Genomic DNA, 114,049 nt, shown 5'->3' with positions numbered 1-114,049 from the left:
GAGTGCTACGAGGCGACCAAGGGCAAGGGTGCCCTGATGTACAATCCGTATTCCACCGGCACCACGCTGCAGATCATTCCGAAAGCCGGCGTCGATAAGATCCCCGTTCTGTCCATGGGTTATGGCCTGTCGGCAGCAGCCGTCGGCAACACCTTCCCCTGGGTCTTCAACGTGCCGGACACCTATTGGGACGGCCTGTCCGTGATCATCAAATACATTGGTGAGCAGGAAGGCGGCATGGACAAGCTGAAGGGCAAGAAGATCGGCTACATCTTCCTCGACGCCGGTTTCGGCCGCGAACCGATCCCGCTGCTGGAGCAGCTGTCCAAGGACTATGGCTTCGAGGTGACCCAGTATCCGGTTCCCGCCAAGGAAATGCAGAACCAGTCCTCGCAGTGGCTCAACATCCGCCGCGACCGTCCGGACTATGTGATCATGTGGGGCTGGGGCGCGATGAACCCGACCGCCATCAAGGAGGCCGTCAAGACGCGCTTCCCGATGGACAAGATGATCGGTGTCTGGTGGTCGGCCGGCGATGATGATGCCGCTGCCGGCGGGGCCGGTGCCAAGGGCTACAAGGCGCTGAACATCTCCGGTCTCGGCACGGACTATCCGGCGCTGGCCGACATCAAGAAGCTGGTCGTCGATGCCCGCAAGTCGCAGACCACGGAGGCCAATTTTGGCAACGTTCTCTACAACCGCGGTGTCCTCAATTCCGTGCTGATGGCTGAAGCCATCCGCACGGCGCAGGAAAAGACCGGCAAGACCGTTCTGACCGGCGAAGACGTGCGTATCGGTCTTGAGTCCCTGAACATCACGGCAGAGCGTCTCGAGGAAATCGGCCTTGCCGGTTTTGCTCATCCGATGAAGGTCACCTGCGAGGATCACGCCGGTTCGCATCCGGTCTACATCCAGGAGTGGGACGGCACCAAGTGGGTGAAGGCGACCGACTGGATCGAGCCGATGAAGGACGTCGTGCGCCCGCTGCTTGAGGCCGCAGCCAAGGAGTACACGGAAAAGAACGCTCCCTGGCCGGCCCGTACGGAGCCCTGCCCGAACTGACAAGAGTTCAAGGATGCTTTCTGCCGCGGGCATGAACCGCCCGCGGCAGGGAAATGCCGGAAAGAGGATCAGACCCGTGCTTCAAGCTTCCAGCCCGGCTGCGGCCAGCAGCCCCATCCTGTCGGTGAACAACATCGAAGTGATCTATGATCACGTCATCCTGGTGCTGAAGGGCGTGTCCCTGACTGTGCCGGAAGGCGGTATCGTTGCCCTTCTGGGGGCCAATGGCGCGGGCAAGACCACGACGCTGAAAGCCATCTCCAACCTGCTGCGGGCCGAGCGCGGGGATGTGACCAAGGGCAGCATCACCTTCAAGGGCGATCAGGTGCAGGACCTGTCCCCTAATGATCTGGTGCGGCGCGGCTGCATTCAGGTGATGGAAGGCCGTCATTGCTTCGGCCATCTGACCATCGAGGAAAATCTGCTCACCGGTGCCTATACGCGGCGTGACGGGGCAGGGGCGATCAAGGCCGATCTGGAGATGGTCTACAATTACTTCCCCCGCCTGCGGGAGCGCCGGCGCAGCCAGGCGGGCTACACGTCCGGCGGCGAGCAGCAGATGTGCGCCATCGGCCGGGCCCTGATGAGCCGGCCGCGCATGATCCTGCTGGACGAGCCTTCCATGGGACTGGCGCCGCAGCTGGTGGAAGAAATCTTCGAGATCGTGAAGCAGCTCAACGAGGAGCAGGGCGTGTCCTTCCTCCTGGCCGAGCAGAACACCAACATCGCGCTGCGCTATGCCACCTACGGCTACATCGTGGAATCGGGCCGCATCGTGCTCGATGGCGAGGCCAAGGCGCTGCGCGAGAATGAAGACGTCAAGGAATTCTACCTTGGTGTCGGCGGTGAGGGCCGCAAGTCCTTCCGCGATGTGAAGCATTACAAGCGCCGCAAGCGGTGGCTGGCGTAACCAGCGCAAGTTATTTCAAGGCGAAGCAAGCGAGGACAGGCTATGACGGCGGAACATCGTGAAGCGCGCGAACGGCGGTCGCCGGATCAGCGCGAGGCGGAGCTTTTTGCCCGGCTTCCGGAAATCCTGCGCCATGCGCGGGAGGAGGCGCCCGGCTGGGCCCGCCATCTGAAAGACGTGGATCCGGCCGCCGTCACCTCGCGGCAGGCGCTGGCTTCCGTGCCTGTGCTGCGCAAGTCGGACCTGCTGCAGCACCAGAAGGCGGAACCGCCCTTCGGCGGGTTTCTGGCCGGTTCCCTCAAGGGTGTGCAGCGGGTGTTCATGTCTCCGGGACCGATCTGGGAGCCGCAGCCGGAAGGGCAGGACCCGTGGAACGTGGCCCGGGCACTGGCGGCAGCGGGCTTCCAGGCGGGTGATGTGGTGATCAACACCTTCTCTTATCATCTGACGCCGGGCGGCTTTCTGCTCGATCACGGCGCGCGGGCGCTGGGCTGCACTGTTTTTCCCGGCGGCGTCGGCAACACGGAAATGCTGCTGGAGGCCATCGAGACGCTGAAGCCCTCCGGTTATGTCGGCACGCCGGATTTCCTGAAGGTGCTGCTCGACAAGGGCAAGGAACTGGGGCGGGACATGTCCAGCCTCAAGCGAGGCCTTGTCTCCGGCGGGGCGCTGTTTCCCTCGCTGCGGGCGGATTATGCAGCGCGCGGCATTGCGGTTCTTCAGTGCTATGCCACGGCGGAACTCGGCGTCATCGCCTATGAGAGCGAGGCCGGCAGCGGCATGATCGTCAACGAGGACTATATCGTCGAGATCGTGCGTCCCGGCACGGCGGCACCTGTTGCAGATGGCGAGGTGGGGGAACTGGTGGTCACCACCTTCAACCGCACCTATCCGATGATCCGCTTCGGCACGGGTGATCTTTCAGCAGTGCTGCCGGGCCAGTCCCCTTGCGGGCGCACCGGGCAGCGCATTGCCGGCTGGATGGGCCGGGCCGACCAGCGCACCAAGATCAAGGGCATGTTCGTCGATCCGGTACAGATCGCCGATGTGCTCGCCCGTCATCCGGAAATCCTCAAGGCGCGGCTCGTTGTCACACGCGCCAGCGAGCAGGATGTGATGACCCTGCAGGTGGAAACCGCCACCGCAGACACGGCCTCTGCCATCGCCGCAACCCTTCGGGAGGTGACCAAGCTGAAGGGCGCCGTTGAATGCCTGGCCGAAGGCAGCCTGCCGAATGACGGCAAGGTCATTTCCGATGAGCGCGACTACGGAGGCCAGGCGGCCTGATCGGCCTCTCCCGCTTCTTTTGGGCGGCACTGATCCGGGATCTGAGTTCTGACGTACTGGACAAGGCTGGCTGGTGTCTTATGTTCCGGCCAAATGTGCGCGTGTGCACGCCTGCCCGTTTCCGGAGTTGTCATGACCGTCCAGTTTTCCCCTGAAGCCCTGGCTGAAGCCGGCCAATCCATGCGCAGCATCAAGCTGCCGGACGCCCACCCGCCGGTGAAGGCGGGCAAGATCGGTGTGCTTCTCGTGAACCTCGGCACCCCGGATGCCACAAGCTACTGGCCGATGCGCCGCTATCTGCGCGAGTTCCTGTCCGACAAGCGCGTCATCGAATGGCCGAAGGCGCTCTGGTACCCGATCCTCTATGGCATCGTCCTGATCACCCGGCCGAAGAAGTCCGGCAAGGCCTATGACGAGATCTGGAACAAGGAGCTGGACGAGTCGCCGCTGCGCACCATCACCCGCAGCCAGTCGGACAAGCTGACGCAGATGATGGGCGATCATGGCGGACGGCTGAAGATCGACTGGGCCATGCGCTATGGCCAGCCCTCCATCCGCTCTCGCCTTGAAGCGCTGAAGGCCGATGGTTGTGACCGCATTCTGGTGTTCCCGCTCTATCCGCAGTATGCCGCCTCGACCACGGCGACGGTGAATGACGAAGTCTGCCGTGCCCTGCTGGAGATGCGCTGGCAGCCGGCCATCCGCACCGTGCCGCCCTATCACGACGACCCGGCCTATATCGAGGCTCTGAGCCAGTCGGTGGAGCGCCATCTTGCCGGGCTCGATTTCGAGCCGGACGTGATCCTCACCTCCTATCACGGCATTCCGCAGTCCTACTTCAAGAAGGGCGACCCCTATCATTGCCACTGCATGAAGACGACGCGGCTGATGCGCGAGCGGCTGGGCATGAGCAAGGAGAAGCTGCGCGTCACCTTCCAGTCCCGTTTCGGCCCGGAAGAGTGGCTGCAGCCCTATACGGACAAGACCGTCGAGGCGCTGGCGAAGGACGGCGTGAAGAACATCGCCGTGATGAACCCCGGTTTCGTCGCCGACTGCCTTGAAACGCTGGAGGAAATTGCCGGAGAAGCCGGGGAGATCTTCCACGAGAATGGCGGTGGCGAGTTTACCCACATCCCCTGCCTCAATGACAGCGATCTGGGCATGGCCGTGCTGGAACAGGTGGTGCAGCGCGAACTGTCCGGCTGGCTCTGAAGCCTCCGGTCCTCAACGGGAATGCTCCTGATCCGGGTGGCGGTGCTGCCCGGCTCTTTCTGGGTGGCATCGCAGGCTGATCCGTCGCATACTCCGCCCGTTTTGAAGGCAGATAAGACGGGAGCCTCGCATGCCCTTGGCCGATTACGGTTTCAACATTGTTCTAGTTGCACTCTTTTTCTTCGTCATCCTGCTGATTTTTGCGGGCGTGAAGACTGTTCCGCAGGGCTATAACCTGACGGTCGAACGCTTCGGCCGCTACCGGCGCACCCTCTCGCCGGGCCTCAACCTGATTGTTCCGGTCATCGACAAGATCGGCCGCCGCCTCAACATGATGGAGCAGGTGCTCGACGTCCCCTCCCAGGAGGTCATCACCCGCGACAACGCCACGGTGACGGCGGATGGCATCACCTTCTATCAAATTCTGGACGCCGCCCGCGCCGCCTATGAAGTGGCGGGGCTGGAGAACGCCATTCTCAACCTCACCATGACCAACATCCGCTCGGTGATGGGCTCGATGGACCTGGATGAGCTTCTGTCCAACCGTGACGAGATCAACACCCGCCTGCTGCGCGTGGTGGATGCCGCCGCCGAGTCCTGGGGCGTGAAGATCACCCGTATCGAAATAAAGGACATCAATCCGCCGCGCGATCTGGTGGATTCCATGGCCCGTCAGATGAAGGCCGAGCGTGACAAGCGCGCCTCGATTCTGGAAGCCGAAGGCAAGCGGCAGGCTGAAATCCTCAAGGCCGAGGGCGAGAAGCAGGCGCTGATCCTGCAGGCTGAAGGCCGCCGCGAATCGGCTTTCCGTGATGCCGAGGCGCGCGAGCGCGAGGCTCAGGCCGAAGCGACGGCAACGCGCCTCGTCAGCGAGGCGATTTCGGCCGGTGACATGCAGGCGATCAACTACTTCGTGGCGACCAAGTACGTGGAAGCCTTCAAGGAGCTGGCGACCTCGCGCAATCAGAAGACCCTGATCCTGCCGATGGAATCCACCTCGCTCCTGGGCGCCCTGACCGGCATCGGCGAGATTGCCCGCGAGGCTTTCGGCAACAGGGACGGCGAGGGCCGGTCCAGCTCAGGTTCCGGCCTGCCGTCCGTGCCGCGTCCGGGGCAGAGTGAGGGTGCATGAGCACATTTGAGCAGATCTTCCAGGGATTTGGCGCCTGGGGCTGGTGGTTCGCCGGCATCCTGCTCTTCGGGGTGGAGGTGCTCGTTCCGGGCACCTTCTTCCTCTGGTTCGGCGTCGCGGCCATCCTGGTTGGTGTGGTCAACCTGATCGAACCGCTCACCTGGCAGACGAACATCATCCTCTTCGCGGTGCTGTCCGTCATCAGCGTGGTTGCCGGGCGGTGGTTCATGCGGCGGCGGGAAAGCGCCTTTGGCGATCCCGGCCTCAACCGGCGGGGCAGCCGCTATGCCGGACACATCTTTGTTCTGAAGGACCCGATTGTCTCAGGGACAGGCTGGCTTTCCGTTGACGACACGGTCTGGCAGATCACCGGCCCGGATCTGCCCGCGGGCACCCGCGTGATTGTGGAAGGCGTGGAAGGTGTGCGCTTGCGGGTCAGGCAGGCTGCTGACGCCTGATCCCGGTGCCTTCAGCGCGGACCCGGTTTACAGGTTCCCCGGCGGGATCGGCGGGGCCTCGCGCATCAGCAAGACGCTGATGCGCCGGTTCGCCGCCAGGAAGGGGTCGTTCGGGAACAGAGGCTCCGTATCGGCCTTGCCCACCACCGAAAAGATCTGGTCTGACGGCACCCCATATTCGTTGAGGATCTGCCGGGCGATGTTCGCCCGGTCGGTAGACAGCTCCCAGGTGGTGTAATTGGGGTCTGTGGCGGCGCTGCCGGTTGTCGTGTGGCCGGTGACCTCGATCCGGTTCGGCATATCCGCCAGAACCGGGGCAATTTTTGCCAGGATACGGCGGGTGGTCTCATAGGGATATTTCGAGCCTTCCCGGAACATCGACCGCCCATCCTGATCCACGATCATGATGTTGAGGCCTTCCTCGGTTTCCTCGAAAATGATGTGCTGGGAGATTTCGGTGATCTCCGGCATTTCCTGCAGGGCCTGGCGCAGGGTCGCTGCCGCCGTGGCAAACTGGCGGGAGCGCTCGATCTCGGCCTCCACCGTGTCGTGGGTGTTGGCTTCGGGTCCCTGCTTGGTGTTCTTCTCGTGACGCTCGCTGGCGAAGTCCGAATCCAGTTCCTGTGGAACCTGCGAGACCTGCTTCATGTAGTCGCGGATCGGAATGCCTTCCATTTCGATCACGCCCAGACGCCGCGAGTTCTCCTTGACGCCAAAGGCATCCTTCATCGAGCCGGCGACGATCTGGAGCTTCTGCTTGTCCTGAACCGAAAAGGAGATGATCAGCACGAAGAAGCAGACGAGCAGGGACATCAGGTCGGCGAATGTCACCAGCCATTCCGGGGCGCCGCCGCCTGCAGGCTTCTTGCGTGCCATGACCTGTGCTCCCTTTCCGCCCTTGCCTTATGCCGCGTCGACGAGGCCGGCACGGGCGCTTTCCGGCAGATAGGCGATCAGCATCTCGCGGATCAGCGCCGGGCTTTTGGATTCGCGGATCTGCAGGATGCCGTCGATGATGAGGGTCTGGTTGACCTCTTCCACGTCGAACTTGGCATCGAGCTTGTCCACCATCGGCAGACAGAAGCAGTTGGAAATCAGTGCGCCATAAAGCGTGGTCAGAAGGGCGATGGCCATGGACGGGCCGATGGCCGAAGGATCGTCCATGTTGGCCAGCATCTGCACCAGACCGACCAGCGTGCCGATCATGCCAAAGGCCGGGGCACTGTCGCCCAGGGCCTTGAACACGCGCTTGCCTTCCGCAAGGCGCGACAGCGTGAGATCCCGCTCGCGCATCATGGATTCGCGGATGAAGTCGATCTCGTAGCCGTCGGCGATATACTGCACGCCCTTTGCCAGGGTCGGATCCGAAACAGCGGCATTTTCCAGCCCGAGCGGGCCAGACTTGCGCACGATTTCCGCCAAGCCGCTGATTTCTTCGATCAGGTCGCGCGGCTTGATGTTCTTGGCACCGAAGCCGACCTTGGCGCCAAGGGCGAGGGCGCTGCCGATGCCCCCAAGCGAAAAGCGGATCAGGGTCGCGGCAAGGCCGCCGCCGACCACGATGAGAATGGAAGGAAGATCGACGAATTGACCGAAGCTGCCGCCCAGCAGGATGGCGACCATGACGATGGCAAAGGCGCCGATAATTCCTATGATTGAAGCCAGATCCATTCCAGGCACCGTTCCAAGAGGCCAAAGAGGCCGAACACTCTGGAGCCGGAGCTTAGAGAAACTAGGCTAATCAATCCCTAATCACGCTGTGAATTGAGGTTTTTGCGTTAAGCAACCTTTGCGTCAGGCCGCTCCGATGCGCAGCAGGTCGTGCATATGGATGATGCCGGCAGGCTTGCCGTCTTCCACCACGAAGATCGAGGTGATCGCCGCCGTGTTGAGGAACTCCAGCACGGCACCTGACAGCATGTCGCCCGGAACAGACTTCGGCCGCCGGGTCATGATTTCATCGACGGTCTTGTCGAGGAAATTGCTGCTCATGTGCCGGCGCAGGTCACCGTCGGTGACGATGCCGGTGAGATTGCCGGCCTGATCCGTGACACCGGCGACGCCAAAGCCCTTCTGTGTCATCAGCACGATGGCATCACGCATCCGCGTGCCTTCCACCGTGAGCGGCATGGCATCGCCCTTGTGCATGATGTCGCGGGCAAGCCGGAGGCTCGCTCCCAGCTTGCCGCCCGGATGGAAGACGCGGAAATCCTGTGCCGTGAAGCCGCGCGCCTCCAGAAGAGCCACTGTCAGCGCATCGCCGATGGCCAGTTGCAGCAGCGTCGAGGACGTCGGCGCAAGGCCATGCGGGCAAGCTTCCGTCACCTGCGGCAGGGCGAGGACGATGTCGGCTGCCTTGCCGAGCGCGCTGGTGGCCGATGAGGTGATGGCGATCAGCGGCACCTTGAAGCGGCGGGTATAGGCGATGATGCTGGCCAGTTCCGGCGTTTCGCCGGACCAGGACAGGGCAACCACCGCATCATTCTGCGTGATCATGCCAAGGTCGCCGTGGCTGGCCTCGCTGGCATGGACGAAGAATGCGGGCGTTCCGGTGGAGGCCATGGAGGCGGCAATCTTGGTGCCGATGTGGCCGCTCTTGCCGATGCCGGAAATGATGACGCGGCCAGCAATGCCATGCAGAAGCGCCACCGCACGGGTGAAGGGCTGAGCCAAGCTGTCCTGCAGCGCATCGCGCAGGGAGGTCAGAGCTGCCAGCTCCGTGCCGAGCGTCCGGTCCGCTGAAGCTAGAGTTTCGCGGTCCTCACTTGAAAGTGATGAGGGGGCGGTGTCGGTAAGGCTGGCGCTGTGCATGGCTTTGTCCTGTTGCGCTGCGGACCTCAGCCCTTGTGCGGACTGAGGCTTGTGCGGACTGAGGCCTGTCTATGCCAGCGGCGGCGGCGGCGCAAGCATCCGGGTGGATGATGCCTGCCCGGACGGGTCAGCGGTAACCCTCTGGCAATGCCAATTTACGGCACGGAAACCCGTGGTTAACCATGTATCCCGCATTTTGAGACGAATTGTACCCATGGGTCCCGGTCCGGCTTTTGATGATGCGCCAGTTTTTCTCCTGCCTGCTCGTGAGCGCCTTGAGCGCGCTGCCTGCGGCTGCGCAGGTGGCCGGCAGTCCGTCCACGGGCGCAACGGGACTGCGCACCAGCACCTTTGATGGCAGCGGGCAGGCCATGGACAGCACCGGCGGACAGGCTCTGCCACCGGCTGGTGGCGCGGCGCCTTCGGCCACAGGCTCCCTGCCGGCGGTCAATCCGACGCAGGCGCAGGTCTATTCCCTGATTGGCGGCACGGAAGAGGCTGGCTCTGCCGGGCTTGTCGGCACCGGCCGCCAGAGCCAGACGCGGCCCTTCTCCGACCGGGTCAACGCCGTGCGCCGGGTCAGCGCCAACGGCGGGCAGGGCGGCGCCCTGGGCAATGATGTGTTCGACGGTGAAACCACCTATGATGCGCCTTTGGGGCTGCGGGTGGGCACCTTCACGGTTGTGCCGCAACTGACGGTCTCCGGGGGCTGGTCGGACAATGCGGCCGGCTCTTCCAGCGGGCGTGCCAACGCGCTCTATTCCGTTGCACCCGACCTGCAGATCCGCTCGGACTGGTCCCGGCATCAGCTGGATGTATCGTTGCGCGGCTCCTATGCGGCCTATCCCGGCAGCAATGTGCGGAGCGAGCCTTCCATCGACACCAGAGCGGCGCTGCGGCTTGATGCCGGGGACAGCACGCAGATCAACAGCTCACTCGGCCATTCCTATTCGCGTGAAGACACCTCCACGGCGGAGAACCCGAATGGGGAAGGCGATGTCAATGTGGTGAATGCCTCGCTGGGCGTGACCCGGGAGGCGGGCATTCTGGCGGCCACCCTGCGCGGTGATGTGGCCCGGACGATGTATTCCGAGGGGCAGAGCGGGGCAGACCGCAGCGGACGCGACAACACGCTCTATTCTGCGACGCTGCGGCTGGATGCCCGCACTGGCGCAATGCTGCAGCCCTTTGCCGAAGTGACCGCTCTGCGCCGCGCCTTCGATGAGGATTGCGCTGCCCCTTGCATCCGCCGCGATGCCAAGGGCTATGTCCTGCGCAGCGGCGTGACCATTGCCGCAGGGCCAAAGCTTGCGGGCGAAGTGGCGGCCGGATGGCGGGTGGAGCGGCTGGACAGCCGCCAGCTTCAGGATCTGGCGGGTCTGACCGTCGACGGTTCGCTCGTCTGGTCGCCGACGCGGCTGACGACAGTCACCGCAGGTCTGACCACAACGCTCAGCCCGTCGGATCTGGCCGGATCTTCCGGCTCGATCCTCTACAGCGCGGACCTGCGCGTGTCCCATGCCCTGTCCGAGCGGCTGGTGGCGCAGGCGGGCGCGGGCTATGCGCGGCGCCACTATCAGGGCGTGGGCATCGAAGAGGCAACCACCAGCGCGCTGGCGGGAGCAACCTATGCCCTGACACGCAACGTTGCCTTGACGGGGACATATACCTATCGGACCTTTGACAGCTCAATCGCCGGTGCGGATTACGATGAAAACCGCATCCAGGCGGGTGTCCGGATACGCCGGTGAGCCGATGAGGCCAGAAGATCAGCTTGCCAACATGGGGTGCGGGGGCATTCCGGGCATTAAGGAGGCCTGAATGACGAACAACGGTTTGACCGGACAGGATGTGTCCCGGCCAATGGGCCGGATCGCCAGAAAGGCTCGCGGCCTTGCCGCTGCCGTGCTGCTTGCTGCTGGAGGGATGATGCAGGCTGGCTCTGCGCTCGCGGATGCGGGCTTTCAGACGTGGGTCCGCAATTTCTGGCCGCAGGCACAGGCGGCAGGGATCAACAGCCAGATCTACAACGCCGTTTTCACCGGCATGACGCCGGATCCGGACACGGTGCGCCTGATGTCGCGCCAGTCCGAGTTCGTGAAGCCGGTGTGGGACTATCTCGAAAGCGCGGTTTCCCCCACGCGGATCGAGAATGGCCAGAAGATGCTGCGTGAGCATGCCGCCGTTCTGCGCGAGATCGAGGCCCGCTACGGCGTGCAGAAGGAAGTGGTTCTGGCCGTCTGGGGCATGGAAACCAACTACGGCAGCTTCATGGGCGGCCATGATGTGATCCGCGCGCTGGCGACGCTTGCCTATGAAGCGCCGCGCCGCCGTGAGTTCTGGCAGGGCGAGCTGGTCTCGGCCCTGGGCATCATTCAGGCCGGCCATGTGCGCCACAAGGACATGATCGGCTCCTGGGCCGGTGCCATGGGCCACACCCAGTTCATGCCGTCGAGCTGGAAGCGCTATGCTGCCGATTTCGATGGCGACGGCCGCCGCGATATCTGGACCTCCATTCCCGATGCGCTGGCTTCCACCGCCAATTACCTGAAGGAACACGGCTGGCAGCCAGGCAAGACCTGGGGCTATGAGGTCAGCCTGCCGCGCGGCTTCGATTACTCGCTGGCGGACGACACCACCTCCAAGACGCTGGCCGAATGGTCGCGGCTTGGTGTCGTGCGGCCGAATGGCCGCGGCTTCCCGCGTGCCGATGACACCGCCGTGCTTGTGCTGCCGGCCGGGGCGGCTGGTCCGAGCTTCCTGATGCTGAAGAATTTCTCCGTCATCAAGCGCTACAACAATGCCACCGCCTATGCGCTGGCCGTTGGCCATCTGGCCGACCGGATCCGGGGCGGCGATGCCTTTGCCGGGGGCTGGGCGCGGGAGCATCTGCCGCTCAACAAGGACCAGACCATGCAGCTGCAGGCAGCTCTCAACCGCAAGGGCTTCCAGGCTGGTGAGCCGGATGGTCTGGCAGGCCCCGCCACCCGCCGCGCCATCCGCGCCTTCCAGAAGTCGCGCGGCCTGATCCCGGATGGCTATGCCTCGGTCATGCTGCTGTCCAGGATCGGCAGCGGCAGCTAATACCAAGGCTTTCGATGCTGACGCATCACGCCTTGAAAATGCTCAAGCACCGTACGGGCTTGACCAACTCTCGATGAGCCGAACTCATCGAGAGTTGGTGTAGCACTTCCGGAGCGGCGCCGGATTGCCTATAGTCTGACCTTGTTCAGATGGAGGTTTCCGGGTGCCGCTTCTTTCGTTCAGGATGCGCTGGCTTGCCATTCTCCTTGCAGCTCTGGTTGTTCTGCCGGTGCTGCAGGGGGCTGTGCTGGCGCAGGGGCGCCCCATTCCGCCTCCCCCTTCCGAAGATGGCTTCAACCCGCTGCGCCCGCTCATGCGCCTGTTCGGCGTGTCCCGGCCCGAGGTGCGGGTGCAGGAAGCCAAGCCTGTGGTGCGCAAGAAAGCCCCGGCCGCCCCCAGCAATACCCCTCCCAAAGTCGTGGAAGCGCCGAAGGAGCCGGATGCAGGTGTTGTGCTTGTGCTCGGCGGGCCAACGGCCGCAGCCCTTGCCGAAGGGCTGACCTCCATATTTGCACAGAAGCCGATGATCCGGGTTGAGCTTCTCACAGAGGCGCCTGCGGCCTCACCGGCCGCGTCTCCCGAGGGCGGCACCGGGGCGGCACAGCCGGCCGCCCGGCCTGACGGCCTGATGGGAGAGCCGGACCCGGCGTGGACGGAGCGGGCGGTCTCGCGCATCCGCGGCGGCGGCGTCAAGGCGGTCGTGGCTGTCTTCGGCTATGCCGATCTCAAGGATCTGCCGCAGCCGGATGGCGGTCTGGTGCCCTTCGGCAGCGATGCCTTCAAGGCGGAATACCGCAAGAAGCTGCGCGCCCTGGCGCTGGCCATGCGGCAGGAGCGCAAGCCCCTGCTGCTGGTGGGCCTGCCGCCGACCGAAGCCGCCCGGCTTGATCCCGGCTTTACGCTGATCAACGATCTGCTTCAGAGCGAAGCCGCCATGACCCGTTCAACCTATGTGGACATCTGGAAGATGTTCCTGGATGACAACGAGGCCTATACCGCCTTCGGGCCGGATGTGGACGGCCAGCGCCGCCGCCTGCGCGCCAATGATGGCGTCGGCTTCACCTGGGCCGGGGCCCGCAAGGTGGCGTTTTTCGTCGAGCGGGAGCTTGCCCGTGTGCTTGGCGGCTATGGCGGGCTCGCCTTTGAAGGCGTGGCGGACGATCCGAACTTCATCGTCCTGACCGGACGCGCCCTGTCGGCAGAGGACCATCTGGCGGGCGATGCCAACGAACCCCAGATCCTGCCTCCGGTGGAAACCGAAGCCGCCGCCCGCCTTGCCCGCAAGTTCCTGGCCACAGGCGACACCGGCGCGCCCACTCCCGGCCGCGTGGATTTCACGGGTGCTGTGCCAAATTGACGGATTGGGGCTTCCGGGGTCTGGCGCTCTGAAGGCCGGCTCTGTCCCGGTGTCAGTTGCGGCAGCCTTTGAACAAGGTCGCCGGTTGCCGCAACCCGCTGGAGCCTGGTGTCACCAGCTGCGCCGGCAGCTGCTATCTGGCCAGCTTGTAGCGTTCGGCAGGCTTGCCATCAAACATCGCCTGCAGCAGCCTGCCGGACAGAGCAACGTAGTCCGGCAGCAGAGACGTGTCGTGCAGCGACGGTGCGGTGATGGTTTCTCCTTGTTCGAGGCCTGAGAGCGCCGCATCGACACAATCCTCCGTGGTCATGACGATCGCCTCCGGCAGAGGCTCAAGGTCTGCGCCTCCGGCGACTTCCCAGCCTTCGGAAACGACCGCACCGGGCAGCACCAGCTGAACCCTGACCGAGGTGCCTTCGGCTTCGTGCTGCAGGCTCTGGGTGAAGAGGAACACATAGGCCTTGGTGGAGCCGTAAACAGGAATGCCGGGATAGGGGCTGAAACCGGCGCCGGACCCGATATTGACAATCGTTCCGGCATTGCGGCCCTTGAACGCCGCGAGCGCGGCTTTCGACAGGGCGGTCAGGGCCGTAATGTTCAGGGCGATCATGCTCTCGATTGTGGCATCAGGTGTCTGTGTGAGAGGCTTCAGAGCAGAGAAGCCGGCATTGTTGATGATAAGTGAAATGGAAGGATCATCCGACAGGAGCTGCGTCACCGCAGAGACCCCTTCAGCGGTGGTGAGATCGGCGGCCAGCGCTCTGGCGGAAACCGGGAACTGCTGCTGCAATTCCCCGGCAATGTGCTGCAAGCGGTCCTGCCGCCGGGCAACCAGCACGAGGTCATATCCGCGCGCCGCAAGACGCTCGGCATAGACTTTGCCGATCCCGGAGGACGCTCCGGTCACGATGGCTGTTCCGGGTTTCTTGAGGTTTGAATGTGTCAAGGCGATTTTCCTTATGAGGATGACGAATTGCCTCAACACAGGTATATATCGTGTACTAAGTGTCAATTACGCACTTAATGTATCCTAGGTATCGTCAAGGAAACCGGATGTCCTATACAGAAGAGCGTGTTCTCGAAACACTTCCTGGCGTCAGGCCGGTGCTCGAACAAATAGCCCACAAGTGGTCTATTCTGATCCTGACCTTTCTCTGCGAGGAGCCGAAGCGCTTCAATGCTCTCAAGCGCCGCCTCGACGGGATTACCCAGAAGGCGCTGACTGAGGCGCTGCGCAAGCTGGAAAGAAACGGGCTGGTGCAGCGGACGGTGACAGCCACGTCGCCGGTTGCCGTCGAATATTCGATCACGCCGCTGGGCCGGACGCTGCAGGATCCATTTCTGGCTCTTTATGATTGGGCCGTTGCGCATCAAGGCGATCTTGCCGCTGCACAGGAGCGGTTTGACACGAAGCCTTAGACGGCTTGCGGCGGGGCTGGCCGCGCAGGACCGGACGGTGGCGGCCTCGGCCGGAGAGTGGGCCTTATCCCAAAACAAAAAGAGCGGCCCGGGGGCCGCTCCTGGGGATTGTGCTGTTCCGCCTGCCGCTCAACGGGGCAGGTTGGAGGAGCCGGTGAGGAATTCGTCCACGGCGCGGGCGGCCTGGCGGCCTTCGCGGATGGCCCAGACGACCAGCGACTGGCCGCGGCGGACGTCGCCGGCGGCAAAGACGTTGGCATAGCTCGTCTTGTAGTCCTCGGTGTTGGCCTTCACGTTGGTGCGGCCATCCAGCTCCAGCTTGCCGTCCAGCTCGGCGATGAAGGTGTCGAGGCGCGGGCCGGAGAAGCCGATGGCGGCCATCACCAGATCAGCGCGCAGGATGAACTCCGTGCCGGGGATCGGCTTGCGCTTTTCGTCCACGCGGGCGCATTTGACGCCAACGATGTGACCGTCCTCGCCGACGAGGCCCAGGGTCGCAGCGGAGAATTCGCGCTCGGCGCCTTCGGCCTGCGAGGAAGACGTGCGGAACTTCGTCGGCCAGTAGGGCCACACGGTCAGCTTGTCTTCCTTCAGCGGCGGGATCGGGCGGATGTCGAGCTGGGTCACCGACAGGGCGCCCTGACGGAAGGCCGTGCCGACGCAGTCGGAGGCGGTGTCGCCGCCGCCGATGACGACCACATGCTTGCCCGCAGCCCAGATCGGCGCCTCGCCGGAGACATCCTCACCGCCGACGCGGCGGTTCTGCTGGACCAGATAGTCCATGGCCCAGTGGCAGCCTTCCAGCTCCATGCCGGAGACGCCCGGATCACGCGGACGCTCGGCGCCGGCGCAGATGATCACGGCATCATGGCGCTCGGACAGCTCTTCCATGGTGACGGTGACACCGACGTTGACGCCATAGTGGAAGGTGACGCCTTCTTCTTCCAGCTGCTTGACGCGCAGGTCGATGTGGCGCTTCTCCATCTTGAAGTCCGGGATGCCATAGCGCAGCAGGCCGCCGGCCTTGGGCTCGCGCTCATAGACATGGACGGTGTGCCCGGCGCGGGCCAGCTGCTGGGCAGCGGCCATGCCGGCCGGGCCGGAACCGATGACGGCAACGGTCTTGCCGGTCTTGGTGGCGGAGGGTTCGGCGCGGATCCAGCCTTCCTTCCAGCCCTTGTCGGCAATCGCCTGCTCAACTGTCTTGATGTTGACCGGGGCGTCCTCGAGGTTCAGCGTGCAGGCCTCCTCGCACGGGGCGGGGCAGACGCGGCCGGTGAACTCCGGGAAGTTGTTGGTCGAATGCAGGTTGCGCAGCGCCAGTTCCCAGTCGCCCTGATAGACCAGATCGTTCCAGTCCGGGATCTGGTTGTGCACGGGGCAGCCGGTGGGGCCGTGGCAATAGGGGATGCCGCAATCCATGCAACGGGCCGCCTGACGCTCGACCTCGCCCTGGTTCAGCGGCAGGGTGAACTCGCGGAAATGGCGGATGCGGTCGGATGCCGGCTGGTACTTCTGCTCCTGCCGGTCGATTTCCATAAATCCGGTGACCTTGCCCAAGGTGACCTCCTCAAAACTCGTTTCGTCCTCAGCCGCCTCGACCGTTTGTCCGGGAGACGGCGCTGTTGCCGGGTGGTGCCGGCCCTCAGCGTCTGCCGCGAGGGCCGGGCGCAGGTGGCGGGCTTATTCCGCCGCCACCATGCCGAGCCGTTTTTCTTCCATCTCGCGCAAGGCCCGGCGGTACTCGACGGGCATCACCTTGACGAATTTCGGCCTGTACACATCCCAGGCATCCAGGATCGCCTGAGCCTTGGTGGAGCCGGTGTGGGCCACATGGTTGAGCAGGAGCTGGCGCAGGCGCTCGTCGTCGTGGCGGGTCATGTCGCCCGTCACGTCCACGCGGCCCTTGTGCTCGATGTCGCCGCCATGGTGGTGCAGCTTCTCCAGCAGGTCGTCTTCCTCGGCCACCGGCTCGATATCGACCATGGCAAGGTTGCAGCGGGAGGAGAAGTTGCCTTCCTCATCCAGCACATAGGCGATGCCGCCCGACATGCCGGCTGCAAAGTTGCGTCCGGTCTGGCCGATGACGACGACGATGCCGCCGGTCATGTATTCGCAGCCGTGGTCACCCACGCCCTCGACCACCGCAATCGCACCGGAGTTGCGCACGGCGAAACGCTCGCCCGCAACGCCGCGGAAGTAGCACTCACCCTCGGTCGCGCCGTAAAGCACGGTGTTGCCGACGATGATGGACTCTTCCGGCACGATCCGTGCCTTGTCCGACGGACGCACGATGATCTTGCCGCCCGACAGGCCCTTGCCGACGTAGTCGTTGGCATCGCCCCGCAGTTCCATGGTGATGCCGCGGGCGAGGAAGGCGCCGAAGGCCTGACCGGCAGTGCCCTTCAGGTTGATCTTCAGCGTGTCCGCCGCCAGGCCCTTGTGGCCGTAGCGCTTGGCCACTTCGCCCGAGAGCATGGCACCGGCAGACCGGTCGACCGAGCAGATGGTCTCCTCGACGATGGTCGGCGTCTTGTCTTCCAGCGCCGGACGGGCAGCCGCGATGAGGCGGCGGTCCAGGATATCCGTGATCGGATGCTCCTGGCGCTGGGTCCAGCGGGTTTCTTCCGGAGCTGCCTCGGGCTGGAAGAAGATGCGGCCGAAGTCGAGGCCCTTCGCCTTCCAGTGGTCGATGGCGGTTTCCTTGTCGAGGAAGTCGGAGCGGCCGATGATCTCGTTGAGGTCGGCAACGCCGAGAGAGGCCATCAGCTCGCGCAGCTCTTCTGCGACGAAGAAGAAGTAGTTGATCACGTGCTCCGGCGTGCCCTTGAAGCGCTTGCGCAGCACCGGGTCCTGGGTGGCGATACCAACCGGGCAGGTGTTGAGGTGGCACTTGCGCATCATCAGGCAGCCTGCGGCGATCAGCGGCGCGGTGGCAAAGCCGAACTCGTCCGCACCCAGAAGGGCGCCGATGAGCACGTCACGGCCGGTCTTCAGGCCGCCGTCCACCTGCAGCGCCACACGGGAGCGCAGGCCGTTGAGCACCAGCGTCTGCTGGGTTTCGGCAAGGCCGATTTCCCAGGGGCTGCCGGCATGCTTGATCGAGGTCAGCGGCGACGCGCCGGTGCCGCCGTCATAGCCGGAGACCGTGATGTGGTCGGCGCGCGCCTTGGCAACGCCTGCGGCCACCGTGCCGACACCCACTTCCGACACCAGCTTCACGGAGATGTCGGCTTCCGGGTTCACGTTCTTCAGGTCGTAGATCAGCTGCGCCAGATCTTCGATCGAGTAGATGTCATGGTGCGGCGGGGGCGAAATCAGGCCCACGCCCGGGGTCGAATGACGCACCTTGGCGATGACCGCATCGACCTTGTGGCCCGGCAGCTGGCCGCCTTCACCGGGCTTGGCGCCCTGGGCCACCTTGATCTGCAGCATGTCGGCATTGACCAGATATTCGGTGGTGACACCGAAACGGCCGGACGCGATCTGCTTGATGGCGGAGCGCTGCGGGTTCATCGAGCCATCCGGCAGCGGCTTGAAGCGCTCGGCTTCCTCGCCGCCTTCACCGGTGTTCGACTTGCCGCCGATCTTGTTCATGGCAATGGCGAGCGAGGTATGCGCCTCGCGGCTGATCGAGCCGAAGGACATGGCGCCCGTGACGAAGCGGCGGACGATCTTGTCGGCCGGTTCCACCTCGCCGATGGAGATCGGCTTGCGGCCCAGCTCTTCCGCGCTCTTGATGCGGAACATGCCGCGGATCGAGAAGCGGCCGGTCTCCTTGTTGGAAAGCTCGGCGAACTCCCGGTACTTGTCCGGCAGATTGCCGCGCACGGCGTGTTGCAGGGTGGCGATGGAATCCGGCGTCCACATGTGGCTCTCGCCGCGGATGCGGTAGGCATATTCACCGCCCACTTCCAGTGACCGGCGCAGGATGGCGACATCCTCGAAGGCCATCTGGTGGCGCATGACGGTTTCCTGCGCCACTTCCTTCAGGCCGATGCCTTCGATGGTCGTGGCCGTGCCGAAGAAGTACTTCTCGACAAAGGCGGAGGACAGGCCGATGGCGTCGAAGATCTGCGCGCCGCAATAGGACTGGTAGGTCGAAATGCCCATCTTGGACATGACCTTGAGGATGCCCTTGTCGATGGACTTGATGTAGCGGTAGACCACTTCATCGGCATCGACTTCCTCGGGGAAGTCCATCTCGTGGTGCATCGAGAGCAGGGTCTCGAAGGCCAGATACGGGTTGATCGCCTCGGCGCCGTAGCCGGCCAGCACGCAGAAATGATGAATTTCGCGGGCTTCACCCGTCTCCACCACGAGGCCCACGGAGGTGCGCAGGCCCTTGCGGATCAGGTGATGGTGCACGGCAGCGGTGGCCAGCAGCGCCGGAATGGCGATGCGGGCGCGGCTGATCAGGCGGTCGGACAGGATGATGATGTTGTCACCATGCCGCACGGCCTTCTCGGCCCGCTGGCACAGTTCCTCCAGCGCATCTTCCATGCCCTCGGCGCCACGCGCTGCGGAATAGGTGATGTCGAGCGTCTTGGCCGAGAAGTGATTGTCCGCGATGTCGCCGATGCGGCGGATCTTTTCCAGATCCTCGTTGGTGAGGATCGGCTGGCGGACTTCCAGGCGCTTGGCGTGCGACAGGCCCTTGAGGTCGAACAGGTTCGGACGCGGGCCGATGAAGGAGACGAGGCTCATCACCAGCTCTTCGCGGATCGGGTCGATCGGCGGGTTCGTCACCTGCGCGAAGTTCTGCTTGAAGTAGGTGTAAAGCAACTTCGACTTGTCGGAGAGCGCCGAAATCGGCGTGTCCGTGCCCATGGAGCCCACGGCTTCCTGACCCACGGTCGCCATCGGCTGCATCAACAGCTTGATGTCTTCCTGGGTGTAACCAAAGGCCTGCTGGCGGTCGAGCAGGCTTTCACCAGCCACCGGAGCGCGCTCGCGCACGCCCGGCATGTCCTCAAGCACGATCTGCGAGCGGTGCAACCAGTCCTTGTAGGGGTTGGCGGTGGACAGCTGGCGCTTGATCTCGTCGTCGGAGACGATACGGCCTTCTTCCAGGTCGATGAGCAGCATCTTGCCCGGCTGCAGGCGCCACTTCTTGACGATCTTCTCGTCCGGGATCGGCAGAACGCCCACTTCCGAGGACATGATGACATAATCATCATCTGTGACGATGTAGCGGGCCGGACGCAGGCCGTTGCGGTCCAGCGTCGCGCCGATCTGGCGGCCATCGGTGAAGGCCACGGCGGCCGGGCCGTCCCACGGCTCCATGATGGCTGCGTGATAGGCGTAGAAGGCGCGGCGGTTCTCGTCCATCAGCGGGTTGCCGGCCCAGGCTTCCGGGATCAGCATCATCGCCGCATGGGCCAGCGAGTAGCCGCCCATGACGAGGAATTCCAGCGCGTTGTCGAAGCAGGCGGTGTCCGACTGGCCTTCGTAGGAGATCGGCCACAGCTTGGTGATGTCGTCGCCGAACAGCGGCGAGGACACGGACGCCTGACGGGCGGCCATCCAGTTGACGTTGCCGCGCAGGGTGTTGATCTCGCCGTTATGCGCCACCATGCGGTAGGGGTGGGCGAGATCCCAGGACGGGAACGTGTTGGTGGAGAAGCGCTGATGCACCAGGGCGAGGGCCGAGGTGAAGCGCTCGTCCTTCAGGTCCTTGTAATAGGCGCCCAGCTGATAGGCCAGGAACATGCCCTTGTAGACCAGCGTGCGGCTGGACATGGAGACCAGATAGAAGCCCTGCTTCACCGCGTTGCTCTCGGCGCGCACGGTGTTGGAAATCACCTTGCGCAGCACGAACAGGCGGCGCTCGAAGGTGGTCTGGTCGATGCCATCGGCCGCGCCAATGAAGAGCTGGCGGGAATAGGGCTCGGTGGCGGCAATGTCCGGTGCCTTGGACAGGGACGAATTGTCGACCGGCACATCACGCCAGCCGAGGACCTTCTGGCCTTCAGCTGCGACAACGCGCTCGACAATTTCCACGCACTTGGCGCGCAGGGCCGCGTCCTGCGGCAGGAACAGGAAGCCGACGCCATACTGGCCCGGCTCCGGCAGGGTCACCCCTTGCGCCGACAGTTCGGCCTTGAAGAATTCATGCGGGATCTGCACGAGCATCCCTGCGCCGTCGCCCATCAGCGGGTCGGCGCCAACCGCACCGCGGTGGGTGAGGTTTTCAAGGATGTTCAGGCCGTCCGCGACGACCTTGTGCGATTTCTGGCCTTTGAGATGCGCAATGAAGCCGACGCCGCAGGCGTCGTGTTCGCGAGAAGGATTGTAGAGCCCTTTATCTGCCGCCTCGCGCAGACGCGTGGCGATAGTGGTCGCGGTGCGAGCTTTTTTCGCTCCCTCGCGCCCTGCTACGGCCATGGCTGTGCTGGTGGTCAGCTCACTCTTCATCATATGCGCCCTCACTGTAATCCAGTGTTTCCGCAGCCGTCCTCAGGTCGCATGTGCGCACCTTTCCCCTCTTGGGGGCAAGACACGCAGATCTCCCTCAGCCTGTGCCGCGGCTCTGTCGTAGTTTTAACGCTTCGCTTCCACAAAGCGAACCGTCTTCTGGCGAAAGCAAGCCTCCCGCTTCGCCGGTGATGCCCTTTTTCTGCCTGTCGCACGGGGCAGCAAGGCAGTCTGGAGCCTGTCCGCAGGCTCTCGCATGAGGTGCCGGTGTCTGTGGTGCCTCCCCCATATCCGGCGATTGCCGCGGATTGGCCACGGCCCAGCGAGTAACCTCGGGGCTCGAAAAAGGGACAGTATTCCTGCCCTATTCCGAGCCGGGGGAACATGCCAGATTTCCCCCGGGGGGGCAAGACCGTTTATAAGGATTAAAATTCATTTTGTTTCGCCATTTGCAGCGCCAGGTTCATTTTCGGAACGGGCTGCGGCGGAATGAGCAACAAAGTTTCACGATTGCCGTTCACACTCCCGGCATCAGCGTATGCCTCCGCCGTCACGGGGCTTTGATTTTCCCGTGTCAGGGGGAAGGAGCATGATGCTGGTCATCCGCTACACGGCGCCATCGGGGGAGCCGGGACGGATAAAACGAGGTACGAAAATGAGCAAGACCTTTCTTTCTGCGGCAATGGTGGCCAGCGCTGTGGCGGCGGCGGTGGCTGGCGTGACTGCGCCGACAGAAGCTGGCGCACAGGCCAAGGAAAAATGCTACGGCGTGTCGCTGGCCGGCAAGAATGACTGCAAGGCCGGTCCGGGCACGACCTGCGCCGGCACGTCCACGGTCGACTATCAGGGCAATGCCTGGACGCTGGTGCCCGCAGGCACTTGCACGGAGATGAAGCTGCCGGATGGCCGCATGGGCTCGCTGACCGAGCTGGACCGCGATCTGCCGAAGTCCTGAGGCTGCAGGACTGGAATGCAGGATCAAGGCTTCCGGCGCGTGCCGCCGGAAGCCGCATTGCGGGGGAGCGGTTGCCATCATGACAGGGCTGCAGGAGACGGCGGACCTCAGTTTCATCCTGCCGCAGCGCGGCGGGGCGGGGCTGAAGCCGGAGCATTACACCGAAATTCTGTCGCAGAAGCCCGATGTCGGCTTCTTCGAGATCCACGCGGAAAACTACATGGGCGCAGGCGGCGCGCCGCATCATTATCTGGAGCGGATCCGGGCGGACTATCCCATCTCGCTGCATGGCGTGGGCCTGTCGATTGGCGGCGATGGCCCGCTGGATGAAGCCCATCTTGCCCGGCTGAAGCATCTTTGCGAGCGCTATGAGCCAGCCTCCTTCTCCGAGCATCTGGCTTGGTCCAGCCATGACACCGTGTTTCTCAATGATCTGCTGCCGCTGCCCTACACACAAGCGCGGCTGGATGTGGTCTGTGACCATATTGACCGGGTGCAGGAGGTGCTGGGGCGGCGGATGCTGCTGGAAAACCCCTCCACCTATGTGGCCTTTGCCTCCAGCGCGATGGATGAGCTGAGTTTTCTGGCCGGGATTGTCCGGCGCACCGGCTGCGGGCTGCTGCTTGACGTCAACAATGTCCATGTTTCCGCCGTCAATCACCGCCGCGATGCGCGGGACTATCTGGCGGTTTTTCCCATTGAACATGTGGGCGAGATTCATCTCGGCGGCCACGCGCCGGACACGGATGACGAAGGCGGGCCGCTGTTGATCGATGCCCATGACCGGGAGGTGGATGAAGAAGTCTGGAGCCTCTTCGCGGATCTCATGGCGCGGACCGGCCCGCTGCCGGTGCTGATCGAGTGGGACAACAACGTGCCATCCTGGCCGGTGCTGCTGGGGCAGGTGCAGGAGGCGGAGCAGATCATGGCCCAACTTCGGCACGAGGCCCGGCCGCAGGGGCTGCTGCGTCATGGCTGAGCAGGCCTCCGTTTCCAGCGCAGACTTTGCGGCGGCACTGATGCGGGCCGGCCTGCCGGTGCCGCAGGATGTGACCGGCCCGGACGGCGCTCCCGCGCCCAAGCGTTTCGGCGTTTACCGCAACAATGTCATCGTCAGCCTGACCGAGGCGCTGATGGCGACCTATCCGGCGCTGGTGCGGCTGCTGGGAGAAGAATATTTCCGGGCGCTTGCGCGGCTTTATGTGAGCGCCGAGCCGCCTTCATCGCCCGTGCTTCTGGCCTATGGCGGCAGTTTTGCCAGCTTCATTGCAGGGTTCCCGCCGCTGGCAGGCTATCCTTATCTGCCGGATGTGGCCCGGCTGGAATGGGCCTGGCTCGAGGCCTATCACGCGGCAGACCGGGCGCCGCTCGATCCGGCCCAGCTTGCCGCTGTGCCGCCGGAGCAGCTTGGCGCCCTGCGCTTCACGCTGCACCCGGCCTGCCGCCTGATTGTCTCGCCTTATCCGGTGCTGGATCTGGTCAGGGCCAACCGGTTCGAACTTGAAGGGGGCGTAGAGGTTGATCCGGGGCAGGGGCAGAGTGTACTCCTCACCCGGCCCGGCATCGATGTCATCCTTCATCCGTTGCGGGCGGGGGATGCGGCTTTTGTGGCGGCGCTGACCGCTGGCGATCGTCTCGCGGAAGCCGCAGGCAGCGCGCTGACTGTTGATCCGGCCTTTGATCTTGCTACCGCCATTGGCCTGTTGCTGCGCAGCGGTGCAGCTTGCGAATGCCAAATTGACCTTGCGTAAATTTTATCCGGATGCACTCTAGCACCAAGCCTTGCCACGCTGACGCATAACGCCCCGCAAAATGCTCAGACGCTGCATGGGCTTGGTATGACACCCGGAACTGTCCGGGAGGGACACTATGTTTGATTTCTTCATCCGTATGTACAATGGCTTTTTCGCCGGGCTGGAACGGGCAACCCATGGCTGGCTGATCGGCCTGGCCGGGCGCTTCGTCTTTGCCAGCGTGCTTCTGTTTTACTTCTGGAATTCCGCCCTCACCAAGATCGGGCCGGGCGTTCTGGGGTTCCTTCATCCGACTGATGGCGCCTTTGCGCAGATCCTGCCGTCGATGATGGAAGCGGTGAGCTATGACACCAGCAAGCTCGCCTTCTTTCCCTATCATGTGATCGTGATTGCCGGGACCTGGGCCGAATTCATCCTGCCGGCGCTGATCACGATTGGCCTGTTCACGCGGGCGGCCAGCCTCGGCATGATCGGCTTCATCGCGGTCATGTCCTATGTGGATGTCTATCAGCTTGGGGCCGATGCAACGGCCATCGGTGCGATGTTTGATGGCAATCCCTCGTCGATGATTGCCGATCAGCGCCTGCTCTGGGGCTTCCTGCTGCTGGTTCTGACCATCTACGGGCCGGGGCGCTTCTCCGTTGACTGGGTTCTGCGCCGCGCGCTTGCCCGGCGGGCGCGATATTATTGAGAGCAGTTGCAAGGCACGGGCTGCGGCGGATAGTGTGACCGCATGATATTTGCCAGTGACAATTGGGCCGGTGCCAGCGCACCGGTCGCCGCCGCCCTCTCCCGCCATTCCACCGGGCTTGCTCCGGCCTATGGCGGCGATCCGCTGACGCTTTCGGTCAAGGCCCGCTTCAGCGAGCTTTTCGAATGTAACGTCGAGGTCTTCTTTGTGCCGACCGGCACGGCCGCCAACGCGCTGGCGCTCTCGGCCTATGCGAAGCCCGGCGGTGTGGTCTTTGCCCACGCCACGGCGCATGTGGCCAATGACGAGGGCAACGCGCCCGAGTTTCTGACCATGGGCCAGAAGATTCGCGGCCTTCCCGGTGCCAATGGCAAGCTGACGCCGGCCGTTCTCACAAATGCCATGGCCGAGCACCCGGATGGGGAGCTCAACAGCGGGCAGGTGGCCGGTCTCTCCCTGACCCAGGCAACCGAATGCGGCACGGTCTATACCGCGAAGGAAATCCGTGCTCTGGCCGATGTGGCCAAATCGCGTGGCATTGTTGTGCACATGGACGGCGCCCGCTTTGCCAATGCGTTGATCACCAGCGGCGGTTCGGCAGCGGACATTACCTGGCGCGCGGGCGTGGATGTTCTGTCCTTCGGCGGCACCAAGAACGGCTGCTGGTGTGCCGAGGCGGTGATCTTCTTCAATCCGGGCGAGGGCAGCCAGTTCCGCTATCTCAGCAAGCGGGCCGGGCATATCCTGTCGAAGAGCCGCTTTGTGGCGGCCCAGTTCGAGGGTTATCTGGAAGATGGCCACTGGCTGGACAATGCCCGCCATGCCAATGCCATGGCCCGCCGTCTGGCTGATGGCCTTGTCCGCTCCGGCTTTGCCCGGCTCGCCTGGCCGGTGGAGGCGAACGAGGTCTTCCCCGTGCTGCCCACCCATGTGATCAACCGGCTGAGGGCCGAAGGCGCCGTCATCCGCGAATGGCCGCCCGCCGGTCTTGAAGGGCACGCCGCACCGGGCGCCGATGAAGCGCTGCTGCGTCTTGTCTGCTCCTTCGCCACGACGGAAGAGGAAGTCGAGCGCTTTCTGGCACTGGCCGCTGGCTAATGAAGCCAGCGGAGCACTTTGCGCGCCGTTTAGGATAATTTTTCCTCAGGCTTTGGATTTCTCTGCACTTTTGGAAGTGCATTCTGCAATCCGGGTTTGCCTTTTCCAGTCTTGTTCTAGCCTTGCCGGCCTTGAGTCGTTGCAGTGCGGATCTTTCAGGAGGTCCGCCCGGCCAGTGAGGATCGTGCCATGAAGATTCACCCAACCGAAGACTTGCGGGTCTTGTCGATTGCCCGGCGGCTGCGGATTCCCGATGTGGGAGCCGCAGCTGCAGAGCTCGCCCCCGTGATTGAAGCTGACTGCCACCGGTACGGGTTTGTCGCCGCTGGTCCCTGGATCTTCATTGCACAGGGCCTGCCGCGCGATGGAAAAACAGAGTTCGACTGGCGTATCTGTCTGCCTGTCACCGGTGCAGAAACCTATGACGGGCCGCTGGATTTTCTGCATCTGGAGCCGGTGATGGTGGCTTCAGCGGTGCACATGGGGCCGTTGCGCAGCCTCTTTACGCAAGGATACCGTCCGCTGCTGCAGGATATCGAGGCTTCCCGCCATGTCCTTTCAGGCCAGAGCCGGGAAATCTATCATGACTGGCGGGGAGCGGGTGCCAGCTTCGGCCGTATCGAGATCCAGTTCGAACTGGCACGCTGAACGGAAAAAGCGCCCGGCGGGGCCGGGCGCTTCTGTCCTGTCTCTTGTCTCCGCGCACTGCGGAGCGTTTTGAACGGTGGCCTCATACCAAGGCCCTGAGATGCTGACGCATCACGCCTTGAAGATGCTCAAGCGCCGCACGGGCTTAACCAATGCTCGATGAGTCAAGTTCATCGAGCATTGGCCTCAGTGGGCCTTCGCCTCGATCTGCTTCGGCGTGCCGGCGGCGTTGATCTCGATCTTGCGCGGCTTCATCGCTTCGGGGATTTCGCGCAGAAGATCGATGTGCAGCAGGCCGTTCTCCAGATGGGCACCTTCCACCTTCACATATTCGGCGAGCTGGAAGCGGCGCTCGAAAGCGCGTGAGGCGATGCCGCGGTAGAGCACTTCACCGGCGGTTTCCTCGGACTTCTTCTCGCCCTTTACGGTCAGCGCATGTTCCTTGGCCTCGATCGAGAGATCGTCATTGCCGAAACCGGCAACGGCCATGGTGATGCGGTAGGTGTTTTCGCCCGTCCGCTCGATGTTGTAGGGCGGATAGCTCGGGGTGTCGGAGGTGGCGCTGTCGAGCATCGAAAGCAGCCGGTCAAAGCCGACGGTGGAGCGGTAAAGCGGGCTGAGATCAAAATGACGCATGGTTCTGTCCTCTTCATGAGCAACTGAATGCATGTGCCGGTACTCCCCCATTCTTGGCGGGAAACCGGCCGTTCCGCAGGCCCGTCTGGCGCCTGCAGCAATGAGGTGGGGAGGGGCTCAGGCGGTTTCAAGACCCGTTGGCACCCCCTGCCGGTGCAGATGAACGGCGGATGAACAACGCCTTCCGTTTTGGTTCAAGCGCCAGGGTGCATCTTCTTCACAACAGGCCGGCACTGCAGAGAAACACCGCCAGCCGCAGACAGGAAGAAAGGAGCATACCATGCTGAAGACCCTCATCTCCGCCACCGTGATTGCCGCCACCGCAGCTCTCGCCACCGTTCCGGCTCAGGCCTCCTCCGGCCTGTCCATTGAACTTCGCGCCGGTCAGGGTGCACCTGTCGTGCAGATCGATGGCCGTGGCCCTCACTGGGGCCGTGGTCCGGACCGCGGCCGCGATTGGGGCCGCCGTGATGTCCGGCTCTCCGCCCGTGATGTCCATCGCAGCCTGCGCCAGCGTGGCTACGAAAGGATTGATGTGCGCGATGCCCGCGGCCCGGTCTATGTCGTGTTCGCCACGTCCCGCCGCAGTGGTCCGGTCAAGCTGACGGTCAATGCCTACAACGGCAGCATCATCGACCAGCAGCGCCTCGGCCGCCGCTGGTAAGCCGCCGCCGGTAAATCTCAGGGCCCGGAGAGTTTCCCTCTCCGGGCCCTGACTTATACTGCTCCCTGTCCAAGACAGTTGAGCTGGCGCGCTGGCCAAGGTAACTCTGGGAAGCCTGCCCCTTGTGCCCGAGGCTTCCCAGATGACCCTGACCGAAATTCCCGGCAACCCGATCCCTGATGGCGCGGTGGCCGGCTTCATTGAAACGCCGGATCGCGTCAGGCTGCGCTATGCCCGCTTTTCCGCAAAGCCGGGCCAGCTCAAGGGCACTGTGACACTGCTGCAGGGGCGGGCGGAGTTCATCGAGAAATATTTCGAGGTCATCACGGAGCTGCAGGAGCGCGGCTTCCACGTGGTGGCTTTCGACTGGCGCGGGCAGGGCGGTTCCGACAGCCATCCCGGCTCGTTGAAGCGCGGCAATGTCAGCAGCTTTTCCCGTTACCGCATCGATCTTGAGACTGTGGTGAGGCAGATTTCGCTCGCCGACTGTCCGGGGCCGCATTATGTGCTGGCCCATTCCACGGGCGGTGCGGTGTTCCTCTCGGCAACGGAACGCCTGCGCACGCAGATTTCCCGGGCCGTGCTTTCGGCACCTTTCACCGGATTGAGTGATTTTGGCCGCAAGGAACGGATGATCTTCCGGCTGGTGCGGCTTCTGGCCATGCTGGGCCTTGCCCTTGCGCCTGTGCCGGGGCGGGGAAACGGCAAGGCCGAAACCTTCGAGACCAACCGTCAGACGAGCGACCGGCGGCGTTTTGAGCGCATGGTGGAAATCGGCAAGGCCAATCCCGCTCTCGAAATCGGGCCGCCCACCATTGGCTGGCTGGCGGCCGCCGTGCGCTGCCTGATGTCTTTCCGCGAATTGCGGTTTGGCCCGTCCGTGGCCGTGCCGGTGCTGATGATCACCGCCGGACGGGACCGGATCGTCTCGAGCCGGGCAACGGAAGAGCTGTCCACCCGCATCCGGGCCGCCGGCTTCATCGAGATTCCCGGGGCCGAGCACGAGCTGCTGATGGAGCAGGACGTCTACCGCGACCAGTTCTGGGCTGCCTTCGACGCCTTCATCCCCGGCGAGGAATGAAGGCGCCTAAGAGACGGCTCAGGAGAGAAGGCTCAGGTCTGCGGCACATCCATAAGCTGCTTCAGCACGATTTCATGCAGGCGCGGATCGCCGCTGGCAACAATCCGCCCGCCATTGGCCGGTGAGCCGCCGCTCCATGTGGTGACAACGCCGCCCGCCCCTTCGATGATGGGGGCAAGAGCCACGATGTCATAGGCCTGCAGACCGGCCTCGATCACCACATCGGCCATGCCGGCCGCCACCATGCAATAGGCGTAGCAATCGGTGCCATAGCGGGCGAGGCGGACCTGTTTCTCGATGCGGTCATAGGCCTCCTTCTCCACCGGCTTGAAGATGCGCGGGCTGGTGGTGAAGAGCACCGCGTCAGCAAGGCTGGCGCAGGCGCGGGATTTGAGCTGCCGCGTGCCCAGCGGGCCGCGGTACCAGGCGGACTTGGTGTCGCCGGCATAGGCCTCGTTCACATAGGGCTGCACCATCATGCCAAGGCTGGGCCTGCCGTTGGTCGTCAGGCCGATCAGCGTGCCCCAGGTGGGCAGGCCGGTGATGAAGGATCGGGTGCCGTCGATCGGGTCCAGCACCCAGACATGCTCCGCATCCGTGCGTTCGCTGCCGAATTCCTCGCCCAGAATGCCGTGCTCCGGGTGCCGGGCGTTGATCAGGGCGCGCATCGCCTCTTCGCCGCCGCGGTCGGCCACCGTCACCGGATCGAAGCCGCCGCTGAGCTTGTTTTCCACCCCGTGGCTGGTGCGGAAATGCGGGAGGATGGCGGCGCTGGAGGCTTTGGCCAGGTCTTCGAGGAAGGGATAGAAGTCATGTGATAACTGCATGTCTGATATGCCTTCCTTGCATGTCTTGCCGTTTGAGGCTCATTCTGCCGCGCAACATACGGATTTTCGCGGAGACTTCCATTTATTTCAGCCACTTAATAAATGCTGCAGTGCCCGCAGTTTTAGCCTCCGCCACGCCATGCCGTCAAAGGGAACCGCTTGGAAAGGTGCGGAACCTCTTGACGTTTGTGCGCTGCAATGCGACCTTATTGCAGCGCGATACGACGCGTTGCGTTGTAGCGCCGCCCTCCTTGGGCGTTTCCTCCCTAGACTCGGGCCGCCTCTTTTGAGTGCGGCCCTTTTTTCTGGGGCGCGCCAGCCTGCGCCGTCTTGAGGTGCGTTACTCGGCGGCGATGGACCAGGCGGAAAAAGCACTGTCGGGCATGGCGGTCAGCTCCCGGACAAAGTCCATGAGATCGGCCGCGACGCGGACGAAATCCGCGCCCCGCTCATGGGTTTCCTCATCCATATAAAGGCCCCGGTTGATTTCCACCTGCAGGGCATGCAGCCCCTTGGCCGGGCGCCCGTAATGCTCGGTGATGAAGCCGCCCGCATAGGGCTTGTTGCGGCTGACCGTGTAGCCCTTCGAGCGGAGCAGATCCGCCGCCATGTCCGTCAGCTCGATGGGGCAGGAGGTGCCATAGCGGTCGCCCAGGATGAAATCCGGCCGGATGCCGGAGGTCTGGCAGCGCACGGTGGACGGCATCGAGTGGCAGTCGATCAGCACCGCGTAGCCGAAAGCCACATGGGTCTGGGCCAGAAGGCGGCGCAGGGTGGAGTGATAGGGTTTGTAGATGGCCTCGATCCGCGCCATGCCCTCTTCCACGGTCAGGCGGCGGGCGTAGATTTCCTGGGTCTCGCTGACGACGCGGGCAATGGTGCCAAGACCGCCAGCCACCCTCAGCGAGCGCACATTGGCATAGGCAGGCAGGCGCCCCTCGAACATCTTCGGGTCCAGTTCATAGGGTTCCCGGTTCACATCCAGATAGGCGCGGGGGAAGCGTGCCCGCAGCAGCGGCGCACCAATCGGCACAACGCCGGCGAACAGCTCGTCCACGAAGGCATCTTCCGACTTGCGGATCGTCAGCCGGTCCAGCCGGGAGGCGTCGAGAAAGCTCTGCGGGTAGCAGACACCGGAATGGGGGGAGTTGAACACGAAAGGCAGGCGCTGGTCGGCGGGCGCGAGAATCTCGAAGGCTGGTTCAAAGACGGGCTCCGCTCCGAAGCCGGTGATGATGCGCATGGGGCTGACCGCTTTCCGCTCTGCCGGCAAACCTGCCCGGTCGCAAGCTTGCTGTTTCCTTATCTTGCCAAGGAATCAACAGTCCTGTCCACAAATGAGCGAAAGCGCGGTGTTCAAGCCCGCTTCACTCTATCTTTACGGCGGATTGGAATTATAACTGGCATCGAGCACCCACCCCCGGCGGTGGTTTCCCTGAGTTTCGGAGTTTGACGGTTGTCCACCATGTCGCGAATCCTTCTGGCGGAAGACGACAATGATATGCGGCGCTTTCTGGCCAAGGCGCTTGAGAACGCCGGCCATGATGTCGTGTCCTTTGATAACGGCAAGAGCGCCTATGAACGCCTGCGGGAAGAGCCTTTCGCCCTGCTGCTGACGGATATCGTCATGCCGGAGATGGACGGCATCGAGCTGGCCCGCCGCGCCACGCAGCTGGACCCGGACCTCAAGGTCATGTTCATCACCGGCTTTGCGGCCGTGGCGCTGAACCCGGATTCCAATGCGCCGAAAGATGCCAAGGTTCTGTCCAAGCCCTTCCACCTGAAGGACCTTGTGCAGGAAGTCGAACGCATGCTGGCAGCCTGAGGGCTGCCGGTCAGTGATGTGGGAAGGCGTCTTTCCACAGGTCAGTGCCGTCTGAAAAATTGTTTGACGGTTCTGAGATTGGGGTCTTGCACAGTCCGGCGATCCCCGTTATATCGCTGACCACCGCAGCGCTCCGGCGCTTGGTTCCGAAGATTTCGGGCGTGTAGCTCAGCGGGAGAGCACTACGTTGACATCGTAGGGGTCACAGGTTCAATCCCTGTCACGCCCACCATTATTGCAGCAGGCAAGGCGAGGGCCCGGTCAGCTGCAGGTGAGGAAAGAAGCCTCAGGCGCGATATCCGCGCCGGGGTTTTTGGCCAGAAACCAAGTCCATGCGGGCGCCCAGGCGCCCGTTTCTTTTGAGTAGAACAGCAGGGCCCTTCCGGGGACACAACGATGAAGATCAAGAACTCTCTCAAGGCGCTGATGGCCCGTCACCGGGAAAACCGCATGGTTCGCCGTAAGGGCCGCGTCTACATCATCAACAAGAAGAACCCGCGCTTCAAGGCTCGTCAGGGCTGAGTTGCTGGTGCTCGCGGGATCGTGAGCCCCTTCTTGCTTTGCAGGATTGACGGCCGCGTGCAGCAAGGTATCCTTGCCAGCATGCGGCTTTTCCTGTTTGTAGCTTTCCTTCTTGCCCTTCCGCTCCAGCCATCGCTGGCGCAGGAAGTGACGCCCGGCACGCCACCGCCTTCCGCAGAGGATCTTAACACTCTGCCGCCGGAAGGCGATGAGGATGCGTCCGGTGCTGCAAGGGCGCCTGAGGTCCAGGCTGACGAGAAGCCGCTGGACAGCCTCTACCGGGACCTTGCTGCTGCAAAATCGGACCGCGATGCGGCTCCGATCGCGCGCAAGATCCAGCGGGCGCATCTTGAATCCGGCAGCGACACGGTGAACCTGCTGATGCAGCGCGCCGCCGTTGCTCTCAGGGCCGAGGACTACGGTCTGGCTCTCGACCTCATGGATGTTGTGCTGCGCTTGAAGCCCGATTATGCCGAGGGCTGGAACCGCCGGGCAACTATCTACTATGTGCAGCGCGAGTATGGCCGTTCGCTGGCCGACATCGAGCATGTTCTGGCGCTGGAGCCCCGGCATTGGGGCGCGCTGTCCGGTCTGGCGATCATCCAGCGCCATCTGGACCAGAAGGAAAAGGCCTTGGTCACCTTCCGGAGTGTCTCGCAAATACATCCGGGACTGGAAAGCGCACGTAAAGCAATCGAAGAGCTTGAGAAGGAACTGGCCGGCGAGCCGATCTGAGGCCGGGCACCGTTCCCTTGCTGCCGCACTCAGGCTCAACCGGCTGCCGGAGTGTTGCTGTTGCTGATTGTTGTCGCCGTTTTCCTGTTCCTCGCCCTCTATACCGAATTGCGCCGCAGGCGCATCAATGCCCGTCATAAGCCGGCCGGAACCCTTGGCTTTGTTGACCGTGCATACGTGCACTATGTTCGTTCGCGGCCGCCTGCTGTCTCTGGCGATGTGCCCCGCCTGCTTTTCATTCATGGGGCGAGCGGAAACCTGCAGGATCTGCACCTCGCCTTTGCGCCGCATTTCACGGACACGCACGAGATGCTGTTCGTGGACCGGCCCGGCCTCGGCTTCTCCGGGCGGAACTTGCCGCCGGATGCCTCGCCGCGGGATCAGGCCCGGCGCATCGCCGCGCTCCTGAAGATGCTGGACTTCGGGCCGGCTGTTGTCATCGGCCATTCCTTTGGCGCCTCTGTGGCCGCCGCATTGGCTCTGGAGGTGCCGGAGCGGGTCAGGGGCCTCGTCTTCCTGGCGCCCGCCACCCATCCCTGGAATGGCGGCGTCGCATGGTACTACAAGCTCGCTGCGCTGCCTGTGATCGGGGAACTGTTCTGCCGCACGCTGGCCTTGCCCGCTGCCGAGCGTCTGGCGCCTGCCTCCATGCGCAACGTCTTTGCGCCGGCAAGCGTGCCGGAGGGATATGACACGGCCATCGGCGTGGATCTGTTGTTCCGGCCGGAGAGCTTCCGCGCCAATGCCATGGACCTTGCCGCCTTCAACCGCCATCTGGCGCAGCAGTGCCGTGACTACGGCGCCATCACCCAGCCGGCCCTTGCCATCACAGGCGATCAGGACACGGTTGTCTGGCCCAGCATTCACTCGAAGGGCCTGGAGCGCGATCTGCCCAATTGCCGCCTGATCGAACTGCCCGGCGCCGGCCACATGCCGCAGCACAGCCACACGGAGGAGATCGTGGCGCTGATCCGGGGGCTTTGAGGCGTGGGGGGGAAGCGTGCGGGCGCTTGAAAAACCAAAGCCACCCCGAGGGGTGGCTTGGCATTTAACTCCCGTCTCCGGGCGGCGGAAGAATGTTTCCATTCCCGCATATGTCTTCAAATATGCGTCTTACTGCTCAAAAGTCAAGGTAAGTGCTTAAGGAAGAGGTTCCGCAAGAGCCCTTGTCATCAGAAGCAGGACGTCCCTCAGTTCCGCAGAAGGCAGTTTCGGGACACCGCCCTTCACTTGCCGCAAGCGGCTGGTGGCAACGGTGCAGGGGTGATCGCATAGAATCCAGCTTACTCTGCCATCCAGCTTGTCGCGAGTCGCCTTGCTGACTTCATGGGCCATCCCGTCATCTGCATTCCTAAGTGATGTTGAAAAAGGCAGAACTGTAACCTTGCCGTGAAGCACGTTCTTGCGGCTTACGATGACGCAGGGCCGGGTCTTCCACATTTCAGGGAGCTCAACTTCGGTTTCCCGATGGAAGTTACACCAGTAAAGGTCGCCGACGCGCGGTGTGCCCTTGATGACTGGCCTGAATTTCTTGGGCCAGCGTGATTCAGAAACTCGTTTGATCTGAGTAAGCCATTCCTGGATCCAGAACTCCGGGTCAGTTTGATGATGGCCGCTCTGTTTCATTCGAGTGCAGTCCAGGAAATTTGTCAGAAGAGATTTTCGCAAACTTCGCCATATATCAAGTGTAATCTATTCTTTGCTCCTTTGGGTTGTGCTCCTTCAAACAAAATGGCCCGCCAGGGGCGGGCCATCAGATGTCAGGTGTTTGAGGGCTCTCAGAGGCCGCTCTGGCCGTCGCTGCCGACGAAGGCGATGCGCAGCATGTTGGTGGAGCCGGGGGTGCCGAAGGGCACGCCGGCCGTCACGATCACGCGCTGGCCCGGCTTGGCGAAGCCTTCCTGGCTGGCGATCTTGCAGGCGCGGTTCACCATGTCGTTCTCGTCGTTCGCATCCTCGCTGACGACGCAGTGCAGGCCCCACGCAAGGGCGAGACGGCGCGCGGTGGAGGCGACCGGCGACAGGGCGATGACCGGGGCGGAGCAGCGCTCACGCGCCGCGCGCAGGCCCGTGGCGCCCGACGAGGTGTAGCAGACGACAGCAGCAAGGTTCAGCGTTTCGGCGATCTGCCGTGCCGCTGCCGAGATGGCATCGGCGCCGGTGGCCTCCGGCTCGGTCCGCTGCGCGTGGATGATGGTGCGGAAATTCTGGTCCGTTTCCACCTGCTGGGCGATCCGGTCCATGGTGCTGACCGCTTCGATCGGGAACTGGCCAGCAGCCGACTCCGCCGACAGCATGATGGCATCGGCGCCTTCGAACACGGCCGTGGCGACGTCCGACACTTCGGCGCGGGTCGGCACCGGAGCGGTGATCATGGATTCCAGCATCTGGGTGGCGACGACCACCGGCTTGCCGGCGCGGCGGGCAGCGCGGACGATGCGCTTCTGGAGGCCGGGAACCTGCTCCAGCGGCATTTCCACGCCAAGGTCACCACGGGCAACCATCAGGGCGTCGGACAGCTCGATGATCTCGGCCAGACGGTCGATCGCCTGGGGCTTCTCGATCTTGGCGAGGATGCCGGCGCGGCCGCGCACGATCTTGCGCACTTCGGCAATATCGTCCGGGCGCTGGATGAAGGAGAGGGCGATCCAGTCCACGCTGGTTTCCAGCACGGCGGTCAGGTCGGCGCGATCCTTGTCGGTGAGGGCGCTCATGCCGATTTCCGAATCCGGAACGCTGACGCCCTTCTTGTCCGACAGCTTGCCGCCGACTTCCACGCGGGTCATGGCGCGCGAGGGAGTGCACTCGGTGACAACAAGGCGGATCTTGCCGTCGTCGAGCAGCAGGCGGTGGCCCGGCTGAAGTGCCTTGAGGATTTCCGGATGGGGCAGGAAGACGCGGGAGACGTCGCCCGGGGTGGGGTCGGAGTCCAGCACGAAGGTGGCGCCGTCTTCCAGCATCACCGGGACTTCGGCGAACTTGCCGACGCGCAGCTTCGGGCCCTGGAGGTCGGCGAGAATACCGATCGGGCGGCCGACCTTCTCCTCGACGGCGCGGATGCGGCGCACCAGTTCGCGCATCAGATCGTGGTCAGCATGGCTCATGTTGATGCGGAACACATCCGCACCGGCCGTATGCAGCTTCTCGATCATCTCCTGGGTGGAAGAGGCCGGTCCCAGAGTTGCAAGAATTTTAACGCGCCGATTTCGCCTCATTGTGCACCCGTTCCCTGTTGTACCGGCTCAGTCAGCTGAACCGTCCAGTTGCTCTGCTCGCCTGTGTCGATTTCGAAAAATCCGGTGCGCTCGTAACCGCGCGCCACACAGTCTTCAATTCCGCGAATCGTGAACTCTTTTTCGCGCGTACACATGTACGCCCGGCCGCCCCATTCGCCAAACTGATCGTAATCGACGGCATAAATGTAATAGTAGCGTGACACAAGTGCCCCCGGCACAAGCGTTTCACAGCTGTTGGCTGCCAGGTTCCACCAGCCTTCGGTGACCCAGTCAGTCTTGTCCTTGTATCCAATAGCAACGCCAACGTTGCTTTCGGTCTTGTTACACAGACGCAAGTCCGCTTTTGCCGTATCACTGAGGAGAGCAACAGCAACAAAAGCTGCAAATGCAAGAGCTGCACGCGCAAAGCCTGTGCCGGTCCATGCCGGATCTCTCATGCCCTGCGTTCCTTGTCCGTGATCATTAAACCGATTTAATCCGATAATTTGTGAGGACTTTTGCGGTCCGGGTCATGTCCTGTCAATGACAACGGCACGGAAGTCGTTGACATTGGTGAAAGTTGGCCCGGGGGTCAGCAGATCCCCAAGCTTCTCGAAGAAGCCGGTGCTGTCGTTTCTCGCCAGAAATGCGGCAGCATCAAGACCCGTGGCCGATGCGCGGGCGAGGGTGGACGAATCGAGCATGGCACCAGCCGCGTCATCGGCGCGTCCGCGTCCGCCGTCCGTGCCGTCCGTATCCCCCGCGACTGCCGAAATGCCTTCGGTGCCGTTGAGGGCGAGCGCCAGCGCCAGCGCATATTCCTGGTTCGGCCCGCCGCATCCGTCGCCGCGGATGGTAACCGTCAATTCTCCGCCGGACAGAAGCACGCAGCGCCGGCCGCTCCGCTGCAGGTCAAGGGCCAGTGTTGCATGCGAGGCGGCGACGTCGCGCGCCTCACCTTCAAGGCTGTCGCCCAGGATGATTGTCTCGTAACCGGCGGCCTCTGCCACGCGCCTTGCGGCCTCGATGGACTGCATCGGCGTTGCCACCAGCGTGTAGCTGCGCCCCTCGAAAGCGGCATCGCCCGGCTTGATGCTTTCGTTGGCCGGGTCGTTCAGTGCAGCCTGAATGGAGGGCGGCAGGCTGATGCCGCGTGCCAGGCACAGGCCGCGCGCATGCTGCAGCGTGGTCGGGTCCGGCACGGTGGGGCCGGAGGCAATCACCGCAGGGTCGTCATGGGGCACATCCGACACGGCCAGCGTCGTCAGCGCCACATCCGGACGGATCGCCTTGGCAAGGCGGCCGCCCTTGATGCGCGAGAGATGCTTGCGGATGGTGTTGATCTCGTCGATCGTCGCGCCGGAGCGCAGCAGCGCCTTGGTCAGCGCCTGCTTGTCGGCAAGAGACACGCCTTCAGCCGGGGCAATCCAGTTTGCAGAGCCGCCGCCGGAGAGCAGCACCACCACATGATCGTCGGCTCGCGCGCTGCGGGCAATGTCGAGGCAGCGCAGCGTTGCCGCAACGCCCGCCTCATCCGGCACGGGATGTCCGGCCTCTACCAGTTCGATGGTGCCCGTCGGGCGGGCGTAGCCATGGCGGGTGACGCCAAGGCCCAGAAGCCGGTCCGGCCCGAGGCCGCGGTCTTCCCGGTAATGGCGCTCGGCTGTCTCCAGCATGGAGCCTGCCGCCTTGCCTGCCGCCAGCAGAATGATCCGCCCGCTTTCCACAGGTTCAGGCAAATGCGGGGGAAGGCACTGTCCCGGAAGAGCAGCATCAACCGCAGCCTGAAACAAGGTTTCGAGAAAGGAAGCGGTATGTGTGGCGACGGGCATCGAAAACCTGTTGGTAGAGGCGCCTCTATGTTCTATTTCTTACGCAAGCAAAGCGCTTGCGTCATCCGAATTGCGCATCCTCTCAACCGTCATCCCCGAGCAATGCACTTGAACCCTTCCGCATTTGAGCCTGTCGAAGCCATTGACGGGAATCTTGCCTGCGGCCTGCTGCTGCTGTGCGATCATGCCCGCAACGCCCTGCCGCCCGAATATGGCGATCTGGGCCTGCCTCCGGCACAGTTTGAACGGCATATCGCCTATGACATCGGCGTGCGGCCGCTGACGCTGGAACTGGCACGGCGGCTTGCCGCGCCCGCGCTGATGACGACCTTCTCGCGCCTGCTGATCGATCCCAATCGGGGGGAGGATGATCCGACGCTGGTGATGCGCCTGTCCGATGGTGCCGTTGTGCCCGGCAATGCCCGCCATGATGCTGCAGAGCGGGAGCGGCGCATTGCGCTCTATCACCGGCCCTATCATGACCGTATCGCCGCGACGCTGGATGCCATGCTGGAAGAGGCGGCGCCTCCGGTCGTCGTGTCGATCCACAGCTATACGCCGGTCTGGCGCGGCACCCCGCGGCCCTGGCATGCGGGGCTGCTGTGGGACAAGGATCCGCGTGCGGTTACGCCCGTTCTCGAAGCCCTGTCTGCGGATGGAACGCTTGTCGTCGGCGATAATGAGCCTTACGACGGAGCCCTGAAAAACGACACAATGTACCGCCACTGCACCCGGCGCGGCCTTGCCCATGTGCTGATCGAAGTCCGGCAGGATCTGATCGGCGATGAGGCGGGTGTGCTGGAGTGGGCCGGCCGGCTGGAGCCCATCCTGCGCCGCATGACCGGCATGCCGGACCTGCGCCAGATCCGGCATCACGGGTCGCGGGCGGACTGAAACAAGCGGAGAGACAGCGATGGATCTTGATGCAGCAACGCAGGAAAAGCTGGAAGCAGCGGCGTTTCGCCGGCTGGTGGAGCATCTGCGCAAGCGCACCGATGTGCAGAACATCGACATGATGAATCTCGCCGGCTTCTGCCGCAACTGCCTGTCCAACTGGATGGCGGAGGAAGCAGGCAAGGCGGGTGTCGCCCTTGGCAAGGACGAGGCAAGGGAACTTGTCTACGGCATGCCTTATGAAGACTGGAAGCGGCTCCACCAGCGCGAGGCGACGGCGGAACAGAAGGCTGCCTTCGACGCCAGCCGTCCGGAGCACTGATCCGGCTTCAAACTTTGGGACTTCCCATCAAGCCGCCGCTTGACCCGGCCTTCGGACCGTGGCAGGGCAGGCGCAATTCACAACTGAAGGAGTGCTAGCATGTCAGATCCGGGTGGCGTTGCCGCAGACCAGCTCAGGGCGTTTATCGAGCGTATCGAGCGTCTTGAGGAAGAAAAGAAAGTGATCTCCGACGACATCAAGGATGTCTATGCGGAGGCCAAGGGCAACGGCTTTGACGTCAAGATCCTGCGCAAGGTGATTTCCCTGCGCAAGAAGCAGCCGCATGAGCGTGAGGAAGAGGAGGCGGTTCTCGACCTGTACCTCCAGGCCCTCGGCATGTCGGCTTATTCCGGCAACGGCTGAACGCAGACCACCGGTTTGCAAACGGGCGGCGCGGCCGCCCGTTTCTTTTCCGGGGCACCGGTCATGAAAAGAGCGGCCTCAAGGGGCCGCTCTTTTTGTTTCAAGCTTGTGCTTCCACCCGGTTCAGCGAGTGTAGACCACCGGAAGAATTGCCACGGCGGTGCCGGTGAAGCTGTCAGCACGGATGTCCTGCGGAGCTGCCGTGGTGAAGCTGTTCTTCAGGAAGCGGTTGCCCGGCTCCAGCAGCTCGGTGAGCTTGCGCTGGTTCGGATGGCTCATCTTCGCGAAGGATCCGGTGCGCAGCGTCGATGCGGCCGAGATGATCTCCGGCGAGTTCTTGTCCGGTGCGCGGGCAAAACCAGCCAGCGGATCCTTGATCTGCGCGGGGACCAGGCCGGCAAGGGTCGGAGCAGGCGTGGCCGGCTTCTTCTTGTCGCGGGCCATCCGGGCCGCAGCTTCCGCTGCCTTGGCGCGCAGCACATCCTGCGTGGTCGGCTGCGGCTGGGTGGCGGCCTGCGAGGCATAGGCCATGGCCGCTGCCGTCAGTTGCGGCTTCGGAGCCGACTGGGTGCCCGTGGCAGCCATGATTGCAGAGACAGGGTCGGTGGCCTGAGCCACGGCGCGGGCGGTTGCCGACTGCGGCTTGGCGTGCGGAACCGCGACTGCGGCCAGTTGCTGCGCGGCGGCTGGCTGGGACGGTGCTGCGGGCGGGACCGGCGCTGCGGCTGCGGCAGCCTGCTTCAGAGCCTCGTCGGCGCTGACGCCGCCTGCATCAGCCGATGCAATCTGGAAGGGGATGTTGGCCGGCTCGCGGGCCCCGGCGGGCTTGCCCTGAGGCAGGGCGGTTGCGGTGACAACAGGAGCTTCGGGTTCAGGCGCACGTGCCGGTGCTGCAGCAGGGGCCTGTGCGGGTGCTGCAGCAGGCGGAGTTGCAGCCACAGTGCCGCGTTCAGCGACTGCGCCCGGGCGCACCTGCGCAGGGGCACGGTCAGGCTGGGCAGCAGCCTCTTCTACATCGTCATCCTCGCCAGAGAAGAGGGCGGCCAGGAAGTTGCGGCCACCACTTGCGGCGGGACGCACAAGGCGGCCATCGTCACCTGAGGTGAGAGTCTGGCCACGTGTGTTCATGCGGCTGGTGCTTTCACCTTCCTCACCGCCGCTGTTGCTGGCGACAACGACGGGGGCAGAGCGGCGGCCGCTCTTCAGCTCGGCCAGGGCCTGCTGATAACCCGGCATCGGCTTGCCATCGGCGGGAATGTGAATGGTCTTGCCGTCCGGGAAGACGCTTGCCAGCTGCTGGCGCGTCATCTTCGGCCAGTGGCGGACGCTGCCGGTGTCCATATGGACGAAGGGCGAGCCCGAGGTGGGATAGAAGCCGACGCCGCCTACCTGCCTGCGCAGGCCGGTGGCGCGGAGCTTTGCAAGATCAACGCCGGGGATGAAGAAATCCATCGCCTTGCCAAGCATGTGCTGGCTCTTCTGCGCCACACCGCGCGAGCGGCCGCGCAGCATGTTGTTGGTTGCCGGCGAACGGTAGCTCGACACCACATGGATGTAATCACGTCCGCCAACCTGCTGGTACACTTCCCAGACCAGGTCGAGCAGATTCGGGTCGATGTTGGTGATCTCGTTGCGCCGCCAGTCCCTCAGGAAACGGTTCGCGTCACGCAGGCCGCCCGGGATATACCGGCCGTCCTTCTTGAACGTGATCTGAACTCTTTCCTTGGTATGCACGTTATAGAGCTTGAGGGTGCGGGTTTCGGCATGTGCGGATGACAGGCCGGGTGCAACCAGTGCAGGCGCAAGGAGCATGGCGCCGAAAACACAGACGAGCGCCACAAGGCGCTTCAGTCGGGTCAGGGCGTTGTCTCGGGCAAACCGTGTACGCAAATCACTTCTCGCATTCTATCGGCCTGGCGGCCGGAACTTCCCCCCGATGATGAAGAGGACGTTACCGGCGCGAGGTTAAGAAGTTTTTACCGTGATTTCATTTCACGGCCCATAGTGGCGAATTTACAACGAGGAATCCAGCCCCTGATTTTGCGTATGCCGCATTTGGTAACCGGCTGATTCCCATTGTCTTGTCCTCCAGTCGAGGCAGATCCAGGAGAAGGTTTCTGCGTCAGCAGTCCGGAACGGCTCACTCAAACATCCATTGACAGATGCCGGTATGCCGCAGCTGCGCTGTCACGTTTCTCCAGTCTGCTGATCGGTGCTGTCCTCCAGACCGTAATCCTTCAGCTTTCTGTACAGCGTCGAGCGTCCAATTCCTAGCCGTTTCGCGACTTCTGTCATCCGCCCGCCATAGTGGCTGATGGCCGTACGGATCATTTCCTCCTCCACAGCCGTCAGGCTGCGCAGATGACCGCCATCGTCAAGACTGCGGAGGAACCCATAGGGGGCGCTTGTGGCAGCTTGATGATGAGGCGGCATAGCCTGGCCGCCCTGTGGGGAACTTGTGGAAAACGCCGCCGCCGCGCTTGTGGCCGGCGAAGAGCTCGCGCTCACGCTGACAGGCGCTGCCTTCAGCTCCGGCACGGGCAGGGGATGATCGAGCGCTGCTGCCACCTGCGGGAAATCCTCAGGCACGAGCTGGTCGCCATCGCACAGCACCACGGCGCGGAAGATGGTGTTTTCCAGCTGGCGGATGTTGCCGGGCCAGGTATAGGCCTGCAGCAGGGCCAGCGCTTCGGCCGAGATGCCGCGCACTTGCGGCTTGCCTTCCTCGGCTGCAAAGCGCGCGAGGAAATGGCGGGCGAGTGCCGGAATGTCCTCGATGCGGTCGCGCAGCGGCGGGATCCAGATCGGAAAGACGTTGAGCCGGTAATAAAGGTCCTCGCGGAAGCCGCCTTCCTTCACCAGATCCAGCAAGCGCCGGTTGGTGGCGGAGATGAGGCGGAAGTCCACCTTCACGGGGCGGCGGGCGCCGATGGGGTCGATCTCCCCTTCCTGCAGCGCGCGCAGGAGCTTGACCTGCACCTCCATGGGCAACTCGCCCACTTCATCCAGGAAAAGGGTGCCGCCATGGGCTTCCTGAAACTTGCCGACATGCTTGTCGACCGCGCCGGTGAAGGCGCCTTTCTCGTGGCCGAAGAGGATCGATTCCACCAGATTGTCCGGAATGGCGCCGCAGTTCACGGTGATGAAAGGGCGGGACTTGCGGTCGCTGGTGCCCTGGATGGCGCGGGCGATCAGTTCCTTGCCGACGCCGCTCTCTCCTTCGATCAGGATCGGAATGTTGGACGAGGCGGCCCGCTGGCCAAGGCGCAGCACGCGCTCCATGGCGGCCGAGCGGGTGATGATCTCGTTGAAGGTCAGCGTGCCGGACGCGCGCTTGTGCAGGCGGGTGATTTCGCTTTCGAGTGCCGAGACCTTCATCAGGTTGCGGATGGAGACCTCCAGCCGCTCGGCCGACACAGGTTTGACGACGAAATCCTGCGCGCCCGCATTCATGGCATTGACGACCGTGTCGATGCCGCCGTGGGCGGTCTGCATGATCACCGGCACGGCAATCTTCTGGGCCCGCATCTGGCGCAGGGCGCCAAGGCCGTCCAGCTCCGGCATCACCATGTCCATGACGACTAGGTCGATATCCGCGCCTTCCACGCCGGTCATGATCTTCAGCGCTTCAGCGCCGTTCTCGGCAAGCTTCACCCTGTAACCAAAGCGGGTGATGGCCTCCTGCAACAGGCGGCGCTGGATCGGGTCGTCATCAACAACGAGGATGCGTCCGCTGGCTGCTACCATTTTACGTCCCGGCCTTACCTGTCTCAATTCGGGCCATCATTCGCAGCCGCAAGTAAACAAATCGTCCATAATCATGGCGCCATTCGATAGAATGATGATTGCTTGTGACGGGGTTTGCGCCCTAATTTCAGCAAACACAGACTTGCAGACATGTCTTTGACGCATCGCACGGATGCAACCGGAGGATTTATGAAGGGTATTGAAGCCGCCAGCTCCCACGCAACCGCAACAGGGCTGGGCGACTTGCCGGAATGGGATCTCACAGACCTCTATCCGGCACCGGACGCGCCGCAGGTTCAGGCCGATCTGGCCGCAGCTCTCGAGCGCTCCCGCCAGTTCGAAGGCGCTTACAAGGGGCATCTGGCAAGGCTTGCCGCCGAAGACAGGGACGGGCTCCTTGCTGCGATCCAGTCCTTTGAGGATCTGGAAGACCTGCTCGGCAAGCTGATTTCCTTCGCGGGCCTCGTTTATGCCGGCAACACCACCGATCCGGCCCGGCAGAAATTCTATGGCGACGTGCAGGAAAAGATCACGTCGGCCAGCTCCCACCTCCTGTTCTTCACGCTGGAGATCAACTCCATCGAGGATGCGGTGATCGAAGCGGCGCTGGAGGATTCCGGCCTGAAACACTACCGTCCCTGGTTCGAGGATCTGCGCAAGGAAAAGCCTTTCCAGCTGGAAGACCGGGTGGAGCAGCTGTTCCACGAGAAGTCCGTCACCGGGCGCGGCGCCTGGAACCGGCTGTTTGACGAAACGATCGCCTCGCTTCGCTTCACCGTTGGCGGCGAAAGCCTTGGCATCGAGCAGGTGCTGAACCTGTTGCAGGACGCTGATCCGGCACGGCGCAAGGCAGCCTCTGATGCGCTGGCCGAAACCTTCAAGGCGAACCTGCGGGTCTTCACGCTGATTACCAACACGCTGGCCAAGGACAAGGAAATCTCCGACCGCTGGCGCAAGTTCGAGGACATTGCCGACAGCCGGCACCTGGCCAACCGGGTGGAACGCGAGGTGGTGGATGCCATGGTTGCCGCCGTGCGCGAGGCCTATCCGCGCCTGTCGCACCGCTATTATGCGCTGAAAGCCCGCTGGCTTGGCATGGACAAGCTGAACCACTGGGACCGGAATGCACCGCTGCCGAAGGCGGACAACCGGGTCATCCCCTGGAGCGAGGCCCGCGATACGGTGCTGGCCGCTTACGCCGGTTTCTCGCCGGAGATGGCGGAAATCGCGCAACGCTTCTTCGACAAGGGCTGGATTGATGCGCCTGCACGCGACGGCAAGGCGCCGGGTGCCTTTGCCCATCCCACCGTGCCGAGCGCGCATCCCTATGTGCTGGTCAATTATCTTGGCAAGACGCGGGACGTGATGACGCTGGCTCATGAGCTGGGGCACGGCGTGCATCAGGTGCTCGCTGCGCCCAACGGCCCGCTGATGGCGCCGACGCCGCTGACGCTGGCCGAGACGGCGAGCGTCTTCGGCGAGATGCTGACCTTCCGCTCGCTGCTGGACAAGGCCGAGGACAAGCGCACCCGCAAGATCATGCTCGCCTCCAAGGCCGAGGACATGATCAACACGGTGGTGCGGCAGATTGCCTTCTACAGCTTCGAGCGCCGCATCCATTCCGAGCGGCGCAACGGCGAGCTGACGGCGGAGCGCATCGGCGAGATCTGGATGGATGTTCAGCGCGAGAGCCTTGGACCCGCCATCCATCTGGGTGAGGGCTACGAGACCTTCTGGACCTATATCCCGCACTTCATCCATTCGCCCTTCTATGTCTATGCCTATGCCTTCGGCGACTGCCTCGTGAATTCGCTCTATGCGGTCTATGAGGAAGCCGAGGCCGGGTTCCAGCAGAAGTATTTTGATCTGCTGAAGGCCGGCGGCACCAAGCATCATTCGGAGCTGCTGGCGCCCTTCGGGCTCGATGCCGGCGATCCGGGCTTCTGGAAGAAGGGTCTGTCGGTGATCGAGCGCATCATCGACGAGCTGGAGGCAATGGAAGACTGAGGTCCGGTTTTCCATTGATAAAATGAGGAGAGGGGATGTTCCGTTACACGCCTTATGACGGGTCGAAGCGTCCCTTCTCCATCGGTCTTGAACCGGTGCCGCAGGAGCGCTGGTTTGATCCGGACGAGCGCTTTGCCGAACAGCTGGCCCGCAAGCGGGAGCTGATGGCAACCGTGCCGGATGTGGTGTTCCACGGCGAGCCGGAGACGCTGGCCGCGCAGGCGGAAGCCTTCGCACTCATGGCCGCGCATCTGCCGGTGGCGCATCCGGATCTCTACCGGGCCGTGGACGGCGGTATTGCCTTGGCCGCGGAGGGCACGGCCTTTCATCTGCAGGACAATGAGCCGCCGCTTCTGACCATCAGCCGTGCCGTGCAGGAAGATCTCGTCCTCATGCGCAAGGGGGAGGGCGGCTGGCGCCTGGCTGCGGCCTCGCTCTGTTTTCCGTCCTCCTGGTCGCTGGCCGCCAAGGCGTCGCAGCCGATGGCGCAGATCCATGAACATGTGCCGGGCTATGCCGGGCGCATGGGCCAGACGGTGGACCGCATCTTTGACAATCTGAAGCCCGGCCAGCTGGTGGCGCGGCTCAACTGGTCGGTCTATGATAGTCCGGAGCTGCATCATTCCCGTCCCAAGCAGATGTCGCCGCAAATGGCGGAAGGTGAGGGGGCGATGCTGGCGGGGGCCTTCATCCGGGTGGAGCGGCAGACGCTCTCCCGCTTGCCGGATAGCGGCGATCTGCTTTTTACCATCAAGATCCATCACGATCCCTTGCGCCTGCTGGCCGCGCAGCCCCGGGCGCGGGAATTGGCCGCAGGGCTGGCGGAGCAGCTTGGCAGCCTTGATGAGGCGCAATTGCGCTACAAGGGCCTGACGCTGCACCGCGACCAGCTTGCCGCAGATCTCGCCAGTCTTGTCTGATGACTGCCGGCAATGTGACTTGCTGAACGGAGCCGGCGTCCCATATGGGAGCAGGACAAGAGTTCAGCATGTCAGGAAGCCTTGATGTCCGCAGGTAATGACAGGGAAGCCAACCGGTTTTCGGCCCGCGTTGGCCGCTATGCCCGCGTGGGCACCAATGTGGGCGGCGTTGCGGCCAAGCTGGCGGGGGCGAAGCTTTTCGGTCTTGCGGCGGACAACAGGAAGGATGCCGAGAGCCTTGCCGCCGCGCTGGGCGGTCTGAAGGGGCCGCTGATGAAGGTGGCGCAGCTTCTCTCCACCATCCCCGATCTGCTGCCACCCGAATATGCTGCCGAACTTGCCAAGCTGCAGGCCAATGCCCCGCCGATGGGCTGGGCCTTCGTCAAGCGCCGCATGCGCGCCGAACTGGGTGCGGATTGGGAGCAGCGCTTTGCCATTTTCGAGAAGGAGCCTGCGGCGGCCGCGTCGCTGGGTCAGGTGCACCGGGCCGAGGCGCAGGACGGCCGCGCTCTGGCCTGCAAGCTGCAATATCCGGACATGGCTTCTGCCGTCGAGGCGGACCTGAGCCAGCTTTCCGTGCTCTTCTCCCTGCACCGGCGCATGCAGTCGGCCATCGACACTCGTGAGATCGCCAAGGAAATCGGCGAGCGGCTGCGCGAGGAGCTGGATTATCAGCGCGAGGCGCAGCAGATGGCCGTCTACCGCGCCATCTTCAGGGATGAGCCGCGCATCCGCGTGCCCGAAGTGGTGCCGGAACTCTCGACCAATCGCCTGCTGACCATGGGCTGGCTGGAGGGCGGGCCGCTGCTGTCCTGGAAGGACGCGGATCTGGAAACGCGCAACCGGCTGGCCTCCACCATGTTCCATGCCTGGTGGCATCCTTTCAGCCATTTCGGCGTCATCCATGGCGATCCGCATCTTGGCAACTACACCGTGTTTCAGGAGAACGGCGAGGCGGCGGGCATCAACCTGCTTGATTACGGCTGCATCCGCATCTTCCCGCCCGGTTTTGTCGAAGGGGTGGTGGATCTCTATCTGGGGCTCCTGCATGAGGATGAGGCGCGGGTCGTCTCTGCCTATGAGCGCTGGGGCTTCAAGGGGCTGACGCGGGAGCTGATCGATGTGCTGAACATCTGGGCCCGTTTCATCTATGGCCCGCTCTTGAGCGACCGGGTGCGCTCCATCGCTGACGGGGTGAGCCCGGCCGAATATGGCCGCAAGGAAGCCTTCCGCGTGCAGCAATCCCTGAAGAAGCTTGGGCCGGTGACGGTTCCGCGCGAGTTCGTCTTCATGGACCGCGCCGCCATCGGTCTCGGCGGGGTGTTCCTGCATCTGCGTGCCGAGCTGAACTTCTTCCGCCTGTTCAACGAACAGATCGATGGTTTCAAGGTGGAGACGGTCGCTGCCCGTCAATCTGCGGCACTGGAAAGCGCGGGGCTTGTGGCGGGGGGGTAATTTCTTCTGTCTGTGAAAGTGGCGAGGAGGGCCAAGCTTGGGGCACCGGGTCGCCCCGGCCAAGCGAAGCGCGAGCCGGGGACTACTCGCTTGCAGAAAGAGGCCGTTGTCTCCAAAGGTCCGGCAGGTACCTGCACCATCCATTCGAGCAGGAGCCCAATCAGCTCCGCTCTGGAAACGAGTGGTCCCCGGATCTCCGCTTCGCTGCGTCCGGGGCGACACCTCAGTCTTTCTGGCCGCTCCACTGCGCTTTACCCACAGCGAGCAAAAATACCATTTCTGTGCAAAGCCCCCGCCCCTTCCAAACTCACATCTTTGCACCTCGGGGCTTGACTGGCGGCGCCGGTCGTGAGAGCGATGCAAACAGAAAAGGATGACCGGAACCGGGGGAATCTGATGTCCAACTCCACTTCTTCTTCTTCCATGGATTACGCCGAGCACGAGCGGACCTACGAAGGCTTCATCAACGCCTCGAAGATCGGGACGATCTCGGTCCTGTCCATCGTGGTGACGCTGCTCATGTTCGCCTTTGGCGGCACGGCTGCGCTGGTTCTTGGCTGGATCATGCTGATCGCCAATCTGGTGACCGTCGGCATCGGCTTCGCTCTTGGCGAAAAGGGCTGGATCCCGCCCGCCGCCGTCTTCGCCCTGACGTGCATTCTGGCGATCCTGACCGTCTGATCCATCCCTTTCGGGATACGGCAAAGCCCGCAGCCAGTGCTGCGGGCTTTGTCATTTCGGTGGAATGCTGCTGGAAAACCTTCACCGTAGTCATCCCGGACGCAGCGAAGCGGAGATCCGGGACCGGTGAGTCACGGCCTAGCGGTTTTAGCTCATTGAACCAGCTTATACCCCGGCTCACCGGTCCCGGCTCGCGCTGCGCTTGGCCGGGATGACGAAGGAGAGGTGCCGGGCTAGGAAACAGCCTGCGCCCACTCTGCGGGTCTTGTCATGTCCGGGTGGCGCTGTCCGCGGCTTTTTCTTGCAAATGCGCATGCGCCGCGCCATACGCTCTGGCATGGACCAGAGCCAGCCGCTTCCCTTTGATTACACGCCGCCGCAAGGCCCCCTGCAGATCCTGTTTCAGGACCGGGACGTGCTTGTCGTGGTCAAGCCGCACGGGCTTTTGAGTGTCACCGGCAAGGGTGAGGGGCGCGATGACAGCCTTGCCACCCGCGTGTCGCGGATGGTGCGCGGGGCGCGGATCGTCCACCGGCTCGATCTCGACACCTCCGGCATCATGGTCATGGGCCTGAACGCGGAAGCGCACCGGCAGCTTTCCATGCAGTTTGAGCGGCGCGAGACGGACAAGGCCTATGTGGCACTGGTCCATGGCCATGTCGAAGGGGAGGCTGGGGAAGTGAACCTGCCGCTCATCGTCGACTGGCCGAACCGGCCGAAGCAGAAGATCTGTTTCGAGGAAGGCCGTCCTTCGGTGACCCAGTGGCGCAATGGCGGCATTGAGAGGGATTTTACCCGCATGCTGCTGACGCCCATCACGGGCCGCTCGCATCAGCTGCGGGTGCATATGCTCAGCCTCGGTCATCCCATCATCGGCGACAGCCTTTATGCGCACGAGGAAGCCCGCAAGGCTTCCCCGCGTCTGGCGCTGCATGCGCAGATGCTGGAGTTCACCCATCCGGTGACGGGCGAGCGCATGCGGTTCGAGGCGCCTGCGCCGTTCTGAGAGCCAGAGTTAGCGGGAAGCCTGCTGCTGGGCGCGCTGGGCGCGGCCCAGGCCTTCACGGGCAAGATCGTTGGTGCTGTCGAGGCCGAGGGCGCGGTTGTAGCTGCGCACCGCGTCGGTATATTTGCCCTGCATTTCCAGCGCCACACCGCGCCCGGCCCAGGCCATGGCGGAGTTCTTGTCGAGGTTGACCGCATCGGACAGATCCGACAGGGCCGCCGCAGGATCGTTGATCTTGAGATAGGAAATGCCGCGGGCGGTATAGGGCTCTTCCGCCTTGGGGTTCAGCACGATGGCGGTCGAGAAGTCCTCGATGGCGAAGGTGTGCTGGCCCTGTGCCTGATAGATCAGGCCACGGTTGTGGAAGGCCCGGGCGTCATAGGAGTTGCGGCGGATCGCCTCGTCAAAGTCGCGCAGGGCCTCATTGTAGCGGCCCATCAGACGGTAGGTGTTGCCGCGGCCGATAAGCGCGGTGTCATAGGCCGGGTTGATGCGCAGCGCCCGGTCATAATCGGCGATGGCATTGGGCATGTTGCCCCGGCGGCGTTCCACCAGCGCACGGTTGGCGAAAGCCTGATAGGAATTGGGGTCAAGCTGCAGCGCGGTGTTGAAATCTTCCATCGCCTTGTCGAGGCGGCCAGCCTGGCCATAGGCGATGCCGCGCGTGTTATAGGCGCTGGCGTCCCGCGGGTTGGACTGGATCACGGCCGTCAGTGAATCGATGTTGGCGCTGGACCCTGCCGCCCGGTCAATGGGCACATTGCTGTAGATGTCCGAGGTCTGGCAGGCCGCCAGCACGAGGCAGAGTGCCGCAGCACCCGTCAGCCGCGCTGCCAGCTTGATACTGGTCCGGGGAAGAATGCCTGCAAAAACGCCCATCCGAATCATCCGTCCTGATACAGAGGCCTCATGGAGGCTTCACCCTGCCGTCTTAAACACGCTTTGACAATGCCAGCCGTGCCGCCCGTTTGCCGTAGCGGTCTCAAGGCTTGCAGGCAACATAAAAAGACCGGCCGGAAATCCAGCCGGTCTTTTCAGAATCTTTAAGGCATAGCCCTCTCGCGCGCTGCACGCCTGGCCGGTGTTTCACCAGCTTCCAGAGCGTGAGCTTTCAGTGCGTGGCGCGGCCGGGGACCAGGCCCTCGCGCTGCGCGCGCTTGCGCGCAAGCTTGCGGGCGCGGCGGACAGCTTCAGCCTTCTCGCGCGCCTTCTTCACGGAAGGCTTCTCGTAGTGGCCGCGAAGCTTCATTTCGCGGAATACGCCTTCACGCTGCAACTTTTTCTTCAGCGCACGAAGCGCCTGATCAACATTGTTGTCGCGAACCAGAACCTGCACGCGTCTGACCCTATCGTTCCACATCCCGCTAGAGGCAGGAGTGCTGTAGACATGATGTTTAGAAAGCAAGGCCTGTGGCGCGCCCCGGCCTGAAAGGCCTGTTCTCGCAGCCACCACCGCTCACTGGCGCGCGTGTTATCAGAATTTGGCCGCAATGTCCACTCTGCTTGCGCTCTGCGCCTGCGAAAGCGCCAGCCTGGTCCCGTTGCGGCAGAACTGGTTGTGCGGCGGGTGTGCCAGTATTGCGGGTGGACAGGGGCAGCCAAAGGGTCTACCTCTTTCTGCCCATCAAACAGGCATGCCCTCCATGCCGGTGGGGAGTTCCTTCATTGCACCGCCCCCGCATGCCATTGATCTGACGGGAGACGTGCCTGCCGCGCTTTCCGGAGCCTGTCATGCAGACCTCACCCCCGAATGCCCCTGCCGCTCTTCCGGCGAAGAGCCTCTGGCTCAGTGATATCCGCCCGACGCTGGTGCTGGGCCTGCCACTGGCCGGTGCCCAGCTGGCACAGATGGCCATCAACACCACCGACGTGATCATGGTGGGCTGGCTTGGTGCCGTCGAGCTTGGCGCCGTGGTTCTGGCGCAGAATGTCTATATCCTGTTCTGGATGTTCGGCATGGGCGTTTGCCAGGCCATCGTGCCGCTGGCAGCGGCCGCGCGCGGGCGCAAGGATGCCCGCGCCATGCGCCGTTCCGTCCGCATGGGGCTGTGGATCGTGGCCTGCTACTGCGGGCCGGTGTGGCTGCTCCTGTGGTTCAGCGAGGATATCCTCCTGATTCTGGGACAGGAACCGCAGATTTCTGCGGCCGCCGGGGCCTATGTCCGGGTGATGCAGTGGTCGCTGTTCCCGGCGCTTGCGGTCATGGCGCTGCGCTCCTTCCTGACGGTCACCGGCCTGACGCAGATGGTGCTCTGGGTGACGGTGCTTTCCGCCTTCCTCAACGGCGGTCTCAACTATCTGCTGATTTTCGGCAATTTCGGCTTCCCAAGGCTGGAGCTGGTGGGGGCGGCCATTGCCTCGGTCCTGACATCCAGCTTCGGCTTCCTGCTGCTCGCGGTTTATGTCACGCGGCACCGCCGTCTGCGCCGCTTTGCCATTTTCGGACGGATCTGGCGGCCGGACTGGCCGGATTTCTTCACGATCATCAAGGTCGGCACACCCATCGGCGCGACCATCGTGGCCGAAGGCCTCCTGTTCTCCGGATCGACACTGATGATGGGCTGGCTGGGAACGGTTTCCCTTGCAGCCCATGGCATCGCCCTGCAACTGGCGGCCATCACCTTCATGATCCCGCTCGGCATCAGCCAGGCGGGCATGAGCCGCATCGGCATCGCTGCCGGTCAGCGGGACCGGTCCGCGGTTGCCCGGGCCGGCTGGGTCACGCTCGGCCTTGCGCTCGTCTCCATGGGCTGCGCTGCCATTACCTTCTGGACCATTCCGGAGTTTCTGGTCGGCCTGTTCCTCGATAGCGGCCATCCGGATACGCCGCCGGTTCTGGCGCTGGCTGCGGTGTTTCTCGGTGTGGCTGCCATCTTCCAGCTGGCCGATGGGGCGCAGGTGGCGGCAGGCAGCATCCTGCGCGGGCTGGGGGACACGATGGTGCCCTTCTTGCTGGCGCTTGCCGGTTACATCGCCGTCGGCATGACCACGGCTTACGTGCTTGCCTTTGTTATCGGGTTGGGCGGTGTGGGCATCTGGTGGGGCCTTGCCGTTGGCCTTGCCTTCACCGCTGTTCTCGCCATCTGGCGCTTCTCCCAGCGCGAGCGGCTGGGGCTGGTGTCCAGAGGCTGATTCAAGCCCGCGTGGCGTGTGAGCCTTTTCAAGGCGTGATGCGTCAGCAGAGCAGGCCTTGGTGCTACGAAACGGAAAAGGCCCGGCGGAGCGTTTCCACCGGGCCTTTTGATTCATGCCGCCAGCGGGATGTCAGCCACCTGCCTTCGGGCGGATGCGGTTGACGTGGCCCATCTTGCGCCCCTGCCGGATTTCGGCCTTGCCGTAGAGATGCAGCCTTGCGCCGGGCTCGGCAAGGACAGCGGCCCAGCCCTCGGCATCGGCGCCGATCAGGTTTTCCATCACCACATCGCTGTGGCGCGCCGGATTGCCCAGCGGCCAGCCTGCAACGGCGCGCATGTGCTGCTCGAACTGGGAAACGAGGCAGCCGTCCTGCGTCCAGTGACCGGAGTTGTGCACGCGCGGGGCAATCTCATTGACCAGCAGGTCCTCGTCCGCACCGGAGCCGGTGACGAACATCTCCACACCCGTTACGCCTACGTAGCCGAGACTGTCGACCACGCGCCGGGCAATCTCCCGCGCCTTGTCCGCCGTGGCCGGTGTGACGCTGGCCGGAACGGTGGAGGTCTTGAGGATGTGGTGCTCGTGGTGGTTCTCGGTGATGTCGTAGCAGGCGATGTCGCCATTGATGCCGCGTGCGGCGACGACAGAGACTTCCCGGGTGAAGGGGATGAGCTGTTCCAGCACCAGATCCTTGCCGCCAAGTTTCGCCAGCGCATCGGCTGCGGTGGCGCGGTCGCGGATCATCGCCTGGCCCTTGCCGTCATAGCCGAAGCGGCGCGTCTTCAGGACGCCCTGTCCGCCGAAGCGGTCGAGCGCGGCGTTCAGATCCGCAAGGCTGTCAATGGCGGCATAGCCGGCAAGGGCAATGCCTGCGCCGGAGAGAAAGTCCTTCTCGCTCAGCCGGTCCTGCGACACGGCGAGCGCTTGCGGGCCGGGGCGGACGGGCACGAAGGAAGCAAGATGCGCCGCCGTCGGGCCGGGCACATTCTCGAACTCGTAGGTCACCACATCGACGCTGCGGGCAAAGGCCTCCAGCGCGGCAAGGTCCTCATAAGCGGCCTGCGTGTGCGTGGCCGCGACCTCGAAGGCGGGGCTTCCGGCTTCCGGGCAATAGATATGGCTCTTCAGGCCAAGGCTGGCACCGGCAAGGGCGAGCATGCGGCCCAGTTGACCGCCACCGAGAATGCCGATGGTGCTGCCGGGCTTCAGGATACGGCCGTCGTCAGGAAACTGGCTCATCCAGGGTCAAGCCTCGTCGCTCGGGAAATCGGCAACGGAAGCCGTCTGTTCGGCGCGGTAGCTGTCGAGCCGGCCGGCGAGCCCGTCATCGGCGAGGGCAAGGACGGAGGCGGCGAGCAGGGCGGCGTTGACGGCACCGGCGCGGCCAATCGCCAGCGTGCCAACGGGAATGCCTGCGGGCATCTGCACGATGGAAAGGAGGCTGTCTTCACCTTTCAGGGTGCGCGATTCGATCGGAACGCCGAACACCGGCAGCGGCGTGAGTGCGGCGGTCATGCCGGGCAGATGGGCGGCCCCGCCGGCGCCTGCGATGATGACCTTGACCCCGTTGCCGCGGGCGCCCCTGGCGAAGTCGAACATGCGCTCGGGTGTGCGGTGGGCGGAGACGATGCGGGCCTCATAGGCGACCCCCAGACGGTCAAGCGTATCTGCGGCGTGTTTCATGGTCGGCCAGTCGGACTGGCTGCCCATGATGATTGCGACCGGTGCGGGCCCGTTTGCCATGCTGTCTCCTTATACCAAGTCTGTGAGATGCTGGCGCATCAAGCCTTGAGAAGGCGCGGATTATAGGCACGGCAAGGCGTGGCGCAAGGCCGCAAGGGCCTGCGATCCGGCATTTTTCAGCCCCTGAGGATCAGGCGATGATATCCGGGAAAAGCTGGTCTTCCAGAATGGCGATCCGGTCGCGGATCATCAGTTTCTTCTTTTTCAGGCGCTGCAGCTGCAGGGCATCTGCGCTGCCGGTGCCGGCAAGGGCCTGAATGGCGGTATCAAGGTCACGGTGCTCCTGGCGCAGCTGCGCCAGCTCAACTCGCACGGCCTGTTCATTAGCTTCCGGCATCGCTCTCCCCAGACACAATACACGCCGGGCTCAAGTGCTCTGATCCTGGCACAAGTGCTCCCCGGCCCATCGCGCCTTGCAACTCCAATCGCGGTGGAGAAACCGTACACCGCTGCCTGCGTTTCTGCGAGCCAAATTTGCACCGGGTGGTCCCAACACATTGTGGGCGTGGACAAATTCCGGTTTTATGGTGCGGTGCAATAGAATAGAATCCCTCTATTATTCTTGTGATTTTAATTCTTACGTAAGTGTAGTTTTTATTTTGCACTGCACTATGCGTCAGATGCAGAGCGGGTCCCATGAAATGCATTCGACAAGCCGGCAAAATGTGTGGCAACATCTGTCTGTCTGAGCCAACAGGACAAGGAGCACTATCCATGTCAATGCAGTCGCATCTTGCAGAACTGGAGCGCCGCCACGCAGCCCTCGACGAAGAGATCGAAACGGCCCTGCGGCACCCGAGCGTCGATACGCTCGAACTGGCCGAGATGAAGCGCAAGAAGCTCAAGCTCAAGGAAGAGATCTTTAAAATCCAGTCGAAAGCCACGATGCACTGAGGTCTGGTCTGACCTGAAGCAACTGTGACATGACAGGAAGCATGAGCTGGCGGGGCTTCCGCCAGCTGCCAACCGGGACCAAAGCGCCAACCGGCTGAAGCGGAGCCCGCAGACAACACGAAAATCAGAAAACACGAAAAACCCCCGGCCAGTCAGGTCCGGGGGTTTTTTGATGCTTGCAAGATCTGCAGTGCTGGGGCTCAGGAGCCCAGGAAGCCTGCGAACTTGTTCTTGAAGCGCGAGACGCGGCCACCACGGTCCATGATCTGACGGTCGCCGCCGGTCCAGGCCGGGTGGGAGGTCGGATCAATGTCGAGGGTGAGCGTGTCACCTTCCTTGCCGTAGGTCGAACGGGTCATGTATTCCGTGCCATCGGTCATCACGACCTTGATGCCGTGGTAATCGGGATGGATGTTCGCTTTCATCGCCGGTCCTTTCCAGCACCTGCCCACACACCCGTGAGGGCGTTCCGGCGAGATGCAAGTCCTGAAATTTGAGCCAGCGAACGTCTTCCGCACGCGTGACCCTTGAAACATGAGGCGCTGCTATATCTCAAGACGGCAGGCAAGACAAGGGCAGGCAAACGCTTGCAGGCGCCTTTTTCCGCTTGGAATTGCCGCTGCCATGGGCCAAGTGATGGCAGGACAGGTTGACAGAGCTGACGGGCAGGCAAATGAGCGGGCAGTTTGACGGCGCAAGAGACGCAAATACGGCAATGCAGGGCGCTGAAGGCGAGGCTGAAGCACGCCGCCGCTCACTGCGGCCGCTGGCTCAGCTTCTCCCCTATGTGCTGCGTTACCGCTGGATGGTTGCCGGGGCGATGGCGGCGCTGTTTGCGGCGGCCTCCGTCACGCTGGTTCTGCCTGTGGCCGTGCGGCGGATGATCGACAACGGCTTCACCGCAGGCGATCCGGCGCTGGTCAACTCCTACTTCCTGATGCTGATCGGCGTTGCGGCGGCCCTCGCTCTTGCCAGTTCCTGCCGGTATTTCCTCGTCATGTGGATCGGCGAGCGCATCGTTGCCGATGTGCGGGCGGATGTCTTTGCCCATCTGACGGCGCTTAGCCCGGCCTTCTATGACAGCGCCCGCTCGGGTGAGATCCTGTCGCGGCTGACGGCGGACACCACCCAGATCAAGTCCGCCTTCGGTGCCAGCGCCTCCATCGCCATGCGCAATCTGGTGATGTTCATCGGTGCCGTGTCGCTGATGGTCTTCACCAGCCCGCGCCTGTCCGTCATCGTGCTGGCCGCCATTCCGGTGATCGTGCTGCCCCTGATCGGTTTCGGCCGCTCGGTGCGCAAGCGCTCGCGCCGGGCGCAGGACACGCTGGCCGGTGCTTCCGCCTTTGCCTCGGAAATGCTGGGCGCCATCCGTGCGCTGCAGGCCTTCACCAGCGAAAGCGTTGCGGCAGGCAAGTTCCGCAAGGCGGTGGAAGAGGCGTTTGGCGCAGCGCGCAGCGCCATGGGCGCCAGGGCGGTTCTCACGGGCTTTGCCATCTTCATCATCGCTTCCAGCGTGGTGGCAGTCTTGTGGATTGGCGCAGGGGACGTGTTCGAGGGCCGGATGACCGGCGGAGAACTCGGCCAGTTCCTGCTCTATTCAATCCTTGCCGCCGGGGCTTTGGGCGAGCTGTCGCAGGTCTGGGGCGAGATTTCGCAGGCTGCGGGCGCTGCGGAGCGGCTGGGCGAGATCCTGCGCATCGAGCCGGTGATCAAGGCGCCTGCCCATCCCAAGCCCCTGCCAAGCCCGGCGCGCGGCGAAGTGAGCTTCGAGGGCGTCAGCTTCGCCTATGGCCACACCGGCGGTGGTCCCGTCGTGCGGGAGGTGACCCTTGACGTGAAGGCGGGCGAAACGGCCGCCATCGTCGGGCCGTCGGGGGCAGGCAAGTCGACGCTCTTCCACCTGCTGATGCGTTTCTATGACCCGGTGGCCGGCCGCGTGTGTCTGGATGGCGTTGACCTGCGCGATGTCAGCCCGCAGGCCCTGCGCTCCCGCATCGCGCTGGTGCCGCAGGACACAGTGGTGTTTGGCACGACGGCGGCAGAAAACATCGCCTATGGACGCCCCGGTGCCTCGCTGGAGGAAATCCATGCGGCTGCCCGCGCTGCCCGTGCCCATGACTTCATCTCCGCCATGCCACAGGGCTATGACACGGTGATCGGCGAGCGCGGTGTGACGCTCTCCGGCGGTCAGCGCCAGCGCATTGCCATCGCCCGTGCCATTCTCAAGGATGCCCCGGTGCTGCTGCTGGACGAGGCGACAAGCGCGCTGGATGCGGAAAGCGAGGTGCAGGTGCAGAAGGCGCTGGAGCAGCTGATGCAGGGCCGCACCACGCTGGTCATCGCCCACCGCCTTGCCACGGTGCTGAAGGCAGACCGGATCATCGTCATGGAAGAGGGGCGCATCGTCGAGATGGGCCGGCATGCGGATCTCGTTGCCGAAGGCGGCCTCTATGCCCGCCTCGCGCGCCTCCAGTTCGACGCCAGCCGCGAGGATGCGCTGGCCGGCGCCTGAAAAAGCTGCGGCGGCGCGTTCAGGGAACGGCCGCCGCAGCTTTTGTTTGAATGCGGGAGCGCTCAGTCGCCGTCCGGAACGGCGACCGTGTAGTTGAGCGGCATGCGGCCGCCGTCCACGTAGAGCGTCTGGCCGGTCATGTAGGATGCGTCGTCGGAGGCGAGGAAGGCGGCGACGGAGGCAATTTCCGAAGCTTCGCCGATCCGGCCGAGCGGGGTGCGCGACAGGATGCGGTTCTTTGCGGCCTTGTCGGAATTCACCGCCGCCAGCATGTCGGTCATGATCGAGCCGGGGCCGATGGCGTTGACGCGGATGCCATAGGGCGCCAGCGAAAGCGCCGTGGCGCGGGTCAGCTGGGCAAGGCCGCCCTTCGACACGCAGTAGGGGATCTGCGAGGGGATCGCCAGAACTGCGTTGATCGAGGACATGTTGATGATGCAGCCCGGCGTGCCGCCCGCCTCGACGCGCTCCACCATGTGGCGGGCAACGGCCTGCGACACCAGGAAAGAGCCCTTGAGGTTGACCTGAATGACCCGGTCAAAATCGGCTTCCTCCAGATTGAGGAAATCGGTGCCGGCGACGATGCCCGCGTTATTGACCAGAATGTCGATGTCGCCAAAAGCGTTCAGCGTTTCGGCGACCAGGTTCCGCACGTCCAGCGCTTCGGCGACGTTGCAATTGACATAGAGCACATCGCCCAGCGGCTTCAGCTCTTCGGCAGCGGCTTCGCCGGCCTCGTCGTCGATATCCGCGATGACGACCCTGGCGCCGTCGCTCAGAAAGCGCCGTGCAATGGCAAGACCGATACCGCGCGAGGCGCCGGTGACGATGGCAACCTTGTTGGTGAGGGACAAGGGAAAATCCTCGTTGTTGTGCAAGGGGTGAACCGCCCGGGAGAGGGCCGTTCCGCGCGCAACAATAGGGCCTTGCGGTCAGCCTGTCGATGGCTGACCGCGGCCCTGTGTCTCAGGCCCTTGTCAGAACACCATATTCCCTGAGGGCCGTCTCGATCTCGTCAAGGATGGCCGGATCATCGATCGTCGCGGGAATGCGGAACTCCTGCCCGTCAGCGATCTGCCGCATGGTGCCGCGCAGGATCTTGCCGGAGCGGGTCTTGGGCAGGCGGTCGACGGTGACGGCGATCTTGAAGGCAGCGACCGGGCCGATGACATCGCGCACGCGGCGGACAAGCTCCGTCTCCACCTCGTCATGCGGCCGGTTGACGCCTGCCTTCAGCACGACGAAGCCGCAGGGCAGCTGACCCTTGAGCTGATCGTTGATGCCGATGACCGCGCATTCGGCCACATCCGGGTGTCCGGACAGCACTTCTTCCATGGCGCCGGTGGACAGGCGGTGGCCGGCCACGTTGATGATGTCGTCGGTGCGCGACATGATCGACAGATAACCGTCCTCGTCGATGATGCCTGCGTCCGCCGTCTTGTAGTAGCCGGGGAACTCGTCCAGATAGGCGCTGCGGAAGCGGGCATCCGCGTTCCACAGGGTCGGCAGGCAGCCGGGCGGCAGGGGCAGCTTGATGACGATGTTCCCCAGCGTGCCGTTTGGCACCGGGTGGCCTGCGTCGTCCAGCACCTGCACGTCATAGCCGGGCATGGCCACCGTGGGCGAGCCGCGCTTGACGGGGAGAATGCCGAGGCCAACCGGATTGCCCGCAATGGCCCAGCCGGTCTCCGTCTGCCACCAGTGGTCGATCACCGGCACGCCGAGCTTTTCCTCCGCCCATTGCACCGTGTCCGGATCGGCGCGTTCACCGGCAAGGAACAGGGTGCGGAAGCCGCTGAGGTCATAATCCTCCATCAGCTTGCCGTAGGGGTCTTCCTTCTTGATGGCGCGGAAGGCGGTGGGCGCGGTGAAGAGCGCGGCGACGGAGTGATCCGAAATGACCCGCCAGAAGGCGCCCGCATCGGGCGTGCCCACCGGCTTGCCCTCATAAACCAGCGTGGTGCAGCCCTGCAGCAGCGGACCGTAGACGATGTAGGAATGGCCGACGACCCAGCCCACATCGGAGGCGGCCCAGAACACTTCGCCGGGCGCGATGCCATAGAGGTTGGACATGGACCATTTCAGCGCCACCATGTGGCCGCCGGTGTCGCGCACCACGCCCTTGGGCTGGCCGGTGGTGCCGGAGGTGTAAAGCACATAAAGCGGATCGGTGGCCTTCACCGGCACGCAAGGCACCTGACGGGCTGCCAGAAACGCGGCTTCCGTCAGGGCGCCGAAGTCGCGGTCGCGCTCCTGCGAAATCTCTGCGGCAAGCTGCGGGCGCTGGATGACGAGGCAGAACTCCGGCTTGTGTGCCGACTGGGCGATGGCCGCATCCACCAGCGGCTTGTAGGCAATCACGCGGCCGGGCTCGATGCCGCAGGAGGCGCAGATGATGGCCTTGGGCGCGGCGTCATCAATGCGGGTGGCCAGTTCATGGGCGGCAAAGCCGCCGAAGACCACGGAATGAATGACCCCCAGGCGCGCGCAGGCCAGCATGGCCATGGCTGCCTGGGGAATCATCGGCATGTAGAGAATGACGCGGTCGCCCTTGCCGATCCCATGGTCCTGCAGCACGGCTGCCATGGCCTGAACCTGGTCGAGCATTTCCTGATATGTATAGGCGGCCTGCGTCCGGGTGATGGGGCTGTCGTAAATCAGGGCTGTCTGTCCGGCACGGCCGCGGGCCACGTGCCGGTCGAGGCAGTTGTAGCAGGTGTTCGTCTCGGCCCCGGCGAACCAGCGGCCATAGGCGCCTTCCTGTGCATCGAAGACCTTGTCCCAGGGCCGGAACCAGTCGATCTCAGCCGCCGCCTGCGCCCAGAAGGCCTCCGGATCGCGTTTCCAGGCATCATAGGTTTCATGATAGCGGCTGGCGGCCATGGCTTGTCCTCCCAGACAGTTCGGCGGTTCCATCCCTTGCGGCCAGGGCAGGCTTGTGCCTTGCCGGGCCGCGTGGCGGAGAATGTCGCAGCTTGCGCTGCACAAGCAAGAGGGCGGCTGCTTAGACATTCGCAGGGGCGTGGGTTTACTTAACCTCTTTGGCTATGCTCCAAAGAGTGGCCCCTGTTTCGGGGGCACAGTCCCGCCGGAAGCCTCATCATGTTCCTGTCTCCGATATCCGATCCGCTGTTCTATGCCGTGGCCATTCCGGCCGTCATCCTTGCCGGGCTGGGCAAGGGCGGCTTTGGCGGGCCCATCGGCATGCTCGCCGTGCCGCTGATGGCATTGGTCATCCCGCCCATCCAGGCAGCTGGCATCATGCTGCCGGTGCTGATTGTGATGGACGGCGTGAGCCTTGCCGCCTACCGGGGCACGTTTGACCGCAAGGCCATCGCAATCCTGCTGCCTGCGGGCATCTTAGGGGTGGGGCTGGGCTGGCTGACGGCGGCCTTCGTCGAGAACGCGCATGTGACGCTGCTGGTCGGCGTCATCTCGCTGGCCTTTGTGGCCGACAGGTTCCGTCCCGGGCGCAGGGGAGGCGGGGCGCTGCCGCATAATCTGCCCTCGGGGATCTTCTGGGGCACGGTCTCCGGCTTCACCAGCTTCGTCAGCCACACGGGCGGGCCGCCCTATCAGATCTACATGGTGCCGCGCGGCCTTGCTCCGGCGCTCTTCGCGGGCACGGCCGTCATCTTCTTCACCACCGTGAATGTGGTGAAGCTTGTTCCCTATTTCCTGCTGGGCCAGTTCGATGCGGCCAATCTGGCGACCGCAGCGGTGCTGTTGCCGCTGGCGCCTCTGGCAACGCTGGCCGGCTGGCGGCTGACGCGGATTGTCCGCCCGCAGCTCTTCTACGGCGTGGTCTATGCCGTGATGGCCGTTGTCGGCACCAAGCTGGTCTGGGATGGCCTGTCTGCGCTTACCGGTGCAGGCTGATCCGGGCTTGATGCAGCCGCTGTTCCGGAACGGCACGCTGCCTGTCCCGGAACGGGCCTGAGAAGGGAAGGGTAAAGTCCGGCTCTCAGCCGGCCTTGCCGAAAGCCGCGAAGATGCGGTCGATCTGCTGGGCCACCGGGTTTTCGGCCGCAACCGGCTCTTCCGGCTTTTCTTCCACCGGATAGAGCATGGCGTCCAGATGCTGCACCCGCTCCTGCAGACGCACGGAGCGCAGGATCAGGTCCTGCAGGCGCAGCGGCAGGGCATCAAAGGAATTGCCCGAATTGGCGCTGCTCAGGCGGTCGAGGCGCACGCGATTCTTGTCGGTGCTGGCCTGATCGGGAGACATCTCGCCTTCGTTGACCGCGCGCTGCAGCAGCAGCCAGGAGGCGAGCTGCATGAGGCGCGTCGTCAGGCGCATGGATTCGGTCGCATAGGCAAGCGAGGCAGGGCGCTCCAGCCGCTTCGATTCACTGCGGCCGTTGCCGTCCAGATAGGCGGCCGTCTCTTCCACGAGGGCCATGCCCTCATGAAACAGCGCCTGGAACTGCTGGGATGCGGCAAGGCGGTCTGCGAAGCTGACCGTTTCCGGCACGATGCTGAGCTTCCTGGTTTCGTCCGTCATGGGTTAACGCCTTCTCATTTGACCCCGGTCCTTGTCCGGACCAGCCATCCGCTTCTGTTCCGATTTGAAACGCGCGGATTTCTTGACAGGATGAAGAGCAACTGCCGTGCCAGCCGCTGTGCCCATGGCGCTGCGGTGAACCGAATCCCTGCTTACAATGTCACGATGGCGAAAAAAAGAGCCGCGCGCGCGCGGCTCGAAGTCATTAACAGGGAGGCGTCAAACAGAGTGGACAGGAGCCACTCAGGAATCCAGATAACTGGACATTCACAGTTATCTCCCGGAAGGCTTAATATGGCGTAAATGAATAAAATTTTAATGATGCCGTTCCGTTAGCCACCTTTAACGGTCTGGTGATGCTGGGATTTTTTCTCACTTCACGATGATGATGGCTTGAACAGCGCATCGGCTGCTGCGCGAACACCGCTTCTGGCGTCAATTTCCCGCTGAAGACGGACGATCTCTGCTTGCAGGTTGGAGATCTCTGTCTGCAACTCGGCCTCGGACAGACGCGAGAGATCACTGCCCGGAACAAAGACCGCCGAAGCTGCCTTTGGTGCTGCCCAGATGTTGTCGTCACTCATCTGCCTTCTCCTCCTCTTTCTGCCGTGCCTTGCAGGCGCAGTGGCACAGGCTGGCACGGCGGGTGTGGCCCATTCCGGAACAGGTCCCGATCTGAAACCCTCTCCGCCGCGCTTGTGCCAGCGGACAAGAATAGGACAGGGCGCGGCGTCTGTCAGTCTTTCAGGAGAGACCTTGCATGTGAGGGGAGGGCAGCCTTGCGTGCGATTTCCGGGAAAACCGGTTTCCACTTTCGCCGGACAGACTCTACAGTGCCGGGCGAGAGTGTGAACCGCTTCAGACAGATACAGGGAGATTGCCATGTCCGCCATTCCGTCCAGCATTCCGCCCGGCCTGCCGCAGGAGATGACCGTGATGGCGATTCCGGTTCCCGGCGGGCCGGATGTGCTGGCGCCGGAGAAGCGGCATCTGCCGGTGGCGCAAAAGGGCGAAATCCTCATCAAGGTCGAGGCGGCGGGCGTCAACCGGCCGGATGTGATGCAGCGCATGGGGCTCTATCCGGCCCCCAAGGGCGCGTCCGACCTGCCGGGCCTTGAAGTGGCCGGCACGGTGGTGGACCGTGGCCCGGGTGCCGAGCGGTTCAACATCGGTGATCAGGTGACCGCGCTTGTGGCGGGTGGCGGCTATGCCGAATACTGCAAGGTGGACGAGCGCCACGCGCTGCCGGTGCCTTCCGGTCTTTCCATCGTGGAAGCTGCGGCTCTGCCGGAAACCTTCTTCACCGTCTGGAGCAATGTGTTCGACCGGGTGGGGCTGAAGGCCGGGGAACGCTTTCTGGTGCATGGCGGCACCTCCGGCATCGGCACCACGGCAATCCAGCTGGCCAAGGCCTTTGGCGCCGAAGTCTTCACCACCGTGGGCTCGGAGGACAAGCGCCAGGCGGTGCTGAAGCTCGGCGCGGATCACGCCATCAACTACAACACCCAGGATTTCGTCGAGGAGATCGGCCGCATCACCGGCGGGGCGGGCATCCACGTCACCCTCGACATGGTGGGCGGCGATTATGTCGAGAAGAACTGGCAGGTGGCGGCCGTCGAGGGGCGCATCTGCCAGATCGCCAATCTCAACGGGGTGGCCATGGAGGTGAACTTCAACCGCCTGATGATGAAGCGCCTCATTCACACCGGATCGACCCTGCGCCCGCGCGACAATGACTTCAAGGCGGCGATTGCGGCGGCTCTTGAGGCGCATGTCTGGCCGCTGATCGCAAATGGCACCATCCGGCCGGTGATGGATTCGACTTTCCCGCTGGAGCGGGCCGCCGATGCGCACCGGCGGATGGAAAGCTCCGGCCATATCGGCAAGATTGTCCTCACCGTCTAGGCGGCGATGGTGGTGCCGTCTGACGTTGCGGCAGAAAAGGTCGAGATTCTTTGAGGCAGGCGCGCTTGCGCGTTTGCCTTTTAAGCCGTCTCAGCCTATATTGTGGTCAATCTCCCATTCATTCGAACATGGAATACCGCTTTTTCGCCTTGCCGGGCGGAGAAGCCGACAGGAGGATTTTACACCGATGTCGAACACGCCTCTTATGCCGAAGGCCACTGCCGTCTGGCTGGTGGACAACACGGCGCTGAGCTTCACTCAGATCGCCGCCTTCTGCAAACTGCACCCGCTGGAAGTGAAGGCGATCGCCGACGGTGAAGCCGCACAGGGCATCAAGGGTCTGGATCCGGTGATGACCGGTCAGCTCAGCCGCGAGGAAATCGAGCGTGCGCAGCGTGATCCGAACTATCAGCTGAAGCTGCAGGGTTCCAAGGTCGTCGTGCCGGAAAGCAAGCGCCGCGGCCCGCGCTACACCCCGGTGTCGCGCCGTCAGGACCGCCCGAACGCCATTCTCTGGCTGGTGCGCAACCATCCGGAGCTGAAGGATGCGCAGATCATGCGCCTCGTCGGCACCACCAAGCCGACGATCGCCGCCATCCGCGAGCGCACCCACTGGAACTCCTCCAACCTGACGGCATCCGACCCGGTGACGCTGGGCCTGTGCAGCCAGCTCGAGCTGGACATGGAAGTGGAAAAGGCCGCCAAGAACGCCCCGCCGCGTCCGGAGACCGATTACACCGAACTGCTGGCACCGGTGGAAGACACCACGAGCGAGGAAGCCATCGCCGCCGCCTTCACCCGCGACCGCCCACAGCGCGAAGTGGAAGAAGAGATCGACGCCGATGCGGTCTTTGCCAAGCTCAACGCGCTCAAGGGCTCGAAGAAGAACGACGACGAGGAAGAAGACGACTACCGCTTCTGAGCCGTCAGCGTTTCGCGATCATTCAAGGCCGTCCCATTGGGGCGGCCTTTGTTGTTGGGGGGGATCATGCCACGGTCTGGATCAATGCGATGCCGGATGGCTCCACACTCCCGGCGTCGCCCCGGACGCAGCGGAGCGGAGATCCGGGGCCTACTCGTTCGCAGAGCGGTGAGGGTGAGGCGAGGGGCTGAGATACGCACCAGAAAGCCTCGGTTGCCGCGCTTCCTCAGACAAAGGCCTCTCTCTGCAAGCGAGTGGTCCCCGGCTCGCGCTGCGCTTGGCCGGGGTGACTCAGTGCCTGATTGCGTGCTCGGTGCCGAAGCGGCAGGGGCGGCCTCTCACCGTTCCGTCAGCTTCAGCTCGATGCGGCGGTTGCGGGCGTTGATCTCGGGGGTGTTGCCGGGCTCCAGAGGCTGGAACTCGCCGAAGCCTGCGGCGACCAGATGCTTGGGGTCGACGCCCTTGCTGATCAGGTAGCGCACCACCGAGGTGGCGCGGGCTGAGGACAGCTCCCAGTTATCGCGCAGGCGCCCCGTGCCGGACAGCGGCACTGCATCGGTGTGGCCGTCAACGCGCAGCACCCACTGGATCTCGCTCGGGATCTGCCCCTCAAGCTCCAGCAGCGCCTCGGCCAGCTTGTCCAGTTCCACCCGGCCATTGGGGTTGATTTCGTCGGAGCCGGAGGGGAACAGCACTTCCGACTGGAAGACGAAGCGGTCGCCCACCACGCGGATATCGGAGCGCTGGGACAGAAGCTCGCGCAGGCGGCCGAAGAAGTCGGAGCGGTAGCGGTTCAGCTCCTGCACGCGCTGCACCAGCGCTGCATTGAGCCGCTGGCCAAGGCTGGCGATGCGGGCCTGGCTTTCGTTTTCCTTGGCCTCGGAAGCCTCCAGCGCCGCATTGGCGGCGGCCAGCTGGCGGCGCAGGGCGGCGATCTGCTGGTTCAGCAGCTCCACCTGCGCCAGCGCGCGCTGGCTGACCTGCCGCTCCTCGTTGAGGGTGCCCTCGAGGGCTGCTAGCTCGCCGCCGGCGCTGGCGGCGGCGCCCTCGCGGTCAGACAGCAGGCCGGAGAGCCTGTCGCGCTCACTGGTGGCGGCGCCGAGGCTGGCCTGCAGGGTGGCGACGGTTGTTTCCAGATCGCGCTTGGAAGCCCGTTCCAGCGACAAAAGCTCGGTCAGCTCGCTGATCTGGGCATTGAGGCGGTTCAGCACCGAATCGCGGCCCGACAGCTGCTGGCTGAGCACGAACTGGGCGATGACGAAGATCGACAGCAGGAAGATGAGCACCAGCAGCAGCGTGGTCAGCGCATCCACGAAGCTCGGCCAGTAGTCGATGTCCTGATTGCGCCTGCGGCCGCGAAACCCCGCCATGGATCACTCCTTGGCGCGGTCAAAGGCCGCTGCGATGGAGGAGAGGAGGTTCTCCACCCGCTTCTGCTGGGCGCTCTGGGTGTCGGCCCATTCGCGCATCATCTGCTGCTCGGAGCGCACGTGCTTGACGAGGCCCTGGATGCCTTCGGCAAGGTTCGCCATGGCCTGATTGGCGGCCTTGCTGCCGCCTTCCTCCACCGCGCGCTGCAGCCGCTCGATCGCCAGTTGCAGCTTGTCTGTATCGGGTGCCGCAGCAACGGGTGCACGCGCCTCTTCCTGCTCGATCTCGGTGACGGTGGACAGCCAGTCTTCCAGCTCCGTGTAGAAGCGGTTCTGCGCCTGTCCGGCCTGAAGATCGAGAAAGCCGAGAACCAGCGAGCCGGTGAGGCCGAAGAGCGAGGACGAGAAGGCCGTGCCCATGCCGGAAAGCGGCGCCTGCAGGCCTGCCTTCAGGTCCTCGAAGATGACGCCCGTATCGCCGGACACCACATCCAGCGACTGGATGGTGGAGCCGACGGCACTCACCGTCTGCAGCAGGCCCCAGAAGGTGCCGAGCAGGCCGAGGAACACGAGCAGGCCGGTCATGTAGCGGGCAATCTCGCGCGATTCATCAAGGCGCATGCCGATGGAATCGAGAATCGAGCGTGAGGTGGTCGGCGTCAGCGCCATTTCGCCCACCTTGTTGCCCAGCAGCGAGGCCATCGGTGCCAGCAGCACCGGCGGACGGCGCACTTCGATGCCCGGATCCCCGATGCGGAAGCTGTTGACCCAGGCGATCTCGGGGAACAGCCGCACGACGCGGGCAAACGTCAGCATGATGCCGAACAGGCCGGTGAGCACGATCATCCCGTTGAGGCCGGGATTGCTCATGAAGGCCGTGGCGATCTGCTGGTTCAGGATGAAGGCGACGAAGGCAACGATCACCAGGAAGATGATCATGAACGAGAGATACGCCTTGGGACTGGACAGGCTGTAGGGATCGAAATCGCGTGCCATGAACCGTCGAGCTTCCGCCTGTTGCTGTTGGCACCAGTGATAGCGCGATTTACCGTTTGTTGAAAACCGTTAATCGCGCGTTAGCAAAAGCTTAATTGAAAAGCAGAAGGCCGGAGAGCGGTTTTGCTCTCCGGCCTGTAACGGATGAATCCCGGGTTCTCGGGCGTTCCAGGGGGCTTCCCTTTGCAAGGCCAAGCCTCTCCGTCTTCGTCCTGCCATGGCTTGACCATGGCATCCACCCCGTGAGCTTCCCGCTCTATAAGCCTGACAGTATGCCTGCCCATTGCCGCCGAAGGCCGGGAGAGACAAGGGCATGGATGCCATGGTCAAGCCATGGCAAGACGGAGGAAGATTGCAGGGACAGGAAGAAAAACAGCGCAGAAGCACAAGGCTTCTGCGCTGCGTGTTCATGCCGGGCGGGCGCGCGGGTATCCGCAAACGCCTGCTGTGTTACTCGGCTGCGCTCTTCAGCAGCTTCTGCAGCTGGGCCTTGATGAACTCGTTGCCCGCGACGACCGAGCCGGTCTCCAGCATCGTGTCCTTGCCGTCAATGTCGCTGACATAGCCGCCGGCTTCACGGATCAGAAGGATGCCGGCTGCAATGTCCCAGGGGTTCAGGCTGTGCTCCCAGAAGCCGTCGAGGCGGCCCGAGGCGACATAGGCAAGGTCGAGCGCGGCAGCGCCGATGCGGCGGACACCGGCGACTTCCGGCATCACGTAGCGCAGTTCCTTGAGGGCACGGCCATGGTCGCCACGGCCGAGGAACGGCAGGCCGGTGCCGATCAGGCTGTCCGGCAGGGCGGTACGGGCGGCAACGCGCAGGCGCCGGTCATTGACGAAGGCGCCACGGCCGCGCTCGGCCGTGTAAAGCTCGTCCATCACCGGATTGAAGATGACACCGGCAACGATCTGGCCCTGGCGCTCCAGCGCGATGGAAATGGCGAAGACCGGAATGCCGTGCAGGAAATTGGTGGTGCCGTCGAGCGGGTCGACGATCCAGCGGTGCTGGCCGTCTTCGCCGGCCGTCTCGCCGGATTCTTCCATCAGCAGGCCATAGGTGGGCCGTGCCTTGGTCAGTTCGGCGCGGATGATCTCTTCGGCGCGGCGGTCGGCGGCGGAGACGAAGTCGCCGGGGCCCTTGCGCGAGACCTGAAGGTTTTCGACTTCGCCGAAGTCACGCACGAGCGAACGTCCGGCCTTCATTGCTGCCTGGACCATTACGTTGAGGATTGCTGTACGTGCCATGATCTGTCTTGCCGGGTCTGTAGAATGGGGAGCCCGGCACCCCACGGGGGGCGCCGGGCGGAAGGGTTTTCAGAAGCAGGATCAGTCCGCGCGGCGGACGTATTCGACCGTGCCGGTGTCGACGATGATCTTTTCGCCAGCGGTGATGAACGGCGGCACGAGCACGCGCACGCCGTTTTCCAGAATGGCCGGCTTGTAGGACGAGGACTGGGTCTGGCCCTTCACCACGGCATCGGCCTCGGTGATCTGCAGGGTGACGAACTGCGGCAGGGTGATGCCGATCGGCTTCTCTTCGTGCAGTTCCACGGTCACCATCATGCCGTCCTGCAGGAAGGCGGCGCGGTCACCGACGAAGTCCTTCTGCAGCTCAAGCTGCTCGTAGGTTTCGGTGTCCATGAAGATCAGGACGTCTTCCTGGATGTAGAGGAACTGGAAGTCCTTCTGCTCCAGACGGACGCGCTCGACCTTGTCTTCCGAACGGAAGCGCTCGTTCAGCTTGCGGCCGTCGATGAGGTTCTTCATTTCCACCTGGGCGAACGCGCCACCCTTGCCGGGCTTGACGTGGTCCACCTTGACGACCGCCCAGAGCGTCTCCTGATGCTGGAGAACATTGCCGGGCTTGATCTCGTTACCGTTGATCTTCATGAAACGACCGATTGATTAGGGCGTGAAACCTGACGGTGCATCCACGCTCTGCCGGATAAGGACGGCGAGCGGGCACCAATGACGCGCCTGTCCAACACAAAACGGGCGCAAATTCAAGGAAAAACCTGCAAAGCGGTTACTTGTCAGGGGGTGGCCCTGGCCGGATCCAGCGGTTTGGGGATCAGCGTGGCGGTCAAGGTGCCTGCGCGTTCCATGGCCTTGGTCACGGTTTCCTGGTCCAGCGATCCCACGTAACCATCCAGCTCCAGATCGGAAAGGCCAAGCGCGCGCGCCACATAGTGCCAGGCGGCGGCCTCGGTCTGATCGACGGGCCGTCCACGGCCGAAGGCATAGACGCGGGCGAGCCGGTTCATGCCCACCGGATTTCCGGCCCGCGCGGCCCGCTCGAACCAGTCTGCAGCATCCGCCTCGTCCGGTTCCACGCCGCGCCCCTGAAAGCGCAGGATGCCGTAGTAAACCTGTGCCGAGGTATGGCCGCGCCGGGCAGCCCGGCCCAGCCAGTTGGCGCCCTTGATCGGGTCGCGCACTTTCTCGCCGCCTTCCAGGAACTGGAGGCCGAGGGCATATTGCGCTTCCACGTCATCCTTTTCGGCGGCCTGCAGCAGCAGCTGGGAGGCGCGCTCCTCGTCATAGGGACGGCCTTCGCCTTCCTGATAGAGGATTGCCAGATTGTAGATGGCGCCCGGGATGCCCGCATCAGCGGCTTTCTGGAAGAGATCGGCCGCTCTTTTCTTGTCGGCCTCAACCCCTTCGCCCAGCAGATACATCTGCCCCAGCCGGTAGGCCGCATTGGGGTCGCCGGAGGTGCTGGCGACCTGATACCAGTCCGCAGCCTTCTTCCAGTCCCGTGCCACGCCAAGGCCGGTTTCATGCATCACGCCCAGCAGGGTCTGCGCGGCACGGTCACCTTCCTCAGCCAGCGGGGTGGCAACGGCAAGCGCCGTCAGATACCAGCCGCGCTGGAAGACGCCATAGGCGAAATCGGCATCAATCGGCTCGCCCGGTTCCATCAGCGGCGGACCCGCCTCAAGCAGGCTGACAAGCGGCTCCGGCTCATAGCGGGCAAGGGCACGCGCGGCTGCATCGGCTTCGGTGGCCGTCTCTGCAGCCGCGCCTTCAGCGGCATCCTGTGCCGCAGAAGGCTGGGCCGATGCTGCCTCGCCTGCCGGGGTTCCTGCTGCCGGGGTTTCGGCAGTTGGCGGCGCGGCCTGCTCCTGAGCCGGGGCTGCGGGCGTTGCCGGAGTCGCCGTCTGGGCAAGGCTGCTGCCTGTGGCTGCGCAGAGCGCAGCCAGCGCCAGACCTGCCAAAGCCAGACCCGGTGCGCCGGGCCTCAGGCCACGGCGCAGGGGCGGGCGGGCAGATGCCTCCGCCGTTTCGGGGAACTGGCTTCCGGTCAGGGTCCGGCGCGGCAGGGTCATTCCTCGTCCTCTTCAAACGGGTGCTGATCGAGAATCGCATTGGCAAGGCGCACGGCTTGCGCCGGGCCTTCCGGATGCTGCCAGATGGCATCCTTCAGGGCAACGAAGTCCGCCTTGGTGTCCGCCGTTTCGCCGAGGGTGGCCAGATCATTGCCGCCCAGGGCAACGCAGGGGGTGGAGAACAGCTCCGCCCACCATTCGGCGCGCTCCAGCGTCTTGGCATGGGCGCCGGGCTGCTCCTCAAGGTCCAGCCGGCCGAAGAACAGATAGTCCACGCCGCTTTCGGCGATTTCCATTTCCTCGTGCTTCATCTTGGTGCCGCCCGCGCCGACAATGCGCGCCGGCTGCAGGCTTTCCATCGCCAGCTTGATGTCCTCGAAGGAGCTGTCGATATGGGCGCCGTCTGCACCCGTGCGGCCGGTCACCTGCGTGTCGCGGTAGATCAGCGCGGCCGCTTCCGCCTTCTGGATCATGGGCACCAGCTTTGCAGCCGTGTCCTGCAGCGCCTTGGCGGTCGCCTCGGGCTGATAGATGAGGACGCAGGCCACATCCCCGCCCGAAAGCGCCGCTTCAAGGCGCGGGGCAAAGGCTTCGAGGTCAAAGGTGGGCGGCGTAACCAGATAAAGGCGCGGGCGGTTCAAGGCGGTATCCGTCTGTTCGGCCCGGCATGCGGGCACATGGTACATACCTATGTCCCTAAAGACGGCAAAAGCACGACGCAAGCGCAGAGATGGGTGCAGAAGCTTTGCGCGGCGGAATGTTGCGGGTGAGGGGACGATACCAGCAGGAGATTGATACGCTGCCTGGTTATTTACTCAGGCGGTCGCCCCGGACGAGAGCGAAGCGGAGATCCGGGGCCTACTCGTTTCCAGATCGGTGAGAGCTGTTTCCCGTGTTGAGACTTGGATGCTGTTGCCTGCCCCTGCTGCGCCTCTGGAAACAACGGCATCTCTCTGCAAGCGAGTAGGCCCCGGGTCTGCACTGCGTTCCGCCCGGGGCGACCGCTGGGGAGGCCGGAGAGGTGGCGGAACTGCCGGCAGCAAAAAGGCCGGAGCGATGCCCCGGCCTTGGTTTGATCCTTGAGTAAGGTTCGAAAGCCTTACGAGATCTTCGGGTCCAGCGCGCCGGACTTGTAGCGGGCGGCCATTTCCGGGAGGGTGAGGACGCGCTTGATCTTGGAGGCCTGACCGGCGGTGTTGAAGGCCTCCAGACGCTCCTTGCAGAGCTTGGTCATGGCATCGCGGGCGGGCTTGAGATACTTGCGCGGATCGAACTCGCCCGGGTTCTCGGCAAGGATCTTGCGGATCTGGCCGGTCATCGCCATGCGGTTGTCGGTGTCGATGTTGATCTTGCGCACGCCGTTCTTGATGCCGCGCTGGATTTCTTCCACCGGTACGCCCCAGGTCTGGGGCATCTTGCCGCCGTACTGGTTGATGATGTCCTGCAGGTCCTGCGGCACCGAGGAAGAGCCGTGCATCACCAGATGGGTTTCCGGCAGGCGGCGGTGGATTTCCTCGATCACGTGCATGGCAAGGATCGCGCCGTCCGGCTTGCGGGTGAACTTGTAGGCGCCGTGGCTGGTGCCCATGGCGATGGCCAGCGCGTCAACCTTGGTCTCGCGCACGAACTTCACCGCTTCTTCCGGGTCGGTCAGCAGCTGGTCGTGGCTCAGCTGGCCTTCGGCGCCATGGCCGTCTTCCGCTTCGCCCATGCCGCTTTCGAGGCTGCCGAGCACGCCCAGCTCGCCCTCGACGGAGATGCCGCCCAGATGGGACATGTCCGTCACGGCCTTGGTGACGCCGACGTTATAGGCCCAGTCAGCCGGGGTCTTGCCGTCGGCCTTCAGCGAGCCGTCCATCATCACCGAGGTGAAGCCGGCCTGGATGGCGGTCATGCAGGTAGCCGGTTCGTTGCCATGGTCGAGATGCACGCAGACGGGGATGTGCGGATAGATTTCCGTCACCGCGTCCATCATGTGCTTCAGCATGACGTCATGGGCATAGGACCGGGCGCCGCGCGATGCCTGGATGATGACCGGGGAATCGGTCGTATCGGCCGCTTCCATGATGGAGAGCGCCTGTTCCATGTTGTTGATGTTGAAGGCCGGAACGCCATAATCGTGTTCCGCGGCATGATCGAGCAATTGACGAAGTGTAATGCGTGCCATCGAATCTCTCCTGTTCCAGATCCGCAAGGAACCTTGACCCGGCTCCGGACCTGCCTGCTCAAACACTGCGCGTGGTCCGCCTGTTCCATTGGTCTTGCCAATTGAACGAAGCGTTTTCCCGCGCTGGCCGTGCAACGGCGGCGTGGGCCGCAGATAAGTTTCGCACTGCGACAAAACCGTGGCCGTTCTAACAAAATCCAGCGGTTTGGGAAGATGGGGCCGCTGCCCATAAATCAATTTAAATGCCGGTAAACGCAGGAAAATTCGAACATTTTTAATTTGATGCCCGAATTAAATAGGTGCCTTGCAAGGCCTGCAGGCGGGAGGCGGCTCGCCAATACTGGACCGGCGCGCCGCAAGACTTGATGAACTGTCAGGCTCAGGCCTGCAGGGCCGTTACGCCCGGCAGATCCTTGCCTTCCAGCCACTCGAGGAACGCCCCGCCAGCGGTGGAGACATAGGAGAAGTCACCGGCTGCGCCTGCGTGGTTGAGAGCAGCCACCGTGTCACCGCCGCCAGCGACGGACAGCAGCTTGCCGTCCTTGGTGCGGCTGGCCGCATGCTGGGCAGCGGCGACGGTTGCCTTGTCGAAGGGCTCGATCTCGAAGGCGCCGAGCGGGCCGTTCCACACCAGGGTGGAAGCGCCGTCGATCTTGGCCTTCACCGTCTCGATGGAGGCAGCGCCCACATCCAGCATCATGGCATCGGCGGGAATCGCGTCGAGGCTGACGGTCTCGTTGGCAGCGCCTGCCTTGAACTCGCGGGCGACGACTGCGTCCACCGGCAGCACGATCTCGCAGCCGGCCTTTTCGGCGGCTGCCATGATCTTCAGCGCGGTCGGGGCAAGGTCATGTTCGCACAGGGACTTGCCGACATTGACGCCCTTGGCGGCGAGGAAGGTGTTGGCCATGCCGCCGCCGATGACGAGCATGTCCACGCGGCTGACGAGGTTTTCCAGAAGGTCGATCTTGGAAGACACCTTTGCACCGCCGACAACGGCCAGAACCGGGCGCTTGGGCGCGCCAAGAGCTGCACCAAGCGCTTCCAGCTCGGCCTGCATGGAGCGGCCGGCATAGGCTGGCAACAGACGGGCAAGGCCTTCGGTGGAGGCATGGGCGCGGTGGGCGGCGGAGAAGGCATCGTTCACATAGAGGTCGCCATTGGCAGCCAGAGCGGCGGTGAAGTCGGCGCCGTTCTTTTCCTCGTCCTTGTGGAAGCGGGTGTTCTCCAGCAGCAGCACGTCGCCGTCCTGCATGGCGGCAACAGCACCGGCCGCAGCCTCGCCAATGCAGTCGGCGCAGAAGGCGACGGGGCGGCCGATGACGGCAGCAACAGCCGGGGCCACCGGCGCAAGGCTCATGTCCGCAACCACTTCACCCTTCGGGCGGCCGAAGTGGGCCAGCAGGATAACCTTGGCACCCTTGTCCGACAGCTCGCGGATGGTGGGGGCGACGGCGCGGATGCGGGTGTCGTCGGTGATCTTGCCGTCCTTCATGGGGACGTTGAGGTCCACACGCACGAGGGCGCGCTTGCCTGCAGGTTCCTGAATATCGCCGATGGTCTTGAAGGACATGGATCTCATCCTTGAAAGTTGCGCACCGCACCGGGGCGCTTGAACTGGAGGCGCTGGCCTGCGGATCACGGGGGAGGCCGGATCGCGGCAGGCCACCGGGGCGTTGCCCCCGCCAGAAGGAAAAAGGGCGGGCACCGGGCCCGCCCTTCAGTCAGTGATGCATCAGATGTGCTTGGCGAGTGCCACAGCGGTGTCCGACATGCGGTTGGAGAAGCCCCACTCGTTGTCGTACCAGCTCATGATGCGCACCAGCGTGCCGTCCATGACCTTGGTCTGGTCCATGTGGAAGATCGAGGAGTGGCTGTCATGGTTGAAGTCCATGGACACCAGCGGCTCGTCGGTGAAGCCGAGGATGCCCTTCAGCTTGCCGTTGGCAGCGTCGCGGATGGCGCTGTTGATCTCTTCCACGGTGGTGGAACGCTTGGCGATGAACTTGAAGTCCACCACGGAGACGTTCGGGGTCGGCACGCGCACGGACACGCCGTCCAGCTTGCCGTTCAGCTCCGGTAGCACGAGGCCCACGGCCTTGGCGGCGCCGGTCGAGGTCGGGATCATGGACATGGCTGCAGCGCGGGCGCGGTACAGGTCCTTGTGCATGGTGTCCAGCGTCGGCTGGTCGCCGGTGTAGGAGTGGATCGTGGTCATAAAGCCCTTCTCGATGCCGATGGCGGCATTGAGGACATAGGCAACCGGAGCCAGGCAGTTCGTGGTGCACGAAGCGTTGGAGACGACCAGATCGGCAGCCGTCAGGGCATCGTGGTTCACGCCGTAAACGATCGTCTTGTCAGCGCCGTTGGACGGAGCGGAGACGAGAACGCGCTTGGCGCCAGCGGCGAGGTGCGCTTCAGCCTTCGGCTTGTCGGTGAAGATGCCGGTGCATTCCATGGCGATGTCGACGCCCAGCTCGCCGTGCGGCAGCTCCTTCGGGTCGCGGATCGCGGTCACCTTGATCGGCTTGCCGCCGTTGATGCGGATGCTGTCGCCTTCCACGGCGACGGTCGCCGGGAACTTGCCATGTACCGAATCATGACGCAGCAGATGCGCGTTGGTCTCCACCGGGCCGAGGTCGTTGATGGATACGACTTCGATGTCGGTGCGGCCGGACTCGACGATCGCGCGCAGCACGTTGCGGCCGATGCGGCCAAATCCATTGATCGAAACCTTGGTCACCATGTGAATAACTCCCATACATGCGTGGCGCCGTTATGGAGGACGCCTTTCGCCAGCCCAGACCGGGCCGGCCTTGCGAAAGGGCAGGAGAGGGCCTGCCCGGGCTCAGGAGCCCCCGCCGGACGGCGGAGGCGAGAGTTCTGGTGTCTTCCGGCGGCAGCCAGGCCCATGGCCCGCTGTACTGGAGCCGGATCAGGCGCCGAGGCGCGCCTTGGCAGCGTCCACAACCGCCGTATCGGTGATGCCGAAGTGGGCGTAGAGCTCCTTGTAGGGGCCCGATGCGCCGAAGCCGTGCATGCCGACGAAGATGCCGTCGTTGCCGATGAAGCGGTCCCAGCCGAGGCGGATGCCGCTCTCGACCGCGATCTTCACCTTCGAGTTGCCGATGACGGAGGCCTTGTAGTCGTCCGACTGGGCTTCGAACAGCTCGAAGCACGGCACGGAGACGACGCGGGCAGGGATGCCGTCAGCCATCAGCTTCTCGCGGGCGTTCATGGCGATCTCGACTTCCGAGCCGGAGGCGAAGATCGTCACATCCGCTGCTTCTTCGCTGCCCGCCAGTTCATAGGCGCCGCGTGCGGAGAGGTTCTCTTCCTCGAAGGTCTTGCGCTGCGAGGGCAGGGCCTGACGGGTGAGGGCGAGAACCGAGGGGGTCTTGTCGGCGGTCAGTGCAATCTGCCAGCACTCCAGCGTCTCGGTCACATCGGCCGGGCGCAGGAAGTAGAGGTTCGGGATGGCGCGCAGGGCGGCGTAATGCTCCACCGGCTGATGGGTGGGGCCGTCTTCGCCAAGGCCGATGGAATCGTGGGTCATCACGTGGATGACGCGCTGTTCCATCAGGGCGGCAAGGCGCAGGGCCGGGCGGCAGTAGTCCGAGAACACCAGGAAGGTGCCGGAATAGGGGATGACACCGCCGTGAAGGGCCATGCCGTTCATGGCAGCGGCCATGCCGTGCTCGCGGATGCCCCAGTGCATGTAACGGCCGGAGAAGTCATCCGGCGTCACGGCCTTGGTCTGCGGGGTCTTGGTGTTGTTGGAGCCGGTGAGGTCGGCCGAGCCGCCGATCGTCTCCGGGATCACCTCGTTGACCACGTTCAGCACATGCTCGGAGGCCTGACGGGTGGCGAGCGAGGGCTGCTCTTCGAACAGCTTGCGCTTGTAGGTCAGCATCGCTTCATCGAAGCCGGCCGGCAGGTCGCCACGGTTGCGGCGCTCGAATTCGGCGCGGGTCTCGGCATCCTTGGCGGCGAAGCGCTTTTCCCAGCTCTTGTGTGCATGGGCAGAACGCAGGCCGGCGATGCGCCAGGCGTCCAGCACGTCGCTCGGCACGACGAAGGGCTCGTGGCTCCAGTTCAGCGCCTTGCGGGTGGCGGCGATTTCATCCGCGCCCAGCGGCGAGCCATGCACCTTGTTGGTGCCGGCCTTGGTCGGAGCGCCGAAACCGATCACGGTCTTGGCGGCGATCAGCGTCGGCTTGTCGCTCTCCTGCGCCTTGCGCAGGGCATTGGCGATGGCTTCCGGATCATGGCCGTCGACGCGGCTGGTGGCCCAGCCGGAGGCCTCGAAACGGGCGATCTGGTCGGTGGAATCGGTCACATCGATCTTGCCGTCGATGGAGATGTTGTTGTCATCCCAGATGACGATCAGCTTGTTCAGCTTCAGGTGGCCGGCGAGCGTCAGGGCTTCCTGGCTGATGCCTTCCATGAGGCAGCCGTCACCGGCCAGAACATAGGTGTAGTGGTCGACGATATCCTCGCCGAAACGGGCCGCCTGCAGCTTCTCGGCAATGGCCATGCCGACAGCGTTGGCAAGGCCCTGGCCCAGCGGGCCGGTGGTCGTCTCGATGCCGGCGCCATGGCCGAATTCCGGATGGCCGGCCGTGCGGGCGCCGATCTGACGGAAATTCTTCAGCTGATCGAGTGAGAAATCCTCATATCCGAGCAGGTAGAGCGCGGAATAGAGCAGCATGGAGCCGTGACCGGCGGACAGCACGAAGCGGTCGCGGTCGGCCCAGTGCGGGGCGGTGGGGTTGAACTTCAGGAACTGCGTAAACAGGACCGTGGCGATGTCGGCGGTGCCCATCGGAAGGCCGGGATGGCCCGATTTGGCCTTTTCGACCGCGTCCATGGAGAGGAAGCGGATCGCATTCGCCATGCGGTGATGCTTTTCAAGATCAGTCATGTTCATCCCGTTGCTACATGCGGCAGGCCGCAGGGCTACCTGAGAATCTGTTTTCCTGGTGCCGGAGAGGTGAGGATCGGCCTTTTGCCATCTCCCATGCCCTCGCCAGCCCTGCAGGGAGCCCGACAAATAACAGGAACCCTAGTGGTGTCAACAAAGGCCGCACTTGCATGAAATGACGGGATGGCGGGGGAGAAACGCCGCAGAGCCGAATGCCGCCATTGACGGCGCTTTTAACGATTGCTTAATCTTTATGCCGCGAAGGCGGTCCGGGCGAATTCCGTTAAGTGTGGTCATCCGGTTATTGCCGCCTGCTCGCAATTTGCTTTAGTTTTTGCGGCGGGCCATATGTGTCACGCCAGCGGGCGCTGGTGGTCTACGCTCAGGAAATACCCCTACGCAGGGTCCTGAAGGCGGATTTTGAAAGTGGATGCGGTTTGATGGCAGAATTGGGCTCAGGTCATAGCCAGTCTCTGGATGCTGCCTTGACGCGCCTTGCGACTGCCATTTCCCATCTGGAAACGTCGGTTGGCCGGCGGCTGGATGGCGACCACTCTCTCAACGCCCTGCATGACGACATTCAACGCCTCGGCGAGGACCGCTCGCAACTGGCCATGAACTTGGACAAGGCCGAGGCCCGGGCGCAGAGCCTGGAAGACGCCAACCGCGAAGTGTCCCGCCGCCTCGTTTCCGCCATGGAGACGATCCGCTCCGTTCTCGAAGCACACGGAGGCTGAGGGCGGATGGCGCAGATTTCCGTCACCATCAACGGCAGGGCCTTCCGGATGGCCTGCGACGACGGCGAGGAGGACCGGCTGATCGGTCTTGCCGAGCGGTTTGATGGCTGCATCAACCAGCTGCGCGGCAGTTTCGGAGAAATCGGCGACCAGCGGCTGACCGTCATGGCCGGCATCATGGTGATTGACGAATTGGTCGAGCTGGAAAAGCGCGTGCAGCAGCTGGAGCAGGAGCTTTCCATGGTGCGCGACGCGCGTCAGGCGGCGCTCGAGCATATCAACCGCAATGAGGCCACTGTCGTGCTGCGCATCGACGAGGCCGCCCGCAAGATCGAGGCGCTGGCCGAAGGCCTGACCCGCAGCCTCAAGACTGATTGATGCGGGTTCCTGCGGGGGAAGATGGTTCCTGCGCTGCGAAGGGCTTTCAAATGCAGCGCTCTGGCTCTATATCTGGTTCAGCAGCTGCGCTTCCCGTCAGGAAACATTATCCCCGGGGCCTTACGCATTCCCTAGGGAGCTGTCCCTGATCCGGCCCCTGGGCTGGAACACACGGCGCCCACCTACACTGTAGGTTTCCCGGGATTGCAATTCCAACGGTCGCCGTGGCTGCACTTTACCATTCTTCTGAGGGCCGGATCTGCGGCCCGCCGCTGCCTGAAAAGGTGCGCCGGATGGCAGTCCCACCGATTGCCGGACCGGTTCCCAGCGAGGTTCGATGCCCGCCACTGACACCCGCAACGCTCTCACCGATCTTGTTCAGGCCAAACAACAGATCCGCGCCGGGGCGCTGGCGCGCCGTGCGGCGATGACGGCTGTGGAGCGGATCGAGGGCTCCCTTGCCCTGACCGCTCACGTGGACGGGCTGAACCTGAAGCCCGGCGAAACCGTCTCCGGCTTCTGGCCGATTCGCGACGAGATCGATCCGCGGCCGCTGATGCATGAACTGGCATCCCGTGGCCATCCTCTCTGCCTGCCCGTTGTCGCAAGGCCGCATCTGCTGTTCCGCAAGCTGGACCGGGAAACGAAACTGGTGTCCGCCGGTTTCGGCACGAGCGTGCCTGAGGAAGCGTCTCCTCTCATGCGCCCGGATGTGATGCTGGTGCCGCTGGCAGCCTTTGATGCGCGCGGCGGGCGGCTGGGCTACGGCAAGGGGCACTACGACACGGCGATTGCGGCGCTGGAGAAAGACGGCCCGATCCTGCGCATCGGGCTTGCCTTTTGCGTCCAGGAAGTGGATCAGGTGCCCACAGAACCGCATGACCAGCTTCTCCACGGCATCCTGACTGAAACCGGGCTGCGCTGGTTTCACACACGAGAGGACCGATGAAGCTTCTGTTTCTGGGTGATCTGGTCGGCCGGGCCGGCCGCACCGCTGCCATTGAGGCTCTGCCGGGCCTGATCGAGGAAAACGGCCTCGATTTCGTCGTTGTGAATGGCGAGAATTCTGCCTCCGGCTTCGGCATCACCGAGCAGATCCTTCAGGATGTGGTGGATGCGGGCGCCGATGTGGTCACCACCGGCAACCATGTCTGGGACCAGCGCGAAACCCTCGTCTATATCGACCGGCAGCCGCGCCTGCTGCGTCCGGTGAATTTCCCGGCCGGAACGCCGGGACGCGGCGTCAACATCTACTCTGCCCGCAACGGTGCGCAGGTAGCGGTCGTCAACGTCATGGGCCGCGTCTACATGGACCCGCTGGATGATCCCTTCGCCGCCGTGGAGCGGGCGATTGCCGATTGTCCGCTCGGCCATGTGGTGGATGCCATCATCATCGACATGCATGCGGAAGCCACCAGCGAAAAGCAGGCGATGGGCCACTTTCTCGATGGCCGCGTCAGCCTTGTGGTTGGCACGCACACGCATGTGCCGACGGCCGATCACCAGATCCTGCCGGGCGGCACGGCCTATATGTCCGACGCGGGCATGTGCGGCGATTATGACAGCGTGCTGGGCATGGAAAAGGAAGAGCCGGTGCAGCGTTTCCTGCGCAAGGTGCCCTCCAGCCGCTTCACCCCTGCGCTGGGCGAGGCGACGGTCTGCGGCGTGGCGGTGGAAACCGATGACCGCACGGGCCTTGCCGTTGCCGTCGCGCCTCTGCGTCTGGGCGGGCGTCTGGAGCCGGTGATCCCGCACTTCTGGCGCTGACACCAACTCTCGATGGAAATGTCTCACCGGGAGTTGGCCAAGCCCGTGCGGCGCTTGAGCAATTTCGAGGCATGATGCGTCAGCATCTCTGTGCCTTGGCATGACAACAGTGCAGATCCGGTCCTCCGTGCGCAAGAGAAGCGGCGTGGTGTCTGGATTTTACCCGCGTCATTGCCTATAAGGCTGCCCATTCTTCATGCGCCGGAGCATTGTCTGGTCCTGACGGGCCTTGGCTCCGGCCGTCTCAACTGCCGGGAAGACCATGGCCGGACATTCACAGTTCAAGAACATCATGCATCGCAAGGGCCGCCAGGACGCTGCCCGGTCGAAGCTTTTCTCCAAATTGTCGAAGGAAATCACCGTTGCTGCCAAGCACGGCGATCCGGACCCCGCCTCCAACCCGCGCCTGCGCCTTGCCGTCCAGAACGCCAAGGCCCAGTCGATGCCCAAGGACAACATCCAGCGGGCCATCAACAAGTCGCAGAGCGGTGACGCTGAGTCCTACGACGAAATCCGCTACGAGGGCTACGGCCCCGGCGGCGTTGCCGTCATCGTTGAGGCGCTGACCGACAATCGTAACCGCACCGCTTCCAACGTGCGTTCCTATTTCACCAAGTGCGGCGGCGCCATGGGCGAAACCGGCTCGGTGTCCTTCATGTTCGACAAGGTCGGCGAGATCATCTACCCGGCCAAGGCCGGTGGTGCCGAGGCGGTTCTGGAAGCTGCCATCGAGGCGGGCGCCGAAGACGTTCAGTCGGATGAAGACAACCACGTCATCATCTGTGCCTTCGAGGATCTGGGCGATGTGTCCAAGGCCCTGGAAGGGACCCTGGGCGAGCCGGAATCGGTCAAGATCATCTGGAAGCCGCAGAATCTGACGCCGGTGGATGCCGACAAGGCCCAGACGCTGATGAAGCTCGTCAACATGCTGGAAGATGACGATGACGTGCAGAACGTCTACGCCAACTTCGACATTGACGAGGAAACCATGGCGAGCCTTGCAGGCTGAAGGCCGGATCAAGCCCTTCATGGCGCCGGTCCATCCGGCGCCATTTTTCTTTGGAGTCCCATCTTGCAGGAAATCTTCCGTCTCAGCCGTCTCGACCCGAAGACACTGCAGGAGCGCACCCTGAAGCTGAGCGAGGAAGCCGGCGAGGTGGCGCAGGCGGTTCTATCTGCCACTGGCGCGCCGGGGTCTGCCTACAAGGGGCTGACGCTGGAAGATGTGCGCGAAGAGGCCGTGGATGCGGCCATTGTCGCTCTCGCCATCCTGGCGCAGGCCTGCCCCGACGAAGAAACCTTCCACGCCGAATGGCAGCGCCTTGTCAGCGGCAAATGCGCCAAGTGGCTGGGATCTCTGCCGCAGGAGTAATCCTGCATGTCTGATCAGCGCCCGAGCCAGCCATCCAGCGCAGGCAGGCTTGTCAGGGCGGCAAGGGCAATCAGGCTGTAGGCGATGCGGCGGTAAAGCTGCGGATTGGCCCGTCCGAAGCCGCATGCGCCCAGATAAAGCCCGAGGCCATAGACGGCGATGCCGCCAATCGCCAGTGCCAGCACCCGGCCGTTGAAAACCCCTGCAATCAGATAGGCCAGCAGGCTTCCGGTGCCCGCCAGCGCGAAGAAGACGATGAGATTTGCCCGGATCACATGCGGGGGATGCGGGCTCGACAGCCAGAAGGCAACCACGGGCGGGCCGGAAACCTGCGACACGCCGCCCATGATGCCCGCTGCAGCGCCGACGCCGGCGGAGGTGGCAGGCGAGGGCGTACCGGAATAGCGCCAGCCGGAGATCAGCAGCCCCAGCACTGCCAGCACCACAAGGCAGATGATCCAGCGCAGGACCAGCGGATCGGCGCTCACCAGCAGCCAGGCCCCCAGATGCACCGAGACAACCGCCGCCAGAACCGCAGGCAGGACGGTGCGCCAGTCGCACAGGCGCAAGGCGCGCGGCAGCAGCGGCAGGGTGACGAAGTAGTCCAGCAGCAGAAACGCCCCTGCCGCAACGGGCGGCGAAAACAGGGCGGCGGCGACCGGCATGAAGATCATGCCTGCACCGAAACCGGCAAAGCCACGCACAACACCCCCGGTGAAGAGGACCAGAAGACCGGTGATCAGGGTGGGCCAGCCGTAGGCGGTGATGAGGTCCTGCAAGGGGCTTCCTTTCCGCAGGGCGGGATAACTTCGCAGCTAGCCTGCGTTAGAAGCCCCTCGCACTAGCGTCAAGGCCAGAGTTTTGTTACCGGTTTGTTCTATGATGCATCCGATTCGAATTCTCGGGATTGATCCCGGCCTGCGCCGCACCGGCTGGGGCCTCATTGAGGCGCTGGGCAACCGGCTGACCTTTGTTGCCGCCGGAACCGTCACGTCGGATGACAAGCGGGAACTGGCCGCCCGGCTGGTGCAACTGCATGACGGGTTGCAGAAGGTCATCGACGAGAATGCGCCGCAGGAGGCCGCCGTTGAGCTGACCTTCGTCAACAAGGACGCCGGCGCGACGCTGAAGCTCGGCCAGGCGCGCGGCATTGCGCTGCTGGTTCCTTCGCTGCACGGGCTGGAAGTGGCCGAATATGCGCCCAACCTCGTCAAGAAAACCGTGGTGGGTACGGGGCATGCCGAGAAGGATCAGATCCGCCACATGGTGAAGATCCTGCTGCCCAAGGCGCAGTTTGATACGGATGATGCGGCGGATGCCCTGGCAATCGCCATCTGTCACGCGCACCATCGCAAGACCTCGGCGGTGCGGGCAAAGGCTGAGGCATTGGCACGGGGTGCAGCATGATCGGCAAGCTCAAGGGTACGGTCGACAGTTACGGTGACGACCACCTCATTCTCGATGTCCACGGCGTGGGCTATCAGGTCTTCTGCCCCTCGCGGGTGCTGCAGGGATTGCCGCGTGCCGGTGAGGCGGCGGTGCTTTTCATCGAGACCATCGTGCGCGAGGACATGATCCGGCTTTATGGTTTCTCCTCCGAGGCCGAGCGCGAGTGGTTCCGCCTGCTGATGACCGTGCAGGGCGTCGGTGCCAAGGTGGCGCTTGCGGTGCTCAGCGTGCTGAAGGCCAGCGAAGTGGCAACCGCCATCGCGCTGGGGGACAAGGCGGCGCTGGCACGTGCACCGGGCGTCGGCAAGCGCGTGGCCGAACGGCTGGTGATCGAGCTGAAGGACAAGGCGCCGGGCTATTCCAGCCTTGATGCCGACACTCTGGCGGTGGCACAGACGGTGAGCGAGAATGTCGCCGCGCGTCCCGTTGCCGAGGCAGTTTCGGCGCTGACCAATCTGGGCTATGCCCAGGCACAGGCCAGTGCGGCCGTGGCGCGCGCCGTGAAGTCCGCCGGCGAGGATGCGACGACCGAGACGCTGATCCGCCTTGGCCTGAAGGAACTGGCCCAGTAAGAAGGCGGCAAGGGAATACCGGGACTTTGAGGCGCTGACGTACCGCGCCCCCGATCTGCTCAAGCGCCGCACGGGCTTGTGCCAATCACTCCGCCACGGGCGGGGTCTGGAGTTGAAAGCGTATGGAGAAGACCGAACGCCTCGTCACGCCGGAAATTCGCGGTGACGAAATCGACACCACCATGCGCCCGCAGGCGCTGGATGATTTTGTCGGTCAGGCGCAGGCGCGAGCCAATCTCAAGGTCTTCATCGGTGCGGCAAAAGCCCGCGGCGAGGCGCTGGATCACGTGCTGTTCGTTGGCCCTCCGGGGCTTGGCAAGACGACGCTGGCGCAGATCATGGCGCGCGAGCTGGGCGTGAATTTCCGCGCTACGTCCGGCCCGGTCATCGCCAAGGCAGGCGATCTGGCGGCGCTTCTGACCAATCTGGAAGAGCGTGACGTGCTCTTCATCGACGAAATCCACCGGCTCAGCCCGGCGGTGGAGGAAGTGCTCTATCCGGCGATGGAGGATTTCCAGTTGGATCTGATCATCGGCGAGGGGCCTGCCGCCCGCTCGGTCAAGATCGACCTGGCGAAGTTCACGCTTGTCGCCGCGACCACGCGCCTTGGCCTGCTGACCACGCCGCTGCGGGACCGTTTCGGCATTCCGGTGCGGCTGGAGTTCTATACGGTCGAGGAGCTGGAGCTGATCGTCAACCGGGGGGCGCGCATTCTCGGCATCGGCATGGCGCCTGATGGGGCAAGGGAAATTGCCAAGCGCGCCCGCGGCACGCCGCGCATCGCCGGGCGCCTGCTGCGCCGGGTGCGGGATTTCGCCGTCTTTGCCGGGAACGACACGGTGGACCGGGCGATGGCGGACCGGGCGCTGTCCCAGCTGGAAGTGGACGGGGCGGGGCTGGACAGTCTCGACCGGCGCTATCTCAACCAGATCGCGCTCAACTTCGGCGGTGGACCGGTGGGCATCGAAACGATTGCTGCGGCCCTGTCCGAACCGCGCGATGCCATTGAAGAAATTGTTGAGCCCTATCTCATTCAGAACGGCTTCCTGCAGCGCACCCCGCGCGGGCGGGTTCTGACGGCGCAGGCCTTCCGGCATCTGGGTCTCGCAGTGCCGCAAAGTTCTGCTGCGCCGCAACTCGGGCTGTTCGCGGATGATGCTGAAGTGTGACCTAAGGAAAAATACCTGTCACGTTGTGCATTGCCAGAAACTGCAATCAAAAGTGTTCATTAAGTTAGTATTTCGGCGCCTTGTATCTTATTTCCGGCGCTGATTAAGGCTTTTTTGGGGAAGTATGCTCACGATCCTCCCAGTTCAGGGAGGAACCCCATATGATCCGTAACCGCTTGTCCAACAAGGTTGCCGCGATGTTTTTCGCCGGTGCAGCCATTATGTGCCTTGCCATTGTCATTGTCACGGCACGGCTCGCGGGGGACGTAGCCGACAGTCAGGCGAGCAAGGCACTTTCAAGCGCAACACTCGGTAAATACCGCACGCTGGAACTTGCCCTCGAGCAGCGTGTCGATGCCGCCCGCTTCTTTGCATCGGTGTCCGATGCCAAGGATGCGGTCATGAAAATGACCGCCGGCTGGAAGGTGCTGAAGGAAAATCAGACCGAACAGCTCCGCAAGACCTTTATCGATGACAACCCGCATGGACCGGACGAGCGGCATTTGCTGGTGGAATCGAGCGCAGGCAATTTCTACGCAAACAACCACAAGCCCATCCACATGGCTATTGGCTCCTTCGTGGATCAGGGGCTGTTCAAGGACATTCAGCTCATCGATCTCGATGGCAATGTCATCTACAGCTACATGAAGGGGGAGGAGTTCGCCCGCAACCTCAGTTCACCCGAACTGCAGGGTGGCCCGCTGACGGCGGCGGCAAAAGCCATTCTCGATATCCCGGACAGGACAGAGACGGCGTTGCCAAGGGTCACGTCCTCGGGCTTCCTCGTTGCGCCGGACGGCAGTGTGCGCCTGACGCTGGCAACCCCCGTCTTCTCGCATGACCGGTTCTTCGGCGTCATCGGCTACACGGTCGACATGACCAAGCTGGCGGGTCTGATCTCCGCAAAGGGCGGCATTGGCGAGACGGAACTTGCCCTGCTTGTGGATGCGGCCGGAAATGTCGCTGTGTTCGATGGCGATAAGGCGCCGCAGGCTTTCCGCTTTGATGCCATCCGCTCCGGCGATGGCCTGGTGACGCTGGGCGGCAATGCCTACCGCTACACCGTGACGGATGGTCTGAGCGTCGACAAGCCGTTTGGTGTCGGCGCCGCCGTCGAAAGCGCAGAACTGAACGCGGCAGCGCGTCAGATCACCTGGGGTGCGGTCATCGCGGGCATTGCCTGCCTGCTGCCGATCGTTGCCGTCATGTGGTGGCTGACCAGCCGCATGTTTGCGCCGCTGCAGTCCCTGTCCGTCACGGCCCGCCAGATTGCGGATGGCGATCTTTCGGTGGCCATCAATGCTCTGGAACGGGGCGATGAAATCGGCCAGATGGCCCGTTGCATCGAGGTCTTCAAGGAGAACTCGCTTGAGCGCGAACGGCTGGCCGAGGAGCGCCGCGCCGGACATGTGGCCCGCGAGCAGCGCGAGAAGCACATTGACGGCCTGATTGCAGGATTCCGGGAAGAGGCGCAGGCGCTGCTGGCGGAGGTGGAGAGCAATCTCGTCCGCGTGGAGGAAACATCGGTCATTCTGAGCAGCCGTTCCGACACAGCCTCCCATCGCGGGGCGCAGGCCGCCGGTGATGCGGAGAATGCGTCCTCCAACGTGCAGGCGGTTGCCAGTGCGACGGAAGAACTGAATGCCTCCATCGCTGAAATCGCCCGGCAGGTTGCCACGACTGCGGATGTTGTCGGCCGCACCACGGCCAATGCCCAGTCGTCGAACCAGAAGATTGCAGGGCTTGCCAATGCCGCAAACAAGATCGGTGAAGTGGTGGACCTGATCCGCGCCATTGCCGAACAGACGAACCTCCTCGCCCTCAACGCCACCATCGAGGCGGCGCGTGCAGGTGAGGCCGGACGGGGCTTTGCGGTCGTGGCCGCGGAAGTGAAGGAACTGGCAACCCAGACCTCCAAGGCGACGGAAGAAATTTCCGCCCAGATTTCCGCCATCCAGAACTCCACGGCAGAAGCCGTTGAAGAGATCGCCGATGTCACCAATTCGATGGAAGAGGTGAACACCTACACGGCCTCCATTGCCGGCGCCGTGCGCGAGCAGGGTTCGGCGACGGGCGAGATTTCCCGCAATGTGGCAGAGGCGGCGCATGGCACCATGGCCGTGGCCAATGCGGTGGCTGCACTCAATGCGGATATTTCCGAGAACTCCGGCTCGGCCTCGGCCATGCAGGAAGCCACGCTCACCATGAAGCAGCAGGCCGACACGCTGCGCCGGTCGGTGGAACGCTTCCTGCGCGAGGTGGCGGCCGCCTGACCTCAGAACATCTGAAGACGGATCCGGAACGCCCGGTGCTGGCCGGCCCATTGCGGGCTTGCAAGCGCCGGGCGTTTCGCGCATATGCGGCCGGGCAGGGAGTTCAGATGGCATCATGACGCAGCAAGACAGCACCACCGATGGCCGGATCGTGGAAGGTGTGCACGTCCTTCCTGTCCGTATCTATTATGAGGACACGGATTTCAGCGGGCTCGTTTATCACGGGTCCTATGTCCGGTTCTTCGAGCGCGGCCGGACGGAACTGCTGCGGGCTTGCGGTTTGCATCATGCGGCGCTCGCCGACGGCAGCCACGGGCAGCCGATTGTCTTCGCCGTGCGCGACATGGTGATCCGCTTTGTGAAGCCGGCCCGTATCGATGATCTTCTTGAGGTCCGCACCCGCCTCAGCGAAGCGCGCGGCGCCCGCCTGGTGCTGGAACAGGAAATCTGGCGCGACGGTTCGCTGCTGGTTTCGGCTCAGGTCGTCGTTGCGGTGATCCTGGCTTCCGGCCGTCCGGTGCGTCTGCCGCCGGAGCTGGCAGCCAGGCTGCCGGTGCAACCGGATTAAGAAACACCACCCGGCTTTGCGCGGCTTTTCCGGAAGCTTTTTGAGGCTTTGGGATCAAATCAATTTGTGCGACGCAACGTCATTAACAGGGCAGTAACCTTAATCCTTTTGTTTAGGGGAGATTGCGCGTGTTGCGCAGTCCCAGTTTTGCCAAATTCAGCGGTCAGGAAGACCAAAGGTCCGGGAGGAAACCGAAGCCGCCGGGACACGACAGGTTTCCTGGTGTGCTTTTAACTCATGATGACAACTCCACGGGCAAGAGGTCCCTTTTAGATGAATGAAATCGCCCAGACGACCATGGCGGCCCCGCATGGCGACATGTCGTTCATTGGCCTGTTCTGGCAGGCCCACATCGTCGTTAAGCTTGTGATGTTTGGTCTGATCATCGCATCGGTCTGGTGCTGGGCGATCATCGTTGACAAGGCGATGCTTTTTACCCGTACCAAGCGCCAGATGACACGGTTTGAAACTGTATTCTGGTCGGGCCAGTCGCTCGAGGAGCTGTACAAGACCCTGTCGAGCCGTGCCAATCACTCCATGGCTGCCCTGTTCGTGGCGGCCATGCGCGAATGGAAACGAAGTCATGAAGGCGCAAGGCCGGCTCTGGCCAGCCTGCAGCAGCGTATCGACCGGGTGATGGACGTGACGATCGCGCGTGAAACGGAGCGCCTGGAATCACGCCTGCTTGTTCTGGCGACGGTTGGTTCGGCTGCGCCCTTCATCGGCCTGTTCGGAACGGTCTGGGGCATCATGACGGCGTTCCAGTCCATCGCCCAGTCCGAAAACACCTCGCTTGCCGTCGTGGCTCCGGGTATCGCCGAAGCTCTGCTGGCAACGGCTCTCGGCCTGCTTGCCGCAATTCCGGCGGTTATTGCCTATAACAAGCTGCAGACGGATGTGGCCAAGCTCTCCGCCCGCATGGAAGGTTTTGCGGACGAGTTCTCGGCCATCCTGTCCCGCCAGATTGACGAACGGATCTGACCCATGGGTATGAGTGTTGGAGCGGGCGGCGGTGGTGGAGGACGGCGCAGACGCGGCGGCCGCCGTGCGACGCCCATGAATGAAATCAACATCACTCCCTTCGTGGACGTGATGCTGGTGCTTCTGATCATTTTCATGGTGGCCGCGCCGCTGATGACCTCCGGTGTGCCGGTGGATCTGCCGCAGACGGCGGCCAAGCCCCTGCAGGGCGACAATGAGCCGATCACGATTTCCGTGACGGCGGATGGGAAGATCTTCATCCAGAACACCGAGATCGCGCTGGATGAGGTGGTGCCGAAACTGTCTGCCATTGCCGAAAACGGCTACGAGGAGCGGATCTTCGTGAAGGGCGATCAGACGGCGGCCTATGGCACGATGATGCAGATCATGGGCCGGATCAACGCTGCCGGCTTCAAGCGCCTTGGGCTTGTGACACTTGCTGAATAGGGAACCTGACGCATCATGCGCACAGGCTTGATCGTTTCCGTCTCGGGCCATATGGCTCTTGTGCTCTGGGGGCTTGTTGCGCTTCCGGGGGCGGAACCGTTTGACACCAAGCCGATGGAGTCCCTGCCGGTTGATCTGGTGCCGATTGGTGAATTCACCCAGCTGCACAAGGGTGAAAAGACCGCGGAGCTGAAGGAACAGCCGAACGAGTCCACCGCCAAGGAAGCCAACAAGAAGGCGCCTGAGCCGGACAAGACGGCCGGGGAGGCGAAGACCGAACTGCAGACGCCGCCGACACCCCGGCCGACCAATCAGTCTGTTGCCGCGCAGGAGTCATCGACGCCGCCACCCACGCCAACGCCAGAGCCTGCCCCGGTGAAGCCCGCACCGGTCAAACCGGCTGCGGAGCCTGCACCGAAGGCCGAGCCGGAGCCTGTCAAGCAGGCCGTGGCAGAAGCTGCACCTGCCGAGGAAGCGCCCAAGCCGCTTATGTCCGAGCCGGTGAAGGTGACCCCGCGTTCCAAGCCAGTGCCGCCGAAGCCGCAGCAGCAGACCGCCCAGCAGCAGCCGAAGAAGGACGAAAAGTTCAACCCGAACGAGATCAGCGCGCTGCTGAACAAGGTTGATCCCTCCGGCGGCGGCACCGCCGGTGCCACGGAGGCCGCCTCCCTGGGCAGCCGCACGGGCAACAACAACGTCAAGATGACGGTGTCGGAGCTGGATGCGCTGCGCGGCCAGATCGCAAGGTGCTGGAACCCGCCGGTCGGTGCTGCGGGAGCTTCGGATCTTGCCGTGCGCCTGCAGTTCAATCTGAGCATGGCTGGCGAAGTGGAAGGGTCTCCCCGGGTGATCAACTCGAGCGGCAACCCCTCGTTCCGGGCCGCTTCCGACAGTGCCGTGCGCGCCGTCATGCGCTGCCAGCCCTATACGCTTCCGGCCGAGAAGTATGATGCCTGGCGTGAGGTCATCATCAACTTCGACCCAAGCCAGATGCTGGGGGGCTGACACATGAGGCGGCCAGGCGGGGCGAGGCATTCCGGGCTGGGCAGGTACCTGATGCAGACTGCATTGCTGCTTTGTGCGCTTGCCGCGCCGCAGATGGCCAAGGCGTCTGACACGCAGACGCTGACCGGACAGGAAATCTCTGGCCTGCGGGAGGCGGTCCAGCGCTGCTGGATGCCGCCTCAACTGCAAGCTGGCACCAGCGCCGAGGTGAAGGTGCGGTTCAGATTAACGCCGTCCGGGGAACTGGATGGAACGCCGCAGGTTGTAGAGGCGGCAGACGGTGCGGATGGGCAGTTGCTCGCCCAGAGCACCATCCGGGCTGTGCAGCGATGCGCGCCCTATTCGTTGCCAGAGGCCAAATACGGGGCCTGGCGTGAGATTGTCATCAATTTTGTCCATCAATGACGGACTGGTGGACTTTAGGAAAAACCGGAGCCTCGATGAAGATGAGAGCCTTCCAGATTAAACGGCGCCTTGCCACGGCCCTGCGTGCGGCCCTGGCGGTTTGCGCCATCTCGGTGTCTGGCGCGGCAATGATTGCGCCGGCCAGCGCCCTGATCGAAATCGACATCACGCAGGGCACGATCGAGCCGATGCCGATCGCCCTGCCGGATTTCTCTCCTGAAGGCGGTGACGCCCAGCTGGCGCGTCAGCTGACGGAGGTGATCTCCAACAATCTGCGCCGCTCCGGCCTGTTCCGTCCGCTCGACCCGGCCAGCTTCATCGAAAAGAACGTGAGCGCCCAGACGACCCCGCGTTTTGGCGACTGGCGCACCATCGGGGCGCAGGCGCTCGTTTCCGGTTCCGTCACCCGCCAGCCGGATGGCCGGCTGCGCGCCGAGTTCCGCCTGTGGGACGTGTTCGCCGGCCAGCAGATGCTGGGCCAGCAGTTCTTCACCACGCCGGAGAACTGGCGCCGCCTTGGCCATATCATTTCCGATGCCATCTATGAGCGCCTGACCGGTGAAAAGGGCTATTTCGATACCCGTATCGTTTTCGTCGATGAAAGCGGCCCGAAGCAGAAGCGCGTCAAGCGTCTGGCCATCATGGATCAGGACGGCGCCAACCTGCGGTATCTGACCCGTGGCGATGAACTGGTGCTGACGCCGCGCTTCTCGCCGACGACGCAGGAAATCACCTATATGGCCTACACCGGGGCCGATCCGAGCGTTTTCCTGCTCAATATCGAGACCGGTCAGCGCGAGATTGTCGGCAACTTCCCCGGCATGACCTTTGCGCCGCGTTTCTCGCCGGACGGACAGCGGGTGATCATGAGCCTGCAGCAGGGCGGCAATGCCAATATCTTCACCATGGACCTGCGCTCGCGCGCCACGACCCGTCTGACCAATACGCCGGCCATTGACACGAGCCCGTCCTTTTCGCCGGATGGCCGCCAGGTGGTGTTCGAATCCGACCGGGGCGGCACCCAGCAGCTTTACGTGATGGGCGCAGACGGCTCCAATCCGCAGCGCATCAGCTTTGGTCCGGGCCGCTACTCGACGCCGGTCTGGTCGCCGCGCGGGGACCTGATTGCCTTCACCAAGCAGAACCAGGGACGGTTCATGATCGGCGTGATGCGTCCGGACGGCAGCGGTGAGCGTATCCTGACGGAAGGCTACCATAACGAAGGTCCGGCCTGGGCGCCGAACGGCCGGGTGCTGACGTTCTTCCGCGACACGCCGGGCCCCAATGGCGGCCCGCAGGTGTGGACCGTGGATCTGACCGGCTACAACGAGCAGCGCATCACCACTCCGGCCTTCGGCTCGGATCCGGCCTGGTCGCCGCTGCTGGACTGATTGAAGCCATCTGCTGCCGCCTCCGGCGGCGGCACGCCTGTGTGGAAGAGCCGGAATCGCAGAAAAACGTGAGGTGCCCGGCTCTTTCTTATATGATAGGGCTGGCCGCCAACCGGTTGTTAACCACTGTTGTAGAGAATGCGTTCACCTTGCCGGATCCGGCGGGACGAGGAGTTATCGAATGTTGAATACGGCTATGATGGCGCGCGGTGCGCGCATGGCGGCTGTCATTGGTTTTGCGCTGACCTTGGCTGCCTGCTCCAACACCAATACCGACGGGCTTGATGGCAGCGCCAACGCCACCCCGGGCTCAAGCCAGGACTTTGTGGTCAATGTCGGCGACCGCGTGTTCTTCTCAAACGATCAGTCGACCCTGAGCGGTCAGGCGCAGGCGACCCTCGACAAGCAGGCGCAGTGGCTGAACAGCTACAGCCGCTACAGCATCACGATGGAAGGCCATGCGGATGAGCGCGGCACCCGTCAGTACAACATTGCACTGGGCGCCCGCCGTGCAAACGCTGCCCGCGACTACCTCGTCTCGCGCGGTGTTTCGGCTTCGCGCATCCGCACCATCTCCTATGGCAAGGAGCGTCCGGTGGCCGTGTGTGACGACGAGAGCTGCTGGTCCCAGAACCGCCGCGCTGTGACCGTTCTGAACAGCGCCGGCAGCTGATCTGATCTGCCCGTGAAGAATTTGACAGGCGCGAAGGCTTCCTTCGCGCCTGTTTTTATATGAACTGGTGGTTGAACGGTGTTTCCGTCAAATTTTGGCCGAAGTCAGCGCGCCCTGTGCTATCCATCGGATGCCATGAAGGCAGACCGGAGGTAAAGCATGGTGAAATGGAAGACGCTTCTCGCGGCCCTGGCCGCCGTTTGCATGATGGCATCAGCGGTGCCGTCCGCAAATGCGCAGCTTTTCGGCAGCGGTGGCGGTAACGATGCGCAGGTGCGCCTCAACGAAGTGGAAGACCAGATGCGCCGCCTGAATGGTCAGGTGGAGCAGTTGAGCTATCAGCTGCGTGAGTTGCAGGATCAGCTGCGCCGGATGCAGGAAGACAACGAGTACCGCTTCCAGCAGCTGGAAGGCGGGCAGAAGCAGCCGGGCAAGCGCTCTGACGCGGGCCCTGCCGCGCCGGCTCAGCAGCCGCAGCACGCGAACAACAATGCAGCAACTGCGGGTGCCGGTCTGGCACCCGCAGAGGGCACTCTCGGGCAGATGGCTCCGGGCAGCAATGCGGCGGGGGGCTCGGGTGATGCCGAGTTCGCGGCCGGTGGCGGTTATCAGGACGGGGTCTATCAGGAGGGCGCGCCTTCCGGCAGCGGGCCGCTGGATCTGTCGGCGCTGGCACGTGGCCAGTTTGGCCAGCCGCAGCAGCAGCCAATCTCCCCGGGCGGCACGCCGCCGGGCGTCAACAGCGGCAATGGTGAGTTCTCCGGCCAGATCGCGAGCCTCGGCATGACCGGCGATCCCAGAACCGATTACGACAACGCCTATAATTTTGCGCTTCAGGGCGATTACGTCTCCGCCGAACAGGGCTTCCGCTCCTTCCTTGAGGCCTATCCGCAGAGCGATCAGGTGCCCAATGCGCAGTACTGGCTGGGGGAAAGCCTTTATGGGCAAGGGGATTTCCGCGGTGCTGCGGACGCTTTCCTGAAGACCTATACCGATCATCCGCAGAACACGAAAGCACCCGACAGCCTGCTGAAACTGGGTCTTTCCCTCAAGGGCCTTGGCGAGACGGGCGCGGCCTGCGCGACCTATGCCGAGCTTCTGACGAAATATCCCAATGCGGCGAAGGCGGTGCGTGATCAGGCCCGCGCCGAACAGCAGCGTGCCCGCTGCTCCTGATGCTTCCAGCGCATTTCCGGTCTCAGATGATGAGGCCGCGCGTCTTCTGGCGCCGCTTGAGCGGTTCTCGTCGCTTGCGCTGGCCGTCTCAGGAGGCGGTGATTCTCTTGCGCTCCTCCATCTGACCGCCGGCTGGGCCCGCGCGCGCCATTCTGCCGGCCTTCCAGTGCCCGGGCTTCAGGTTCTGACCGTTGATCATGGGCTGCGCCCGGAGGCTGCAGCCGAGGTCCGGTTTGTCGTGCAGCAGGCGGAAGCCCTGCAGATTCCCGCGAAAATTCTCACCTGGCAGGCGCCGGAGGGCCTCACCAATCTGCAGGCCGAAGCCCGCATGGCGCGCTACCGGCTGATGGCCGATGCCATGGATCTGTCCGGCGTGGAGGCGCTGGTGCTGGCGCATCATCTCGATGATCAGATCGAAACATTCTTCGACCGGCTGACCCGCGGCAGCGGAGTTTACGGACTGGCGGCGATGGCAGCGGATCAGTCCGGCGGCCCCTTCGGTCTGCGTCTTCTGCGGCCTTTTCTGATGGTTCCCGGAGCTCGCCTCAAGACCTCCCTTGTGGCTCGTGGCCTCTCCTGGGTGGATGATCCTTCCAACAGCAATCCCGCCTACAAGCGGGTGCGCCTGCGCCAGCTTCAGGCCGGGCTGCTGCTTGAGGGGTTTGATCCGTCCCGTATCAGTTCCACCATCCGCCGGATGGCGCGGGCTGCGCAGGCCATTGATGCGGCTGTGGATCTTCTTCTGAAGGACGCCTGTGCCGGTGATGTGCCCGACTTCGCCCGTCTCGACCTTGCGCGCCTGACGCCGCTGCCCGAAGAGGTGCGCCTGCGGCTTCTGGCCCGGCTGGCGCAGCATGTGGGCGGCAGTCTCCAGCCGCCTCGGCTGGACCGTCTGGAGGCGCTGGATGCCCGCCTTCTTGCCGGTGGCCCGTTGCGGGTGACGCTGGCGGGGGCGGTGTTTGATGTTTCGGCGGGCGGGCGCATGCGGCTCTGGCCGGAACCGGGCCGCTCCTTGCCGGCCGCGGTGGAGCTCCTGCCGGGGCAATGCGTCCACTGGGACGGGCGTTACCGCATCTGCCTCAAGCCGGATGTTAAGGGGAGCCTCAGGATCATGCCCGTGGCGCAGCTGCGGCAAGATGAAGCGCTGCGGGAGGAAGTCCGCACCCTTGCAAGGGCCAGTGGTTTCCCCACTGCAGCTTTCGCCCGTCTTCCGGCCGTCATGCGTCTTGAGGGTGGCGGCAAAAACGGCGCAGCCTGCCTTGCATGGGCCTTGCCGCGGGAGCCGGGACTGGTCCTGCGCCGCACCGGAGATCAGATCCTGTCCGCAATGATGCCGGATAATTGACGCTCTGTGCAAAGAGTGCGGGGCGGTGCGTCATTGCACCTGCAGGCAACATGCCCTAAGGGAGGCTGATGTTGCTGAAAACCGGCGCGGGCTTAACAAAAAAGTGAGCTGATCCGCGCAACACTGCGGCTACTCCTTGGCAGGGGCACTATGCCGACCTATCTTGTGGGACAGTAGCCGGCAACCCCTCGACGTTGATGGACGCCTGATGGCGGACAAGGGATCGAAATGAACGCAAATTTCCGCAATCTTGCCCTCTGGGTGATCATCGCGCTCCTGCTGATCGCGTTGTTCCAGCTGTTTCAGGGCTCTTCCCAGAGAACGGCGTCCAATGACATTCCGTTCTCGCAGTTCCTGAACCAGGCGGATCAGGGTGAGATTCGTGATGTAACGATCCAGGATCAGCTGATCACCGGCAACTTCACCAATGGCGGCCAGTTCCAGACCTATGCGCCCAGCGGCACCCAATATGTGGACGAGCTGCGCAACAAGGGCGTGCTGATCAAGGCCCGTCCGCCTTCAGAGAATTTCTCGCTTGCAGGCGCGCTGATTTCCTGGCTGCCGATGATCATCATCCTCGGCGTCTGGATCTTCCTCATGCGCCAGATGCAGGGCGGTGCCGGCGGCAAGGCGATGGGCTTTGGCAAGTCCAAGGCCAAGCTGCTGACCGAAGCCCATGGCCGCGTGACCTTTGACGACGTGGCCGGCATCGATGAAGCCAAGGAAGACCTCCAGGAAATCGTGGAATTCCTGCGTGATCCGCAGAAGTTCCAGCGTCTCGGTGGCCGCATTCCGCGCGGTGTGCTGCTTGTCGGCCCTCCGGGTACCGGCAAGACCCTGACCGCCCGCGCGGTGGCAGGCGAGGCCAATGTGCCGTTCTTCACCATCTCCGGTTCGGACTTCGTCGAAATGTTCGTCGGTGTCGGTGCATCCCGTGTGCGCGACATGTTCGAACAGGCGAAGAAGAACGCGCCTTGCATCATCTTCATTGACGAAATTGACGCGGTCGGCCGTCATCGTGGTGCGGGTCTCGGCGGCGGCAATGACGAGCGCGAGCAGACGCTGAACCAGCTCCTCGTTGAGATGGATGGTTTCGAGCCGAACGAAGGCATCATCATCATCGCTGCGACCAACCGTCCGGACGTTCTGGATCCGGCGCTGCTGCGCCCGGGCCGCTTCGACCGCCAGATCGTTGTGCCGAACCCGGATGTGACCGGCCGCGAGAAGATCCTCAAGGTGCACATGCGCAAGGTGCCGCTGGCGCCGGATGTGGACGTGAAGGTTCTTGCCCGTGGCACCCCCGGCTTCTCCGGTGCGGATCTGATGAACCTCGTCAACGAGGCAGCCCTTCTGGCCGCCCGCCGTTCCAAGCGCCTCGTGACCATGGCAGAGTTCGAAGACGCCAAGGACAAGGTGATGATGGGCGCCGAGCGCCGCACGCTGGTGATGACCGAAGAGGAAAAGCGCTGCACCGCCTATCATGAGGCTGGCCACGCCCTTGTCGCGCTCAGCGTGCCGAAGGCGCATCCGGTCCACAAGGCAACCATCATCCCGCGTGGCCGTGCGCTTGGCATGGTGATGCAGCTGCCCGAGCGTGACGAAATCTCCATGAGCTACACCCAGATGACCTCGCGCCTTGCGATCATCATGGGCGGGCGCGTGGCGGAAGAGCTGATCTTCGGCCTTGAGAATGTCACTTCGGGCGCTTCCTCGGACATTCAGCAGGCGACCCGTCTCGCCCGTGCCATGGTCACCCAGTGGGGCTATTCCGACAAGCTCGGCAAGGTGGCCTATGGCGACAACCAGGAAGAAGTGTTCCTCGGCCATTCCGTTGCCCGCCAGCAGAACGTGTCCGAAGAGACCGCGCGTATCATTGACGCCGAAGTGCGCCGGTTCGTGGAGGATGGCTTCAACGAAGCCCGCCGTATCCTGACCGAACGTGCGGACGATCTTGAAACGCTCGCCAAGGGCCTGATCGAATACGAAACCCTGTCGGGCGAAGAGATCAAGAACCTGCTCGCAGGCAAGCCGCCGGTTCGTGACGAGGATGATGACCAGCCGGTGGGCCGCAGCTCCGCAGTTCCCTCCGCCGGTGCCAAGCGCGGCGGGGAGGGCGGTGCGCCCTCAGGCATGGAGCCGCAGCCACTCGCCTGAGCTGTCATTCCTTCTTGATAACCTGACGCCCGGTCTTTACAGGCCGGGCGTTTTTCATCGTAACAGTCGATCACAAATTTTGACCGGCCTTCTGCGGCGGAACGCTGTATGAGGGACGCACAAGACCAATCGCAAAGGCAGTGATTCACCCATGCGCAAGTATTTCGGAACCGACGGCATTCGCGGCAAGGCGAACACCCATCCGATGACGGCGGAAGTGGCACTCAAGGTCGCCATGGCGGCGGGCCTCATGTTCCGCAATGGCCATCACCGCAGCCGCGTCGTGATCGGCAAGGATACGCGCCTGTCCGGCTACATGCTGGAGAATGCCATGGTGGCGGGCTTTACGTCCGTTGGCCTCGAAGTGTTCCTGCTCGGACCGATGCCCACGCCGGCCGTCGCCATGCTGACGCGCTCGCTGCGCGCAGATCTCGGCGTCATGATTTCGGCGTCGCACAATCCCTTTGCCGACAATGGCATCAAGTTCTTCGGGCCGGACGGCTTCAAGCTGAGCGACGAGATCGAGCTCGAAATCGAGCGTCTCGTGGACAGCGACCTGACGCCGCGCCTTGCCAGCGCCGATCAGCTGGGCCGGGCCAAGCGCATTGACGGCGTGCACGACCGTTACATCGAATTTGCCAAGCGCACCCTGCCGCGCGACATGAGCCTGGAAGGCCTGCGGATCGTCGTCGATTGCGCCAATGGTGCGGCCTACAAGGTGGCGCCTGCGGTGCTGTGGGAGCTGGGCGCGGAAGTCATCTCCATCGGCGTCAATCCGGACGGCTACAACATCAACCAGGACTGTGGCTCCACCTCCACCGATGCGCTGGCGCGCAAGGTGCATGAAGTGCGGGCCGATATCGGCATTGCGCTGGATGGTGACGCGGACCGGGTGATCATCGTCGATGAGCGCGGTCAGGTGGTGGATGGCGATCAGCTGATGGCAACCGTTGCCGAGAGCTGGCATGCGGCCGGAAAGCTCACGGGACCGGGTATCGTGGCAACGGTCATGTCCAATCTCGGGCTTGAGCGCTTCCTTGGCACGCGCGGGCTGGAACTGGCCCGCACCAAGGTGGGTGACCGCTACGTGGTCGAGCACATGCGTGCACACGGCTTCAACGTCGGCGGCGAGCAGTCCGGCCATCTCGTACTGTCCGATTTCGCCACCACTGGCGATGGCCTGATTGCGGCCCTGCAGATTCTCGCCTGCGTGCGTGAGCAGGACCGCCCGGTCTCCGAGGTCTGTGCCAAGTTCGTGCCGGTTCCGCAGGTGCTGAAGAACGTGCGCTACAAGAGCGGCAAGCCGCTGGAGAGTGACATGGTCAAATCGGCCATAGATGCCGGGCGTGAGCGCCTTGGCAGCAGCGGCCGGCTGGTCATCCGTCCGTCCGGGACAGAGCCTCTGATCCGTGTCATGGCGGAAGGGGATGACGCCTCGCTGGTCAATGACGTGGTGGACGAAATCGCCGGAGTTGTCGCGCGTTCGGCTGCCTGACGTCGAGGGACCAGCTCATCCCAAGGCGTCTGATGCTGTTCATCACGCCTTGAAATGCTCAGACGCTGCACGGGCCTGACCATGCTGAGATGAGGTAAGCTCTTTTTGGAGCGGTAAAAGCACAAGGCATCCGCTGGAGAGGCGGGTGCCTTTTTGTTAATGAAGTCCTAACGTGATTGCTCTTGTTTACCTTGGGTTAAGGTAAAAAATCCTGGTAAAGAAATACGGTTAAGCACCCTTTAAACCTTTTGCCCTAGATCTAAGACATGTTCCAAAGCGCGCCCCGCAGCCTGGCTGGTGCGGACGCTTGTTTCAAAGGACGAGGACATGGGCAGCGTTTTCAAGCAGTTGTCTTTGGCGAGCTGTGCGATCTTCATCTCGCAGGCAGCACTGGCTGCGGATCTGGCGATGGATCTGCCGGCTCCTGTGATTGAGCATATCCCCGAAGTCCCGGCCACTGGCGGCTGGTATCTGCGCGGCGATATCGGCTACAAGATTTATCAGGCGCCGAAAGGCAGCTTCAGTGATCCCGTGATCGGTGATCTGCGGTTTAACCGCAACAAGATGAACGATACGGTCGTCATCGGTGCGGGTATTGGTTACAAGTTCAACGACTATCTGCGCTCAGATCTGACGTTCGACTACGAGCCGTCGGCCAAGTACACGGGTCATGCCCCGTGTAATGATCCCTGCGCGAGCCCGGGATACTCCCGCGAGACGTCGAATATTGACGTCTGGACGCTGATGCTGAACGGCTACCTGGATGTTGGCACCTGGAACGGCTTCACCCCTTACGTGGGTGCCGGTGTTGGCGCGGCATATGTCAATGTGCGTGACACCAAGTCCTTCAACCCGAATGGCGTGAACACGTCCTACGACGGGTCGAGCGGCAAGTGGAACTTCGCCTGGGCGCTGATGGCCGGTACCTCCTATGCGGTGACGCCGAACTGGGACATTGATCTTGGCTACCGCTACAAGAACCTGGGCGAGGCCCGTACGGTTCAGTTGAACAACGTCGGCACCGGTCAGAGCCGGATCAAGTACAAGGATCTGGCCGCCCACGAAATCCGGCTTGGCGTGCGCTACAACTTCGATACGGCTGGCCCGGTCAACCGTCCGATGCTCTATTCGGGCAATGCTGTCTCTGCCCGTTACTGATCCTCTTCCCCGCGGATCATTTCAGGGGCCGGTGCCACAAGCACCGGCCTTTCGCTTTGCAGCGCTGCAAGGCTCCATCCGGCTTGACCGGCCCGCCGGAAGGGCATATCCAAGTCAGTGGGACACTCCTCCCCAACGAGGAGCACCTATCTGAGAGGATAGCATATGACAGCGACTGCAAAGCCGGCACAGCGCCCGGCCAATCCCCATTTTTCGTCTGGTCCTTGCGCCAAGCGCCCCGGCTGGTCTGCCGCCGCGCTGGACGTGAAGTCCCTTGGTCGCTCCCACCGCGCCAAGATCGGCAAGACCCGGCTTGAACTCGCCATCGACAAGACCCGTGAGATCCTTGAGGTGCCTGCGGACTACCGCATCGGTATCGTTCCGGCCTCGGACACGGGCGCGGTCGAGATGGCCCTGTGGTCGCTGCTCGGCGCGCGTGGCGTCGACATGCTCGCCTGGGAAAGCTTCGGCTCCACCTGGGTGACCGATGTGGTCAAGCAGCTGAAGCTGGATGCCCGCACCATCGAAGCTCCCTATGGCGAGCTGCCGGACCTTGGCAGCGTCGATTTCAGCCGCGACGTTGTCTTCACCTGGAACGGCACCACGTCCGGCGTGCGCGTGCCGGACGCCAACTGGATTCCGGCAGACCGGGAAGGCCTCGCCATCTGCGATGCCACCTCCGCCGCCTTTGCGCAGGATCTGGATTTCGCCAAGCTCGATGTGGTCACCTTCTCCTGGCAGAAGGCGCTCGGCGGTGAAGGTGCCCACGGCATGCTCATCCTCAGCCCGCGTGCCGTCGCCCGGCTGGAGAGCTACACCCCCGCCTGGCCGCTGCCGAAGATTTTCCGCCTGACCTCCAAGGGCAAGCTGATCGAAGGCATCTTCAAGGGCGAGACCATCAACACCCCGTCCATGCTCTGTGTCGAGGACTATATCGACGCGCTGGAATGGGCATCCTCCATCGGCGGCCTGAAGGCCCTGATCGGCCGTGCCGACACCAGCGCCGGGCATATCGCCCGCTGGGTGGAAGAGACCCCGTGGGTGGACTTCCTCGCCGTTGATCCGACCACCCGCTCCAACACCTCCGTCTGCCTGAAGATCGTTGATCCGGCAGTGACGGCGCTGGACGATGCGGGGCAGGCGGCATTCGCCAAGGCCATGGCCTCCGCGCTGGAAGCCGAAGGTGTCGCCTATGACATCGGCTCCTACCGCGATGCCCCGACGGGCTTCCGCATCTGGTGCGGCGCGACGGTGGATCCGGACAGCGTTGCGGCGCTTCTGCCCTGGCTCGACTGGGCCTTTGCGGCCCAGAAGGCCCGCCTGCAGGCAGCCGCCTGATGCGAGGGCCCGGTGAGCTTTTCTCCGGGCCTTGCACTTCACCCAAATCCTGCGCCCGCGTGAGGCGCCTGCTGCGGTTCACCGGTTGAACCGCAGACGGTGCAGCCTTGCCTGAAGCGCGCTGAATGAAGGAGAGTTTCATGGCTCCCAGAGTGCTCATTTCGGATCAGCTGTCGGAAGCAGCCATCCAGATCTTCAAGAATCGCGGCATCGACGTGGATTTCCGCCCGGAGCTGGGCAAGGACAAGGACGCGCTGCTGGCCGTGATCGGCGAGTATGACGGCCTTGCCATCCGCTCGGCCACCAAGGTCACCGAAAAGGTGATTGCCGCCGCCACGCGGCTGAAGGTGATCGGCCGTGCGGGCATCGGCGTCGACAATGTCGATATCCCGGCTGCCACCGCCAAGGGCATCATCGTGATGAACACGCCCTTCGGCAACGCGATCACCACGGCGGAACATGCCATTGCGATGATGTTCTCGCTCGCCCGGCAGATCCCGGCCGCCGATGCCTCGACGCAGGCCGGCAAGTGGGAGAAGTCCCGCTTCATGGGTGTGGAAATCACCGGCAAGACGCTGGGTCTCATCGGCTGCGGCAACATCGGCTCGATCGTCGCCGACCGGGCCATCGGCCTGAAGATGAAGGTTCTCGCCTTTGACCCGTTCCTGTCGGTTGAGCGGGCAAGGGATCTGGGTGTTGAAAAGGTTGAGCTGGACACGCTGCTGGCGCGGGCCGATTTCATCACCCTGCACACGCCGCTGACGGACAAGACCCGCAACATCATCTCCGCCGATGCACTGATGAAGACCAAGCGCGGCGTCTATATCATCAACTGCGCCCGTGGCGGGCTGGTTGATGAGGTGGCCCTGCGGGCGGCACTTGATACGGGCCATGTGGCAGGGGCCGGGTTCGATGTGTTTGTCGAGGAGCCTGCGAAGGAAAACGTGCTCTTCGGCGCGCCGAACATGGTCTGCACCCCGCATCTGGGCGCTTCGACCGAAGAGGCGCAGGAGAACGTTGCCCTGCAGGTGGCCGAGCAGATCTCGGACTATCTGATGAGCGGTGCCGTCATCAACGCGCTCAACATGCCTTCGATCTCGGCGGAAGAAGCGCCGCGCCTGACGCCCTTCGTGCGGCTGGCCGAGCAGCTGGGCTCCTTCGCGGGCCAGCTCACGGAAACCGGCATCCGCAAGATCCGCATCGAATATGAAGGCACGATTGCCGACATGAACACCCGCGCCCTGACGGCGGCGGCGCTGACCGGCGTGCTGACGCCGGTGCTGCAGACCGTCAACATGGTGTCGGCCCCTGCCATCGCCCGCGAGCGGGACATTCAGGTGGAAGAGGTGCGGCGCGGCCAGATGGGGGCCTACGAGACCTACATGCGCCTGACCATCGTCACCGACCGGCAGGAGCGTTCCGTCGCAGGCACGGTGTTTGCCGATGGCAAGCCGCGCATCATCCAGGTGAAGGGCATCAACATGGAAGCCGGTTTCGGCCCCTACATGCTCTACATCACCAACGAGGACAAGCCGGGCTTCATCGGCAAGTTCGGCAGCCTTCTGGGTGAGGCAGGCATCAACATCGCCACCTTCAACCTCGGCCGCACGGAGCCGGGGGGCGACGCGATTGCGCTGCTGGAGGTGGATGGCGCAGTGCCTGCCGCCACGCTGACAGCCATCGAATCGCTGCCGCTGGTGAAACAGGCCAAGGCGCTGAAGTTCTAAAAAGGCATGATGAGCGGCATCCGGCAGGGTGCCGCTCTTTTATTTTACCGGCGCAGCAGTTTCAGCACCCGCCCGTCAAGCAGCACGAGGCCGCAGAGCAGAATGCCGAGCCCGGCGAATTGCACCGGATAGAGCCTCTCGCCCAGCAGCAGATATCCGAAGCCGAGGGCGCAGACGGGGACCAGCAGGGTGACCGTCGAGGTGTTGGTTGCCCCTGCCTCGCCCAGAAGCCGGAAGAAGATCATGTAGCCGAGCGCCGTGGCGAGCACGGCGAGCGCCAGCACATTGCCCCAGACCAGCAGGCTGACATCCGCCGGTGACCAGCTTCCGGCCGAGAAAAGCGCGACCGGCAGCATCAGCAAGGTGGAGCCGGTGATCTGGCCGGTTGCGGTGACGAGCGGCGGCGTGCCCTTGAAGCGGCGGCCGAAGGCGCCGGCGAAACCGTAGGAGAGGGCGGCGCCCAGGCAGGCGGCCTGTGCCCAAAGCGGATCGGAGCTGAGCCCGGCAAGGCTGGAAGACAGCATCAGCGCCACGCCTGACAGTCCCAGCAGCACCCCTGCTATGCGGTTGGCCGTCACCGGTTCCTGATGCAGCACCACGGCGGCGATCAGGAAGGTGAAAATCGGCGTCGTGGCATTGAGGATCGAGGCAAGGCCTGCCGCGATGCCCGTCTGGCCCCAGAAGATCAGCGAGAAGGGAATCACGTTGTTGAGCAGGCCCATGACAAGGAAGCTTGCCAGCAGCTTCGGATCACGGGGGAAACGGTGCCGCGACAGCCGGAGCACCAGATGCAGCACGGCGGCGGCAATCAGCACCCTGAGGAACACCAGCATCAGCGGCGGAATCTCGGCCACCGCCACCTTGGCAAAGAGGAACGAGCCGCCCCACAGGGCACTGAGGAAAAACAGCAGCAGCCAAGCGGCTAATGACATGATTGTGTCCGGATGTTTGAGGCGAGTGTTGATGCTGGCGGGCAGTGTTTACAACGGACTTTCAGTTAGGCACCAACTCCTCTCCCCCCTTGAGGGGGAGATGCCCCCGGCTGGGGGCAGAGGGGGGTAATGGACTGTCCGTTTATGAGAGAGACCGTGTTGTGCCGAAGCGCTGCTACCCCCCTCTGTCTGCTGACGCAGACATCTCCCCCTCAAGGGGGGAGAGGGGCGCTGCGGCTATGGGAAGGCCTTCCTCCTCCTTGCAGTCCGTTTCAAACACTGCCAGCTCTGCAGGATCAAAGATGTATCATTTGCCCGGCAGTCAGCGCCACCCGGAATGCGAGGCTCCCTTCCGTCAATTTCTTCCGTTTCGGGCTCGCAACTCTTGGCGGAAGTGGCTATAGTCCGCGCGTTTGCCCCGGCCATGTACCGGGGTTTTGTGTGCTGGTGCCCGGAAAAAGCGGCCCCGGCAGATGGTTCCTTTTGAGAAGGGTATGGCACCCATGGCCAATGTTGTTGTCGTCGGTTCGCAATGGGGCGATGAAGGCAAGGGCAAGATCGTCGACTGGCTCTCGGAGCAGGCCGATGTGATTGTCCGTTTCCAGGGCGGGCATAATGCCGGCCATACGCTCGTGATCGACGGCGTCAGCTACAAGCTGTCCCTGCTGCCCTCCGGCGTCGTGCGCCCGGGCAAGCTGTCGGTGATCGGCAATGGCGTGGTGCTGGACCCGCATGCACTGGTGTCGGAAATCGGCCGCCTGCGCGATCAGGGCGTGACCGTGAACCCGGAGACCCTGCGCATCGCCGAAAACGCGACGCTGATTCTGTCGCTGCACCGCGAACTCGACGCGCTGCGCGAAAACTCCAGCACCGGCACGCGCATCGGCACCACGGGCCGCGGCATTGGCCCGGCCTATGAGGACAAGGTGGGCCGCCGGTCCATCCGTCTGATGGACCTTGCCAATCTGGAATCGCTGCCGGCCAAGATCGACCGGCTGCTGGCGCATCACAATCCGTTGCGCCGGGGCCTCGGCGAGAGCGAAATTTCCGCTCAGGCCATCTTCGAAGAACTGTCCTCCGTGGCTGGCACCGTGCTGCCCTACATGGATTCGGTGTGGAAGCTGCTCGACGGCCAGCGCCGTGAAGGCAAGCGCCTGCTGTTTGAAGGCGCGCAGGGCGCACTGCTCGACATCGACCACGGCACCTATCCCTTCGTGACCTCGTCCAACACGGTTGCCGGTCAGGCTGCCACCGGTTCGGGCCTTGGCCCCAACGCGGTCGGCTATGTGCTGGGCATCACCAAGGCCTACACCACCCGCGTGGGCGAAGGCCCGTTCCCGACCGAGCAGCAGAACGAAGTCGGCGAATTCCTCGGCACCCGCGGCCATGAGTTCGGCACCGTCACGGGCCGCAAGCGCCGCTGCGGCTGGTTTGATGCGGTTCTGGTGCGCCAGACGGTCTGCACCTCCGGCATCACCGGCATCGCGCTGACCAAGCTGGATGTTCTGGACGGCCTGGAAGAGCTGAAGATCTGCGTCGGCTATGAGCTGGACGGCAAGCGGATCGACTATCTGCCGGCCTCCCAGGGCGCGCAGGCCCGTGTGGTGCCGATTTATGAAACCCTGCCGGGCTGGCAGGAATCCACCAAGGGTGCCCGCAGCTGGGCTGATCTTCCGGCGCAGGCCGTGAAATATGTCCGCCATGTGGAGGAGCTGATCGGTGCGCCGGTGGCGCTGCTCTCCACCAGCCCGGAGCGCGACGACACCATCCTGGTGCAGAATCCGTTCCAGGACTGACGTGAAATTTATCGGGCGGAATGCTCCCCATTCCGCCCGAAAGTCATGTAAAAACCTGATTGCACATCCTATCTTTGCTGAACACCTCTTGCGCCCGCCGGTGTTGAGCCTACAAATGGGATGGCATGAATACGGAGCTTCCGGTGCGCCGGGTTCAGGCTGGCACCCCTCACGAGCGAGCCAATGGCTGATTACTATTCGATTTTGAAAAAAACGATTGCGTCACTGCCGGAGAACAACGGTTCTGCACGGCGCAACGTCTACAGCCGCGCCCGAAACGCGATTGTCAGTCAGCTCAAGGCCTATGAGCCGCCGCTTTCCCCGTCCGAGATCACGGCCGAGCAGTTGCGCCTTGAGGAGGCTATCCGCAAGGTTGAGGCCGAGGCGGCGCGCGAAACGCTGATGGCGACGCGCCCGGCGCCTGCTGCGCCCGCGCCCATGGCCCCTGCTGCAGGCGCCAGCGCTCCGGCTGCCCCCCGCACCGAACCCTATCCCCCGTCTTCGCCTGCGCCGCGCGGGCCGCTGGGCTCTGCCGTGCAGGAAGCCGAAAGGCTGGGGGATGCGTCGTCGAGCGCGGTGCAGACCGCCCGAGATGCCTTCCGCAACGAAAGCACTCCGGCAGAGCCGCCCGTTGAGCGCAGCCAGCCGCGCATGGAGCCTGCCTTCGGGGCGGCGCCTGCAAAGCCGTCCGTTGAACCGGCTGCCCCGGCACCGTCTTCCTACGCCCTTCCCACGCCGAGCCCGCGGCCAGCGCCTGCCGGTGACAGCCTGCGCCCGGATCCGTCCGCACCTGCGCCCGCCGGTGCTGGAAGCGTGAATGCCGCGGCCGACCGGCTTGCGGCTGACGAACCGCGCAAGGGCCGGACACGCGCCCCGCGCCGCGCCCGCCCGGCTGGCAGTTCGTCTTTCATGTCCTACGTGTTCCTGGGCGGATTTGTGCTGGTGCTGATCGGTATCGGCGCCTTCATCTATTCCCAGCGCTCGCTGATCGCGGGGATCTTCTCCTCCAGTGAGGATACGGCCGCAACGACCGCTCCGGCCCCCGAGGCAGGAGCGCCGGCGGGCGAGACGGCTGCCAATGGCGAGAATGGCGGCAAGAACACGGACCGTCTGCTGACCGATACGGGTGAGCCTGCGGTTGCCCCCGATGCGCGGACCGTGACGACGACACTCATCACACCGTCAGCCCCCCCGCCGCCGCCGCAGGAGGCGCCTGCTGCCGTGCCCGAGGCCGCTGCCCCGCCCGCCAGCACGACGCCGGCTCAGACGGCAGAAACGCCCGGTGCGATCGTTGCGCAGAAGGCTTTCCTCTATGAGGAGGGCGAAGATGCCAGCGGATCCGGTACCGCTTCTGCGGGCAATGTGGCCTGGTCGGTTTCCGAGGAAAACGGCTCCGGCGGACAGGCCGAAACGGTGCTCGTGGCGCAGGCCCAGATTCCGGACCGGAACATCAATGTGACGCTGCGAATCAAGCCGAACACAGATTCGTCTCTGCCTGCCAGCCATCTGGTCGAGATCCAGTTCCAGCTTCCTGAGGGCTTCTCCGGCGGGGACGTCTCCAATGTGCCGGGCCTCGTGATGAAGCCGACCGAGGAAGCGCGCGGAGATGCTCTCCTGGGCGCTTCGGTGAAGGTTGCTCCGGGTTACTTCTGGATTGCGCTGTCGAGCGTTGACAGCGAGCGCGACCGTAACCTTGCCCTGATGCGTGAGCGTGGCTGGATCGATATTCCGATGCTCTATGAAAACGGCAAGCGTGCCATCTTCACCATCGAGAAGGGCACCCCGGGCGCCCGCGCTCTGGAACAGGCGATTGCCGCCTGGCAGGGCGGCTGATCCCGGCGGTTCTGCCCGGTTCCGGTTAAGCTTGAAGGCCCCGGCTGTCCATGGGTGACAGCCGGGGCCTTCGGCTTTTGTGACAGGGGACCGCAAGTTTTGCTTGCCAAGGCGGCATTCAGGCGGCATGTTTCGGGCTGGTCCGAGGGGTGCTCCGATGTGAGCTGAGATGGCGCAAAGCCGAACCCTTAGAACCTGATCCGGGTCATGCCGGCGAAGGGACGGAAACCTTTAGCCATATCCCGGATCTCCAATGTCTTGACCGGCTCGCCGGTGACGGGAGATCCTTTTGTGTCGATAGAACTTCTTTCGGGAAGGCAACCCCTTCCCTCTGCGAGCCCCGTCCGGAATGCGTTTCCGGCCCGTGCAGCCGCTCTCCTGCGCAGCATTGCGCCGGGCCTGACGGTCAGCATGTCCCTGTTGCTGATCTGGGATCTGGCGGTGCGGTTCCTCGAAATCCCGCCCTACATGCTGCCCGGTCCGCTGAAAGTGTTGGAGGCTTTCCAGCGCCAGAGCGGCTTCCTGCTGTATCACGCCAGCATCACCTTGAGCGAAACCCTGCTGGGCTTTGTCTTCGGCATTGCCGCCGGGGTCATGCTGGCCTTCGTCATGTGGCTGTCGCCGCTGGCACGGCGCGGGCTGCTGCCGGTGGTTCTGGTGACGCAGGCTCTGCCGGTCTTTGCCATTGCCCCCATTCTGGTGCTCTGGCTCGGCTTCGGCCTTGCTTCCAAGATCGTGATGGCGGTGCTGGTCATCTTTTTTGCCGTCACCTCCACCTTCTTTGACGGCCTCAGGCGGATGGATCAGGGCCTGGTCGATCTGGCGCTGCTCTACCGCGTCAACCGCTGGCAGGAACTGCGTTATTTCCGCCTGCCGTCTGCCATGCCCGCGCTTGCCTCCGGTGTCCGGATTGCAGCGGTCTTCGCCCCCATCGGCGCCATTGTCGGCGAATGGGTCGGGGCCAAGGGCGGGCTTGCCTTCATCATGCTGCAGAGCAATGCCCGGATGCAGACGGACACCATGTTCGCCGCTCTTGCCTTGCTTGCCGCCATGGTTCTGGTCCTGCGCTTCGTTGTCGAGCGTCTGACCCGCCGCATGGTGCCCTGGCAGCGCGAGGACTGATCCCCGCGCCCGCATCTGCCGGTCAGGCTGAGGCTGGACCGGCTCGAACTTCATCCAACACCTGTCTATTGGGAGACCCCGCATGAAACGCATTCTCGCGCTGTCGCTGGCCGCTGTTCTGGCCACTGCTGCCCCCGCTTCGGCGGCGGACAAGCTGACCGTTCTGCTCGACTGGTTCGTCAATCCGGACCACGCGCCGCTGGTGGTGGCCAAGCAGAAGGGTTTCTTTGAAGCCGAAGGGCTTGATGTGGACCTGATCGAGCCGGCCGATCCGGCCATGCCGCCGAAGCTGGTGGCGGCCGGGCAGGGGGATATTGCCGTGTCCTATCAGCCGACGCTCCATGCCCAGATCAACGAAGGCATGCCGCTGAAGTGGATCGGCACGCTGGTGGAGACGCCGCTGAACACGCTGATCGTGCTGGAGGAGGGCCCCATCAAGACGCTGGCGGACCTCAAGGGCAAGAAGATCGGCTTCTCCGTCTCCGGCTTCGAGGATGCGATGCTCGGCCAGATGCTGCGCTCGCAGGGACTTTCGATCGAGGACGTGGAACTCATCAACGTCAACTTTGCCCTGTCGCCGTCCCTGATGACGGGTCAGGTGGATGCGGTGATCGGCGGCTACCGCAATTTCGAGCTCACCCAGATCGAACTGGAGGGCAAGAAGGGCAAGGCCTTCTTCCCGGAGGAGAATGGCGTGCCCATCTTCGACGAGCTGATCTATGTGGCGGCGAAGGACAAGACCGGGGACCCGCGCTATGTCCGTTTCCTCGCTGCAGTGGAGAAGGCAACGGTCTACCTCACCAACCATCCGGAGGACTCGTGGGAGGCTTTCATCGCGGCTTATCCGAATCTTGATGACGAGCTGAACCGCCGCGCCTGGGGCGACACGCTGCCGCGTTTTGCCAAGCGCCCGGCAGCTCTGGATGCCGGCCGCTATCAGCGCTTTGCCGAGTTTCTGCATGAAAACAAGCTGATCACCAGCGTGCCGCCGGTGGAGGACTATACGGCGGAGCTGCGGTGACGGCCAAGAAAACGCCTATCTATCCGTCGTCATCCCGGCCTTGAGCCGGGACCGGTGAGCCGGGGCGAAAATTGGTTCCGCTAAAGAGCCAGAGCCGGCAGGCCTTGGCTCACCGGTCCCGGATCTCCGCTCCGCTGCGTCCGGGATGACGATGGTGAGGTGGTCGGGACACCTGAGTTTGTTTACACCCCCCCAAACCTTCCCGCAGTTCACGCTGCTGCTGTTTCGAGCTGTTCGGCCCGTTCGGCCAGACGGTCGTAGAAGGCGGTGAGTTCCGGCGGGGCGGCGTTGCGGCAGTCGGCAAGGGCGGCAGCGGCGGCTTCCGGTTTGCGGTTGTCGAGAGCATCCATCAGCTTCATGTGATGCAGCTCAAGTGTCCGGAAGGCCTCGCTGCGCCGCAGTTCCTGATCACCGATCAGCGCGAAGAGCTTCACGGGCCGGGACTTGCCCTTGAGCGGAATGGCGCCAGCCTCCAGATAGGCAAGATCGGGGGCCTGCGTGCGGGTGTCTTCCGAGACGACGAGATCGGCGCCGACGCTCTTGCAGCTGGATTCGATCCGGCTTGCCACGTTCACTGCGTCACCAATCACCGAGTAGTTGAAGCGGCGTGAGGAGCCCATGTTGCCGACGCAGGCTTCGCCCGTGTTGAGGCCAATGCCGATCTGCACGGTCTGGGTCTTGAAATTGCGCGCCTTGAAGCCGAAGGCATCTTCCGCATTTAATTGGTCCACCACGTCCAGCATCTTCAGGCTGGCCGCGCAGGCCATGGCGGCGTGGTTCTCCACCCGGACGGGCGCGTTCCAGAAGGCCATGATGCTGTCGCCGATATACTTGTCGATGGTGCCGCCATGGGCCTGGATGGCATCGCTGAGCGGGGACAGCAGTGTATTGAGGAAATGCACCAGCTCCGTCGGCGTCAGCTGTTCGGAAATGGGGGTGAAGCCGCGCACATCCATGAAGAGGATGGTCATGGGCCTCAGTTCCCCGCCCAGAACCAGCTGGTCCGGCTGCTGTTCCAGCTGGCTGACCAGCTCCGGCGAGAGATATTGGCTGAAGGCCTGGCGCACGAAGCGTTTCTCCCGGTCCGTCATCACATAGAGCATCGACGTGCCGATGGCGAAGACGACGAAGGCGGTGATCGAGGGATAGAGCCCGTCGATCAAAAGACCGCTCTGGACGAAAAGCAGCAGGGAGCCGCCGAACATCAGGACGGTGAGACAAACGGCTGCCGCGCCGGTGATGAGCCCTCCGGTCAGCGGCAGAAGCGCGACAAGGACGAGGCCGGCGAGCAGAACGGCAATGATTTCCGCGCCCTCCGCCCAGTCCGGCCGGGAGAGGAAGTTGCCGGAGATGATCTGCTCTGCGGCCTGTGCGTGGATCGAGACGCCCGGAACCTGCTCGCCAAGGGGCGTGGAGCGGATATCGAACAGGCCGGCAGCTGAGGTGCCGATGAAGATGATCTGGCCATCGATCAGCGGCTGCACCTTTGGACGCTTCTGCGGGTCGAGAAGGTCGGCGACGGAGACATAGCGCTCGGGCCGGTTCCAGTCGTAATAAACCCAGAACTCGCCGGTTTCCGTCACCGGAACGGAGAAGCTGCCCACTCTGATCCCGTTGAGCGCCCCGCCTCTGCCGGTTTCATCCGCGCGCGTGATCAGCCCGGTTGCCCCCTGCGCCACGCGAAGGGCCTCCACCGCCAGGCTGGGGAAGACTTCGGTCCCGTCAGTCACCAGCAGCGGAATGCGGCGGACGATACCGCCCGTGTCATCGGCACTCAGCGATACGCTGCCGACGCCGCTCGCGGCCTCCTGCAGGGGCAGAATGGCGCCAAGAGCCGAGGCATAGGGCGCGAGCAGGCCGGCGGGGGAGGGGCCTACATGCGCCATGCCGGCCTTCAGTTGCGGCTGCTGCGGTGTGGCGGAAGGCAAAATTGCGAAGCCCAGGATGGAGGGGGCTTCTGCGAGGGCTTCCGCAAACAGCTCATCCGTATCCGGCAGCGACTTGAGCGCGGCCTTCAGATCCGGCGAGGCGGCAATGGAGCTTTCCGGCAGGCTGAGGGCCAGCTGCCGCGGCGAGGACCGGTCTGCCTCGGCAAAGATCACGTCGAAGGCGATGGCGGCGGCGCCCATGCTGTTGAGCGTGTCGACGATTTCCGCCATCCGGTCCCGTGGCCATGGCCACTGGCCGTAGAGCGCCAGAGAGGCATCGTCGATATCCACCACCCGCACCGGGCTGTCCTGAAAGCCGCGAGGGGCGAGCCGCTGGTAATAATCGAAGCTCAGTTCGCGCACGGCCTGCAGAAACGGCGGGTCGATGGCACGAATGCCTGCAAGGCTGGCCAAGGCCGCCAGCGTGACGAGCGCGACCCGCGCCCGCTTGCCCATAAAGTGCCCAAACCCCACGCTGATGCAGCCTCCACCCTTTGCGGCGCGTCCGGCCGCAGTCTGCCACGTTAGAAAAGCAAAAAACGGGACGCAAGTGCGCGTCCCGTTTCATCAAATGCCATTGATGCTGGAAATCAATCAGGCCGGAGCGGACGTCTCCATTTCGCGGGCGCTCTTCTGCACCGCCTTCTGCACCTTTTCAAAGGCGCGCACCTCGATCTGGCGCACGCGCTCGCGGCTCACGCCAAATTCGGTGGAGAGATCTTCCAGCGTGATCGGATCTTCCGACAGGCGGCGGGCCTCGAAGATGCGGCGCTCGCGGTCATTGAGAACCGACATGGCATTGCCGAGCAGCTTGCGGCGCATGTTGAGTTCTTCCTGGTCGGCGAGGATCGTCTCCTGGCTTTCGCTTTCGTCCACCAGCCAGTCCTGCCACTCGCCGGAATCGGCCTCGGCAGCCCGGATCGGCGCGTTCAGCGAGGCGTCACCGGCCAGACGGCGGTTCATGGAGATCACGTCTTCTTCCGGCACGCCCAGCTTGGTGGCGATGGCCTGCACCTGATCCGGCTTCAGATCACCTTCTTCCAGCGCCTGAATACGGCCCTTGAGGCGGCGCAGGTTGAAGAACAGGCGCTTCTGATTGGCGGTGGTGCCCATTTTCACCAGCGACCAGGACCGCAGGATATATTCCTGGATCGCGGCCTTGATCCACCACATGGCGTAGGTGGCGAGGCGGAAGCCTTTTTCGGGCTCGAAGCGCTTGACGGCCTGCATCAGGCCAACGTTGCCTTCCGACACGACTTCGCCAAGCGGCAGGCCATAGCCACGGTAACCCATGGCAATCTTGGCGACGAGACGCAGGTGCGAGGTCACGAGCCGTTCGGCGGCAGCAGGGTCTTCATGCTCGCGGTAGCGCTTGGCGAGCATGTATTCTTCCTGCGGTTCCAGCATGGGGAAACGGCGGATCTCGTCGAGATAGCGGCTGAGGCCGCCTTCGCCTGCCGTCAGCACCGGAATGTTCTGGGCCATGAAATGCGCCCCCTTTCCTAAAACCTTCTGCGTTCCCCTACCGGACGTCTGGCAGCACCGCTTGTGCTGCCACTCAGGGCAAACGCTTCACAATGGCATCCGTTCCCGGATCACCGTCAGTTTCAAGATATAAGCAAGATCTTGCCGAAAACAGGACCGTAAAGGGGGCTGGAACCTAAAATTTTCGTAATGCTTCGAGAAGCGTGGCGAAATCCTCGGGCATTTCGCTTTCAAAATACAGCGTTTCGCCATTCACCGGATGCTCGAAGGCAAGGACGCCGGCATGCAGCGCCTGCCTGGGAAACTCAACGACAGCGCTGCGCAGGGGCTCGGGAAGCGGGTTCGCCTTGGTCTTGAAACCGGCACCGTAAACCTGATCGCCAATGAGGGGCAGGCCGATATGGGCCATGTGCACACGGATCTGGTGGGTGCGGCCCGTCTCCAGCCGGCATTCCATCAGCGAGGCCAGCGGCGGCTGGTCAACCGGGCCGAAGCGCTCGATCACCTGCCAGTGGGTGATGGCCTCACGGCCGCCCTTGCGCACCACGGTCATCTTCTGCCGGTTGCTTTCCGAGCGGGCAAGATTGGCTTCGATGGTGCCGCGCAGGGCACCGGGTCCGCCCCAGACCAGCGCCAGATAGGCGCGCTCCAGCGGGCCGGTGCGGCCATGGTCGGCAAACTGCTCCGACAGGCCCTGATGGGCAATATCGGTCTTGGCGACAACCAGAAGTCCCGACGTGTCCTTGTCGAGGCGGTGGACGATGCCGGGGCGCTTGACGCCGCCGATGCCCGACAGGCTCTCGCCGCAATGGGCAATCAGCGCGTTGACCAGCGTGCCGGTCCAGTTGCCCGCTCCCGGATGGACGACGAGCCCGGCCGGCTTGTCGATGACGATGAGGGCATCATCCTCGTAGACGATGT

General features: G+C 63.6%; 103 protein-coding genes, 1 tRNA gene, 1 other RNA gene, 1 pseudogene and 1 riboswitch (2 of these 107 running past the window's edge). Of the genes and pseudogenes, 66 read left to right on the top strand and 40 right to left on the bottom strand.

Features of this window, described 5'->3' with window-relative positions:
• From ACVNHC_RS18140 to ACVNHC_RS18115, 6 genes are all read left to right on the top strand, one after another.
• Positions 1-1,062, top strand: the 3' portion of a protein-coding gene (locus ACVNHC_RS18140; protein ID WP_050472404.1) for an ABC transporter substrate-binding protein. It extends 261 nt beyond the left edge of the window; the window shows 1,062 of its 1,323 coding nt (coding positions 262-1,323); the start codon falls outside the window, past its left edge; the stop codon is at positions 1,060-1,062.
• A gap of 31 nt (positions 1,063-1,093) precedes the next feature.
• Positions 1,094-1,972, top strand: a complete 879-nt coding sequence (locus ACVNHC_RS18135) for an ABC transporter ATP-binding protein (RefSeq protein ID WP_050472549.1) — start codon at positions 1,094-1,096, stop codon at positions 1,970-1,972.
• A gap of 42 nt (positions 1,973-2,014) precedes the next feature.
• Complete coding sequence (locus ACVNHC_RS18130) at positions 2,015-3,259, top strand: phenylacetate--CoA ligase family protein (RefSeq protein WP_457168471.1); 1,245 nt, start codon at positions 2,015-2,017, stop codon at positions 3,257-3,259.
• A gap of 132 nt (positions 3,260-3,391) precedes the next feature.
• Positions 3,392-4,471 carry a ferrochelatase gene (gene hemH, locus ACVNHC_RS18125; RefSeq protein ID WP_457168469.1) on the top strand — a complete coding sequence of 360 codons (1,080 nt, stop codon included), beginning with the start codon at positions 3,392-3,394 and terminating at the stop codon, positions 4,469-4,471.
• Positions 4,472-4,601: 130 nt separating this feature from the next.
• Complete coding sequence (locus ACVNHC_RS18120; RefSeq protein WP_050472407.1) at positions 4,602-5,603, top strand: SPFH domain-containing protein; 1,002 nt, start codon at positions 4,602-4,604, stop codon at positions 5,601-5,603.
• Complete coding sequence (locus ACVNHC_RS18115) at positions 5,600-6,061, top strand: NfeD family protein (RefSeq protein ID WP_457168467.1); 462 nt, start codon at positions 5,600-5,602, stop codon at positions 6,059-6,061. Before ACVNHC_RS18120 ends, ACVNHC_RS18115 begins: the two co-directional genes overlap by 4 nt.
• A 27-nt stretch (positions 6,062-6,088) precedes the next feature.
• Here ACVNHC_RS18115 and ACVNHC_RS18110 read toward each other — a convergent pair whose 3' ends face one another.
• The 3 genes from ACVNHC_RS18110 to ACVNHC_RS18100 all read right to left on the bottom strand — a co-directional run bounded on the left by ACVNHC_RS18110 (position 6,089) and on the right by ACVNHC_RS18100 (position 8,872).
• Positions 6,089-6,937, bottom strand: coding sequence for an OmpA/MotB family protein (locus ACVNHC_RS18110; protein WP_019964856.1), 849 nt, complete (start codon positions 6,935-6,937; stop codon positions 6,089-6,091).
• 27 nt (positions 6,938-6,964) lie between these two features.
• Positions 6,965-7,732: a motility protein A gene (locus ACVNHC_RS18105; protein WP_050472409.1), complete on the bottom strand. Its 768-nt coding sequence runs from the start codon at positions 7,730-7,732 to the stop codon at positions 6,965-6,967.
• 123 nt (positions 7,733-7,855) lie between these two features.
• Entirely contained in the window at positions 7,856-8,872 is a 1,017-nt protein-coding gene (locus ACVNHC_RS18100; RefSeq protein WP_050472410.1) for a KpsF/GutQ family sugar-phosphate isomerase, read from the bottom strand.
• 236 nt (positions 8,873-9,108) lie between these two features.
• Here ACVNHC_RS18100 and ACVNHC_RS18095 point away from each other — a divergent pair, with 236 nt between their 5' ends.
• From ACVNHC_RS18095 to ACVNHC_RS18085, 3 genes are all read left to right on the top strand, one after another.
• Positions 9,109-10,623, top strand: a complete 1,515-nt coding sequence (locus ACVNHC_RS18095; RefSeq protein ID WP_457168464.1) for an outer membrane beta-barrel protein — start codon at positions 9,109-9,111, stop codon at positions 10,621-10,623.
• 112 nt (positions 10,624-10,735) lie between these two features.
• On the top strand, positions 10,736-11,956 hold the full coding sequence (locus ACVNHC_RS18090; protein WP_457168592.1) for a lytic murein transglycosylase: 1,221 nt from the start codon (positions 10,736-10,738) through the stop codon (positions 11,954-11,956).
• Positions 11,957-12,119: 163 nt separating this feature from the next.
• Positions 12,120-13,313: an SGNH/GDSL hydrolase family protein gene (locus ACVNHC_RS18085; RefSeq protein WP_457168462.1), complete on the top strand. Its 1,194-nt coding sequence runs from the start codon at positions 12,120-12,122 to the stop codon at positions 13,311-13,313.
• A gap of 133 nt (positions 13,314-13,446) precedes the next feature.
• On the opposite strand, the gene ACVNHC_RS18080 is transcribed toward ACVNHC_RS18085, so the two are convergent.
• A complete protein-coding gene (locus tag ACVNHC_RS18080; protein WP_157757111.1) occupies positions 13,447-14,259 on the bottom strand; it encodes an SDR family NAD(P)-dependent oxidoreductase in 813 nt (270 codons plus the stop codon).
• A 107-nt stretch (positions 14,260-14,366) separates the two neighbouring features.
• Between ACVNHC_RS18080 and ACVNHC_RS18075 the strand changes: the two genes are divergently transcribed.
• A complete protein-coding gene (locus ACVNHC_RS18075) occupies positions 14,367-14,732 on the top strand; it encodes a winged helix-turn-helix transcriptional regulator (RefSeq protein ID WP_050472414.1) in 366 nt (121 codons plus the stop codon).
• Positions 14,733-14,861: 129 nt separating this feature from the next.
• On the opposite strand, the gene ACVNHC_RS18070 is transcribed toward ACVNHC_RS18075, so the two are convergent.
• Together ACVNHC_RS18070 and gltB are read right to left on the bottom strand one after the other, a co-directional pair.
• Positions 14,862-16,292 (bottom strand): glutamate synthase subunit beta, encoded by a 1,431-nt coding sequence (locus ACVNHC_RS18070; protein WP_058898749.1) that lies wholly within the window; start codon positions 16,290-16,292, stop codon positions 14,862-14,864.
• 123 nt (positions 16,293-16,415) lie between these two features.
• Positions 16,416-21,038: pseudogene (gltB, locus tag ACVNHC_RS18065) on the bottom strand (glutamate synthase large subunit); the annotation flags it as partial.
• Positions 21,039-21,804: 766 nt separating this feature from the next.
• On the opposite strand from gltB, the gene ACVNHC_RS18060 reads away from it, so the two are divergent.
• The 6 genes from ACVNHC_RS18060 to ACVNHC_RS18035 all read left to right on the top strand — a co-directional run bounded on the left by ACVNHC_RS18060 (position 21,805) and on the right by ACVNHC_RS18035 (position 26,295).
• Positions 21,805-22,104, top strand: coding sequence for a BufA1 family periplasmic bufferin-type metallophore (locus tag ACVNHC_RS18060; RefSeq protein WP_050472425.1), 300 nt, complete (start codon positions 21,805-21,807; stop codon positions 22,102-22,104).
• 79 nt (positions 22,105-22,183) lie between these two features.
• A complete protein-coding gene (gene bufB / locus ACVNHC_RS18055; RefSeq protein WP_457168458.1) occupies positions 22,184-23,083 on the top strand; it encodes an MNIO family bufferin maturase in 900 nt (299 codons plus the stop codon).
• Positions 23,076-23,855, top strand: a complete 780-nt coding sequence (locus ACVNHC_RS18050) for an HvfC/BufC family peptide modification chaperone (RefSeq protein WP_457168456.1) — start codon at positions 23,076-23,078, stop codon at positions 23,853-23,855. The genes bufB and ACVNHC_RS18050 overlap by 8 nt, the downstream gene beginning before the upstream one ends.
• A 118-nt stretch (positions 23,856-23,973) precedes the next feature.
• The gene (locus ACVNHC_RS18045) at positions 23,974-24,549 is read left to right on the top strand and encodes a hypothetical protein (RefSeq protein ID WP_457168454.1); all 576 of its coding nucleotides are present in this window, start codon (positions 23,974-23,976) and stop codon (positions 24,547-24,549) included.
• Between the two features lie 42 nt (positions 24,550-24,591).
• Complete coding sequence (locus ACVNHC_RS18040; RefSeq protein ID WP_050472429.1) at positions 24,592-25,647, top strand: threonine aldolase family protein; 1,056 nt, start codon at positions 24,592-24,594, stop codon at positions 25,645-25,647.
• A gap of 189 nt (positions 25,648-25,836) precedes the next feature.
• The gene (locus ACVNHC_RS18035; protein WP_457168452.1) at positions 25,837-26,295 is read left to right on the top strand and encodes a hypothetical protein; all 459 of its coding nucleotides are present in this window, start codon (positions 25,837-25,839) and stop codon (positions 26,293-26,295) included.
• Positions 26,296-26,481: 186 nt separating this feature from the next.
• Here ACVNHC_RS18035 and ACVNHC_RS18030 read toward each other — a convergent pair whose 3' ends face one another.
• A complete protein-coding gene (locus ACVNHC_RS18030) occupies positions 26,482-26,931 on the bottom strand; it encodes an Hsp20 family protein (RefSeq protein WP_026355768.1) in 450 nt (149 codons plus the stop codon).
• A gap of 280 nt (positions 26,932-27,211) precedes the next feature.
• Between ACVNHC_RS18030 and ACVNHC_RS18025 the strand changes: the two genes are divergently transcribed.
• Both ACVNHC_RS18025 and ACVNHC_RS18020 read left to right on the top strand, forming a co-directional pair.
• The gene (locus ACVNHC_RS18025; protein WP_050472431.1) at positions 27,212-27,595 is read left to right on the top strand and encodes a hypothetical protein; all 384 of its coding nucleotides are present in this window, start codon (positions 27,212-27,214) and stop codon (positions 27,593-27,595) included.
• 142 nt (positions 27,596-27,737) lie between these two features.
• Positions 27,738-28,676 (top strand): alpha/beta fold hydrolase, encoded by a 939-nt coding sequence (locus tag ACVNHC_RS18020; RefSeq protein WP_123195159.1) that lies wholly within the window; start codon positions 27,738-27,740, stop codon positions 28,674-28,676.
• Between the two features lie 32 nt (positions 28,677-28,708).
• On the opposite strand, the gene hisN is transcribed toward ACVNHC_RS18020, so the two are convergent.
• Together hisN and ACVNHC_RS18010 are read right to left on the bottom strand one after the other, a co-directional pair.
• Positions 28,709-29,503, bottom strand: a complete 795-nt coding sequence (hisN, locus tag ACVNHC_RS18015) for a histidinol-phosphatase (protein ID WP_457168449.1) — start codon at positions 29,501-29,503, stop codon at positions 28,709-28,711.
• 340 nt (positions 29,504-29,843) lie between these two features.
• Complete coding sequence (locus ACVNHC_RS18010; RefSeq protein ID WP_019964838.1) at positions 29,844-30,746, bottom strand: N-formylglutamate amidohydrolase; 903 nt, start codon at positions 30,744-30,746, stop codon at positions 29,844-29,846.
• A gap of 222 nt (positions 30,747-30,968) precedes the next feature.
• On the opposite strand from ACVNHC_RS18010, the gene cpdR reads away from it, so the two are divergent.
• The 5 genes from cpdR (at position 30,969) to ACVNHC_RS17985 (ending at position 33,569) form a co-directional block, all read left to right on the top strand.
• Positions 30,969-31,328 (top strand): cell cycle two-component system response regulator CpdR, encoded by a 360-nt coding sequence (gene cpdR, locus ACVNHC_RS18005; protein ID WP_019964837.1) that lies wholly within the window; start codon positions 30,969-30,971, stop codon positions 31,326-31,328.
• Between the two features lie 157 nt (positions 31,329-31,485).
• Positions 31,486-31,560, top strand: a tRNA-Val gene (locus tag ACVNHC_RS18000).
• Between the two features lie 164 nt (positions 31,561-31,724).
• Complete coding sequence (gene ykgO, locus ACVNHC_RS17995; protein ID WP_019964836.1) at positions 31,725-31,850, top strand: type B 50S ribosomal protein L36; 126 nt, start codon at positions 31,725-31,727, stop codon at positions 31,848-31,850.
• A 57-nt stretch (positions 31,851-31,907) separates the two neighbouring features.
• A complete protein-coding gene (locus ACVNHC_RS17990) occupies positions 31,908-32,585 on the top strand; it encodes a tetratricopeptide repeat protein (RefSeq protein ID WP_457168446.1) in 678 nt (225 codons plus the stop codon).
• Between the two features lie 51 nt (positions 32,586-32,636).
• Positions 32,637-33,569, top strand: a complete 933-nt coding sequence (locus ACVNHC_RS17985) for an alpha/beta fold hydrolase (RefSeq protein WP_457168444.1) — start codon at positions 32,637-32,639, stop codon at positions 33,567-33,569.
• A 156-nt stretch (positions 33,570-33,725) separates the two neighbouring features.
• Here ACVNHC_RS17985 and ACVNHC_RS17980 read toward each other — a convergent pair whose 3' ends face one another.
• The 4 genes from ACVNHC_RS17980 to ACVNHC_RS17965 form a co-directional block, all read right to left on the bottom strand.
• Positions 33,726-34,211 (bottom strand): type II toxin-antitoxin system PemK/MazF family toxin, encoded by a 486-nt coding sequence (locus tag ACVNHC_RS17980; RefSeq protein WP_457168442.1) that lies wholly within the window; start codon positions 34,209-34,211, stop codon positions 33,726-33,728.
• A gap of 152 nt (positions 34,212-34,363) precedes the next feature.
• Complete coding sequence (gene pyk, locus ACVNHC_RS17975; protein WP_058898758.1) at positions 34,364-35,800, bottom strand: pyruvate kinase; 1,437 nt, start codon at positions 35,798-35,800, stop codon at positions 34,364-34,366.
• Positions 35,797-36,258 carry a DUF1036 domain-containing protein gene (locus tag ACVNHC_RS17970; RefSeq protein WP_050472437.1) on the bottom strand — a complete coding sequence of 154 codons (462 nt, stop codon included), beginning with the start codon at positions 36,256-36,258 and terminating at the stop codon, positions 35,797-35,799. The genes pyk and ACVNHC_RS17970 overlap by 4 nt, the downstream gene beginning before the upstream one ends.
• Positions 36,259-36,330: 72 nt before the next feature.
• Positions 36,331-37,632: a glycerate kinase type-2 family protein gene (locus tag ACVNHC_RS17965; protein WP_058898759.1), complete on the bottom strand. Its 1,302-nt coding sequence runs from the start codon at positions 37,630-37,632 to the stop codon at positions 36,331-36,333.
• A 102-nt stretch (positions 37,633-37,734) separates the two neighbouring features.
• Between ACVNHC_RS17965 and ACVNHC_RS17960 the strand changes: the two genes are divergently transcribed.
• From ACVNHC_RS17960 to ACVNHC_RS17950, 3 genes are all read left to right on the top strand, one after another.
• The gene (locus ACVNHC_RS17960; RefSeq protein ID WP_058898760.1) at positions 37,735-38,526 is read left to right on the top strand and encodes an N-formylglutamate amidohydrolase; all 792 of its coding nucleotides are present in this window, start codon (positions 37,735-37,737) and stop codon (positions 38,524-38,526) included.
• A 19-nt stretch (positions 38,527-38,545) separates the two neighbouring features.
• Positions 38,546-38,848: a DUF1244 domain-containing protein gene (locus tag ACVNHC_RS17955; protein ID WP_050472440.1), complete on the top strand. Its 303-nt coding sequence runs from the start codon at positions 38,546-38,548 to the stop codon at positions 38,846-38,848.
• 99 nt (positions 38,849-38,947) lie between these two features.
• Positions 38,948-39,211: a DUF2312 domain-containing protein gene (locus ACVNHC_RS17950; protein WP_050472441.1), complete on the top strand. Its 264-nt coding sequence runs from the start codon at positions 38,948-38,950 to the stop codon at positions 39,209-39,211.
• A 123-nt stretch (positions 39,212-39,334) separates the two neighbouring features.
• Here ACVNHC_RS17950 and ACVNHC_RS17945 read toward each other — a convergent pair whose 3' ends face one another.
• Together ACVNHC_RS17945 and ACVNHC_RS17940 are read right to left on the bottom strand one after the other, a co-directional pair.
• Positions 39,335-41,023: a DUF882 domain-containing protein gene (locus tag ACVNHC_RS17945; protein WP_058898761.1), complete on the bottom strand. Its 1,689-nt coding sequence runs from the start codon at positions 41,021-41,023 to the stop codon at positions 39,335-39,337.
• Between the two features lie 375 nt (positions 41,024-41,398).
• On the bottom strand, positions 41,399-42,958 hold the full coding sequence (locus ACVNHC_RS17940; protein WP_094463539.1) for a sigma-54-dependent transcriptional regulator: 1,560 nt from the start codon (positions 42,956-42,958) through the stop codon (positions 41,399-41,401).
• A gap of 189 nt (positions 42,959-43,147) precedes the next feature.
• Between ACVNHC_RS17940 and ACVNHC_RS17935 the strand changes: the two genes are divergently transcribed.
• The 5 genes from ACVNHC_RS17935 (at position 43,148) to ACVNHC_RS17915 (ending at position 49,027) form a co-directional block, all read left to right on the top strand.
• Positions 43,148-44,965, top strand: a complete 1,818-nt coding sequence (locus ACVNHC_RS17935) for a M3 family oligoendopeptidase (protein WP_457168438.1) — start codon at positions 43,148-43,150, stop codon at positions 44,963-44,965.
• A gap of 35 nt (positions 44,966-45,000) precedes the next feature.
• Entirely contained in the window at positions 45,001-45,885 is an 885-nt protein-coding gene (locus ACVNHC_RS17930) for a heme-dependent oxidative N-demethylase family protein (protein ID WP_457168436.1), read from the top strand.
• 84 nt (positions 45,886-45,969) lie between these two features.
• On the top strand, positions 45,970-47,340 hold the full coding sequence (locus ACVNHC_RS17925; protein ID WP_186391758.1) for an ABC1 kinase family protein: 1,371 nt from the start codon (positions 45,970-45,972) through the stop codon (positions 47,338-47,340).
• 396 nt (positions 47,341-47,736) lie between these two features.
• Positions 47,737-48,021, top strand: coding sequence for an aa3-type cytochrome c oxidase subunit IV (locus ACVNHC_RS17920; RefSeq protein WP_050472553.1), 285 nt, complete (start codon positions 47,737-47,739; stop codon positions 48,019-48,021).
• 313 nt (positions 48,022-48,334) lie between these two features.
• Positions 48,335-49,027: a pseudouridine synthase gene (locus ACVNHC_RS17915; RefSeq protein WP_457168433.1), complete on the top strand. Its 693-nt coding sequence runs from the start codon at positions 48,335-48,337 to the stop codon at positions 49,025-49,027.
• Positions 49,028-49,036: 9 nt separating this feature from the next.
• Here the strand turns inward: ACVNHC_RS17915 and ACVNHC_RS17910 are convergent, their stop codons facing one another.
• Together ACVNHC_RS17910 and rpsU are read right to left on the bottom strand one after the other, a co-directional pair.
• Positions 49,037-49,906 carry a tetratricopeptide repeat protein gene (locus tag ACVNHC_RS17910; RefSeq protein WP_186391760.1) on the bottom strand — a complete coding sequence of 290 codons (870 nt, stop codon included), beginning with the start codon at positions 49,904-49,906 and terminating at the stop codon, positions 49,037-49,039.
• 232 nt (positions 49,907-50,138) lie between these two features.
• The gene (gene rpsU, locus ACVNHC_RS17905; RefSeq protein ID WP_040678867.1) at positions 50,139-50,363 is read right to left on the bottom strand and encodes a 30S ribosomal protein S21; all 225 of its coding nucleotides are present in this window, start codon (positions 50,361-50,363) and stop codon (positions 50,139-50,141) included.
• Positions 50,364-50,758: 395 nt separating this feature from the next.
• Between rpsU and ACVNHC_RS17900 the strand changes: the two genes are divergently transcribed.
• Positions 50,759-52,159 (top strand): MATE family efflux transporter, encoded by a 1,401-nt coding sequence (locus ACVNHC_RS17900; protein WP_050472448.1) that lies wholly within the window; start codon positions 50,759-50,761, stop codon positions 52,157-52,159.
• 132 nt (positions 52,160-52,291) lie between these two features.
• Here ACVNHC_RS17900 and ACVNHC_RS17895 read toward each other — a convergent pair whose 3' ends face one another.
• The 3 genes from ACVNHC_RS17895 to ACVNHC_RS17885 form a co-directional block, all read right to left on the bottom strand.
• On the bottom strand, positions 52,292-53,401 hold the full coding sequence (locus ACVNHC_RS17895) for a 5-(carboxyamino)imidazole ribonucleotide synthase (protein WP_457168430.1): 1,110 nt from the start codon (positions 53,399-53,401) through the stop codon (positions 52,292-52,294).
• A gap of 6 nt (positions 53,402-53,407) precedes the next feature.
• The gene (gene purE, locus ACVNHC_RS17890) at positions 53,408-53,905 is read right to left on the bottom strand and encodes a 5-(carboxyamino)imidazole ribonucleotide mutase (RefSeq protein ID WP_457168428.1); all 498 of its coding nucleotides are present in this window, start codon (positions 53,903-53,905) and stop codon (positions 53,408-53,410) included.
• A 130-nt stretch (positions 53,906-54,035) separates the two neighbouring features.
• On the bottom strand, positions 54,036-54,242 hold the full coding sequence (locus ACVNHC_RS17885; protein ID WP_019965137.1) for a YdcH family protein: 207 nt from the start codon (positions 54,240-54,242) through the stop codon (positions 54,036-54,038).
• Positions 54,243-54,619: 377 nt separating this feature from the next.
• On the opposite strand from ACVNHC_RS17885, the gene ACVNHC_RS17880 reads away from it, so the two are divergent.
• A complete protein-coding gene (locus ACVNHC_RS17880) occupies positions 54,620-54,799 on the top strand; it encodes a YdcH family protein (protein WP_026355828.1) in 180 nt (59 codons plus the stop codon).
• Between the two features lie 200 nt (positions 54,800-54,999).
• Here the strand turns inward: ACVNHC_RS17880 and rpmE are convergent, their stop codons facing one another.
• Positions 55,000-55,224, bottom strand: coding sequence for a 50S ribosomal protein L31 (gene rpmE / locus ACVNHC_RS17875; protein WP_019965135.1), 225 nt, complete (start codon positions 55,222-55,224; stop codon positions 55,000-55,002).
• 290 nt (positions 55,225-55,514) lie between these two features.
• On the opposite strand from rpmE, the gene ACVNHC_RS17870 reads away from it, so the two are divergent.
• Positions 55,515-57,314 (top strand): ABC transporter transmembrane domain-containing protein, encoded by a 1,800-nt coding sequence (locus ACVNHC_RS17870; protein WP_457168590.1) that lies wholly within the window; start codon positions 55,515-55,517, stop codon positions 57,312-57,314.
• Positions 57,315-57,376: 62 nt separating this feature from the next.
• Here the strand turns inward: ACVNHC_RS17870 and ACVNHC_RS17865 are convergent, their stop codons facing one another.
• The gene (locus ACVNHC_RS17865) at positions 57,377-58,168 is read right to left on the bottom strand and encodes an SDR family NAD(P)-dependent oxidoreductase (protein WP_050472555.1); all 792 of its coding nucleotides are present in this window, start codon (positions 58,166-58,168) and stop codon (positions 57,377-57,379) included.
• Between the two features lie 112 nt (positions 58,169-58,280).
• Positions 58,281-60,197 (bottom strand): propionyl-CoA synthetase, encoded by a 1,917-nt coding sequence (locus tag ACVNHC_RS17860; RefSeq protein ID WP_457168425.1) that lies wholly within the window; start codon positions 60,195-60,197, stop codon positions 58,281-58,283.
• Positions 60,198-60,416: 219 nt separating this feature from the next.
• Between ACVNHC_RS17860 and ACVNHC_RS17855 the strand changes: the two genes are divergently transcribed.
• Positions 60,417-61,193, top strand: a complete 777-nt coding sequence (locus tag ACVNHC_RS17855; protein ID WP_082205886.1) for a sulfite exporter TauE/SafE family protein — start codon at positions 60,417-60,419, stop codon at positions 61,191-61,193.
• A gap of 85 nt (positions 61,194-61,278) precedes the next feature.
• Here the strand turns inward: ACVNHC_RS17855 and rcdA are convergent, their stop codons facing one another.
• Complete coding sequence (rcdA, locus tag ACVNHC_RS17850; RefSeq protein WP_058898771.1) at positions 61,279-61,818, bottom strand: protease adaptor protein RcdA; 540 nt, start codon at positions 61,816-61,818, stop codon at positions 61,279-61,281.
• A 377-nt stretch (positions 61,819-62,195) separates the two neighbouring features.
• Positions 62,196-62,402: a DUF1192 domain-containing protein gene (locus tag ACVNHC_RS17845; protein ID WP_457168422.1), complete on the bottom strand. Its 207-nt coding sequence runs from the start codon at positions 62,400-62,402 to the stop codon at positions 62,196-62,198.
• Between the two features lie 298 nt (positions 62,403-62,700).
• Between ACVNHC_RS17845 and ACVNHC_RS17840 the strand changes: the two genes are divergently transcribed.
• Positions 62,701-63,723: an NAD(P)H-quinone oxidoreductase gene (locus ACVNHC_RS17840; protein WP_457168420.1), complete on the top strand. Its 1,023-nt coding sequence runs from the start codon at positions 62,701-62,703 to the stop codon at positions 63,721-63,723.
• Between the two features lie 187 nt (positions 63,724-63,910).
• A complete protein-coding gene (locus tag ACVNHC_RS17835; protein WP_050472456.1) occupies positions 63,911-64,645 on the top strand; it encodes a DUF1013 domain-containing protein in 735 nt (244 codons plus the stop codon).
• Between the two features lie 338 nt (positions 64,646-64,983).
• On the opposite strand, the gene ACVNHC_RS17830 is transcribed toward ACVNHC_RS17835, so the two are convergent.
• The 10 genes from ACVNHC_RS17830 to tkt form a co-directional block, all read right to left on the bottom strand.
• On the bottom strand, positions 64,984-66,015 hold the full coding sequence (locus ACVNHC_RS17830; RefSeq protein ID WP_457168418.1) for a peptidoglycan -binding protein: 1,032 nt from the start codon (positions 66,013-66,015) through the stop codon (positions 64,984-64,986).
• A gap of 3 nt (positions 66,016-66,018) precedes the next feature.
• Positions 66,019-67,011, bottom strand: a complete 993-nt coding sequence (locus ACVNHC_RS17825) for a flagellar motor protein MotA (RefSeq protein WP_457168416.1) — start codon at positions 67,009-67,011, stop codon at positions 66,019-66,021.
• A 450-nt stretch (positions 67,012-67,461) separates the two neighbouring features.
• Positions 67,462-68,256: an inositol monophosphatase family protein gene (locus tag ACVNHC_RS17820; protein WP_050472459.1), complete on the bottom strand. Its 795-nt coding sequence runs from the start codon at positions 68,254-68,256 to the stop codon at positions 67,462-67,464.
• A gap of 81 nt (positions 68,257-68,337) precedes the next feature.
• The gene (gene efp, locus ACVNHC_RS17815) at positions 68,338-68,901 is read right to left on the bottom strand and encodes an elongation factor P (RefSeq protein ID WP_019965123.1); all 564 of its coding nucleotides are present in this window, start codon (positions 68,899-68,901) and stop codon (positions 68,338-68,340) included.
• A gap of 143 nt (positions 68,902-69,044) precedes the next feature.
• Positions 69,045-70,340, bottom strand: a complete 1,296-nt coding sequence (locus tag ACVNHC_RS17810; protein ID WP_457168413.1) for a tetratricopeptide repeat protein — start codon at positions 70,338-70,340, stop codon at positions 69,045-69,047.
• Positions 70,337-70,981, bottom strand: coding sequence for a thiamine phosphate synthase (locus tag ACVNHC_RS17805; protein WP_457168411.1), 645 nt, complete (start codon positions 70,979-70,981; stop codon positions 70,337-70,339). The genes ACVNHC_RS17810 and ACVNHC_RS17805 overlap by 4 nt, the downstream gene beginning before the upstream one ends.
• 458 nt (positions 70,982-71,439) lie before the next feature.
• Positions 71,440-72,507 carry a class II fructose-bisphosphate aldolase gene (fba, locus tag ACVNHC_RS17800; protein ID WP_457168409.1) on the bottom strand — a complete coding sequence of 356 codons (1,068 nt, stop codon included), beginning with the start codon at positions 72,505-72,507 and terminating at the stop codon, positions 71,440-71,442.
• A 379-nt stretch (positions 72,508-72,886) separates the two neighbouring features.
• Positions 72,887-74,080 (bottom strand): phosphoglycerate kinase, encoded by a 1,194-nt coding sequence (locus ACVNHC_RS17795; RefSeq protein WP_457168407.1) that lies wholly within the window; start codon positions 74,078-74,080, stop codon positions 72,887-72,889.
• A 162-nt stretch (positions 74,081-74,242) separates the two neighbouring features.
• Complete coding sequence (gene gap, locus ACVNHC_RS17790) at positions 74,243-75,253, bottom strand: type I glyceraldehyde-3-phosphate dehydrogenase (protein WP_058898781.1); 1,011 nt, start codon at positions 75,251-75,253, stop codon at positions 74,243-74,245.
• Positions 75,254-75,442: 189 nt separating this feature from the next.
• Entirely contained in the window at positions 75,443-77,431 is a 1,989-nt protein-coding gene (gene tkt / locus ACVNHC_RS17785) for a transketolase (protein ID WP_457168405.1), read from the bottom strand.
• Between the two features lie 440 nt (positions 77,432-77,871).
• Between tkt and ACVNHC_RS17780 the strand changes: the two genes are divergently transcribed.
• From ACVNHC_RS17780 to ACVNHC_RS17750, 7 genes are all read left to right on the top strand, one after another.
• On the top strand, positions 77,872-78,168 hold the full coding sequence (locus ACVNHC_RS17780) for a DUF4164 domain-containing protein (protein ID WP_050472465.1): 297 nt from the start codon (positions 77,872-77,874) through the stop codon (positions 78,166-78,168).
• A 6-nt stretch (positions 78,169-78,174) separates the two neighbouring features.
• Complete coding sequence (locus ACVNHC_RS17775; RefSeq protein WP_019965113.1) at positions 78,175-78,546, top strand: cell division protein ZapA; 372 nt, start codon at positions 78,175-78,177, stop codon at positions 78,544-78,546.
• A gap of 78 nt (positions 78,547-78,624) precedes the next feature.
• Positions 78,625-78,781, top strand: a non-coding RNA gene (gene ssrS, locus ACVNHC_RS17770) — 6S RNA.
• Positions 78,782-78,883: 102 nt separating this feature from the next.
• Positions 78,884-79,495: a 5-formyltetrahydrofolate cyclo-ligase gene (locus ACVNHC_RS17765; RefSeq protein ID WP_457168402.1), complete on the top strand. Its 612-nt coding sequence runs from the start codon at positions 78,884-78,886 to the stop codon at positions 79,493-79,495.
• Positions 79,492-80,313, top strand: a complete 822-nt coding sequence (locus tag ACVNHC_RS17760) for a TIGR00282 family metallophosphoesterase (protein ID WP_050472467.1) — start codon at positions 79,492-79,494, stop codon at positions 80,311-80,313. Before ACVNHC_RS17765 ends, ACVNHC_RS17760 begins: the two co-directional genes overlap by 4 nt.
• 262 nt (positions 80,314-80,575) lie before the next feature.
• On the top strand, positions 80,576-81,322 hold the full coding sequence (locus ACVNHC_RS17755; protein ID WP_058898784.1) for a YebC/PmpR family DNA-binding transcriptional regulator: 747 nt from the start codon (positions 80,576-80,578) through the stop codon (positions 81,320-81,322).
• A 63-nt stretch (positions 81,323-81,385) separates the two neighbouring features.
• Positions 81,386-81,685 (top strand): MazG-like family protein, encoded by a 300-nt coding sequence (locus ACVNHC_RS17750; protein ID WP_050472469.1) that lies wholly within the window; start codon positions 81,386-81,388, stop codon positions 81,683-81,685.
• A 14-nt stretch (positions 81,686-81,699) separates the two neighbouring features.
• Here ACVNHC_RS17750 and ACVNHC_RS17745 read toward each other — a convergent pair whose 3' ends face one another.
• Positions 81,700-82,464 carry a sulfite exporter TauE/SafE family protein gene (locus tag ACVNHC_RS17745; RefSeq protein ID WP_457168399.1) on the bottom strand — a complete coding sequence of 255 codons (765 nt, stop codon included), beginning with the start codon at positions 82,462-82,464 and terminating at the stop codon, positions 81,700-81,702.
• 100 nt (positions 82,465-82,564) lie between these two features.
• Between ACVNHC_RS17745 and ruvC the strand changes: the two genes are divergently transcribed.
• From ruvC to serA, 18 genes are all read left to right on the top strand, one after another.
• Entirely contained in the window at positions 82,565-83,092 is a 528-nt protein-coding gene (gene ruvC, locus ACVNHC_RS17740) for a crossover junction endodeoxyribonuclease RuvC (RefSeq protein WP_050472471.1), read from the top strand.
• Positions 83,089-83,706, top strand: coding sequence for a Holliday junction branch migration protein RuvA (ruvA, locus tag ACVNHC_RS17735; protein ID WP_050472472.1), 618 nt, complete (start codon positions 83,089-83,091; stop codon positions 83,704-83,706). The genes ruvC and ruvA overlap by 4 nt, the downstream gene beginning before the upstream one ends.
• A 122-nt stretch (positions 83,707-83,828) precedes the next feature.
• A complete protein-coding gene (gene ruvB, locus ACVNHC_RS17730; protein WP_058898785.1) occupies positions 83,829-84,875 on the top strand; it encodes a Holliday junction branch migration DNA helicase RuvB in 1,047 nt (348 codons plus the stop codon).
• Between the two features lie 161 nt (positions 84,876-85,036).
• Complete coding sequence (locus tag ACVNHC_RS17725) at positions 85,037-87,148, top strand: methyl-accepting chemotaxis protein (protein WP_457168396.1); 2,112 nt, start codon at positions 85,037-85,039, stop codon at positions 87,146-87,148.
• Positions 87,149-87,263: 115 nt separating this feature from the next.
• Positions 87,264-87,716 carry a tol-pal system-associated acyl-CoA thioesterase gene (gene ybgC, locus ACVNHC_RS17720; RefSeq protein ID WP_186391775.1) on the top strand — a complete coding sequence of 151 codons (453 nt, stop codon included), beginning with the start codon at positions 87,264-87,266 and terminating at the stop codon, positions 87,714-87,716.
• Between the two features lie 273 nt (positions 87,717-87,989).
• A complete protein-coding gene (tolQ, locus tag ACVNHC_RS17715) occupies positions 87,990-88,697 on the top strand; it encodes a protein TolQ (protein ID WP_050472476.1) in 708 nt (235 codons plus the stop codon).
• Positions 88,698-88,700: 3 nt separating this feature from the next.
• Positions 88,701-89,144, top strand: coding sequence for a protein TolR (tolR, locus tag ACVNHC_RS17710; RefSeq protein ID WP_058898788.1), 444 nt, complete (start codon positions 88,701-88,703; stop codon positions 89,142-89,144).
• Positions 89,145-89,159: 15 nt separating this feature from the next.
• Entirely contained in the window at positions 89,160-90,149 is a 990-nt protein-coding gene (locus ACVNHC_RS17705; protein ID WP_050472478.1) for a cell envelope biogenesis protein TolA, read from the top strand.
• 51 nt (positions 90,150-90,200) lie between these two features.
• Entirely contained in the window at positions 90,201-90,554 is a 354-nt protein-coding gene (locus tag ACVNHC_RS17700; protein WP_457168393.1) for a hypothetical protein, read from the top strand.
• 35 nt (positions 90,555-90,589) lie between these two features.
• On the top strand, positions 90,590-91,945 hold the full coding sequence (gene tolB / locus ACVNHC_RS17695) for a Tol-Pal system beta propeller repeat protein TolB (protein WP_050472480.1): 1,356 nt from the start codon (positions 90,590-90,592) through the stop codon (positions 91,943-91,945).
• A 181-nt stretch (positions 91,946-92,126) separates the two neighbouring features.
• The gene (gene pal / locus ACVNHC_RS17690; protein WP_050472481.1) at positions 92,127-92,618 is read left to right on the top strand and encodes a peptidoglycan-associated lipoprotein Pal; all 492 of its coding nucleotides are present in this window, start codon (positions 92,127-92,129) and stop codon (positions 92,616-92,618) included.
• 159 nt (positions 92,619-92,777) lie between these two features.
• Positions 92,778-93,794, top strand: coding sequence for a tol-pal system protein YbgF (gene ybgF, locus ACVNHC_RS17685; protein ID WP_050472482.1), 1,017 nt, complete (start codon positions 92,778-92,780; stop codon positions 93,792-93,794).
• The gene (gene tilS, locus ACVNHC_RS17680) at positions 93,733-95,139 is read left to right on the top strand and encodes a tRNA lysidine(34) synthetase TilS (protein ID WP_457168390.1); all 1,407 of its coding nucleotides are present in this window, start codon (positions 93,733-93,735) and stop codon (positions 95,137-95,139) included. The genes ybgF and tilS overlap by 62 nt, the downstream gene beginning before the upstream one ends.
• Before the next feature lie 228 nt (positions 95,140-95,367).
• Entirely contained in the window at positions 95,368-97,293 is a 1,926-nt protein-coding gene (gene ftsH / locus ACVNHC_RS17675; RefSeq protein ID WP_050472484.1) for an ATP-dependent zinc metalloprotease FtsH, read from the top strand.
• Between the two features lie 151 nt (positions 97,294-97,444).
• Positions 97,445-98,788, top strand: a complete 1,344-nt coding sequence (gene glmM, locus ACVNHC_RS17670) for a phosphoglucosamine mutase (protein ID WP_457168387.1) — start codon at positions 97,445-97,447, stop codon at positions 98,786-98,788.
• Positions 98,789-99,115: 327 nt separating this feature from the next.
• Complete coding sequence (locus tag ACVNHC_RS17665; RefSeq protein ID WP_122522008.1) at positions 99,116-99,946, top strand: outer membrane protein; 831 nt, start codon at positions 99,116-99,118, stop codon at positions 99,944-99,946.
• Positions 99,947-100,111: 165 nt separating this feature from the next.
• Entirely contained in the window at positions 100,112-101,284 is a 1,173-nt protein-coding gene (locus ACVNHC_RS17660; protein WP_457168385.1) for a phosphoserine transaminase, read from the top strand.
• Positions 101,285-101,424: 140 nt separating this feature from the next.
• Entirely contained in the window at positions 101,425-103,011 is a 1,587-nt protein-coding gene (gene serA, locus ACVNHC_RS17655) for a phosphoglycerate dehydrogenase (RefSeq protein ID WP_457168383.1), read from the top strand.
• A 44-nt stretch (positions 103,012-103,055) separates the two neighbouring features.
• On the opposite strand, the gene ACVNHC_RS17650 is transcribed toward serA, so the two are convergent.
• A complete protein-coding gene (locus ACVNHC_RS17650) occupies positions 103,056-103,943 on the bottom strand; it encodes a DMT family transporter (RefSeq protein WP_050472488.1) in 888 nt (295 codons plus the stop codon).
• Between the two features lie 503 nt (positions 103,944-104,446).
• Between ACVNHC_RS17650 and ACVNHC_RS17645 the strand changes: the two genes are divergently transcribed.
• From ACVNHC_RS17645 to ACVNHC_RS17630, 4 genes are all read left to right on the top strand, one after another.
• The gene (locus ACVNHC_RS17645) at positions 104,447-105,739 is read left to right on the top strand and encodes an adenylosuccinate synthase (protein WP_050472559.1); all 1,293 of its coding nucleotides are present in this window, start codon (positions 104,447-104,449) and stop codon (positions 105,737-105,739) included.
• Between the two features lie 183 nt (positions 105,740-105,922).
• The gene (locus tag ACVNHC_RS17640) at positions 105,923-107,572 is read left to right on the top strand and encodes a hypothetical protein (protein WP_457168381.1); all 1,650 of its coding nucleotides are present in this window, start codon (positions 105,923-105,925) and stop codon (positions 107,570-107,572) included.
• Between the two features lie 135 nt (positions 107,573-107,707).
• A riboswitch (TPP riboswitch) is annotated at positions 107,708-107,811 on the top strand.
• Positions 107,812-107,983: 172 nt separating this feature from the next.
• Entirely contained in the window at positions 107,984-108,694 is a 711-nt protein-coding gene (locus ACVNHC_RS17635; protein WP_123195129.1) for an ABC transporter permease, read from the top strand.
• A gap of 82 nt (positions 108,695-108,776) precedes the next feature.
• Complete coding sequence (locus tag ACVNHC_RS17630; protein WP_050472490.1) at positions 108,777-109,715, top strand: ABC transporter substrate-binding protein; 939 nt, start codon at positions 108,777-108,779, stop codon at positions 109,713-109,715.
• 209 nt (positions 109,716-109,924) lie between these two features.
• Here ACVNHC_RS17630 and ACVNHC_RS17625 read toward each other — a convergent pair whose 3' ends face one another.
• The 3 genes from ACVNHC_RS17625 to ACVNHC_RS17615 form a co-directional block, all read right to left on the bottom strand.
• A complete protein-coding gene (locus tag ACVNHC_RS17625; protein WP_457168378.1) occupies positions 109,925-112,117 on the bottom strand; it encodes a CHASE2 domain-containing protein in 2,193 nt (730 codons plus the stop codon).
• A gap of 120 nt (positions 112,118-112,237) precedes the next feature.
• On the bottom strand, positions 112,238-113,128 hold the full coding sequence (gene rpoH / locus ACVNHC_RS17620; protein WP_457168377.1) for an RNA polymerase sigma factor RpoH: 891 nt from the start codon (positions 113,126-113,128) through the stop codon (positions 112,238-112,240).
• Positions 113,129-113,303: 175 nt separating this feature from the next.
• On the bottom strand, positions 113,304-114,049 hold the 3' portion of the coding sequence (locus ACVNHC_RS17615) for an RluA family pseudouridine synthase (protein ID WP_457168375.1). Its footprint extends 280 nt past the window's final position; the window shows 746 of its 1,026 coding nt (coding positions 281-1,026); the start codon falls outside the window, past its right edge — the gene reads right to left on this strand; the stop codon is at positions 113,304-113,306.

This window comes from Pannonibacter sp. Q-1 (assembly GCF_054073275.1).
Note: the sequence above shows the minus strand (reverse complement) of the source record. Positions and strands in the feature narration are given on the sequence as shown.

Coding starts and splice junctions, on each gene's coding strand:
- ACVNHC_RS18135 (WP_050472549.1), top strand. CDS start 1,094: ATGAACCGCCCGCGGCAGGGAAATGCCGGAAAGAGGATCAGACCCGTG.
- ACVNHC_RS18130 (WP_457168471.1), top strand. CDS start 2,015: ATGACGGCGGAACATCGTGAAGCGCGCGAACGGCGGTCGCCGGATCAG.
- hemH (WP_457168469.1), top strand. CDS start 3,392: ATGACCGTCCAGTTTTCCCCTGAAGCCCTGGCTGAAGCCGGCCAATCC.
- ACVNHC_RS18120 (WP_050472407.1), top strand. CDS start 4,602: ATGCCCTTGGCCGATTACGGTTTCAACATTGTTCTAGTTGCACTCTTT.
- ACVNHC_RS18115 (WP_457168467.1), top strand. CDS start 5,600: ATGAGCACATTTGAGCAGATCTTCCAGGGATTTGGCGCCTGGGGCTGG.
- ACVNHC_RS18110 (WP_019964856.1), bottom strand. CDS start 6,937: ATGGCACGCAAGAAGCCTGCAGGCGGCGGCGCCCCGGAATGGCTGGTG.
- ACVNHC_RS18105 (WP_050472409.1), bottom strand. CDS start 7,732: ATGGATCTGGCTTCAATCATAGGAATTATCGGCGCCTTTGCCATCGTC.
- ACVNHC_RS18100 (WP_050472410.1), bottom strand. CDS start 8,872: ATGCACAGCGCCAGCCTTACCGACACCGCCCCCTCATCACTTTCAAGT.
- ACVNHC_RS18095 (WP_457168464.1), top strand. CDS start 9,109: ATGATGCGCCAGTTTTTCTCCTGCCTGCTCGTGAGCGCCTTGAGCGCG.
- ACVNHC_RS18090 (WP_457168592.1), top strand. CDS start 10,736: ATGGGCCGGATCGCCAGAAAGGCTCGCGGCCTTGCCGCTGCCGTGCTG.
- ACVNHC_RS18075 (WP_050472414.1), top strand. CDS start 14,367: ATGTCCTATACAGAAGAGCGTGTTCTCGAAACACTTCCTGGCGTCAGG.
- ACVNHC_RS18060 (WP_050472425.1), top strand. CDS start 21,805: ATGAGCAAGACCTTTCTTTCTGCGGCAATGGTGGCCAGCGCTGTGGCG.
- bufB (WP_457168458.1), top strand. CDS start 22,184: ATGACAGGGCTGCAGGAGACGGCGGACCTCAGTTTCATCCTGCCGCAG.
- ACVNHC_RS18050 (WP_457168456.1), top strand. CDS start 23,076: ATGGCTGAGCAGGCCTCCGTTTCCAGCGCAGACTTTGCGGCGGCACTG.
- ACVNHC_RS18045 (WP_457168454.1), top strand. CDS start 23,974: ATGTTTGATTTCTTCATCCGTATGTACAATGGCTTTTTCGCCGGGCTG.
- ACVNHC_RS18040 (WP_050472429.1), top strand. CDS start 24,592: ATGATATTTGCCAGTGACAATTGGGCCGGTGCCAGCGCACCGGTCGCC.
- ACVNHC_RS18035 (WP_457168452.1), top strand. CDS start 25,837: ATGAAGATTCACCCAACCGAAGACTTGCGGGTCTTGTCGATTGCCCGG.
- ACVNHC_RS18030 (WP_026355768.1), bottom strand. CDS start 26,931: ATGCGTCATTTTGATCTCAGCCCGCTTTACCGCTCCACCGTCGGCTTT.
- ACVNHC_RS18025 (WP_050472431.1), top strand. CDS start 27,212: ATGCTGAAGACCCTCATCTCCGCCACCGTGATTGCCGCCACCGCAGCT.
- ACVNHC_RS18020 (WP_123195159.1), top strand. CDS start 27,738: ATGACCCTGACCGAAATTCCCGGCAACCCGATCCCTGATGGCGCGGTG.
- hisN (WP_457168449.1), bottom strand. CDS start 29,503: ATGCAGTTATCACATGACTTCTATCCCTTCCTCGAAGACCTGGCCAAA.
- ACVNHC_RS18010 (WP_019964838.1), bottom strand. CDS start 30,746: ATGCGCATCATCACCGGCTTCGGAGCGGAGCCCGTCTTTGAACCAGCC.
- cpdR (WP_019964837.1), top strand. CDS start 30,969: ATGTCGCGAATCCTTCTGGCGGAAGACGACAATGATATGCGGCGCTTT.
- ykgO (WP_019964836.1), top strand. CDS start 31,725: ATGAAGATCAAGAACTCTCTCAAGGCGCTGATGGCCCGTCACCGGGAA.
- ACVNHC_RS17980 (WP_457168442.1), bottom strand. CDS start 34,211: ATGAAACAGAGCGGCCATCATCAAACTGACCCGGAGTTCTGGATCCAG.
- pyk (WP_058898758.1), bottom strand. CDS start 35,800: ATGAGGCGAAATCGGCGCGTTAAAATTCTTGCAACTCTGGGACCGGCC.
- ACVNHC_RS17970 (WP_050472437.1), bottom strand. CDS start 36,258: ATGAGAGATCCGGCATGGACCGGCACAGGCTTTGCGCGTGCAGCTCTT.
- ACVNHC_RS17965 (WP_058898759.1), bottom strand. CDS start 37,632: ATGCCCGTCGCCACACATACCGCTTCCTTTCTCGAAACCTTGTTTCAG.
- ACVNHC_RS17960 (WP_058898760.1), top strand. CDS start 37,735: ATGCACTTGAACCCTTCCGCATTTGAGCCTGTCGAAGCCATTGACGGG.
- ACVNHC_RS17955 (WP_050472440.1), top strand. CDS start 38,546: ATGGATCTTGATGCAGCAACGCAGGAAAAGCTGGAAGCAGCGGCGTTT.
- ACVNHC_RS17950 (WP_050472441.1), top strand. CDS start 38,948: ATGTCAGATCCGGGTGGCGTTGCCGCAGACCAGCTCAGGGCGTTTATC.
- ACVNHC_RS17945 (WP_058898761.1), bottom strand. CDS start 41,023: ATGCTCCTTGCGCCTGCACTGGTTGCACCCGGCCTGTCATCCGCACAT.
- ACVNHC_RS17940 (WP_094463539.1), bottom strand. CDS start 42,958: ATGGTAGCAGCCAGCGGACGCATCCTCGTTGTTGATGACGACCCGATC.
- ACVNHC_RS17935 (WP_457168438.1), top strand. CDS start 43,148: ATGAAGGGTATTGAAGCCGCCAGCTCCCACGCAACCGCAACAGGGCTG.
- ACVNHC_RS17930 (WP_457168436.1), top strand. CDS start 45,001: ATGTTCCGTTACACGCCTTATGACGGGTCGAAGCGTCCCTTCTCCATC.
- ACVNHC_RS17925 (WP_186391758.1), top strand. CDS start 45,970: ATGTCCGCAGGTAATGACAGGGAAGCCAACCGGTTTTCGGCCCGCGTT.
- ACVNHC_RS17920 (WP_050472553.1), top strand. CDS start 47,737: ATGTCCAACTCCACTTCTTCTTCTTCCATGGATTACGCCGAGCACGAG.
- ACVNHC_RS17915 (WP_457168433.1), top strand. CDS start 48,335: ATGCGCCGCGCCATACGCTCTGGCATGGACCAGAGCCAGCCGCTTCCC.
- ACVNHC_RS17910 (WP_186391760.1), bottom strand. CDS start 49,906: ATGGGCGTTTTTGCAGGCATTCTTCCCCGGACCAGTATCAAGCTGGCA.
- ACVNHC_RS17900 (WP_050472448.1), top strand. CDS start 50,759: ATGCAGACCTCACCCCCGAATGCCCCTGCCGCTCTTCCGGCGAAGAGC.
- ACVNHC_RS17895 (WP_457168430.1), bottom strand. CDS start 53,401: ATGAGCCAGTTTCCTGACGACGGCCGTATCCTGAAGCCCGGCAGCACC.
- purE (WP_457168428.1), bottom strand. CDS start 53,905: ATGGCAAACGGGCCCGCACCGGTCGCAATCATCATGGGCAGCCAGTCC.
- ACVNHC_RS17885 (WP_019965137.1), bottom strand. CDS start 54,242: ATGCCGGAAGCTAATGAACAGGCCGTGCGAGTTGAGCTGGCGCAGCTG.
- ACVNHC_RS17880 (WP_026355828.1), top strand. CDS start 54,620: ATGTCAATGCAGTCGCATCTTGCAGAACTGGAGCGCCGCCACGCAGCC.
- rpmE (WP_019965135.1), bottom strand. CDS start 55,224: ATGAAAGCGAACATCCATCCCGATTACCACGGCATCAAGGTCGTGATG.
- ACVNHC_RS17870 (WP_457168590.1), top strand. CDS start 55,515: ATGCAGGGCGCTGAAGGCGAGGCTGAAGCACGCCGCCGCTCACTGCGG.
- ACVNHC_RS17860 (WP_457168425.1), bottom strand. CDS start 60,197: ATGGCCGCCAGCCGCTATCATGAAACCTATGATGCCTGGAAACGCGAT.
- ACVNHC_RS17855 (WP_082205886.1), top strand. CDS start 60,417: ATGTTCCTGTCTCCGATATCCGATCCGCTGTTCTATGCCGTGGCCATT.
- rcdA (WP_058898771.1), bottom strand. CDS start 61,818: ATGACGGACGAAACCAGGAAGCTCAGCATCGTGCCGGAAACGGTCAGC.
- ACVNHC_RS17845 (WP_457168422.1), bottom strand. CDS start 62,402: ATGAGTGACGACAACATCTGGGCAGCACCAAAGGCAGCTTCGGCGGTC.
- ACVNHC_RS17840 (WP_457168420.1), top strand. CDS start 62,701: ATGTCCGCCATTCCGTCCAGCATTCCGCCCGGCCTGCCGCAGGAGATG.
- ACVNHC_RS17835 (WP_050472456.1), top strand. CDS start 63,911: ATGTCGAACACGCCTCTTATGCCGAAGGCCACTGCCGTCTGGCTGGTG.
- ACVNHC_RS17830 (WP_457168418.1), bottom strand. CDS start 66,015: ATGGCGGGGTTTCGCGGCCGCAGGCGCAATCAGGACATCGACTACTGG.
- ACVNHC_RS17825 (WP_457168416.1), bottom strand. CDS start 67,011: ATGGCACGCGATTTCGATCCCTACAGCCTGTCCAGTCCCAAGGCGTAT.
- ACVNHC_RS17820 (WP_050472459.1), bottom strand. CDS start 68,256: ATGGCACGTACAGCAATCCTCAACGTAATGGTCCAGGCAGCAATGAAG.
- efp (WP_019965123.1), bottom strand. CDS start 68,901: ATGAAGATCAACGGTAACGAGATCAAGCCCGGCAATGTTCTCCAGCAT.
- ACVNHC_RS17810 (WP_457168413.1), bottom strand. CDS start 70,340: ATGACCCTGCCGCGCCGGACCCTGACCGGAAGCCAGTTCCCCGAAACG.
- fba (WP_457168409.1), bottom strand. CDS start 72,507: ATGGCACGCATTACACTTCGTCAATTGCTCGATCATGCCGCGGAACAC.
- ACVNHC_RS17795 (WP_457168407.1), bottom strand. CDS start 74,080: ATGTCCTTCAAGACCATCGGCGATATTCAGGAACCTGCAGGCAAGCGC.
- gap (WP_058898781.1), bottom strand. CDS start 75,253: ATGGTGACCAAGGTTTCGATCAATGGATTTGGCCGCATCGGCCGCAAC.
- tkt (WP_457168405.1), bottom strand. CDS start 77,431: ATGACTGATCTTGAAAAGCATCACCGCATGGCGAATGCGATCCGCTTC.
- ACVNHC_RS17780 (WP_050472465.1), top strand. CDS start 77,872: ATGGCAGAATTGGGCTCAGGTCATAGCCAGTCTCTGGATGCTGCCTTG.
- ACVNHC_RS17775 (WP_019965113.1), top strand. CDS start 78,175: ATGGCGCAGATTTCCGTCACCATCAACGGCAGGGCCTTCCGGATGGCC.
- ACVNHC_RS17765 (WP_457168402.1), top strand. CDS start 78,884: ATGCCCGCCACTGACACCCGCAACGCTCTCACCGATCTTGTTCAGGCC.
- ACVNHC_RS17760 (WP_050472467.1), top strand. CDS start 79,492: ATGAAGCTTCTGTTTCTGGGTGATCTGGTCGGCCGGGCCGGCCGCACC.
- ACVNHC_RS17755 (WP_058898784.1), top strand. CDS start 80,576: ATGGCCGGACATTCACAGTTCAAGAACATCATGCATCGCAAGGGCCGC.
- ruvC (WP_050472471.1), top strand. CDS start 82,565: ATGATGCATCCGATTCGAATTCTCGGGATTGATCCCGGCCTGCGCCGC.
- ruvA (WP_050472472.1), top strand. CDS start 83,089: ATGATCGGCAAGCTCAAGGGTACGGTCGACAGTTACGGTGACGACCAC.
- ruvB (WP_058898785.1), top strand. CDS start 83,829: ATGGAGAAGACCGAACGCCTCGTCACGCCGGAAATTCGCGGTGACGAA.
- ACVNHC_RS17725 (WP_457168396.1), top strand. CDS start 85,037: ATGATCCGTAACCGCTTGTCCAACAAGGTTGCCGCGATGTTTTTCGCC.
- ybgC (WP_186391775.1), top strand. CDS start 87,264: ATGACGCAGCAAGACAGCACCACCGATGGCCGGATCGTGGAAGGTGTG.
- tolQ (WP_050472476.1), top strand. CDS start 87,990: ATGAATGAAATCGCCCAGACGACCATGGCGGCCCCGCATGGCGACATG.
- tolR (WP_058898788.1), top strand. CDS start 88,701: ATGGGTATGAGTGTTGGAGCGGGCGGCGGTGGTGGAGGACGGCGCAGA.
- ACVNHC_RS17705 (WP_050472478.1), top strand. CDS start 89,160: ATGCGCACAGGCTTGATCGTTTCCGTCTCGGGCCATATGGCTCTTGTG.
- ACVNHC_RS17700 (WP_457168393.1), top strand. CDS start 90,201: ATGCAGACTGCATTGCTGCTTTGTGCGCTTGCCGCGCCGCAGATGGCC.
- tolB (WP_050472480.1), top strand. CDS start 90,590: ATGAAGATGAGAGCCTTCCAGATTAAACGGCGCCTTGCCACGGCCCTG.
- pal (WP_050472481.1), top strand. CDS start 92,127: ATGTTGAATACGGCTATGATGGCGCGCGGTGCGCGCATGGCGGCTGTC.
- ybgF (WP_050472482.1), top strand. CDS start 92,778: ATGGTGAAATGGAAGACGCTTCTCGCGGCCCTGGCCGCCGTTTGCATG.
- tilS (WP_457168390.1), top strand. CDS start 93,733: ATGCGGCGAAGGCGGTGCGTGATCAGGCCCGCGCCGAACAGCAGCGTG.
- ftsH (WP_050472484.1), top strand. CDS start 95,368: ATGAACGCAAATTTCCGCAATCTTGCCCTCTGGGTGATCATCGCGCTC.
- glmM (WP_457168387.1), top strand. CDS start 97,445: ATGCGCAAGTATTTCGGAACCGACGGCATTCGCGGCAAGGCGAACACC.
- ACVNHC_RS17665 (WP_122522008.1), top strand. CDS start 99,116: ATGGGCAGCGTTTTCAAGCAGTTGTCTTTGGCGAGCTGTGCGATCTTC.
- ACVNHC_RS17660 (WP_457168385.1), top strand. CDS start 100,112: ATGACAGCGACTGCAAAGCCGGCACAGCGCCCGGCCAATCCCCATTTT.
- serA (WP_457168383.1), top strand. CDS start 101,425: ATGGCTCCCAGAGTGCTCATTTCGGATCAGCTGTCGGAAGCAGCCATC.
- ACVNHC_RS17650 (WP_050472488.1), bottom strand. CDS start 103,943: ATGTCATTAGCCGCTTGGCTGCTGCTGTTTTTCCTCAGTGCCCTGTGG.
- ACVNHC_RS17645 (WP_050472559.1), top strand. CDS start 104,447: ATGGCCAATGTTGTTGTCGTCGGTTCGCAATGGGGCGATGAAGGCAAG.
- ACVNHC_RS17640 (WP_457168381.1), top strand. CDS start 105,923: ATGGCTGATTACTATTCGATTTTGAAAAAAACGATTGCGTCACTGCCG.
- ACVNHC_RS17635 (WP_123195129.1), top strand. CDS start 107,984: ATGTCCCTGTTGCTGATCTGGGATCTGGCGGTGCGGTTCCTCGAAATC.
- ACVNHC_RS17630 (WP_050472490.1), top strand. CDS start 108,777: ATGAAACGCATTCTCGCGCTGTCGCTGGCCGCTGTTCTGGCCACTGCT.
- rpoH (WP_457168377.1), bottom strand. CDS start 113,128: ATGGCCCAGAACATTCCGGTGCTGACGGCAGGCGAAGGCGGCCTCAGC.